Consider the following 113,495-nt stretch of genomic DNA (forward strand, 5'->3'; position numbering starts at 1 on the left):
CAGCGCCTGGGTGTGCTCCAGCGGGTGGCACAACCGCTGGCACTCCGGTCCGACAATGGACTGGTGTTCAGCTCACGGCGGTTCACCGCGACGGTGAAGGCCTATGGTCTGAACCAGGAGTTCACCACACCGTACACGCCGGAGCAGAACGGTCTGATCGAGCGGTTCTTCCGCTCACTGAAAGAGGAGTGCATCTGGCAGCACCGCTTCGAGTCCCTGGGTCACGCACGGGCGGTGATCGGCGACTGGATCCGGTACTACAACGAGCAACGGCCGCATCAGGCACTGGGCTATGCGGCGCCACGGGCCCACCCCGCGTTAAGCGCGTAGGGTGTGCAAAAACCCGGGGGTCATTACAGGCGACGGCCGCCGCCATCAGCGGCAGCCCCACCACCAAGGCCGTGGCCAGCGCGGTGTTCACGGGTTGCGCGACTCCCGGTCGCGGCCGCTCAGCGGCCCGCCACGGCGTTCCAGCAGGCGGACCATCAGCCCCAGCGCCACCGCGGTGGTGGACACCGTCACCACGATGCCCGTCAGCACCATCGCGTGGGGCACGGGGTCCAGCACCTCGGCGGCATGCGCCAGCGCCACCAGGAGCAGGAAGACCGCGGTGGTCAGGACATTCAGCGCGAGGATCTTGCGCATCAGCTGCGCACAGACGAACAGCCCGTGCAGGCCGATGATCAGCAGCGCGACGGCCAGCAGCAGATACAGGATCATGCCGGCCTCCGGGTGTCCCAGTCGGCCGGGGGCTCGCCGCCCAGATACAGCGCGAACAGCAGCAGCGCGATGGACAGCCCCGCAGCCAGTTCGAGCAGCAGGATCAGCGGCCCGGCCAGCTCGACCGGATACTCGAAAAACCCGTGACCCCCGACCATCACCGCGAAGGCCACCCCCAGCATCGCGGTCATCCCCAGCGCGAGCGCCCAGCGCCACGGGCCGTAGACATCACCCGACAGCCAGGGGCGGGCGCCGGCCAGCAGCATCAGCACGCCACCGGCGCCCATCACCGCACCTGCCGGGAAGGCACCCCCGGGCGCATGACTGCCGCGCCACAGCAGATAGGCCGAAACCAGCACGAACGCCGGGAACAGCACGCGGCCCAGAGCGGGCAGGGCGGGCGACACCAGTTCGGGCGAAGAAGGCCAGGGAGTAGGACCCAGCGACCACAGCACGACCACGCCCAGCAGCAGAATGGCAATCTCCAGCAGGGTGTCGAAGGCGCGAAAGTTGAGCAGGACCGCGGTGACCGGGTTTTCCACCCCGGAGCGCCCGAGTTCCGCGGCCACCGGTTCGCCCAGTCCCGGGGCCGGGAGCAGCCACGCCGCCCCGCCCAGACCGGCCAGCAGCAACAGGCCCATCGGCAGCCAGAACGCCCGGTCGCGCCCGCGCAGACACACATCCGACGCGCGCCCCGACTCCCAGTCCAGCCGCCCCAGCGCGGACAGCAGCAGCGCACCGGTAATGCCCGCGCCGATCGCCGCCTCGGCCAGAGCGATGTCCGGCGCCTCCAGGCGCACCCAGGCCAGCGCCATCAGCAACCCGAACACCATGAAACTGACCACCGCGCGGAACAGTCCAGCCGCGTGGATCGCCTGCCAGGCGGTCCACAGCAGGGCCGTGGCCAGAACCCCGTCGAATGCCAGACCCAGGGCGCCCATTCACAGCCCCCACGGGCGGATTCCACGGCGCAGGGCGGCGCGCGCGATCAGGCCCGCCCCCACCGCCGTGGCGACCAGCATCAGCAGCCACACCAGCAGCAGTTTCAGGGTCACTGCAAGACTCCCCGAATATACCCCCAGCCCCAGGCAGATCATGCCCAGGCCGATGTTGTCGGCCTTGGGCTGGGCATGCAGGCGGGTATACACATCCGGGAAACGCAGCAGCCCCAGCGTGCCCAGCAGCAGGAACAGCACACCGCCCACCGTCAGGATTCCCCCGATCACGCCCGTCAGGCTCACGGCCGGTCCCCCCCGTCGCTGGAACGGGCGCGGCCGGACCAGGCTCGGTTCACGAACGTGACCACCGCCAGCGCCGACAGCAGCGCGAACACCAGCGCCAGATCCACCAGGGCCTCGCGCTGCGTCAGCACCGCCATCAGCAGCGCGATGGCAATGGCCGAGGTCGCGAACATCTCCGCGGCCAGCATGCGGTCGGCGGCCGTTGGCCCGCGCAGCACCCGCATCAGCCCCACCACGATGTTGAGCATCAGCAGGATCACCAGGAACGGGAACAGATCAGTCATTGGGCGATTCCGGCTGAAACATGTTCATCACATGCCCCTCCAGACGCTCCAGGGTGTCCTGAGTACGGCGCGGGTGGGCCAGCACGTGCAGCGTAATCGCCTGTTCCGAGATGCGCACGCACAGGGTCCCGGGCATCAGATTCACCAGGTTGGCGAACATCAGGCGCGGGGTCCCCGCCGGCAGCGCCCAGGGATAATCCAGCAGGGCCGGCTCCAGCGGGCAACGGGGATGCACCGCACGCCAGGCCACATCCAGCGCGCTGCGCAGCGAAAAGAACAGAAACACCGGCACGAAGGCGATGATCCCGCGGATTCGCCAGCCACCCGTCCATCCCGGCGCGAAGGGATTGAACCAGGCCGCCGCCAGGATCGCCGGCACGCCCCACCACCAGGCCCCCGGATCGCCCTCGGTCAGGATCCACCAGATCCCGGCGTAGCCCGCCACGCGCAGCACCCGCCCCGACCAGCGCGCCCGGGCCACCCCCGCACGGTTTCCCCGCAGCCCGCCACCGGATCCGTCCATGCTCCATCCCCGCACCACAGTCGCCAGTGCCCGCCAGTTTCCCCCACCCGGGCCGCATCGCGCCAGCGGGCGGAGACCATCATGCCCTGGTGGCCCGGTCGTGGCGGGGTGGAATCGGGGTCGATATCGTGGTGCTCGGGCGGATGCAGGGCGTGGGGTTCGCGCTGCGGGACAAGACCAGCGAGTCAACCTGGAGTGACCCATTGGAACCACACCAACGCCGATACCCTTCGTCCCCGCTACGGCGGTTTTTTTGGGCTCGGAACATCGTCCGTGTCCGCGATGGCGTTGGTAACCCGCAGAGCGACCGTTGGTACACGCTCCTGTACACGACTCGCGAAGTGGTACAAATCCGGGTACACAAACGAAAAAGGCCAACCCGAAAGCTGGCCTGAGTCGTTATTTTATCTGGCTCCCCGGGACGGGCTCGAACCGCCGACCTAGTGATTAACAGTCACCCGCTCTACCGACTGAGCTACCGGGGAATTAGCCGCGTATCGTATAGCCCGATCCGGGGTCCGTCAAGCGTTTCGGGAGGCGAACTCGCGCAGGCGTTCCAGTGCCTTGTCCAGCATCTCCAGGCTGGTGGCGAAGGACACGCGCAGATGCCCCGGGGCGCCGAACGCGCTGCCCGGAACCAGGGCCACGCCGGCCTCGTCCAGCAGCCGCTCGCCCAGAGCTACGTCGCTGTCAACCCCGGCACGTTCCATCAGGCCGGTGACCCGCGGGAAGCAGTAGAAGGTTCCGTCCGGCATGCGGCATTCGATGCCGTCGATGGCGTTGAGGCCGTCCACCACGTGCCGCGCGCGCTGGGCGAACGCCGAGCACATCTGGCGCACGCAGGTCTGGTCGCCGTTGAGGGCGGCTTCGGCGGCCGCCTGGGCGATGGAGGTCGGGTTGGAGGTGCTCTGCGACTGGATCTTCTTCATCGCGCCGATCAGGTCGGCCGGGCCCCCGGCGTAGCCGATGCGCCAGCCGGTCATGGCGTACGCCTTGGACACGCCATTGAGGACGACAGTGCGCTCCAGCAGGTCGGGGGCCGCGTTTACGATGTTCACGAACTCGGTTTCGCCGAAGCGGATGTGTTCGTACATGTCGTCGGTGGCGATGACGATCTGCGGATGGCGCCGCAGCACCTCGGCGAGGGCCTCCAGTTCACCGCGCGAGTAGGCGGCGCCGGTGGGGTTGGAGGGGCTGTTCAGGAAGATCAGCCGGGTGTTGCCGGTGATCGCGGCTTCGAGGGTCTCCGGTCGCAGCTTGAAGCCTTCTTGCTGCGAGGCGCTCACGATGACGGGCCGTGCGCCGGCCAGCATCGCGATGTCGGGGTAGGAGACCCAGTAGGGGGCCGGCACGATCACTTCGTCACCCCGATTGAGCAGGGCCTGGCACAGGTTGAAGATGCTCTGCTTGCCGCCGGAGGAGACCAGGATTTGCCCGGGAGTGAACGTGAGCTCGTTATCACGTTCAAACTTGCGGATGATGGCGTCCTTCAGACCGGCCGTGCCGTCGACCGCGGTGTACTTGGTCTCACCGCGGGCAAGCGCATCAATCGCCGCCTGCTTGATATGCTCCGGCGTATCGAAGTCCGGCTCGCCGGCCCCCAGCCCCACGATGTCGCGGCCTTCGGCGCGCAGCCGGGCGGCCAGGGCCGTCACGGCCAGGGTGGGGGAGGGCTGGATGCGCTGTACACGATCGGATAGCTGGATTTCCAAGGGACTGCCTCGATGTGGATGGGGTCGAGCAGGCGGAGTGGCCGGCCGGCTCGCGGCCCGAAATGATACTGAAATCAGACGCGGAGGATAAGCGGTTGGCGGAACATGAAGACGGAACGTTCCGGGTGGTGTCGAAATACCAGCCGGCGGGGGACCAGCCCCAGGCCATTCGCGAACTGACCCGGGGCATCGAGGACGGCCTGGCGCACCAGGTCCTGCTGGGTGTGACGGGTTCGGGCAAGACCTTCACCATCGCCAACGTGGTGGAGAACCTGCAGCGTCCGACGATCGTGCTGGCGCCCAACAAGACGCTGGCCGCGCAGCTCTACGGCGAGTTCAAGGAGTTCTTCCCCAATAACGCGGTGGAGTATTTCGTTTCGTATTACGACTACTACCAGCCGGAGGCCTATGTCCCGTCCTCGGATACGTATATCGAGAAGGACGCGTCGATCAACGACCATATCGAGCAGATGCGCCTTTCGGCCACGCGTGCACTGCTGGAGCGGCGCGATGCGATCATCGTCGCCTCGGTCTCGGCGATCTACGGTCTGGGCGATCCGCGCAAGTATCTGTCGATGGTGCTGCACCTCAAGCGGGGCGAGCGCATCGACCAGCGCGATCTGCTGCGCCGCCTGGCGGAGCTGCAGTACACCCGCAACGATACCGAGCTGCGCCGCGCGACCTACCGGGTGCGCGGCGAGGTGATCGACATCCATCCGGCGGAATCCGAGCGGGAGGCCGTGCGCGTCGAGCTGTTCGACGACGAGATCGAGCGGCTGTCGTATTTCGACCCGCTGACCGGCGAGGTGCTGAACACGGTGCCGCGCCTGACGATCTATCCCAAGACCCACTACGTGACCCCGCGCGAGACCCTGCTGGAGGCGGTGGACCAGATCCGCGACGAGCTGAAGGAACGGCTGGACTTCCTGCGCCAGGAGAACCGCCTGGTGGAGGCGCAGCGGCTGGAGCAGCGCACCCAGTTCGATCTGGAGATGATCCTGGAGATCGGCTACTGCAACGGGATTGAAAACTACTCGCGCTATCTTTCCGGACGTGCGCCGGGCGAACCACCGCCGACGTTTTTCGACTACCTGCCGGAGGATGCGTTGCTGGTGATCGACGAATCCCACGTGTCCGTGCCGCAGGTGGGCGGGATGTTCAAGGGCGACCGTTCGCGCAAGGAGACCCTGGTGGAGTACGGCTTCCGTCTGCCGTCGGCGCTGGACAACCGCCCGCTGCGCTTCGAGGAATTCGAGAAGCTGATGCCGCAGACCATCCACGTCTCGGCCACGCCGGGGCCGTACGAGCGCGAACATGCCGGCGCCATCATCGACCAGGTGGTGCGGCCCACCGGGCTGCTGGACCCGGAACTGGAGGTGCGTCCGGTGGCTTCCCAGGTGGACGACTGCCTGTCCGAGATCCGCGACCGGGTGGAGCGCGACGAACGGACCCTGATCACCACGCTGACCAAGCGCATGGCCGAGGACCTGACCGACTACCTGTCGGAGCACGGCGTGCGCGTGCGCTACCTGCACTCGGACATCGACACGGTCGAGCGCATGGAGATCATCCGCGACCTGCGTCTGGGCGAATTCGACGTGCTGGTGGGGATCAACCTGCTGCGCGAGGGCCTGGACATGCCCGAGGTCTCGCTGGTGGCGATCTTCGACGCCGACAAGGAGGGCTTCCTGCGCTCCGACCGCTCGCTGATCCAGACCATCGGCCGCGCGGCGCGCAACGTGTGCGGCAAGGCCATCCTGTACGCGGACACCATCACCGGCTCGATGCGCCGTGCGATCGACGAGACCGAACGTCGCCGCGCCCGCCAGATCGAGCACAACGAAGCCCACGGGATCACCCCCGAGGGCATCCACAAAAGCGTGGCGGACATCCTCGAGACCGGGCAGGCCGCGCCCGGCACCCGGCGCAAGTCCGGCGAGCGCAAGGGCGCGGACAAGAAGGTGGCCGAAGAGGCCGCCGACTACGTCGACGCGCCGGAGAATGCCGCCCGCGAGATCGAGCGCCTGGAACAGGAGATGTTCCAGAAGGCGCGCGATCTGGAATTCGAGGAGGCCGCGCGCCTGCGCGACCGTATCGAGAAGCTCAAGGCGCTCGCCTTTCTGCCCGAGGCTTCGCTATCCTGACGCACCCCTGAACCCCCTCTGAAGCGGGACTGCTCCCTCTTATGCGCTACCAGCCCGATCCCCGTCCGCCGGGTCCGGTCATGCTCGACGTGTCCGGACCCGAACTGAAGGCGGAAGACCGCGAACGCCTGCAGCACCCCGCGACCGGCGGGGTGATCCTGTTCGACCGCAACGTACACGGCCCGGAACAGGTCGAAGCCCTGACCGCAGACATGCGCCGCCTGCGCCCGGAACTGCTGATCGCGGTGGACCAGGAAGGAGGGCGGGTGCAGCGTCTGCGCGAGGGCTTCACCCGCTTCCCGCCGATGCGCAGTCTCGGCCACCTGCACGATCAGGTGCCGGCGCGGGCACGCGAGCTGGCGCGCGGGGCGGGCGAGCTGCTGGCGCTGGAGCTGCAGGCGGTGGGGATCGACTTCAGTTTCGCGCCGGTCCTCGACCGCGATCTCGAGATCAGCGAGGTGATTGGCGATCGGGCGTTCCATCATGATCCCGCGGTGATCGCCGATCTGGGGCTTGCGTTCGTGCGCGGCCTGACGGTGGCCGGCATGGCCTCGGTGGGCAAGCACTTTCCCGGACACGGGGCAGTGGCCGCCGACTCGCATGTCGCGGTGCCGGAGGACCCGCGCCCGCTGGCCGAGATCGAGGCCAGCGACATCGAGGCGTTCCGGCCGCTGGCCGGCCACCTTGAGGGCATGATGCCGGCCCACGTGGTGTACCCCGAGGTCGACGCCCGCCCGGCCGGATTCTCGCGCACCTGGCTGCAGGACATCCTGCGCGGCCGGGTCGGCTTTCAGGGCGCGATCTTTTCCGATGATCTGGCCATGGCCGGTGCCGAACAGATGGGTTCGCCCGCGGAGCGGGCCGACGCGGCGCTGGAGGCCGGCTGCGACATGATCCTGATCTGCAATCGGCCGGAGGAGGCGGATGTCATCCTCGATCACCTCGCCGACCACCGCCAGGACGCCGATACCCGGGCTCGCCTCCGGCGCATGCACGCGCGTGCGGTGGCGGACGACGCGCAACATCGCACGGCATTGCAGGCCCAGTTGCATGCCTGGCTGAAGGCGGGCAGTGGCGGGGCATGACCCCCCTTCGCAACCCCATGCCGCAAGCAGCGTTGGCGCCGCGCTTCCGACCCGCCTATAATGCGCCACCGGTTCGACACTGAGCTGCTAATAATATAGTTAACCAATCCCACAATGATGGAGAATCGTCATGGCCGATAAGCTCATGATCGTCATGGTCAACACCGACCCGAACAATCCGTCCGAACTCGGCGCCCCGTTTTTCCAGGCGACCGTGGCCGCCGCCATGGAATACGACGTCGAAGTCGTGATGACCGGCCGGGCCGGTGAACTGGCCAAGAAGGGCGTGGCGGAAAACCTGTTCGTGCAGGAAGGCAGCAGCAAGAGCGTCTACGACTTCATCAAGGATGCCCACGAAGCCGGCGTCGTGATGAAGGTCTGCACCCCGACGCTGGACCTGTGGGGCAACGACCTGATCGACGAAGTGGACGAGACCGTGGGCGGTGCCTACGTGATCTCCGAGGCGATGGACGACGACACCGTCACCTTCACCTACTGAGGCGAAGCGACGGAATCCGTCGAACGACCGGCCGGCCCCTGTGCCGGCCGGTTCTGTTTCGGGGCGGGGCATTCGCCACGCCGCCAGGCCGGGCTCACAGCCCCGGCCCCAGATGAACCCCGGGGGCCCGCATGAATCCCGAACAGGCACGAGCCACGCTGCGCGACGCCGACTGCCTCTACAGCCGCGACGCGGTGGAAACCGCCATTGACCGCCTGGCCGAACGCACCGCAAGGGAACTGGCGGACGAGAATCCGCTGGTGCTGGGCGTGATGAACGGCGGGGTCGTGCTGCTGGGCGGCCTGCTCACACGCTGGTCCTTCCCGATGCAGGTGGACTACCTGCACGCCACCCGCTATCGCGGGGCCACCCGCGGCGAAGAACAGCTGCACTGGCTGTCCCTCCCGCACCAGTCCATGCTGGGACGCACCGTCGTCATCGTCGACGACATCCTCGACGGCGGCATCACCCTGGCCGGTATCCAGTGCTTCTGTCAGGAGCAGGGCGCCCGTCGCGTGGTGACCATCGTGCTGGTGGACAAGGCCAACCCCGAGCGGGACCCCTCGATCACCGTCGACCATGCCGCACTGGAAGCACCGAACCGCTATCTGTTCGGTTACGGCATGGATTATCAGGATTACCTGCGCAACGCGCCCGGCATCTTTGCCGTGGCCGACCACTGAAGGACGCGTGCCATGACCGCACCCCGACTGGCCATCATTGGCGGCACCGGACTGACCCGACTGAAGGACCTGGAGATCACCCACCGCCGGGTCATGCATACGCCGTACGGCGAACCCTCCGGACCCCTGGTGTTCGGGCGGCTGAACGGCATCGAAACGGTATTTCTCCCGCGCCACGGGGCGCGACACACCATCCCGCCGCACCAGGTGAACTATCGCGCCAACATCTGGGCGCTGCATAACACGGGCGTGGAGACGGCGATCGCGGTGGCCGCGGTCGGCGGCATCAGCGAGTGCATGCAGCCCGGGCGACTCGCGATTCCGGACCAGATCATCGATTACACCTGGTCGCGTGCGAACACTTATTTCGAAGGTGGCCATCTCGATGAAGTGACCCACGTGGACATGACCTGGCCGTACTGTCCCGAAGTGCGCCGGAGGCTCCTGGAGGCGGCCCGTGAACTGGACCTGCCGATTTGCGAGCAGGGCACCTATGGCGCCACTCAGGGGCCACGCCTGGAAACCGCCGCGGAGATCGATCGCATGGAGCGCGACGGCTGCGACCTGGTGGGCATGACCGGCATGCCGGAAACGGCCCTGGCGCGGGAGCTGGGCCTGAGCTATGCAGCGTGTGCGGTGATTGCCAACCGTGCCGCAGGGCGCAGCGGCGGCGAGATCACGATGGACGAAATCGGCCGTAACCTGGAAACCGGCATGGAGCAGGTCAAGCAGCTCCTGGCCCGGGTCATCGCAACCCTGAAGTGAGTGGAAGTGAGTGAAGGAGAGGCCTGCAATCCAGGGCCTTTCCAGGTCCATTACTTAATTTAACATAATATCCATTATGCGACGTCATGGATCATCTCCCATCGTCAGCGTATCCGGATATTCATCGTGCTGTTGGGTCCCTGGCTGCGGGAGCGTGTCACGTTGCCGTTCTTCTTCAGCATGATCTCGAGCACCCCGTTGCCGTGGGTCTGGACCACGCGGCAGTCGACGGAATCGCCCTTGAATTCAATGGTCAGCGGGACTTCGCCCTCGAACTCCATCTGATGCAGCTCGCCGTCTTCCATGACCGCGCACTCGATGGAATATCCGGTGCCTTCCGGACCCTGCGCACTCAGCGCGATCCGGGTATCGGTTGTTGTGCCCATGGCACTGACGCCCCCAGTTATCAGCAACGTTGCGGCCGCCAATCCGGCCTTCCACCCGCCAGCGCCTCCATTCCGCGGGACCCGTAACACCCGGCATCGATTCATGAACCACCACCCCTTGCGGGAAGGAAAAATCCGACCCCGAGAAACCGGGGCCGGACAAGTCCGTTCTTCGATCAGTTCTGGAAGACGTTGGCCATGTTACCGCCACCCGCCTGGTTGACCGTCGACACGTTGCTATGACCGACCTGCTGAACGGTCGCGTGGTTGCTGGCAATGCTGCCCCAGCCGCCCAGCGTCTGGGTCACGTAGGAGCGATGGCCAAAGCCGGTCTGCTTCACGTTGGCCCGGTCGTTGTAGCCGGTCTGTTCGATATCGGAGAAATTCTTGGTTCCGTTCTGCGACACCTTGGCCCGGTTACCCAAGCCGCTCTGGTAGGTGTCCGCACGGTTCCATTCTCCGTGCTGGGAGATGTCCGACTGATTGAAGCGCCCGGACTGCTCGACGTTGGCCTTGTTGAGGTTGCCACGCTGAGTCACTTCCGAATGGTTCTTCTGGCCGGACTGCGAGACATCGGCGCGGTTATAGTTGCCACGCTGATCCACTTCGGAAGACAGACGGTAACCGTCCTGTTCGACGTCCGCACGGTTCTTGACACCCTCCTGACGGACATCGCTGGAGTTGCGGATACCGGTCTGCTCCTGGGTGGCACGGTTGCCCCAGCCTTTCTGGAAGGCGCTGGCACTGTTCTTCATGCCTTCCTGGTCAATGTCGGACATGTTGGAATATCCGATCTGAGAAACGTCGGCATTGTTGAACATGCCCGCCTGGTCAATCGTGGAATCGTTGTTGGCCGCCATGGCGGAACCGGAAAACAGAGCGCCCATCGCGATCGCAATCATGGAATATTTGAGTTTCATAATGACTACCCCCTGAGGGTTGAGTTAGGAACACGCAGTTGAGTCATCGGGTCCCCCATCACTGGGAGGAATTCCCTGAAGGTGGAAGCGTTTCTTTCCGCCTTCACCCTGGATTCTGCACGCCCCTATAACCCCCGGGAATCAGCCGGATGGATGATTGTCGAGGTGAACTTTTTAGTACTTTCTTCATGCACCTGAATCAAAAAAGCGGACCCCCCGTAAGAGGCCCGCCCTGCTCTCGATCCAACCTTCTTTTACCCGACCCTTCTTTTACATTATGGGAACCTGGTGCGAGCGGTAAGCCTGAAACACGGGGTGTTCCATGTCCGTCGGATCATCAACATTCCACAGGCCCTTGTCCACGCCCTGCGTAATCAGATGGAGGACCGCGGACTCGATGGCCGACATCACAGCCAGCTGTACCGGCTCGTTGCGGGTATACCCGATTTCGGCGTCCAGCAATCGGCGAAAATCAATGAACCGGAAAACCCCGGCACGGATCTCCTGAGAGTAGATCGTCTTGCTGGCATTGACATTCAGGAGGACATCACCGGTGGCTACGTCCACGGCCCGCAGGTTCACCGTGACCTGATCCGACTTGAACTCACCGGACGCCCCCACACCGTAATATTCAAGACCGGCACCCCCGGTGCGCAGGTTGGAATCGTAGGCAATGATCCCGCCCTCGAACACGATTCGCGCGGCACGCAGGTTATCGAGGCTGTCTTCCTGGCCGATCCGTTCCAGATTGGCGCGAATGATGCGCCGTTCGGTCAGCAGGTTTTGCAGACCTTCGCGCTCCAGAGGCCGAAACCAGCCCGATTCGGCCAGGGCCGCACTGAGCATGGCACTACCACCCTGAGTCACCGCCGTGGAAAACGTGCTCGCCGGTGCCGGCCGGTACTGGCCGGTCTGGTCGCGGAAGTCGTAGACAGCCGCGTCCACGGGAGCCGCTGGTCGGGGCAATTCCAGGAGATCGAAATAGGTTCCGGCCCGGGGCATCAGGGTCGCCTCGGTCCCCTCCAGGTTGCCTGGCTGCGCAGCAAACGAGGCACACCCCGAGAGGATCAGGGCTGCGCCCAGCATGACGCCGATACGCGAAAGCTGTTTCATGACCATCTCCTTGTCGCTTCGTGGTCAGAACTGGCCATTGACCTGACCCAGATTCACGGTCGTCGTCTCGCCGGTGCGGCGGTCGAGGATGGTCATCACGAACCCGCCCTGGCCGGTACTGTCAATGCGGATCCTCAGGGTGGAACTTTCAATCAGGCTGGAACGCCCCTCCTCACCCTCGACGGCATCGGAAATGGCATCGTTGACCAGCGAATTACGCAGGTCCTGGAGAAAGAAATCCGTCTCGGAGAACGACCCGAAATCGGGTGCATTCGGATCGGTGTAAGTGTCCTGAGCCTGCGCCTTGTTAAGCAGGAAGCTGCCGTTCAGCGGATCGCCGCCGAAACTCGGGCTACGGGGCTCGTAGATCAGTTGTTGAGCCTGAACGGCTCCGGCGCAGGCGAGCAGCAGCCCGCCGGCGAAAATCGTCGTGACACGCATGATGGTCCTCCTCCCGGGTCAGTGCTGGATGACCTGGACTCGCGCATGCCCGCGGGCATGCTGGTGAACCTGCACCGGAGACGCGCTGCCGTTTCCGCGCTGGTCGACATGCAGATGTCCGCCGACACCGGTCTGGCGGAGAAAGGCCTGCTTGCCATAGCCGGCCTGATCCAGACCGGCCTGATGGCCGACGCCGTACTGCACAATGGTGCCCTCGTGGCTGCCCCCCAGCTGGCGTACTCGGGCGTCGTTGCCGGCCCCGGACTGCACGACGGTGGCGTGGTTGTTGCGGCCGCGCTGATCGATCATGGCCAGGGATCCCTGGCTGCCGCTCTGTGTCAGACTGCTGGCAGGGGCAAGTTCGTCCACGGCGTGGAGATCGGCCGCCATCGCAGGTGACGCGAATAACGCCGCCGCCAGGGCCAGGGGAATCAGGATACGTTCGGGCTTCATGGCACACTCCTTCTCGAAGTGAATGGACTCGGTATCGAGTGTGGTGCCATGCGGGGCGCGGGCCCATCCGCCGAAGGCATGGAGCGGCGGATGGACTTTCTCCCACTTGTTCAGCCCGCGGAAGTAGCAGGTCTTTCATACCCCCCGCCGGGGGTCAGAATTCCTCGTCGGCCAGGTCGCTGCCGTCGCGGAACAGCCGTTCGAGCTCCCGCTGCACCAGCGCAGTTTCCACCTGCTCGGCGGCGGAGTCGGCAATGCCCATGATCTCCGACGGGCGTGGCGGGAGCGTCGCCGCGAACAGCACCTCGCTGCCCCGGGTCGTCACCCAGATCTGACTACCGAAGCGTGCCGACGGTCGTTCCACGATGGTGAGATCGGTACTCTGCAAAACGCCGCTTTCCAGCCGCAGCTGAGCGAAACGACGAAAGAACGTCTTGCCCATCATGGTAATGGTGCGGTCCACCACCACCGCCCCCAGCCCGGGCTCGCCGGCCGGGCGCGGAGGGCGGGATGGAAGAATGGCTCCCTCGTTGGCCTCCGCCTCCGGCTCGCCTTCCAGGTCCGTGGGGGCATCGACCTCCACCGGGGAGGATTCCCCGGCCCCGACCGAAGCCCAGGGGACCAGGCACACAATCCCGGCCACCACCAAGCCCGCAAGAACGCCCGGCGAAGAACGGACCGGGGGAATCATGCGTGCATCGCCTGACAGGTTTCTGTCAGGTTGACCGGCGGCACACCCAGATTCTCCCTCGCCCAGGCAATCGCCTGGGTGCGGTTCCTGACTTCGATTTTTCGAAAAACGTTATAAAGGTGTGATTTTACGGTATGTTCCGAGATAAAGAGCTGCTTTGAAATCTCCAGGTTGGTGGCTCCCGACCCCAGCATCAGGAGGATCTGGACCTCCCTTTGTGTCAGGCCACAAGAGGGACGGAAGACGTTGATCCGGCGACGGCGGTACGTCCGGATCAGCCGCGTCATCAGGTGCCGGGACATCCACCAGTCGGCATGCAACAGGGACTGAATGCCCTTGCAGATCAACTCCGCCCGGTCGGTTCGGTAAAAGACACCCTGCAGGTAGAGCCGATCCAGCAAATCGACGGCCTCGTTCTCGTCCCGGACGTTGAAGGCCGCCATGGTCAGATCGTCATTGTGCACCAGGGCCTGCTCCACAAAGGCGATGTCATCCATCGTCAATGCGGTTGCGTCAAACAGGATCAGGGCCGAATCCAGCAGCTGTTCGGTCCAGCGCGGAGCCCGGGGCTCCACCCCCGTAACCGGCATCCCGGTCTGCTCGGATACGTAATCGAAAAACAGTTGTGCCTGTGGCGTGATCGGGGTGATAAAAACGATGGAACGCTCGGCATCGACGTCACTCATCGCGGTCAGCTCCTTGGCCGCAGAACGGCCGCTTTTCCGGAAAACTCCTGCCCGCCACCCTGCGCCGCTCGCCCGCGGGTAGTAGAAATCTGGTAAGTCGGCGCGCGAACGGGTTACGAAGGTCATTCGAAAATTATCGAAAATGAATGAATGACTACGAAAACGTCCGCATGGTGCGGGTACAGGTCCTTTATGCGCCGCTCTTCCGGCGTGGTCAAGCCCCTGGAGTGAAAGCGTGATGCCGGTCCGCTTCAGTCGCGGGTGGCGATGTCGATGCCCTCGCCCATGACCTCCACGAGGAAGTCGATCTGCTCCTCGGTGATCACGTAGGGGGGCATGAGATAGGAGACGTTGCCCAGCGGGCGCAGCAGCGCCCCGCGGGTCAGACCGTGGCGATAGATATCGAGGCCCCGCCGCTCCTGCCACGGATACGGGGTCCGGCTGGCCTTGTCCTGCACCAGCTCGACCGCGGCGATCATGCCGTGCTGGCGCACGTCGGCCACGTGCGGGTGATCATTCAGCGGCTCCAGGCGCCGCGCAATGTGCGCGGCCAGCTCGCGATTGCGCTCCAGCACCGGTTCGGACTCGAAGATGTCCAGCGTCGCCAGCGCGGCCCGGCAGGCCAGCGGGTTCCCGGTGTAGGAATGCGAGTGCAGGAACATGTTGAGCTTTTCGTAATCGTCGTAGAACGCCTGATAGACCGTATCCGTGGTCAGCAGCGCGGCCATCGGCAGATAACCGCCGGTCAGGCCCTTCGACAGGCACAGGAAGTCGGGCGTGATCGGCCCCTGCTCGCAGGCGAACAGGGTCCCGGTACGGCCGAATCCCACCGCGATCTCGTCGGCGATCAGGTGCACGCCATGACGGTCACAGGCCTCGCGCAGCAGGCGCAGGTATTCCGGGTCGAACATGCGCATGTGACCGGCGCACTGCACCAGCGGCTCGATGATGACCGCGGCGACCTCGTGGGCGTGGCGTTCCAGGGCCTGTTCCATGTGCGCGAACTGACGGCGGGCCACGTCGGCACAGTCCTCGCCCGGCTCGCGGTGGAAGCAGTCGGGCCCCGGGACATTGATCACGTCCAGCATCAGCGGCTCGTAGGTATGCCGGTACAGCGGCACGTCACTGACCGACAGTGCCCCGATGGTCTCCCCGTGATAGGCGTTGGAGACCCCGATGAAGCGGGTCTTCTGCGGCTGGCCGACATTGCGCCAGTAATGGAAGCTCATCTTGAGCGCGGCTTCCACGCCGGCCGAGCCGTTGTCGGCCAGGAACACCCGGTCGAGGCCCGCCGGCGTGATGTCGATCAGGCGCTCGCTCAGCTCCACCACCGGCTCATGGGTGCAGCCGGCCAGGATGACCTGTTCCAGGCGGTCGACCTGATCCTTGAGCGCGTCGTTGATGCGCGGATTGGCGTGGCCAAACAGGTTCACCCACCACGAACTGATCGCGTCGAGGTAACGGTTGCCATCGAAGTCGTACAGCCACACACCCTCGCCCCGCTCGATCGGCAGCAGGGGCAGCGTGCCCTCCTCCCCGTAATCCTTCATCTGGGTACAGGGGTGCCACAGGGCCCGCAGGTCGCGCCGGCGCACGTCTTCATTGCTCATGGATCAGACCCCGTGGCCGGCCTTCATCGCCTCGAATTCGTCCTCGAAGAAGAACTTCTCTTCACCGAAGGCCGGTTTCAGCTGATTCAGCCAGGTGGCGTTCTCGTCGTAACGGGCAAAGAACGGACGCTGCACCCAGTCCGAGTTGCGGCCCTGGATGAAGCGCAGCACGAAGACCTTCTCCCCGCGGATCTCGGTCACGCCCTGGATCTCCACCTTGCCCGGATCGGCGCTCATGGATGGCCCGCGCGCGGTGCGAGCCAGCCCCGAGACCTGCTGCATGGCCTCGCGATAGACCTCCCAGGCGCGCGCCAGGGGCACCTCGAAGTAGCGCCGCGCGCCGGTGTCGCGTTCCACGAACATGTAGTACGGGATGATCCCCAGCCGCACCTGTTCGCGCCACAGATCGGCCCAGGCCTGCGGATCGTCGTTGATGTGGCGCAGCAGCGGGCCCTGGGCGCGGATCTCGGCGCCGGTGTCACGCACCCGGCGGATCGCCTCGCGGGCGATCGGCGTGCGCAGCTCGTTGGGATGGTTGTAATGCGCCATCAGCGCCACGTGCTTGCCGCCTTCGACCAGCTGTTCCAGCAGCCGCAGCAGGTCATCGGCATCGCTTTCGGTCACGAAACGGTAGGGCCAGAAGGACAGCGCCTTGGTTCCGATGCGTACCGTCTGGACATGCTCCAGCCCGGGGTCCAGCAGGGCTTCGAGATAGCCGCGCAGGTTCCTGGTTTTCATGACCATCGGATCGCCGCCGGTCATCAGCAGATCGGAGATCGCCGGGTGCTGGCGCAAGTACTGGTGCAGCAGATCGGCATCGGTAGAAGCGATACGCAGTTCCTTGTCCCCCACGAACTGGGCCCAGCGGAAGCAGAAGGTGCAGTACGAATGGCAGGTCTGCCCCTGACTGGGGAAGAACAGCACCGTCTCGCGATACTTGTGCTGCAGGCCGTTCATGACCTCGCCGTCATCCTCGTTGGGCCGGTTCAGTTCCATCTGGCCGGCCGGATGCGGGTTCAGTTCGTCCCGCAGCTCCTTCGCCAGGGCCGCGATCTCCTTGCGCTCGGCCCCGCGGCGATGCAGCGCAGCCATCCGCTCGTAGGCTTCCGGGGACAGCATCTCCCGCTGCGGGAAGGTCAGCTGGAACATCGGGTCGTCCGGGATATTGTCCCAGTCGATCAACTCGTCGATCACGTACTCGTTGATCCGGAATGGCAGCACGCTGGACACCACGCGCATGTCGAAACGCATGGCCTCGGGGACACGCTCGAGGGCCTCGATCCGGTCCAGGTTGCGATCGTTGTAGACCTGGAACTCGCGCGGCTCGATCGAGCCGGCTTCCGGATCCTGGTAGAACTTGAGAACGGAATTCATCCGTGCCTCCTGTCGACGGTCGATGCGCCCGCTCCGCCCCTCCGGGCCGTCGCGATCGTGGGAATTACGGTTACTTCGGGACCGAGGCGGTCACACGGCGGGCCTTCGGGGCGAGGGCTGCCGCCTCGGTGGTGAGCGGCGTCAGGGAAACAGCGACGCGTACGTTATCAAGCACCTTGCGGGCGGACAAGAGATTTCGCGTGACTCTCAGGTTACCACCCCTGCGGCAGTGTGGGTTACCCTCGCCGAACCTGAAAGGAGGGCGTCATGCACCCGGAATTCCCCCATGAGGACATCATCCACCTCAACCATGCCGCGGTCGGACCGTGGCCCCGGCGCACCGCCGAAGCGGTCGAGGCCTTCGCCCGCGAGAACCTGCATCACGGCTCGCGGGGTTATGGACGCTGGCTGGAAACCATCAGGGCCACTCGGGAGCTGGCGCGGCAATTGATCGGTGCCCCCGAAGCGGAAGACGTGGCCTTCGTGAAGAACACCTCGGAGGCGCTGTCCATGGTGGCCTTCGGTCTGCCCTGGCGATCGGGGCAGAACATCGTGATTCCCGAGGGGGAGTTTCCCTCCAACCGCGTGGTATGGCACGCCGCTGCCGAACGTTACGACCTGGAAGTCCGGGAGGTCGCCATCGGCGAGGAGCCCGAGCTGGATCTGCTAAGGGCCTGCGACCATGCCACGGCCCTGGTGTCCGCGAGTGCGGTGCGCTATGACTCGGGCCTGCGCATGGACGTGCAGTTCCTCGGTAACGAGCTGCACGGGCGCGGCATTATGTTCTGCGTGGACGCCATCCAGCATCTGGGCGCCCTGCCCTTTGACGCGCCGGGATGCCGTGCCGATTTCGTGATGGCCGACGCGCACAAGTGGATGCTCGCGCCGGAGGGCATCGGTCTGTTCTACGTCAATCCCGAGGTCCGTGATCGCCTGGAGCTGAACGAATACGGCTGGCACATGCTCGAGCACGCCGGGGACTTCGACAATCCCGCGCTGACGCCCTCGCCCGGCGCCCGGCGTTTCGAGCCCGGCAGCCCCAACATGCTGGGCATCCAGGCGCTCCACGGCAGTCTGTCGCTGTTGCTGGAAACCGGCATGGACCGGGTGGACGAAGAGATCCGGGAGCACTGGCTGCATCTCGAGGATCGCCTGCGCGGGCTGGGCTGCGAAATCCTCAGTGCCCGCCACCGCCGCGCCGGCATCCTGACCTTCCGGCCCTCCGCGGGGCTGCTGGGGGACACCCCCCTGGAGACCGTTTACCACCGGCTGCAGGCGGATGGCATCCTGTGCGCCATGCGCGGCGGCGGGATCCGTTTCTCCCCGCATTTCTACCACGAGACCGCGGACCTGGACCGCGCGGTGGAGGGACTGCGCGAGGCCCTGCCGGTCCGGTAAGGCCGTTCAGAAGGTGTGAGTCTTGCGATCCGAATTGAGCATGCCGCCCAGGTGATCCTCGATGCGGCGGCGGGTCTGCCCCTTGTCGGAGGTGTTGAACTGGACTCCGATACCGCGCAGGCGGTTGCCCTGGGCCCGTGGCGGGGTGATCCACACCACCGTACAGGGCGTTGGCAGGCGATCGCCGTCGTCCAGCAGGGACAGCAGCAGGAAGACCTGATCGCCCAGCTTGTACGACTTGTCGGTAGGAATGAACAGCCCGCCGTTGCTCACAAAGGGCATGTACGCCGCATACAGCGCGGGTTTTTCCTTGATTGCCAAGGTCAGCATCCCTTGCCCGGCCATGAGCCCTCCCCGATTTCCACAGTGGTTTTTGCAGCGGCGCTCAGTATGCCCCGGAGCGCCCCCGGGATGCCAGCCGCCCCGCCGTCGTCTGCGCCAGCATGGCCGCCGCCATGTCTTCCAGCCGCAGCTGCGGGTTCAGCTGCGCGCGCGCCTGGCGCTGCCAGCGCCGCGATTCCTGGACCAGCGAGGCCAGTCCCCGCGCCCCGCGCTCGCGGGCAAAGGCCTGCAGCCGGTCCTGCGGGAACTGCGCGCCGAATCGATCCACCTCGCCGCTCGCCAGCCAGCGCTGGGCCGACAACAGCAGGGCCTGCCAGCGCGGCAGCAGAGTCTCCAGGTTGCAGCGCGCCAGCTGCGTGACCGCCGAATGCAGCTCACGAGCCTGCAACAGTTCCGCGAGGGCCTCACGTTCCTGTCGCCAGGCGGCGTGACGCTCGGGATCCGCCAGGAGTTCGGCCGCGACCACCGGGCGTCCGAGGCTGGCCGCCCAGGCCTCGTCCACCGCCGCAGGCTCCGGCGCGCCGGCGGCCAGCCAGTCACGTGCGGCCTCGAGATCCGGCGACGGAAGATGCAGATCCTGGCAGCGGCTGCGAATGGTGGCCGGCAGGGCCGAGGGTCGCGCGCTCTCGAGAACGATCAGCCCGCCCGCCGGGGGCTCTTCCAGTGTCTTGAGCAGCGCATTGGCCGCACTCGCGTTCATGGCGTCCGCCGGATGCAGCCGCAGCACGCGCCAGTCACCGGAGCCGCTGAGCGCCAGGAACTCACCGGCTTCGCGCACGGCATCCACCGGGATGTCCTTGCCCGACTCCGGCGGCATCACGTCGTGCAGCTCCGGATGCACGCCCCCGACAAAACTGCGGCACCCGCCACATTCCCCGCAGGCCGGCTGCGTGCCCGCAGCCCGTTCGCAGAACAGGCGCTGGAGCAGGGCCGTAACCAGCAGGCCCTTGCCCACGCCCTCGGCGCCGGTGACCAGCAGGCCACCGGGCAGATGCCCGGCCGCCGCACGCTGCACCAGCGTCTCCCAGGGCTGCGCGAGCCACGGCGGCACCGCGCCCGGCTCGTTCACGTGGACGCCTCCAGCAGACCGCGGCAGCGCAGCCCCTCGAGCATCCGCTGTGCCACGGTGGCGGCATCCGCCGAGGCATCCACCACCAGGTAGCGCTGCGGTTCTGCATCGGCCCGGCGCCGGTAAGCCGCGCGGGCACGTTCGAAAAATTCCTCTGCCTCGCGCTCGATGCGGTCCCGACGTCCCCGCTGCACGGCCCGCTCCAGCCCGGTTGCCGGGTCGATGTCGAGCAGGATCACCAGATCCGGGCGCAGATCGCCCTGCACCCAGTCCTCCAGTGCTGCAACCCGAGTGTCGCCCAGACCGCGCCCGCCGCCCTGGTAGGCAAAGCTCGCATCGGTAAAACGGTCGCTGACCACCCACTGTCCCGCATCCAGGGCCGGGCGGATCACTTCGGCGAGATGCTGCGCGCGCGCCGCGAACATCAGCAACAGCTCCGCTTCAGGGATCATCTCCGGCAGGTCCGGATCCAGCAACAGGCCGCGCAGGCGTTCGCCCAGCCCGGTGCCCCCGGGCTCGCGGGTCGCGCACACCCGCTGGCCGGCCGCCTCCAGTGCCTCGACCAGGGTTCCCATCTGGGTGGTCTTGCCGGCCCCTTCGATGCCCTCGAGGGTCAGGAATTGCCCCGTCATCAACGTCCCCTTCGGCCGTAGCGGCTCGCGTCGCCATCCAGCTGATAGCGAATCACGGCCTCGCGATGTTCGCGATAGGTCTCGGAAAAATGGTGGCTTCCATCATTGCGCGAGACAAAAAAGAACTCCCGGGTGTCCGCCGGCCGCGCGGCCGCTTCGATGGCGGCCCGGCCCGGCAGTGCGATGGGCGTCGGCGGAAGCCCTGGCCGGGTATAGGTGTTGTACGGATGATCCCGCTCCAGCTCCGCGCCCGTCAGTCGTTGCACGCCGGTCTCCTGCACATACAGCAGCGTGGGATCGGTCTGCAGCCGCATCCCCTCGCGCAGGCGATTCACGAACACGGCCGCCACCCGATCACGCTCGTCGCCGCGCCCGGTCTCGCGTTCCACGATCGAGGCCAGGATCAGCAGCTCGTACGGATCCTCCAGCGGCAGATCCTCGGAACGCCCCGCCCAGGCCGCATCCAGCGTGGCCCGCATTGCCTCGTGGCCACGCCGCAGGACGTCCAGCGAGTCGGTCCCGGAGCCGAAGAAATAGGTATCCGGCAGGAACCAGCCTTCGGGATGCTCGATGTCGTCGAGGCCCAGAACATCCGGCAGATTATGGACCCCTACCGACTCCGCCGGCGGGTCCAGTTCATCATGCCCGCGCACCGCAGCGAGTGCCTGGCGCACGGTCCAGCCTTCCGGCAGTGTCAGACGGTGCCGGACCACGTCGCCACGTGCCATGGCCTGGACCAGTTCCGCCGGGGTCATCCCGGCATCCACCGCGTACTCGCCGGCCTGGAGCCGGCCCGCCACACCCTGTCGCCGCGCATACACCTCGACCACCCGCGCCGACTCCACCCAGCCGCGGCGTTCGAACTCCCGGCTGAGGCTGCGCAACCCGGTCCCCGGCTGCAGCTCGAAGCGCTGCGACTCCTCCAGGGCCAGTGGCCGTTCCAGCTGGCCCCGATACCAGTCGGCCAGCCACAGCGCCCCGGCCGCGACCGCAACGAGCGTCAGTACGCCCGTTACCGCCATGATCTTCCTAATCCGTTTCATGCAGTGCCCTCCTGAGCGCCTGCAGGGCCGCAGGCTCGGTCCTCGCCGCCCCGCCCCCGATCAACACGCCCGCGGCCAGCCCCAGCCGCGCGTTGCTTACATACAGTCCGTCGGCGGCCTCCAGACGCTCGTACGTCGGCCAGGCGACCTCGGTGCTGACGCCGAATGCCTCGGCGTTTTCCAGCACCCAGGCACGCCGCGTGCCGGCGATTCCGGCCCCGTCGACCGGCGGTGTCACGAGGTGAGTCCCCTCGCGCAACCACAGGTTCCCCTGCGTTGCACAGGTAATCCGGCCGACCGCGTCCTCCAGGATCGCCTCATCCTCGCCCTCGCGCCAGTGCATGCGCGCCAGCACGTTTTCCAGGCGTCCCAGGTGCTTGATCCCGCCGAGGGCCGGATTGACGCTGGCCGGTATCGTCGAAAACCCGATGCGCAGCGGCGTCGCCTCCGCCGGGTCCGGACGCGACAGCTCCGGCCCGGCACGGACCAGCCGGGTGACCGCCGGCTGCTCCGGAGGTGCATAGCCCCGCGGGCCGCGGCCCCGGGTCAGCGTCAGACGCACCAGCCGTTCCCCGGGCCCCGCCGCCGCCTCGATTTCTTCGCGCAACCGTTCCGGGTCCTGTGCGGGAAAGCCGAGGCGCTGCAGCCCCAGCTCGAGGCGCGCCCGATGCCGGGGCCACAGGCAGGCATGCCCCCGACGTACCAGCACCGTCTCGAACAGCCCGTCGCCCAGCAGCAGGCCGCGATCGTCGGCCGTCACCTCCGATCCGGAACCACCGTTCGCCCGACTCACCCCGCGCGCTCCACGTCGGCACCCAGTGCATCCAGCAGCCCGCGCGCCTTGTGCCGCGTCTCTTCCAGCTCCTGGTCGGGGTCCGAATCGGCGACGATCCCGGCACCGGCGCGAAAACGCAGTTCCCGATCCCGAACCACCAGGGTACGGATCAGGATATTGGTATCCATGCGACCATGATCACTGACATAACCACAGGATCCGGTGTAGGCGCCGCGCGGCACCCGGCCTTCCAGTTCCTGGATCACCTGCATGGAGCGGATCTTGGGGCATCCGGTGATGGTCCCGCCGGGGAAAGTCGCGCGCAGCAGTTGTTCCGCGCGCGTCCCCGGCCGCAGCCGAGCCGTGATGCTGGAGACGATGTGATGGACCCGGCGGTAGCTCTCGATGGTCATCAGCTCGGCGACCCGCACGCTGCCGGTGCGCGCCACGCGACCCAGATCGTTGCGTTCCAGGTCCACCAGCATGACGTGCTCGGCGCGCTCCTTGAGGTTGACCTCCAGTTCGCCATACAGCTCACGATCGGCCCGCGCATCCGGATCGCGCCTGCGGGTCCCGGCGATCGGCCGGGTTTCCGCCACACCGTCCTGCGCCGATACCAGACGTTCCGGCGAGGAGCTGATCACCTCCGCTCCCGGCAGCCGCAGCCAGGCCGCGAACGGCGCAGCGTTGGCACCCCGCAGGCGCCGATAGAGCTCGCCGGTATCCAGGGGCCGGTTCGCACGCGCGTGCCATTCGCGTGACAGGTTGGCCTGGAAGGTATCCCCGGCGCGGATGTACTCCAGCGCCCCGCGCACGGCCGCGCGGTAATATTCGGGATCGTCCTCCTCCATCTGCAGCGCCGGCAGGTGGCCGCCACCCGGGCCCGCCGCGGCATCCGCCGCCACCACCGCCAGATCGGCCTCCAGCTGCTCGCGTCGCGCGCGATCATCCCCGGCATCCACCCACCAGGTGACCCCTTCGTGATGATCGCGGATCAGCGCGGCGGGAAACCGCGTCGCAACGGCCGTCGGCAACCACGGATCCGGTGCGCAGTATCCCAGCGCCGGTTCCAGGTACCAGGCGAATTCGTAGCCCACATAGAGGAACCAGCCCCCGAAGAACGGCAGGTGGGCATGTTCGGGGGCCGGCGTGTACGCCGTCGGCGGAGACCCCAGATCGACATCGGCCGCTGCCAGCAATGCGTCGCCATCGCCGGCGTCCAGCGTGCGCCCGGGGAACGCAAACAGGATGGAAAAGCGCGCCGGCGCCTGCCCGATCAGGGCCGACTCCAGCAGATGCGGATAACGCTGGGGAAAACGCCCTGCGAGGATCGCCAGATCGATCCCCGAGGGCAGCCTTTCGACGGCCATGCCCGCGCGAGGCCGGCGTCAGATGGCGCGGAACACCAGGGTTCCGTTAGTGCCGCCGAATCCGAAGGAGTTGGAAAGCGCCACGCGGGTGTTCATGTCACGGGCCTCGTTGGCGACATAATCCAGATCGCAGCCCTCGCCCGGGTTGTCCAGGTTGATGGTTGGCGGCGAGACCTGATCACGCAGGGCCAGCGCGGTAAACACACCCTCGATCCCGCCCGCGGCACCCAGCAGGTGTCCGGTCATGGACTTGGTCGAATTGACCAGAAGGTTCTTCGCATGATCGCCGAAGGTCCGCTTGAGCCCCTCGGTCTCGGCCAGATCCCCGGCCGGGGTGGAGGTCCCGTGGGCGTTCACGTACCCCACTTCCTCCGCCTCAACGCCCGCGTCCTTCATCGCCCGCACCATGCACTTGGATGCCCCGCTGCCGTCCTCGACCGGCTGGGTCATGTGGTGGGCATCGGAATTCCAGGCAAACCCGGCGATTTCGCAGTAGATGTTCGCACCGCGGGCCTTCGCGTGCTCGTACTCCTCAAGGACCATGACCCCGGCCCCGTCACTGAGTACGAAACCGTCCCGGTCGGCGTCCCATGGCCGCGAGGCGCGGGCGGGGTCGTCGTTGCGGGTCGACAGCGCGCGCGCCGCGGCAAAGCCGCCAATGCCCAGCGGCGTGGTGGCCATCTCGGCCCCGCCTGCAACCATCGCGTCGACATCGCCATACGCAATCATGCGCGCGGCGTCACCGATGTTGTGGGTGCCGGTGGCACAGGCGGAGACGATGGAGATGTTCGGCCCCTCCAGTCCCCGCATGATGGAGAGATTGCCCGCCACCATGTTGATGATGGCGCTGGGCACGAAGAACGGGGAGATCTTGCGGGCCCCGCCCTTCAGGTAGGCCCCGTAGGAACGCTCGATGTAGGGCAGCCCCCCGATGCCGGAACCGATCGCGACCCCGATCCGCTCCGGATCGGAACTGTCCGCGGACAGCCCGGAATCATCCAGGGCCTGGAGCCCCGCCGCCAGACCATAGATGACAAACGTGTCCATCTTCTTCTGGTCCTTGACCGGGACATAGTCATTGGCATTGAAGTCCCGCACCGCGCCGGAAATCTTGACCGGCATGTCCGAGGCATCGAACACGTCGATGGGCGTGATCCCGCTCTTCCCGGCCTTGATGCTGGACCAGGCCTGGTCGATGGTGGATCCGACCGGGGACACGATGCCGAGGCCGGTGACCACAACACGTCGCTTAGCCAATGATGTTCTCCCTCGAAAGACGGCTGCACGCAGACGACGAAAAGGGGGCGCCCGGCACGGGCGCGCACCCCATCGCCGCGACCATGGACCGGATCAGTCCTTGGCGTGCTCGTTGATGTAGTCGATCGCCTGCTGCACGGTGGTGATCTTTTCGGCCTGCTCGTCGGGGATTTCCGTTTCGAATTCCTCCTCGAGCGCCATCACGAGTTCGACGGTGTCAAGCGAGTCCGCGCCCAGATCGTCGACGAAAGCGGCGGCGTTCGTGACATCCTCTTCCTTGACTCCCAGCTGCTCGACAACGATTTTCTTGACGCGTTCTTCAATGCTGCTCATGGTTGAAACATCCCCTTGGATATGAGGCGGGTCCGGTAAAGGTCCGCCATTCTATTGAAAAGCACCGCCGTGATCCACAACCCCGGCGGAGGGCTACGCGTAACGGGCCCGTGGCTCAGTGCATGAACATGCCACCATTGACGTGCAAGGTCTCGCCGGTAATGTACCCGGCCTCGTCGGACGCCAGAAAGCCCACCGCCGCGGCCACTTCTTCGGCATCACCCAGCCGGCCCAGCGGGATCTCGCCCAGCAGACGTTCGCGCGTCGCCTCGTCCAGCTCGCGCGTCATGTCGGTGTCGATGAACCCGGGGGCCACCGTGTTGACGGTGATGTTGCGGGCACCCACCTCGCGCGCCAGGGAGCGGGCGAAGCCGGCCAGCCCGGCCTTGGCCGCGGCGTAGTTGGTCTGTCCGGCATTCCCGGCCGTCCCGACCACCGAGCCGATCAGGACCACCCGCCCGCGGCGGGCCTTCATCATGCCCTTGATCACTTTCTGCGTGAGCCGGGCGGCCGCGGTGAGGTTGGTGTCGATCACCGCATCCCAGTCCTCGTCCTTCATGCGCATGAACAGGTTGTCGCGGGTGATGCCCGCGTTGTTCACCAGCACCTCGATGGCGCCCTCGGTCGCCTGAATGTCCTCCAGCGCGGTCCTGACCGATTCGGCATCGGTGACGTCCATGGCGACCCCGCGGCCACCCCAGGGGGCCAGGGCCTCCGAGATCCGGCCGGCGCCGGCGTCACTGGTGGCGGTGCCCACCACCTGCATGCCCTGTTCCGCCAGACGGCGGGCGATGGCCGCGCCAATGCCGCGGCTCGCCCCGGTCACGAGAGCGATTCGTTGGTTTTCCGACATCAACGGTTTCCTTGCTGTTGGGAAATGGGCGGTCAGCCGGCGGTCAGCCGGTCACGGACGCTTTCCAGGGTGGCCCGATCGGCCACGTCCGGATGATCAATCGAACGGTCGATGCGTTTCGCCAGCCCGGTCAGCACCCGACCGGGACCACATTCCACCTGCACGCCGGCGCCCGCATCGCGCAGCCCCTGCACGGTTTCCACCCAGCGCACCGGGCGGTACAGCTGCTCCGCCAGACGGGCCTTCAGGCTGTCCACGTCGCTCGCCGGTGCGGCGGTCGCGTTCTGCCACACGGGGATCTGCGGGGCACGGAATTCGGTATTGTCCAGCACCGCCTGCAGACGTTCGGCCGCCGGGCGCATCAACGCACAGTGGGAGGGGACCGACACCGGCAGCTTCAGCGCCCGTTTGGCGCCCGCATCGCGAGCCGCCGACACCGCGCGGTCCACGGCCCCGGCCGTGCCGGCGATCACCACCTGTCCCGGCGCATTGAAGTTCACCGCCTCCAGAGTGTCACCGTCGGCCTGTGCCTCGCACAGGGCGATCACGTCAGCGTCCTCCAGGCCAAGGATCGCGGCCATGGCTCCCTCCCCTGCGGGCACGGCGTCCTGCATGGCCCGGGCGCGCTCGGCGACCAGACTCACCGCATCCCGAAACCGCAGGGCCCCGGCCGCGACCAGGGCGCTGTACTCGCCCAGGCTGTGGCCGGCCACCGCCATGGGCTCCGGCACCCCCTGTTCACGCAGCATCCGCCAGCAGGCCACGCCGGCCGCCAGCATCACCGGCTGGGTCCAGCGGGTCTCGTCGAGCTGTTCCGCCGGTCCGTGCTGTACCAGGCTCCACAGGTCGGCATCCAGGCAGTCCGAGGCTTCCTGAAAGGTATCGCGCACCACGGCGAAATCATCGCCGACATCGGCGAGCATGCCCACCGACTGGGACCCCTGTCCCGGAAAAACCGCTGCCCAGGAAACTGTCATGGTTCGTGTCCGAAATTCACTGGATGAGAAAGCGGGCGTAGTTTAGGCGCTGACGCCGCCCCCGGCAAACCCCGAAACGCGACCGATACCATGTCCATAGAACGAAAAACGCCGGCGTTTCCCTTGAGTTCCGCCCGCGCATCCGCATAATGTCGCAACCCTGATTCATTACGCGAGGAACTGCATGGCGAAGGAAGACGAAATCGAGCTCGAAGGGACCGTCGTCGAGACGCTCCCCAACACCACCTTCCGGGTGGAGCTCGAGAACGGGCACACGATCACCGCGCACATCTCCGGGAAGATGCGCAAGCACTACATCCGGATCCTGCGCGGCGACAAGGTCATCGTGCAGATGACGCCCTACGACCTGAGCAAGGGTCGCATCGTCTACCGCAACAAGTAAGCGCGCCACAGTCTCTCCGGCATGCAAAAGGCCGGCGCCCCGAGGGGTGCCGGCCTTTTTCGTGAGGGACACCACAGGCTCGCAGTGTCCCCGTCGCGGTCGGGTCAGGAAGAGACGGCGGGTTCGTGGATGTCCATCTCGAGGCCGTCCTCGCCCAGGCGCACGGTCACTTCGCCACCCTGCGCCAGCTTGCCGAACAGGAGTTCGTCCGCCAGCGGCTTCTTGATGTGCTCCTGGATGGTCCGTCCCATCGGCCGCGCACCCATCTGGGCGTCGTAGCCGTGTTCGGCCAGCCAGGCGCGCGCCTCGGATTCCACCGTCAGGGTCACCTTCTTCTCGTCCAGCTGGGCCTGGAGCTGGGTGAGGAACTTGTCGACCACGTTCAGGATGGTCGCCTCGTCCAGCGGGCCGAACTGGATGGTGGCATCCAGACGGTTGCGGAATTCCGGGGTGAAGGTCCGCTTGATGGCCTCCATCGCGTCAGTGGAGTGATCCTTGCGGGTAAAGCCCACCGACGGCCGCGAAGCCGCTTCGGCACCGGCGTTGGTGGTCATCACCAGGATCACGTTGCGGAAATCCACTTCCCTTCCGTTGGCGTCGGTCAGCGTGCCGTGGTCCATCACCTGCAGCAGCACGTTGAACACGTCCGGGTGCGCCTTTTCGATCTCGTCCAGCAGCAACACCGAATGCGGATGCTTGAGGATGGCGTCCGTCAGCAGGCCGCCCTCGTCGTAGCCGACATAACCCGGCGGCGCACCGATCAGCCGCGAGACCGTGTGGCGCTCCATGTATTCGGACATGTCGAAGCGGGCCAGATGGATGCCCATCTGCTGGGCCAGCTGACGCGTGACCTCGGTCTTGCCGACACCGGTCGGACCGGCGAACAGGAAGGAACCGATCGGCTTGTCCTGGTCACCCAGGCCGGAGCGCGACATCTTGATGGCCGTGCTCAGGGTGCCGATCGCCTCATCCTGGCCGAACACCGTCATCTTCAGGTTGCGTTCCAGGTTGCGCAGGGTCTCCTTGTCGGTGCTGGACACCGATTTCGGCGGGATGCGCGCGATCTTGGCCACGATGTTCTCGATGTCCTGCACGCCGATGGTCTTCTTGCGCTGGCTCACCGGCAACAGCTGGCGACTGGCTCCGGCCTCGTCGATCAGATCGATCGCCTTGTCCGGCAGGAAGCGATCGGTGATGTAGCGGTCCGACAGCTCCGCCGCGGCCTGCAACGCCGGCTTGGTAAAGCGCACGTTGTGGTGCGACTCGAAGCGCGACTTGAGCCCGCGCAGGATCTGGTAGGTCTCGTCCACCGTCGGTTCCGGCACCTCGATCTTCTGGAAGCGCCGCGCCAGCGCGCGGTCCTTCTCGAAGATGCCACGGTATTCCTGATACGTGGTCGAACCGATGCACTTGAGCTCACCGGAGGCCAGCATCGGCTTGATCAGGTTCGACGCGTCCATCACCCCGCCCGAGGCGGCCCCCGCCCCGATGATGGTGTGGATCTCGTCGATGAACAGGACCGCGGCGGGTTCCTTCTTCAGCTGGGCCAGCACGCCCTTCAGACGCTTCTCGAAATCGCCGCGATACTTGGTTCCGGCCACCAGCGCGCCCAGGTCCAGGGCATAGACCGTGGCTTCCTCGATCGCTTCCGGCACCTGGCCATCGACCACACGCCGCGCCAGCCCCTCGGCGATCGCGGTCTTGCCGACCCCGGCCTCGCCCACCAGCAGCGGGTTGTTCTTGCGCCGCCGGCACAGGATCTGGATGGTGCGCTCGATCTCGTGGTCCCGCCCGATCAGCGGGTCGATCTCGTCGTTACGCGCCTTCTCGTTGAGGTTGGTCGCGTACAGCTGCAGCGCGTTGGTCTTTTCTTCAGTCACCGTCTCGCCCTGCTGCTCGGAGGATTCCTCCGCCTGCTCCTGGTGAATCTGGCCGAGCTCGTCCTCGCCGACCTTCGAGATACCGTGGGAAATGAAGTTGACCACGTCCAGACGCGAGATGTTCTGCTGGCCCAGCACGTACAGCGCCTGACTGTCCTGCTCGCCGAACAGCGCCACCAGGACGTTGGCCCCGGAGACCTCCTTGCGACCACTGGACTGCACGTGGAACACCGCGCGCTGCAGGACCCGCTGAAAACCGAGGGTCGGCTGGGTCTCGCGCGTGTCGTTCGGCGGGATCCGCGGGGTGTTTTCGTCGATGTAGGCCTCCAGTTCGTCGCGGATCCGGTCAAGATCCGCACCGCAGGCACGCAGTACGGTGGCTGCACTGGGGTTCTGGGCCAGGGCCATCAGCAAGTGCTCCACGGTCACGAACTCGTGGCGTTTCTCGCGGGCCTCCTTGAAGACCAGGTTCAGACTGAATTCGAGTTCCTTGTCGAGCATGGGGGTCAGGCCTCCTCCATCGAGCATAGCAGTGGGTGCTGATGGCTCCGGGCGTATTCATTCACCTGGGCCACCTTGGTCTCGGCGACATCGCGGGTATAGATGCCGCACACGCCCTTGCCCCGGGTATGCACCTGCAGCATCACCCGGGTGGCCTTCTCGCGATCCATGCCGAAGAAGGTCTCCAGGACCTCCACCACGAATTCCATCGGCGTGTAGTCGTCGTTGTTCAACACGACCTTGTACTGCCGTGGTGGCTTGAGTTCCGGCCTCGATTCGTCGACCGCAACGGAATCGTCGTGATCGGGTTGGCGGGGCTTGTCGTCACTCATTTCTCGGTCCAGCTCGCACTCGTGGCGCCCTCGGGCACCGCGTGTTCATTTCTGTAGAGTCCTGACATCATCGAACGGTTCCCGGCGCTTGCCAAGTGTCCGCATGGCGCGGGAGGCCTGCCCCTGCGGGAGGCCCTGCCCCTGTGGGAGGCCAGCCCCTTGGCCGATCAGCCATGCCTGATCGCGCAGAGGCTGCGCTCCCACAGGGGCAGGCCTCCCACCACTGGCTGGCCTCCCGCAGGCTGCATCTCCACTGGCTGCCCGCGCCCGGGGCGTTCAGCCATCCATGTGGCGGATCATCGCCTCGCCGAAGGCGGAGCAGGCGATCGGTTCCACCCCGTCCATCAGCCGCGCAAAGTCATACGTCACCTCGCCGGCAGCGATCGCGCCCTCCATGCCGCGCACCACGAGATCCGCCGCCTCGGTCCAGCCCAGGTGGCGCAGCATCATCTCGGCCGACAGCACCAGCGAGCCCGGATTGACCTTGTCCTGGCCGGCATACTTGGGCGCGGTACCGTGCGTGGCCTCGAACATCGCGGTGGTGTCCGAGATGTTGGCCCCGGGGGCGATACCGATCCCGCCGACCTGGGCGGCCAGGGCGTCGGAGATGTAGTCCCCGTTCAGGTTCAGGGTGGCGATCACCGAGTAATCCTCCGGGCGCAGCAGGATCTGCTGCAGGAAGGCATCGGCGATGACGTCCTTGATCACGATCTCGCGACCGGTCTTCGGGTTCCTGAACACCTGCCACGGGCCACCGTCGAGGTCCTCGGCACCGAATTCCTCGCGCGCCAGCTCATAGCCCCAGGCCTTGAAGGAGCCCTCGGTGAATTTCATGATGTTGCCCTTGTGCACCAGGGTCACCGACGGGCGGTCATTGTCGATCGCGTACTGGATGGCCTTGCGCACCAGCCGCTTCGTGCCCTCGCTGGAAACCGGCTTCACGCCGATCCCCGCGGTATCCGGGAAGCGGATCTCGCGCACGCCCATTTCGTCCTGCAGGAAGTCGATGAGCTTTTTCGCCTCGGACGTGCCGGATTCGAACTCGATGCCGGCATAGATATCCTCCGAGTTCTCGCGGAAGATCACCATGTCGGTCTTTTCCGGTTCTTTCAGCGGGCTGGGCGTACCCTTGTAGTAGCGCACCGGACGCAGACAGACATACAGATCCAGCTTCTGCCGCAGCGCCACGTTCAGCGAACGGAAGCCGCCGCCCACCGGAGTGGTCAGCGGGCCCTTGATCGAAACCTTGTATTCGCGCACCGCATCCAGCGTCTCATCGGGCAGACCGGAGTCATCGTCGTAGACCTGCGTGGCCTTCTCGCCGGCATAGACTTCCATCCACTCGATCGCCTTCCGGCCGCCATAGGCCTTCTCCACCGCCGCATCCGTCACCCGGCGCATCACCGGGGTGATGTCCACGCCGATGCCGTCCCCCTCGATATAGGGGATCACCGGGTGGTCGGGCACCACCAGGCCGCCGTCCTGGCCCACCTCGATGGGTTGGCCTTTCTCCGGGATGCGAATGTGCTGGTACGCCATGAAGACTCCTTTTGCAGCGCCGTGTCATTGGGATTTGGATGCCGCCGATTATACATGGCCTCCGTGGCCTTCGCCGCCGGGCGGCGGGTATCATTGCGTCATGAATGAACGCCTGCGCTGCCATATCACCGTCGCCGCGGTCATAGAGGATCAAGGCCGTTTCCTGTTTGTAGAGGAAGAGGATGCGGGCCTGCGCGTCCTCAATCAGCCCGCGGGCCATCTCGACCCGGACGAGGACCTGATCGCCGCGGTGCGGCGCGAGGTCCGCGAAGAGACGGCCCTCGAATTCACCCCGCAGCACTCGCTGGGCTGCGACCTGCTGCGTCTGGCCGACGGCGCGGTCATCCTGCGCGTGGCCTTCACCGGCACGGTGTCGACACCGGCGCAGCCGATCCGCCGCGACCCCGCAATCCTCGCCACCCACTGGCTGGAAGCCGCCACCGCGCTGAACGATCACCCCCTGCGCAGCCCGCTGGTGGCCCGCAGCCTGCGACGCTGGGAATCGGGTCTGCGCCTGCCGCTGGAATCCGCCGGCGAACTCGTCGACAACGTGCGGCCCGCCCCCGCACGCCCCGAGGAATGAGCGGCATGGCCACCAGTGAACGAATTATCGTCGGGCTCTCCGGCGGCGTGGACTCGGCCGTCGCCGCCCTGCGCCTGGTGGAAGCCGGCCAACGCGTGGAGGGCCTGTTCATGAAGAACTGGGAAGACGACGACACCGACGGCCAGTGCGCGGCCGAGGACGACTACGCGATGGCCCGCGAGGTCGCGGCCACGCTGGAGATCCCGTTGCACAAGGCAAACTTCGCGGAGGATTACCGCCAGCGGGTCTTCAACCACTTTCTCCACGAGTACCGCGCCGGCCGCACCCCCAACCCGGACATCCTGTGCAACCGCGAGATCAAGTTCCGTTCTTTCCTCGAGCAGGCGCAGGCCCTGGGCGCCGACGCCATCGCCACCGGACACTACGCCCGCGCCTGGCACGGCCCCGACCACAGCGAACTGCGACTCGCCGCGGACGCCAACAAGGACCAGACCTATTTCCTGCACGCCCTGGATCAGGCACAGCTGCGTCCGGCTCGCTTCCCGCTGGGCGACCTGCCCAAGGAACGGGTGCGCGAGCTGGCATACGAGCACGGCCTGCCCAATCACGCGCGCAAGGATTCCACCGGCATCTGCTTCATCGGCGAACGTCCGTTCCGCGAATTCCTGGCCCGCTACCTGGAAGGCAGCGAGGGCGACATCTGTACGCCGGACGGTCGCGCAATCGCGCGGCATCACGGCCTGATGTTCTACACCCTCGGCCAGCGCCAGGGGCTGGGCATCGGCGGGGTCGAGGGCGCGGCCGATGCCCCGTGGTACGTGGTCGACAAGGACCTCGCGGGCAACCGCCTGATCGTGGCGCAGGATTCGGCCCATCCGCTGCTGATGAGCCCGGAACTGACGACCGAACCCGTGCACTGGATCCATCGCGTGCCCGCCGAAGGCGAGCGCCTGCAGGCACGCCTGCGTCACCGCCAGCCACTGCAGGACTGTCGCATCCACCTGGCGGCGGGCGGACGCACCCGGGTAGTCTTCGATCAGCCCCAGCGTGCGGCGACACCCGGTCAGTCCGTGGTGTTCTACCACGACGGTACCTGTCTCGGCGGGGGGGTGATCGCCACGCGCCGCACCCTGCCCTCGGACACCCCGGTGGCCGCCGGGGCATGAGTCCGGCGGCCGGTTTCCGGTATAGTGCGAGCCCTGATACCCAGACCCGGACGGACACGGCTTGGAGCGCAGCGACCACAACCGCACCCTGGCACTGGCGGCCATCTTCCAGGCCGCGAGCCTGGTCAAGGACCTGGCCTGGCGAGGCTCCTGCGACGAATACGAGCTGGAGGTCCTGATCGGGAGCCTGTTCGCCTTCGACGCGACCACGCCCGAGGAGATCTATCGCGGCGAAGTCAGCCTGCGTACCGGGCTGGAACGCGTACGGACCCAGCTGGAAAGCGGCGGCAAGCCGCCGGACATGGAGATTACCCGCTATGCGGTGGGGCTGATCTTTCTCGAGCGCAAGCTGCAGAAGCGCGGCGACATGATGCAGCAGCTGGCCGACGGCCTGCAGGGCGCCCAGCGTCAGGTGGACTACTTCACCCTGACTCACGAGAGCGTAATCTCGCGGCTGGGCGAGATTTACAAGGAGACCATCTCCGAGCTCGGCCCCCGCATCATCGTCCAGGGCGAACAGAACAATCTATCCAACCCGGATACCGCGGCCCGTATTCGCGCGCTGCTGCTGGCCGGCATCCGCGGCGCCGTGCTCTGGCGCCAGGCCGGCGGCTCGCGCTGGAAGCTCCTGTTCGGGCGCAAGCGCCTGATGAACGAGGCCGACCGCATTCTTCAACGTCTCAACACCTGAATCGGATGGACGCATCATGAGCGACGCTATGCCCCGGAACACCCGCACCCTGTCCGCCGGCGGACACGAGTGCCAGTACGTCCCGATCGCCGACGACCCGCGCGCGCAGACCCTGCCCTTCGCGCTCAAGGTGCTGCTGGAAAACCTGATGCGCCACGAAGACGGGCGCACCATCACCCGCGACGACATCGAGGGGCTGCTCGACTGGGACCCGGCCGCGGAACCCGCGCGCGAGATCGCGTTCCGCCCGGCACGCGTGCTGCTGCAGGATTTCACCGGGGTCCCGGCGGTGGTCGACCTGGCCGCAATGCGCGATGCGATGGAAGACCTCAGCGGCGATCCGGCGAAGATCGCGCCGCTGCAGCCGGCGGAACTGGTGATCGACCACTCGGTGCAGGTCGACGCCTACGGCAATCCGGATGCAATGAACCTGAACGCCGAGCTGGAGTATTCGCGCAACCGCGAACGCTACAGCTTCCTCAAGTGGGGCCAGCAGGCGTTCGAGACCTTCAAGGTCGTGCCCCCGGATACCGGCATCGTGCACCAGGTCAACCTGGAGTACCTGGCGCGCACCGTGTTCCTCGAGGACCGCGCCGACGGCAGCTGCATGGCCTATCCCGACACGCTCGTCGGCACCGACTCGCACACCACCATGATCAACGGCCTGGGCGTGCTGGGCTGGGGCGTGGGCGGGATCGAGGCCGAGGCCGCCATGCTCGGACAGCCGATCTCCATGCTGATCCCGCAGGTGGTCGGCTTCCGCCTGACCGGCAAGCTGGCCGAGGGCGCCACCGCCACCGACCTGGTGCTGGTGATCGTCGAGCAGCTGCGCAAGCACGGCGTGGTCGGCAAGTTCGTCGAGTTCTTCGGCGACGGCCTGGCCGATCTGCCGCTGGCCGACCGCGCAACCATCGCGAACATGGCTCCGGAATACGGCGCGACCTGCGGGATCTTCCCGATCGACGACGAAACCCTGGAGTACCTGCGCCTGACCGGCCGCGAAGAAGGCCACGTCCGGTTCATCGAGTCCTATGCCCGCGAACAGGGCCTGTGGCGCGACGACAGCGCCCCGGTGGCGCGCTACAGTGACCTGCTGGAACTCGACCTGTCCACGGTTGAACCCAGCCTCGCGGGCCCCAAACGGCCCCAGGACCGCATCCCGCTGGGCCGCGCCGGAGCCATGATCAGCCAGCACCTGGATACCCTGCTGAAGGAACGCGCCTCGGGGGCCGACGAACCGGCCGAAGCCGAGCGCTTTGCGGCCGAGGGCGGTCATACCGCGGTGGGCGTGGAGCATCAGGCGGAGGAACCGCACCACACCGCCATCGAGATGAACGGCGAGACCTTCACCCTGGACCACGGCGACGTGGTGATCGCGGCGATCACCTCCTGCACCAACACCTCCAATCCGTCGGTGATGCTGGGTGCGGGCCTGGTCGCCCGCAAGGCGCGCGAGCGGGGTCTGAAGGTCAAGCCGTGGGTCAAGACCTCGCTCGCCCCCGGGTCGCGCGTGGTCACCGATTATCTGCAGAATGCCGGCCTGCTGGAGGACCTGGAAGACCTGGGCTTCCACGTAGTGGGCTACGGCTGCACCACCTGCATCGGCAATTCCGGCCCGTTGCCCGAAGCGATCAGCGAGGCCATCATCAAGGATGACCTGGTGGTCTCCTCGGTGCTCTCGGGCAACCGGAATTTCGAAGGCCGCATCCATTCCGAGGTGCAGATGAACTTCCTCGCCTCGCCCCCGCTGGTGGTCGCCTATGCCCTGGCGGGCCGCACCAACCTGGACCTCTACAACGATCCGCTGGGCGAGGATGACGCCGGCAATCCGGTCTATCTCAAGGACATCTGGCCCGGTTCGCAGGAAATCCGTGAGCAGGTGGATCGTCACGTCGGTGCCGGCAGCTTTACCAGTGCCTATGGCGACCTCTATACCGGCGAGGACCGCTGGCGCAACCTCGAGGCCCCCGCGGGCGACCGTTTCGAGTGGCAGGAAGACTCCACCTACGTGCGCAAGCCACCCTATTTCGACGGCATGGGCATGACGCCGGCCGAGACCCCGGATATCGAAGGCGCACGGGTCCTGGCCCTGCTGGGGGATTCCGTGACCACCGACCATATTTCGCCGGCCGGCTCCATCGCGCCCGACAGCCCCGCTGCCCGTTACCTCGAAGAACAGGGCGTCAAGCCCGCCGACTTCAACTCCTACGGTTCGCGGCGCGGCAACCACGAGGTGATGATGCGCGGCACCTTCGCCAACGTGCGCCTGCGCAACCTGCTGGCGCCCGGCACCCAGGGCGGCGTCACCCGGCACCTGCCGGATGGCGAACCGATGTCGATCTACGACGCCTCCATGCGTTATCAGGCCGAGGGGACCCCGCTGGTGGTAATCGCCGGCAAGGAGTACGGCACCGGTTCCTCGCGCGACTGGGCGGCCAAGGGCACCCTGCTGCTGGGCGTGCGGGCGGTGATCGTGGAGAGCTTCGAACGCATCCACCGCTCCAACCTGGTCGGCATGGGCGTGCTGCCTCTGCAGTTCCACGACGGCGAAAACGCCGAATCGCTGGGCCTGACCGGCGAGGAAACCTATACCATCAGCGGCATCCGGGGTGGCGAGGCGAAGGAAGCGACGGTGACCGCCACCGCCGATGACGGCGCACGCAAGGAATTCCGCGTGCGCGTGCGGCTGGATACCCCGCAGGAGATCGACTACTACCGTCACGGTGGAATATTGCCGTACGTCCTGCGTCAACTGGCGGGCAAAGGCTGAACCGCTATCATGACGCAAACCGTCCCCACTGCGGAACTGCGTGCCGGAATGACGCTGGCCGCCCCGGTGCACGACCGTTCCGGTCGCCTGCTGATCCCCGCGGGCATGAGCCTGCAGGACAAGCATCTGCGGGTCCTGCAGGCCTGGGGCGTCAGCGAGGTGCGGATCCAGGACGGGGACCCGCCGGCCACCGACCCCGACCCGGATGCGGTCGAGGGTACGCAGCCGACCGCCGGCGAAGAGGATCCGGATGCCGCCGAGGCGCGCCTTGGCGCCACCGCGGACGAAGCGCTCGCGGAACGCTTCCAGCACTGCGACATCGAGCGCTTTCCGATGGACGGGATCTACCGCATCGCGCGACGGGCGATGATCGATGAACTGCGGCAGTCCACGGGCGGGGGGGCACAATGACGCCGCGGCTGGAAGATTTCCTGCAGGCGGATGACGCGCTGTGCAGCTTCTCCGGTGCATTCAATGCCATCGTCGAACGCATCAACGATCCGACCTCGAGCGTCGCCGACATCACCGAGGCGATCGAACTGGACCCCACGGTCGCGGCCAAGACCCTGCGCCTGGCCAATTCGTCGTTGTACGGGTTCCCGCAGGAGATCGAGACCCTGCATCGGGCAGTGGCCATCATCGGCCTGCAGCAGATCCGGCAGATCGTACTGTCCACCGTGGTGATCGAACATTTCCGCGGCCTGCCGGTGATCGGCGTGGACATGAGTTCGTTCTGGCGACACAGTCTGGCGACTGCGATCATCGCCCGCGGGATCGCCCGTTTCCGACGCGAGGCCAATGTGGACCGGCTGTACCTGTTCGGGCTGCTGCACGACATCGGCCGCCTGGTCCTGTTCCTGCGCCTCGGCCGCGATACCGAGGAGCTGATCAACCTGCGCGAACGCGACGGTGAGCTGTTATTCGTCACGGAACAGCGTTTTCTCGGATTCGACCATGCGACCATCGGCAGCGGCCTGCTGGAGCAATGGGGCATGACGCCCGCCCACGTGGAAGCCACCCGCTATCACCACGACCCGCTGGCGGCACCCGCCTTCCCGGTCGAGGCCGGCATCGTGCATGTCGCCGACGCAATCGCCAACGCCCTGCGCCTGGGTTCTTCCGGAGAGCGCATGGTGCCGCCGGTCCATGCCGAGGCCTTCGAACGGATCGGACTGGAGATGGCTGCCTGTGAAGAAATCGCCGACACGGCACGCGAACAGCTCGACCAGCTGGCCCGAATCCTCCTGGACTGATCCCGCGATGAGCGGAAAGGCCCTGACGCCATGAGCCCTTCGTACCGGACGCCGGAAGACTTCGAGCAGCTGCAGGAGCGGGTCCGCTACCTGGAGCAGAGTCTCGAGGACAATGCCTACGTGATGGACGTACTGTCCTCGACCACGGCGATCTTCGGTGACACCGAGGGCAACCGCTGCCCCGACGTCATCGTTCGCAATACCCTGGAGGCCGTGCGCCGCCTGCTGGCCCTGCCGGAGTCGGCCATCTATCTGCTCGACGGCGACGCCTCGTTCAATCTGGCACAGCACGACGCGGAAGACGACAGCCCCGGTGACCTGCCCGACCGGGTGGAACAGCTGATCCGGCAGGGCACCTTCTCCTGGGCCCTGCATGAAAACCACCCGGTATTCCTGCCCGCCGGCGAAGATGGCGGGATGGTGCTGCTGCATGTCATTTCCACCCGTACCCGGGTGCGCGGGATGTTCGCCGCCCGGCCGGGCCGGGACGAAGCCCCGCGCCACGAGCTGGTCATGTCCGCCCTGACCCTGGTGCTGTTCAACGCGGCCTACGCGCTCGAATCGGCGGATCTCTATCACCTGATGGAACGGCGCCAGCAGGCCCTGCAACGCATCACCGAACGGCAATCACGCGAGCTCCTGCATCACATGTCGCACGACTCGCTGACCAACCTGCCCAACCGCATGCTGTTCAGTGACCGTCTCGCCCGGGCCATGGAACGTCACGCCAACGGCTCCAGCCATGTCGCGCTGATCCTGCTCGATCTGGACAATTTCAAGCGTCTGAACGACGCGCTGGGTCATCGCGCGGGGGACGAACTGATCCGCAAGGTGGCCACCGATCTTTCCGCCCTGCTGGAGACCCCCCGCGGATCGACGGGTGGCCAGGGCGCCAGCCCGACGCTCTCGCGGCTGGGTGGCGACGAATTCGGCATCCTGGTGGAGGGGATCCAGGGGCTGGAGGGTGTCGTCCGGCTGGTGACCGAAATCGTGCGGACCACGGCGGTGGAACGGACGGTGGCCGACCATCCGGTGCTGACCTCCTGCTCGGCCGGGATCGCGGTGTTCCCCTACGACGGCGACGAACCCGACACCCTGCTCAGCAACGCCGACGCCGCGATGTACGATGCCAAGGAACGCGGCCGCAACGGCCTCCGCTTCTACACCCGGGACCTCAATTCGCGAACCTTCCGGCACTTCCGCCTGGAAACCGACCTTGGCGGCGCCATCGAGGATGACCAGCTGCGGCTGCACTATCAGCCCAAGATCGAGCTGGCGACCGGCCGTGTCGTGGGTGCCGAGGCCCTGATCCGCTGGGACCACCCGCGTCTGGGGATGCTGCCCCCCGGTCAGTTCATGGAAATCGCGGAAGACATGACCCTGATCGAACAGATCGGAGAATGGGTTCTGCAACAGGCCTGCCGCGATCTCGCCTCCCTGCCCGGAACCGCGCAGGCGCTTCCGCATATCGCCATCAACGTCTCCGCGCGCCAGCTGCGCCAGCCCAATCTTGCGGAGGAATTTTTCGCGATCACCGAGGAACACGGGATCCCCGCCGACCGCATCGAGCTGGAGCTCACCGAGAGCGTGATCATGGATGACGCCGACACCGCCGCGCGCGTGTTCCAGCGCCTGCGCGAAGTCGGCATGTCACTGGCAGTGGACGACTTCGGTACCGGGCATGCATCGCTGACCCAGCTCAAGCAGCTTCCGGCCGACACCCTCAAGATCGACCGCTCCTTCGTGATGGATCTGGAGAAGAGCCACGAGGACGCCAAGATCGTGCGTGCGATCGTGGTCATGGCGCGCAGCCTGGACATGCAGCTGGTGGCCGAAGGAGTGGAAACCGACGCGCAGATCCACTTGCTGCGGGAATTCGGCTGCGATTACGCCCAGGGGTTTCGCTATTCCCGGCCGGTCGCCTTCGACGAATTGCGGGAGATGATCGTCAACGACGTGCGCATGCTGCCCGAGTCCGAATAACGCGAACACCGAACCGCGCCGAACGGCCGGTTCAGGCGCCGCCGTCCGCTCCTCCGGTCAGACGCAGCGGATCCAGCAGGCCGCGCAGGCGATCGCGGTCCATGCCGGTGTGCTCCGCCGCCACTTCGATGATCGGCCGCCCGGAGGCGTAGGCCTCCTTGGCGATGCGGGCCCCCGCCTCATAACCGATCTCGGCGTTGAGCGCGGTCACCAGGATCGGGTTGCGATCCAGGGCCGCGCGCATCACCTCCTCGTTGACGCTGAAGCCCGCCACCGCGCGCTCGCCCAGATGGTCGGCGGCGCGCGCCAGCAGCCCCGTCATCTGCAACAGGTTGTCGGCGATCAGCGGCAGGCCCACGTTGAGCTGGAAATTGCCGGCGGCGCCGGCGGCCGTGACCGCAGCGTCCAGTCCGATCACCTGGCGCGCCGCCATCAGCACCGCTTCGGGAATGACCGGATTCACCTTGCCGGGCATGATCGAACTGCCCGGCTGCAACGCCGGCAGGGCAATCTCGCCGAGTCCCGCGAGCGGGCCCGAGTTCATCCAGCGCAGGTCCTCGGCGATCTTGATCAGCGCAGTGGCCACGGTCCGCAGCTGCCCCGAATACTCCACTGCGGTGTCCTGGCTGGCCAGTGCGGCGAAGCCGTTCGGCTCGCGCCGAAATGCCAGCCCGGTGCGTTCGGACAGGCGCTCCGCCACCCGCTCGCCGAACCCTTCCGGGGCATTGACCCCGGTACCCACCGCGGTCGCGCCGATCGCCAGCCGCCCCAGCCGGCCGCGGGTCGCCTCGAGGCGCTCCACCGCCTGCTCCAGCTGAGTACGCCAGCCGGACAGTTCCTGATCCAGGCGTACCGGCATGGCATCCATCAGATGAGTACGACCGGTCTTGACCAGGGTCTTTGCCCCCGCCTCGCGCCGTGCGATGGTCGCGATCAGGCGCCGCATCGCCGGCAGAAGCTCGTGTTCCAGCTGGTTGAGCACGGCCACGTGCAGCGCCGTGGGGATCACGTCGTTCGAGCTCTGCGAGCGGTTCACGTGATCATTGGGATGAACCGCCCCGGCGGCGCCGGTCGAGGCCAGATGCGCCAGCACCTCGTTCATGTTCATGTTGCTGCTGGTGCCCGAGCCCGTCTGGTACACGTCCACCGGGAAGGCATCGGCATGCTCGCCCAGCGCCACCGCCTCGGCCGCCTGCACGATGGCCTGCGCGGTCTCTCCGTCCAGCTGGCCCAGGCCGTGATTGGCCTCGGCACAGGCCGCCTTGACCTGCGCCAGGGCACGGATGAAGGCAGCCGGCAAGGGGCGCCCGGCGATGGCGAAGTTGTCGATGGCGCGCTGGGTCTGCGCGCCCCACAGGGCATGTTCGGGCACCTCCACGGTGCCGAGGCTGTCGTGTTCCTGGCGATGGCCTGATCGGGTCATTCCTGGCTCCGGCGGTCGACTTGATCGTTGTATTATACTGCGCCGCACAAGCAAGCCCCATCACAAGGCCGACCATGTCCCTGAACGCCCTCACCGCCATCGCCCCGGTCGATGGCCGTTATGCCCGTCACACCCGCGACCTTGCTCCCTGGTTCAGCGAGCAGGGCCTGATGCAGGCCCGCGTGCGCGTCGAGATCGCCTGGCTCAAGGCGCTGGCCGCCGAGCCCGCGATCGCCGAGGTCCCGGCCATGTCCGCCGAAGGCACCGCCGCACTGGAGCGCATCGCATCCGAATTCGACAACGCCGCCGGCGAACGGGTGAAGGCCATCGAGGGGACCACCAATCATGACGTCAAGGCGATCGAGTACTACATCAAGGAGCAGATGCAGGACCACCCCGAACTCGCCGCACGCATGGAGTTCGTGCATTTCGCCTGCACCTCCGAGGACATCAACAACCTCGCCTACGGCGTGATGGTGCGCGAGGCGCGCAACGAGGTGATGCTGCCGGCGCTGGACGGCATCGTCGGCCACCTGCGCCAGCTGAGCGGAGAATTCGCCGACCAGCCGATGCTGTCGCGCACCCACGGTCAGCCGGCCTCGCCCAGCACCATGGGCAAGGAGATCGCCAACGTCGTGCATCGCCTGCAGGCCCAGCGCGAGCAGCTGGCCGGCGTGGTCTGCCGCGGCAAGATCAACGGCGCGGTGGGCAACTACAACGCCCACGTGGTGGCCTACCCCGAGGTTGACTGGCCGGCACTGGCGCGGCGCGTGGTCAGTGACCTGGGCCTCGAACCCAGTTCGCACACCACCCAGATCGAGCCGCACGACTACCTCGCCGAGATGTTCCATGCCTTCATGCGCGCCAACACCATCCTGCTGGACGCCTCGCGCGACATCTGGGGCTACATCTCGCTGGGCTATTTCAAGCAGAAGGTCGTGGCCGGCGAAGTCGGCTCCTCGACCATGCCGCACAAGGTCAACCCGATCGACTTCGAGAACGCCGAAGGCAACCTCGGCCTGGCCAACGCGGTGTTCGATCACCTCGCCGGCAAGCTGCCGGTCTCGCGCTTCCAGCGCGACCTCACCGATTCCACCGTGCTGCGCAACATCGGCATGGGTTTCGCGTGGTCGCTGATCGCCTGGAAGGCCTTCGCCCGCGGACTGGGCAAGCTGGAGATCGAATCCTCTCGCATGGACGAGGATCTGGATGCCAACTGGGAGGTCCTCGGCGAAGCGGTGCAGACGGTGATGCGCCGCTACGGCATCGATTCGCCCTACGAGAAACTCAAGGACTTCACCCGCGGCCGCCGGATCACCCCCGAGGCCCTGCACGAGTTCATCGACGCGCAGGACATCCCCGAGGAGGCCCGCGCGCGCCTGCGCGAGCTGACCCCCGGGCGTTACACCGGTCTGGCGGACCGCCTGGCCCGCGACGTCTGAGTCGACCATGGCAGCGCCCGATCCGGATACCCCGCTGACCCTGCTGGGCGGACTCACGCCGGCCGCGTTCCTGCGGGATTACTGGCAGCAGAAACCCCTGCTGATCCGCGGCGCGATCCCGGGGTTCGAGAACCCGATCGAAGCCGACGACCTGGCCGGTCTGGCAACCGATCCCGAGGCCGGCAGCCGGCTGGTCCTCGGCCACCGCGAACGCAACGACTGGGACGTGGAATACGGCCCGTTCGAGCCGGACCGCCTGGCCCGGCTGCCGGAACGCGACTGGACCCTGCTGGTCAGTGATATCGAACGGTTCTGGCCCGATGGCCCCGGATTCCTCGCGCAGTTCGATTTCATCCCGCGCTGGCGGCGCGACGACCTGATGATCTCGTACGCCCCGCCCGGCGGCTCGGTGGGCCCGCACGTGGATCAGTACGACGTCTTCCTGTTTCAGGCGGCGGGCCGGCGACGCTGGCAGATCCAGGATCCGCCCGGGAACCCGGAATGCTTCGAGGATTTGCCGCTGGCGATCCTGCGGGACTTCCGGCCCACCGACTCCTGGGATCTGGAACCGGGCGACATGCTGTACCTGCCGCCGGGCGTCCCGCATTACGGTGAATCCCTGGATCGCGAATGCATGACCTGGTCCGTCGGCTTCCGCGCCCCGGCCATCCTCGACGTGCTCACCGGGTTCCTGGAAGAACGCGCGAACGTGATCGGGGATCAGGCCCGCTTCGAGGACCCGGGGCGCCCCGCCGACCAGTGGCCGGGGGAGCTTCCGGCCGGCGACCGGCGCGAACTGCGCGACGCCCTGCGGGCCCTGCTGGCCGCGGACGACGCCGATCTGGACGCCTACCTCGGCCGCTTCCTGACCCGTCCCACGGCAGGCACCGGGCTCGCTGCCCCGGACGAGGACGCCCCGCCCCCGGCCCCGCAGCCGGGTGTGCGTTACCGCATCCATCCGGGCATCCGTCGGGCCTGGTTCCACGGTCCGGACGGCCCGGTGCTGTGCATCGCGGGCCATGACCACCCCGCCCCGGCACTGGAAGCGGAACAGCTGGAGATCTTCTGCACGGTGGAGACCCTCGCTGCGGCAGACTGGGAGGCCGGCTTTCCGTCGATCCATCAGGTGCTGGAAGATGGCCTGCGCGAGGGGTGGCTGGAGCCCGACGACTGAGGGAAACACTGAGCGGCGGTACCGCCCGGGGCCAGCACTGCAGCGGCCTTCAGCCGGCCGGGGCCACCGCGTCGACCTGCGCCGCCGGACAGGCGGCCGCCGCCCGTTCGATCAGTTCGGGGCCGGCATCCGGTCGATGGGCCCCCTCGGTCAGGATCCGCCGCCACTGCCTCGCCCCGGGTTCGCCGTGGAACAGCCCCAGTACGTGGCGGGTCAGCCGCGCCAGCGGCACGCACTCGCGCCGCATCCCTTCGGCCATGTCCTGCAGCTCGCGGACCACCTCGGCACGCTCGGGCCGCCAGGCCTCACCGAAATACAGCCGGTCGACCTCCGCCAGACTCCAGGGATGATGATAGGCATGGCGGCCGAACATGACCCCGTCCAGGGTGGTCAGGTGGTCGCGCGCGGCGGCCACGTCATCCAGCCCCCCGTTCAGCACGATCACACACCCCGGGAATTCGGCCTTCAGCCGGTGTACCCGCGCGTAGTCCAGCGGCGGGACATCGCGGTTGTCCTTCGGACTCAGCCCCTGCAGCCACGCCTTGCGTGCATGCACGATGAAATGCCGGCAACCGGCATCCGCCACGGTACGCACAAAGGCATGCAGATCCGCATCCGAATCCTGCTCGTCGATACCGATGCGATGCTTGACCGTCACCGGGATGTCGACCGCCGCCTGCATGGCCTCCACCGCGCGCGCGACCCGGTCGGGTGTCGCCATCAGGCTGGCGCCGAAATCGCCCGACTGTACCCGGTCCGACGGACAGCCCACGTTGAGATTGATCTCGTCGTAGCCGAAGTCCTCGCCAATGCGCGCGGCCTCCGCCAGCGTGTCGGGCTCGGATCCCCCCAGCTGCAGCGCCAGCGGATGCTCGACCTCCGCGTAGCCGAGGAGATGCGCGCGATCGCCCCGCACCACCGCGTTGGCATGCAGCATTTCGGTGTACAGCAGCGCATGCCGCGTCAGAAGCCGGTGGAAGCGTCGGCACCAGCGGTCCGTCCAGTCCATCATCGGCGCGACGGAAAAGCGCTCCGGCCGGCCCGCGAGCGATGGCACGCAGGCCGTCGGCGAGCCGGATTGCGGCGCGCACACGATGGGGTTGGCAGAAGGCGGATCGGACATTCCGGGCTGAACCATAAATGGGCCGCCCATGGTGTCCCGGCGCGCCCCCGACGTCCAGCAACGCCCGACTCTGCCTGTGCCAATGCGACACGGGTCAGCCTGACCCGCTGTGTCCGACCGACTCGACCGCCCGCGCCCGAACGCTTCGGCGTCTTTTTGCCTGCATGCGGGCCTGCGCATGTACAATCCGCTGCGAATTCAGTCACGGAATCGCCGGATGACGCCTCCTGCAACCCCGCAGACCAACGATTTCCAGCAGAACGTTTCGCGCATGGTGGAACGCGCAATGCGCTACCTCGAGATCCCCGACGGGGCGCGCGAAGCGCTGCAGACCTGCGATTCGGTCATCCAGGTGTCCTTCCCCATCCAGTTCCGGGACCGCGTGGAGGTCTTTCATGGCTGGCGAGCCGTGCATTCCGCGCACCGGCTTCCGGTCAAGGGCGGCATGCGTTTCGCACCCAACATGGACCAGGCCCACGCCGAGGCCCTCGCGGCACTGATGTCCTACAAGTGCGCAATCATCGACATCCCGTTCGGCGGTTCCAAGGGCGGTCTGCGCATCGACCCGCGCCAGTACAATGAATGGGAACTGGAACGCATCACCCGCCGGTTCGCCCACGAACTGATCCAGCGCGACTACATCTCGCCGGCGCAGAACGTCCCGGCCCCGGACGTCGGCACTTCCCAGCGGGAAATGGCCTGGATTGCGGACACCTATCGCCAGCACCGTCCGGACGACATCAACCACGTCGCCGCGGTGACCGGCAAACCGGTGGATCTGGGCGGCATGCGTGGCCGGCTGGAAGCCACCGGCCGCGGCGTGCAGTACGCCCTGCAGGCCTTCTTCCGTTCGAAGGCGGCCGTCGCGGAGGCGGGCCTCGGGGGCGGCCTGAGTCAGCAGCGGGTCATCGTCCAGGGCTTCGGCAACGTGGGCTATCACCTCGCCCATTTCCTGCAGCAGGACGACAACGTCCGCATCGTCGGGATCATCAAGAGCGACGGCGGCATCTACTCCGAACAGGGCCTGGATGTCGACGCGGTACATGACTACATGAACCGCACCGGCACCCTGGAAGGCTACCCGGGCGTGCGTTTCGAACGCGACGGCAACCGCCTGATGGAAGAAGACTGCGACGTGCTGGTCCCGGCCGCGCTGGAAGGCGCGATCCACGAGGACAACGCGCCGCGCATCCGCGCCCGCCTGGTGGTCGAGGCCGCCAACGGCCCCTGCACCTTCGAGGGCGACTGCATCCTGCAGCAGCGCGGAATCACGGTGCTGCCCGACGTGTTCGTCAATGCCGGCGGCGTGGTGGTCTCCTATTTCGAATGGGTGCGCAACATCCAGCACATCCGCTTTGGCCGCATGGAACGCCGCTACGACCAGGCCCAGGGCCAGCACATCGTCAGCGCCATCGAGATGATGACCAACCAGGATGTGCCCGAGTGGCTGCGCGACTCCATCGTGCGAGGTGCCGAGGAGATCGATCTGGTGCGCTCGGGCCTGGACGACACCATGCGCGAGGCCTTCAGCGAGATGCAGGAAGTGCGCGAGGTGGAAAGCAACGGTGAGGTCCTCGACTACCGTACCGCGGCGTACCTGATCGCCCTGCGCAAGATCATCCGCGCCCGTCCCGACCTGAAGGTCATCTGACCCGACCGAAACGGGCCTCCAGCGCCGCGAACACCGCCCGCAGCCCCATCGCCTCGCCACCCTTCGGCCGGCCCGGGCGTGCGCGGGTGTTGAAGGCCATGATGTCGAAATGCAGCCAGGGCGTTTCGGCCGGCACGAAATCCTGCAGGAACAGCGCCGCGGTGATCGCCCCGGCCTGCCCGCCCGAACTGGCGTTGACCACGTCGGCCACATCGCTCTCCAGCATGTGCCGATACGGCGCATGCAACGGCAGCCGCCAGACCGGATCGTCCCACGCGCGCGCCGGATCGTCCAGGGCGGCCGCCCAGGCGTCGTCGCTGGCGAAGAACGCGGCGATCTCGTGCCCCACGGCCACCCGCGCCGCACCGGTCAGGGTCGCAAAATCCACCACCAGGGCCGGCTCCAGTTCACCCGCACGGTCCAGCAGATCGGCCAGCACCAGGCGGCCCTCGGCATCGGTATTGTCGATCTCCACGGTACGCCCGCTGCGCGTGCTCAGGACATCGCCCGGACGGAAGGAACGCGAACCTACGGCGTTCTCCACCGCCCCGATCAGGACCGTCAGACGCACCGCAAGCCCGGCCCGCATGATCAGGCCGGCCAGCCCCAGCGCCGTGGCCGCACCGCCCATGTCCTTCTTCATCTGCCGCATCGCACTGTCGGGCTTGATGTTCAGACCGCCCGAATCGAAACAGACCCCCTTGCCCACCAGTACCACCGGCGGGGCATCCTCCGGCCCCCAGGTCAGCTCGATCACCCGCGGGTGGTGTTCGCTGGCGCGCCCTACGGCATGGATGCATGGCCAGTCCCGGGCCACCTCATCGGGATCCGCCACCACCCGGGCGGTTCCGCCGTGACGTTCGGCCAGACCCTCGGCCTCCGCCGCCAGTTCGCCCGGCATCAGATCGGCCGGGGCCGTATTGATCAGATCCCGGGTGTGGCCGACCGCCGCCACCATGGACGTGACATGCTCCCGATCCACCCCGTCCGGCCAGATCAGCCGCACCGGCGTGTCGTCGGTCGGTGGCTCGCTGCGATACCGGCGAAAGCGATACCTTCCCAGCCCCCAGCCGACCGCCGCCCGTTCGATTGCCTCCGCTGTCAGCCCCGCCTCCTGCAGCCGATAATCTCCCCCCGGCAGGGACTCCGCCGCCGCAGCCAGCATCCACAGGGGCTGGTCCACGTCGTAGCCGACCAGGGCCGCTTCCAGCTCGCCCTGGTCCCCGGCGATCTGCAGGATACCCCCGGCCTCGCCGGTAAAGCCGGTCGCTTGCGCCCAGCGCGCATAGCGTGCGGGCCGCCCCTCCAGCGCGGCATGCAGCGACTCCGGCGTCACGGGTATCAGTTCAACGGCGGCGGACGACTCATCAACAAAAACGGATTCCACTGGGGGCTTCCTCATCTGCACGGCAAAGCCCCCATAATAACGCCACCTGCGGCCGGGACGCCCGGCCCCCACCGACCGACAGGGAACGTGCCATGACGCCAGCACTGGAAATCCGCGGGCTGCGCAAGACCTACAACAACGGCTTCGAAGCCCTCAAGGGAATCGACCTCGAGGTCTCCCCCGGCAGCTTTTTCGCCCTGCTCGGGCCCAATGGCGCCGGCAAGTCGACCACCATCGGCATCATCACCTCGCTGGTGAACAAGACGGCCGGGGAAGTCCGGGTGTTCGGCCACGACCTCGACCGGGATCCCCGGGGCGTCAAGCGCTCGATCGGCCTGGTCCCGCAGGAGTTCAATTTCAACCAGTTCGAACCGGTGGGCGAGATCGTCGTCAACCAGGCCGGCTACTACGGCATTCCCCGCCGCGAGGCCTGGGACCGCGCCGGCCACTATCTCAACGAACTGGGCCTGTGGGACAAGCGCGAGAACATGGCCCGCATGCTCTCCGGCGGCATGAAACGCCGCCTGATGATCGCCCGCGCCCTGGTGCACGAACCGCGGCTGCTGATCCTCGACGAACCCACCGCCGGGGTCGACATCGAGTTGCGGCGCTCCATGTGGGACTTCCTGCAGAAGATCAACGATGACGGCCGCAGCATCATCCTGACCACCCACTATCTCGAGGAAGCCGAATCGCTCTGCCGCAACATCGCGATCATCGATGACGGCCGCATCATCGAGAACACCACGATGAAGCAGCTCCTGGCCAAGCTCGAGACCGAGACCATGGTCCTGGACCTGGTGGAACCCCCGCTGGCGGTACCGGAGGGCGGCCCGATCCCGCTGCGACGCATCGACGAGCTGACCCTGGAGGCCGACATACACTCCAACCAGAACCTGAATGATCTCTTCCAGATTCTTGATAATCAGGGGATCCGGGTCCAGAGCATGCGGAACAAGGCGAATCGACTGGAAGAGCTCTTTGTCCGCATGACCCAGAACGAGACCACCCGCAGCCCGCTGACACCCGGCGGCGACGGAGCCACCGAGCAGCAGGAGGGCCAGGCATGACCCGCGCGGATCTCCGGTTGTGGGGCACCGCCCTGCGCACCATCGCAATCAAGGAAATACTGCGCTTTGCCAGAATCTGGGTGCAGACCGTCCTGCCCCCGGTCGTCACCACCGCGCTGTACTTCATCATCTTTGGCGGCCTGATCGGCGACCGCATCGGCGAAATGGAAGGCTTTCGCTACATGGACTTCATCGTTCCCGGGCTGATCATGCTGGCGGTAATCACCAACAGCTATTCCAACGTCGTATCATCATTCTTCGGTTCAAAGTTTCAGCGTCATATCGAGGAACTACTGGTCTCGCCGATCCCCAACAGCGTCATCATCCTGGGGTTCATATTCGGCGGGGTCGCACGCGGGCTCACCGTGGGCGTGGCCGTTCTGATCGTCTCGCTGTTCTTTTCGCCCCTGAGCGTGCACAACCCGATCGTGATGCTGCTGGTCGTCCTTTTGACTTCCATCCTGTTCGCACTGGCCGGACTGATCAATGGAGTATTCGCACGAACTTTCGACGATATCACACTGATTCCCACGTTCGTTCTTACCCCGCTGACTTACCTCGGAGGCGTTTTCTATTCCATCAGCCTGCTGCCCGATTTCTGGCAGGGCGCGTCCATGTTGAACCCGATCTTTTACATGGTGGATGCCTTTCGTTACGGGAGCCTTGGAACCAGTGACTTTCCAGTGATCGCATCCTTTGCCATCATCGCGTTGTTCATCATTGTGCTCTATGGTCTGGCACTGTGGCTTCTGAATCGAGGAACGGGCATCCGCTCATGAAGACCTTCAAGCGACGGCACGGCGAGAATCGGCGCATCCGCGGGGGTGGTTCACATCGCGGCCAAACGTGGTATAAAACGGCATCGCCCAACGGAACCATGTTCATGAACGGTCAGCGCAGGATCACGTCTTCGGTCATCGTGGGAACCGCCGGCCTCGCCCTCGCTGTGGGTTCCGGCCTGGTCCTCGCCTCCAAGCCACAGGAAACGGAACAGCCCCTGCAGATCGCGCCCCTCTCCAGCGCGGATCCCGAATCGGCGGACAACGGCTCCGGCGCCCGCGGCACGGAGATCCGTGCTGACTGGAGCCGGGCCTCGGTGGCCGAACCGGTGCCCGCGGTGGGCGGCTCGGTCCCGCCGGGCGACACTCACACGGTGGCATTCGCATTCGATCCCGACCAGGATGTCGGAGAGCCGCCGACGGCCAGCGAGCCGACGACCGGGGCCACGTCCTACGAAACCTTTGACCTGGACGACGACGAGCCCTCCGCAACGGCCGAACTCGGCCACTCCGACTGGAATTCGCACACCCTGGATCGCAACGAGCGCCTCTCCGGGCTGTGGGAACAGGAGTGGGATCTGCCGCTGGCCACGCTTTATCGCCTGCTGGACGACGACGAAAATGCCGACATCCTGAACCGCGTCCGGCCGGGCCAGGAGATCGAGTGGCAGGTAGACGACGAAGGCTACCTGACCCGCATGCGGCTGTGGACCGACAGCGCCTCGGGCTACGAATGGGTACGCGAAGAGGACGGCTGGGATTTTGACCGCCATGAGGTCGAGAATGCCCGCGAGACCTCGCACCTGATCATCAGCGCGGAGATCGACGGCTCGATCTCCGCGGCCCTGTCCCGCCAGACCGAACTCTCCTCGCGGGCCGCCGCGGCGATCGCCGTGCTGATGGATCGCCACTTGCCGGTGCGCCTGAACGCGCGCGCCGGCGATGAATTCACCCTGCTGGTGGAGCAGGAGACCGTCGTCGGCGAGGACACGCCGCAGAATCTGCGACTGCTGGCGTTCGAATACAACGGCGAGCGGATTCAGGAGGAAGCCGCGCGCAACGTCAACGGGCGCTTCTATCGCCCGGATGGCGAAAGCCTGCTGCCGCCGTTCGACCGCCGTCCCTTCTCCGGCAACTACCGCATCAGCTCGGGCTTCGATCCGCAGCGACGGCATCCGGTCACCGGGCGGGTCGCCCCGCACCACGGGACGGACTTCGCCATGCCGGTGGGGACCCCCATTCAGGCACCGGCGGACGGTCGGGTCACGCGCGTCGAGCACGACCGGTACGCCGGGCGCTTCATCGTGATCGAACACGGACAGGGCTACTCCACGCGCTATCTCCATCTGGACCGTGCCCTGGTCAGCCCGGGGGATGATGTCGAGCGGGGCGATCGCATCGCCCTGTCGGGCAACACCGGACGCAGTACCGGTCCGCACCTGCACTACGAGGTGCACGTGAAGGGGCGGCCGAAGGATCCGATGCGGGTAGCGTTGCCCGAAAGCGACTCGCTGGAAGGCGAAGACCTCGAGCAGTTCCGCGAGATTGGCAAAGTCCTGTTCGCGCAGCTGGAGAACGGGCAGCGCGGCGAACAGGTCGCTCTGCGGCCGTTCAGCGAACTCGCCGCGCAGTAGGAACCGGCCCGCCGCCCCGCCGTTGCCCGAAGCACTGGCCTTTGCGCGTCTCGAATGGAGGGATGGACAGCCCGTCTCTCCCGAGTTCGGCGACGGTTATTTCGGCTCGGACGCCCCGCTCGAGGAAGCGCACGAAGTCTTTCTTGAGGCCAACGACCTGCCCCGGCGCTTCGCCCGCCCCGGTACCCGGATGACCATCGCCGAGACCGGCTTCGGCACCGGACTCAACACCCTCCTGACGCTTCGCGAGTGGCGCGCCCGGGCCCATGACGACGGCTTCCTGTCGCTGATCGGCTTCGAATCGCGGCCGCTGCATCCCGACGACCTCGCCCGCGCCCATCGGCAACTGGGCCTTGACGGCCCGGACGCCGAACGCCTGCGCGACGGGTATCCCCCACCGGTCAGCGGCCTTCACCGGATCCATTTCCCTCGGGCACGCGCGGTGCTGACCCTGGTCTTCGGCGACGCGGCGATCACCCTCCCGCAGCTGAAAGCCGCGGTGGATGCCTGGTATCTGGACGGATTCGCACCCCGCCGCAATCCGGGCCTGTGGAATATCGGTGTCTTCCGGCAGATGGCCCGTATCTCCCGACCCGGCACCACCTTCGGAACCTACGCCGCGGCCGGTCAGGTGCGCCGCGACCTGGAGGCGGCCGGCTTCGTGGTCCGGCGCAAACCCGGGCACGGACGCAAGCGTGAACGCCTGTGCGGCCATTTCCGTGACCCGGCTCCCCCCGCCCTGCCCGAGACACGCGAACGTCCGCGACGCGTAGCGGTTATCGGGGCGGGCATTGCCGGACTGTCGGCCGCCCTGGCCCTGCAGGACCGCGGCTGCCACCTCACCCTGTTCGATCCCGCGGGCCCCGGCGGAGGGGCGTCCGGCAACCCGGCCGCGGTGCTGCTGCCTCACCTGCTCCCCGATGACCCGGGGCTCAATGCCCTGGCGCTCACCGGCATGCGCCACACCCATGCCCTGATCGAACGCGCCGCCGAGGGCCTGGAAGGTGGCCGATCGACGCTCCTGCTGGGTGACAGCGTCGCCTTCCACGGCATCTCCGCACACGCACGCAAGCGCATACAGCGACTTCGCGCGCGCGATCCGGCGGAGAGCGGCTACCTTTTCGACCCGGCCGCCACCGCCCCCGCCGGCACTCCCGGGCCGATGCTGGAATACCCCGGCGGGCGGGCGGTGGACATGGGGGCCCTGTGCCGCGGACTGGCCGCCGCACTGCCCGCGGTGGAGCGCACCGGGGTCAGCGCGATCGAGCCGCACGCCACCGAAGTCCGGCTGACGTTCGACGGCGACGACCCCGCGCGGGGCTTCGACGCGGTCGTGATCGCCACCGCCGGCGCGCCCCTGTGCCCGGAACAGGCGCGCCTCGGGACCGTGGGAGGCCAGATGACCCGGGTGCAGCACCCCCTCCCCGGCCCCGATTTCCGCGTGCGCACCGGTCAGGGCTACTGGATTCGACGGGATACGGATGATCACTGGATCGGCGCCACCTACCGCCACGACGGGCTCCCGGCGGATCCGGCAGCGCCCCCCGAACCGACCGCCGAAGACGACCGCCACAACCTGGAGCATCTGGCATGGGTTCCGGGCATGCCCGCCCCCGAGGATGCGCGGATCACGCAGCGCTGGACCGGCATGCGCGCCGTCTTTCGCGACCGCCTTCCGCTGGTGGGCACTTCGCGCATGGACCGCCGGGGCCGGGTCATGCTCACCCTCGGGCACGGTTCACGAGGCCTGCTCTATGCACCGATCAGCGGCGAGCTGGTAGCCGACCGCCTGCTGGACCTGCCGGAACCGCTGGAGCAGAACGTGGCCCGACGCCTGTCGCCGCAACGGGTCGCCTAGTCCGCCCAGGCCACCGCATTGCGGCCCTGTCCCTTGACGCGGTACATCGCCTGGTCGGCCGCCGCGATCAGGTCGGCCAGGGTCTCCCCGTGTTCCGGATAGAACGCCACGCCGATACTCGCGGTCACCACCACCGCAATACGCTCCCCGTCGTCCAGGGTCAGCTCCCAATGGGTATCGAAGACGCTGCGGATCCGCTCGATCAGCGGATGCACCTCGTCGCGAGAAGTCAGCGTCCCGGTCAGCACCAGGAATTCGTCACCGCCCAGCCGGACCAGCAGATCCTCGGCACGCAGGTGCGCCGCCAGATCCGCGGACATGCGGCGCAGCAGCTGATCACCGACGGCATGGCCGTGTTCGTCGTTCACCGGCTTGAAGCGATCCAGGTCGATGAACACCATGGCCAGCTGCCCCCCGTCGCGGCGGGCTCGGGACGTCATGCGGGGAAACGCCCGTTCCATCGCCGCGCGGTTCGCAGCCGCCGTCAAAGGGTCCTGCCAGGCCAGGGTGTGCAGACGCTCCTCGAGCTTGCGCCGCGCGGTCACGTCCAGCGCATGCCAGACGACCGCGGCACGTCCCTCGAAATGCGCGGCAATGGGGCGCACGCGGGCCTCGAACCAGCGCTGCCCGTTTTCGCAGCCATCCCCGGCGAGTTCCGGCTCCGACCGTCGCGCCGGATGCAGCACACCGGGATCGAGGAGGTATTCGGTCTCCTGCAGGGCCCCCTCGTCCAGCGCCCGCCGCACGACTGCCAGGAACTGGCGGGCCACCGCCTCGGGCAGGAACTCCTCGATGCCGTGCCCCACGATCGACCCCGACCGCGTCCGCCCCGACGCGTCCGCCTCCCTGGCCCCCCGACTATCCCCAAAGGCCCGGTAGATCATCCCGTCCTCCCCCAGCACCAGGGCATGACCGGGCATGGCTTCGAACAGCGCCTCCTGAAGGTCGCGGGCCTGGGCGAGCGCTTCGAACAGCATCCGGTTGTCGTGCACGTCCACCAGGATCAGCAGCATGGCCCGATCCTGCTCCCACGGGATCGGCACCCAGCGCAGCAGATGAAAGCGCCAGTGGCCGTCCGCCATGCGCACGCGCACCTGGCGCCCGGCCGGATCCGGATCTTCCCTGGAAAATACCAGCCCGTTGGGCAGCAACGGGATATCGTCCGGATGGAACAGTTCGAGGTCTTTCACGGAGGTGCCGTCGACCGGGGATTGTCCGGTCGCGCGGCGAAACGCGGGGTTGGTCCAGAGGACCTGCGTGTCCCGGACCACCAGAGTGGCGTCCTCCAGGTTGGCGACCAGCGTATGGTACTGGCTCAGCAGGCGCGCGCGATCGCGCACATGCCCGCTCACGCGCCAGGTCAGTCCGCCCAGTGCAAGGGTGCCAAGGATCCCGAAGGCCCACCAGGCCGGCGGCCTGGAGGTCGGCATGGCCTCGGGCACCGGGCGCGCCAGCAGGACCCATTCGCCACCGGCAAAGCTGACCGTCTTACGCCACTCCGCCGGCCCTTCGGCAATCCCGTCCGGATCATGGAACACCTCGCCGCGGTGCCCGGTCCCGTCTCGCCCCTGCAGTGCAAACTTGAGCGCGCCGGGAGTGCGGCCGAACCCCGCGCGCGCCAGTACCCGTTCGAAATCCACCGCCACACTGGCCATGGTAAATCCGGGATCCGTTTGCCGGGCCTCGTCCAGCGGGTCGCCCGTTTCTTCCGGACCGACCGGACTGCGGACCAGGAGGCCGGTCCCGCCCTGTGCCAGCTCCCAGGGTCCGGCGACGACGGTCTCTCCGGTTTCCATGACCCGACGGAAGGACGCCGCCTGCTCCGGATGGCTGGCCACGTCGAGACCCAGGGCATCCACATTGCCCTCGCGCGGGTAGACAAAATCGATGCGGGATCCCGCCAGTAACGTGAGCGAGCGAATGACTTCCGGGTCCCGACGGTACAGCCGGTCGGCCATGCGCTCGAACTCGTCGCCATCCAGGTGCGGGCGTGCCTCGACATAGGCGGAGAGACCAACGGTGGCGTGCACCAGGCTGTTGATCACGCTTTCCAGGCGCGTACGCTTGCTGGCCACCTCGCTCGCCAGGTTCGCCTGATGCCGCTCGGCCAGCTGATGCTCCCAGGCACGGTCGGCCAGCAGAAACATCCCGGCGAAGATCAGCATCGCGAGCAGCCCCGACACCACCGACGTGGCGGCAAAACCGCCCGTCCGACCTTGTGCTGTCCCGTCCGTCCCGGCGGTCGGGGCCTCTCCTGCGGCGCTGTCGCCCGGTATCCCGCGCATGTCCGCCCCCTTCGATCCGAACCCCACACCCCCACTATGCCCATTCACCCGGGGGCGCGTAATCCCCGGAGGATGAAAATGGTCATGGGAGGCTGAGAAAGCTCGTCCGCGACAGGCGGAAAAGACGACAATGGTGGGGACGGCCGGACTCGAACCGGCACGGCCTTGCGGCCGGCAGATTTTAAGTCTGCTGCGTCTACCTGTTTCGCCACGCCCCCGCAGACGCGGCGGATGATACCGCGTCAATCGGCGGAGGGCATTCCTTCCTCACCGGCGGCGAATTCCGCCAGCGGCAGCGGGACGTGTATCGACGCCGCCATGGCCCGCAGCAGTTCCACTTCCGCGGTCCGTACCTGCCCCCCGTGCGTCACCGTCGTCAGCATGGCCCGCACCAGCCGCTCCTTGTCCGCCATGCGCAGCGCATCGAGGGTATCCAGTACCCGGTCGAGGACGCCGGCCCACGCCCGGCTCCCTTCGGATTCGGTCCAGGCTTCGGGGAAATCCACCGCGGCAGGCGCCGCTCCCTCGATGCGCTCGATCCCCGCCGCCAGTGCGGCGCGTCCGGCGTCCGGGTCCCCGGGATGGCCATGACGCGCAAGCACGGCAAGCAGGAACCGGGCCTCTTCGTGGTGCCGGTCCAGTCGCCCATGTCCGCCGGCACCGTCCTCACCGGGCTTTCCGGCATCCATCAGGTGCCGGTTGAGCAGACGCCCCAGGGCATATTCGAATGCCGAAACCCGGCCATCCGCATGGATCAGGCGTTCCACCAGTTCCTGCAGCTGCTCGCGTTCCTCGCGCGGGTGCCGGCGCAACACCGGGAAGGCCATCTCCAGCAGCGGAATCCGCAGGTCGTCGCGCAGTTGCGGCACCATCTCGAGCAGCTGGCCGACCCTGCGCTCGCTGTCGCCGCCGCGTTTCTCCGCGACCATCAGGCGCTGTTGCTCGCGCACTTCGGGGTCGGCATTCATCAGGAGATACAGGATCACCTCGGCCGCCCAGCCATCGCTGTGGGCGGCCTGTTCCAGCGGCCCCGGCATCGAGGCCATCAGAATCCCGGCACCCAGTATCTGCGCCAGCCCGGGATCGGCAATGCCGTCCACCAGGCGGTCGGCATCCAGGGGCAGCCCCCCGGGGCCCCGCTGGTCTTCCTTTTCCTGCTGCTCGGCGGCTGCCTCGGCCGCGGCCTGCTCGGCCTCGGCTTCTTCACGCATGCGCCGGGCGACCTCCTCCAGCTCGGACGGATCGAAACCCGGTTCGATCGCTCGGATCCGCTCCTCCAGCGGCGGGTGCGTCGCGAACATGCGCCCGAGCCCCCCGCTGGCGAAGAGCATGTGCCCCACTTCTTCGGAGTCCGCATCCAGGCGGGCATGACGTGCGCCGATCTTCTTCAGGGCCCCGGCGATGCCGTCCGGCTGCCGGGTGAACTGCACGGCCGAGGCGTCCGCCAGATACTCGCGCTGGCGTGAAACCGAGGCCCGGATCCAGCGGCCGAAGAACAGGCCGATATAGCCCACCACCAGCAGTGCCAGCCCCGCGGCCATCAGGCCGGCGGCATTGCGGCTGTCACGCGAGAAACGCATGGCGATCAGCACGCGCTGCCCCACCAGCGCGAGCACCAGGATCCCGTACAGGATTCCGATCAGACGAATGTTCAGGCGCATGTCGCCATTGAGGATGTGTCCGAATTCATGGGCCACGACGCCCTGGAGCTCGTTGCGGTTGAGGGTTTCCAGGGCTCCCCGGGTCACCGCGATGGCCGCGTCACCCGGCGCATGCCCCGCGGCAAAGGCATTGATGCCGCTTTCTTCCTCCAGCACGTAGATCTCCGGTACCGGCACCCCGGAGGCGATCGCGATTTCTTCGACCACGTTGACCAGGCGTCGGCGCAGCGGATCCCGGGTGTCCGGCTCGACCCGCGTGCCACCCAGCTCCCGGGCGACCTGGCCACCCCCGCCCCGCAGTGACGACGCCCGGTAAAGGCTGGCGCCACCGATCAGGACGATCGTGAACAAGGTCACCCAGAACAGGAGATCGAGATTGTTCCGGACCAGCTTGTCCAGCTGCAGGGGCTCGCCCGGCTGTGCCGATGGATCGTGGCCCAGAAACAGCAGGGCGATCGCGTTCATCGCCACCACGATGGCCAGGACGGCCAGGGAAAACAGGACCAGCAGGACCCGGGTGCGGCGATGCGCCCGGTCCTGGTGTTCGAAAAAGTTCATGGTCGGGCTCGCTTACTGGAAGTTGACCTCGACCGCCTCCCGGCGCTGCGGATCCTCGATTTCCAGCAGCTCGGCGCGACGGAAACCGAAGTTGTTCGCGATCAGGCTGTTGGGGAACATCTCGCGCAGGATGTTGTAACTCATCACCGCGTCGTTGAATGCCTGCCGCGCGTAGGCGATGCGGTTCTCGGTGCTGCTGAGCTCCTCGGAGAGCTGCATCATGTTTTCGTTCGCCTTGAGGTCGGGATAGGCCTCGGACAGTGCGAACAGACGCCCGAGCGCGCCGGACAGACCCTGTTCGGACTGCGACAGCTCGCGCATGGCCTCGGGGTTGGATGGATCGGCCGCCGCCTTCTGCAGGCTGCTCTGGGCCTGATTGCGGGCCTCGATCACCGCTTCCAGGGTGTCCTTTTCGTGGGCCATGTAGCGATCCGCGACCTTCACCAGATTGGGGATCAGGTCATACCGGCGGTTGAGCTGCACATCGATCTGCGCGAACGCGTTCTGATAGCGATTGCGCGACGTCACCAGGCGGTTGTACGTCCACACCCCCCAGATCACCAGGAGGATCACGATCCCGAGCAGGACCCATTCCATGTCGCTTCTCCCATGCTTGTAACGAGGTCTTGGCAGTGTACGCGTTACGCCGCCCACTCGCGAGCGCGACGCGCGGACGCGGGACGTTTATCCTTGGCGGACATACACTCACTCGGGCGGCGGCTCTCATGAATCTTTCGTCCCTGCTGGGCATGATCGGCGGCGTCGTGCTGTTCGTCAGCATCATCGCCTTTACCAGCCAGGACCTGCTGGTGTTCCTCAACCTTCCCGGCCTCGGCATCGTGCTCGGAGGGACCCTGGCGGCCACCCTGCTCAGCTACCCCCTGCACGAGCTGGTGCGGGTGTTCCGTCTCGCGGCCACGGTCATCCGCGACGAGCGCTACGACGTCACTCAGGACATGGAGGAGATCGTCGAGGTCTCGCGCCTGTGGTTCGCACAGAACCTGGCCCGGGTGCAGGAACGGCTGGAGACCCTGCGCAACCCCTTCCTGAAGACCGGGGTGCAGCTGGTGATCGACGACACCCCGATGGAAGACGTGTCCGACCTGCTGCACTGGCGCCTGGCACGGCTGCGCGCACGCGAACTCGCCGAGGCCCAGGTCTATCGCACCATGGCCACCTACGCCCCGGCCTTCGGCATGCTGGGGACCCTGCTGGGCCTGATCAACCTGCTGCTGACCACCGACACCGACGACTTCGCGGTGATCGCGGTGAACCTCGGCATTGCCCTGATCACCACCTTCTACGGCATTCTGCTGGCCAACCTGGTGTTCCGGCCGATCGCCATCAAGCTGGAACGGCGTACCGAGGAACGGGTGGTGGTCATGACCATGGTGCTGGAGGGCATCATGCTGATGCGCAAGGGCCGCACCCCCGGCTACATCCGCGAGACCCTGCGTTCGTTCGCCGAGAACCACCACGATGAAATCCGGCAGGCACCGTCCGTCGCGGAAGACGAAGCGGAGAGCGGCGGACGCTGAACCATGGCCACCCACGGCGAGCCGCAATCAACCCCGTCGGCCCGGGAGCCCACCCGCGAGGGAGACCATGTCCTCCCGCGGGAGACGCTCGCAGTGGAGACCGGACGCAGCGGGGAAAGCCTGCGCGAGGACGAACACGCCTGGATCCTGACCTACCTCGACGTACTGACCCTGGTGATCGTGGTCTTCGTGATCATGCTGACCTTCGCCGAGCCGCGGGACGAAAGCATCCGTGCCGCCGATGACGACCCGGTGGAGCTGGTCTATCGCGACCTCTCCAACCTGGTCGATCCGCGCCTGTTCCGGCTGTCACCCGAGGCCCCGGAAGTGCCGCCCGGACCGGTCGAAGACCCGCCGCTGGCCGCCGATCCGCCCTCGCCCGTGGCGACCCCGGCGGACGACCCGCCACCGGAGGCCGACCCCGAGGCGGTGCGTGACATGCGCGACCGCGCGCCGGAGGGCGTCGAGGTCATCGAACAGCCCGGCAGCATCGAGCTGCGGATCCAGGACGACATCCTGTTCGCCACCGCGCAGGCCGACCTGGCCGCCGACGGGCAGGCGTTGCTGGACGACCTCCTTCCGCTGCTGGAAGAACATGAGGGTCGCGTGACCATCGAGGGCCATACGGACAACGTGCCCATTGCGACCCCGCGCTTCCCGTCGAACTGGGAACTCTCCTCGGCGCGTGCCAGCGGTGTGGTGCGTTATCTCGTCGACCGCGGCATCGACCCCGGCATCCTGCAGGCGGTCGGCCACGCGGACACCCGCCCGGTGGCCGACAACGACACCCCGGAAGGGCGTGCGGAGAACCGCCGCGTATCCATCGTGCTCGAAACCCCTGCCGATTCCTGAGGCCCGGATCAGGCGACCTCGCCGGCAGCGTGACCGGAGGCCCAGGCCCACTGGAAATTGTGGCCCCCGAGATGCCCGGTGACATCCACCACCTCGCCGATGAAATAGAGCCCCGGGTATCCCTTTGCCTCGCAGGTGCGCGACGACAGGGCGCGGGTGTCCACGCCCCCGGCCATGACCTCCGCACGGGCATAGCCCTCGGTCCCCGACGGCGTGAACACCCAGGGCTGAAAACGACCGGCCAGCGCGGCCAGCTCGGCGTCGGAGAACCGCTCCAGCGGCCGCTCCGCCACCTGCGGATCCAGCCAGTGCCGGGCGACCCGCCGGGTGAGCCATTCGCCCAGCACCCGACGCAGCTGGCGCTTCGGCGTCTCTTCGCGCGCTGCGCGCAGCCCCTGTTCCAGGGACTCGCCGGGGAAGAAATCCACCGTCACCGATTGCCCCGGCTGCCAGTACGAGGAAACCTGGAGGATCGCCGGACCGCTCACGCCCCGGTGGGTGAACAGCACATTCTCGCGAAAGCCCGCATCGCCCGCCTCGGCCACCGCGTCCAGCGCAATGCCGGACAGCGCCTCGACCGCCGCGCGTGCGTCACCGTCCAGGGTCAGCGGAACCAGCGCGGGCCGCGTCGGCTCCAGCGGGATATCCAGCCGTTGCGCCAGGTCCAGGCCGAAGCCCGTGGCGCCCATCCGCGGGATCGGATAGCCGCCGGTCGCGATCACCAGGGACTCGGCCTCGATGACCGCGGACGGCGTGCGCAGGCGCCACGGCGCCTGATCGGATACAACCTCCACGGGCGTGGACGTCCGCAGGGTCACCCCGGCCGTGGCGCATTCGTCCAGCAGCATGCGCACGATGTCCTTCGACGAATGGTCGCAGAACAGCTGACCGAGCTTCTTCTCGTGATACGGGATCCCGTGCGCCGCCACCAGGGCCACGAAATCCCAGGGCGTGTAGCGCGCCAGGGCCGATTTCACGAAATGCGGATTCGCGGAAAGGAAGTTCTCCGGCCCGCAATCCATGTTGGTGAAGTTGCAGCGGCCGCCCCCGGACATCAGGATCTTCTTGCCGGCCCGGTCCGCGTGATCCAGAAGGACCACGCGGCGCCCGCGCGCTCCCGCCACCGCCGCGCACATCATGCCCGCGGCCCCGGCCCCGACCACCGCGACATCGAAGATTTCCGTCGTTTCATTCATGGGGCGGCATTCTACCGGAGCCGCGCGCGGGTGACCGGCGGCACGCTGCCCCTTGATTGTTCTATACTGGAAAAGGAGCACGTAGCAGGCGCCCGGCTGTATCCATGCGCCCGACCGGGCACCGACCCGGGCCCGGCCTCCCCGCATGGACCGGCCGACGGCCAACCTCGACAGGAGCGACCCATGATCAACGGGATCGGACCCAATCCGGCCGCGATGGCCAGCCAGGCGGCGGCCGTGAATGCCAGCCAGAACACGGACCAGAACCGCGCCCCGGGGGCCCAGCAGCCGGGCTCGGCCCAGGCGAACCAGGCTGCGCCCGGGGCACAACAGACCCAGCCGGGGCAGGCCGCGGCGATCGGCGCCAACCAGGGCGGAGCCGGCCCGTCGGCTCAGGCCGCCGACACCCCCTCGGCCGCGCGTGGCATTGCTCAGGCCAGCGGCACCCAGGAGGCGAACGCCGCGGGCGGGGCCACGGCCGCCGGTGCCATCAACGGGCCCGAGGGCGGTAACGCCGTCAGCGCCACCGACGAGGCAAGCAGCGTCGGCGGTGCTTCCGACAACGGTGACGCCCGATCCGCCGAACTCGCAGCCCGCGAAGAGGAGCAGGCGGCCGAGAACAACCTGGCCGCCACCCTGATGCCCGACGGAACCATGGACAACCGCGGCATCAACACTGCGGGCTCCACTCTGGACATCCAGGTCTGACCGCCCGGCCCAGCTGATCGCGCCCGCCCTGCCGCGGCGGGTCGCCCGCATCACCCTCCACCACCGGACGGGTGACAAACCTCATACGCGGAAGCGCCGGGTCATCTCCTGCAGCTCGCGCGCCAGGCGCATCAGTTCCGCTGCCGAATCGCTGGCCTGGCTCGCCCCCTCGGCGTTCTGCTCGGCCTCCTCGGTCACCGTGGTGACATTGCGGTTGATGGTCTCGGCGACCTGGCTCTGCTGCTCGGCCGCGCTGGCGATCTGGTCAATCATCTCGGTGATCGACTGCACCGCCTCGCGGATGTCCTCCAGCGCCGAACCGGCCTCGCCGGCCTGATCCACGGTCGCGCGTGCCCGTTCCTCGCCGGCCTGCATCACCTCCACGGCATTGCGCGTGCCCCCCTGCAGGGTCTCGACCGTGCGCCGGATCTCCTCCGTGGATTCATGCGTACGCGACGCGAGGGCCCGTACTTCGTCGGCCACCACCGCGAACCCACGTCCCGCCTCTCCGGCACGCGCGGCCTCGATCGCGGCATTCAGCGCCAGCAGATTGGTCTGTTCGGCGATCTCCTGGATCACCTGCAGTACCTTGCCGATGCTCTCCGAATCCTGCTCGACCCGCTGGATTGCCTCCGCGGCGCGATGCACCTCGGAGGCCAGCTGCTCGATCCCGGTTACGGTCCGCTGCACGACCTCCTGGCCACTGCGCGTGGATTCCAGCGAGCGGTGCGCCGCCTCGGTCGCCGATTGCGAGTTGCGGGCCACGTCCTGGGCCGTGGCGCTCATCTCGTTCATCGACGTGGCCACCTGCTCGATCTCCCGACGCTGACGATCCCCGCCTTCGCGCGTGCGGTCGGACACGTTCGAGACCTCTTCGGCCGCCGAAGTCAGCTGCCCGCTGGAACCGACCACCGCGCCGATCAGGGAACGGAACTGTTCCATCACGTCGTTGAACGCCCGGGCCGCGCGCCCGACCTCGTCATCGCCGTGCACGTCCAGCCGCCGGGTCAGATCGCCCCCGCCCCCGGCGATGTCACGCAACCCTTCCGTCATCTCGGCCAGGGGCTGCGTGACGAAACGCCGGATGAACAGAAAGATCGCACCCAGCAGCGGCAGGCTGACCAGGATCGCGAAGCCGAACAGCTGGATCCCGAAATTCGTCGCCCCCTCGTGCACCTCGGTCATGTCGAGACGCATGGACGTGGCCCCGATCACCTCATCTTCTTCCGCGGCCCCGTGACACGCCATGCAGTTGCGTCCCAGGTATTCGCGATGATTGCGGATCGGTTTCACCACGCGCAGCTCGTCGCGCTCGCGATCCACCTCGACAAAGGGTTCTCCGGTATCCAGGACCTCGCGCTCGACCGCATCACGGGGTTCGCTGTCGGCCGTCCCTTCGCCCCACTGCTCGGTGACCGACGCGGCGCGGATCGCGCGCAGGTCGCGAACATCGCCCATTTCCTGGATCTGATCCATGAATTCGTGGCGCGAATCCATGGTGCCGGTAATCATCAGGGTCGTCAGTCCGGCCCAGGTCATCTCGTGCAGACTGCCGGCAAAATGCCCGGCCTGCTCCTGGGCGGTGTCACGCTGCTCCAGCACCGCCCATCCGATCATGCCGGACCAGACGAAGACCAGGATCAGCCAGATGACGCCGAGCAGCCTCAGCCAGATGGGAAGGTCGTACAGGCGACGCAGCATGCAGTTACCCCGAGGTCATGGATTGCGGGCGCCCGGATTCACCGGCGCCTCCATCCGGGTTTTCGGCCGTTCGGCCCCAACCTTGAATGCCCGAAGGGAGCGCCGAACCCCCCGGCAGGCACCCCACAAACGAAAAGGCCCGCCAGCATAAAGCCGGCGGGCCTGCAATCGAAGATGGAGGCTGGGCCCGGAATCGAACCGAGGTACGCGGATTTGCAGTCCGCTGCATCACCACTCTGCCACCCAGCCGGGGCAAGGCTTGTTCGACGGTCATGGATGCCGCCGAAACAGAAAGCCCCGGCGGTGCCGGGGCTTCGGGAAATCGTTTGGAGCGGGAAACGAGATTCGAACTCGCGACCCCAACCTTGGCAAGGTTGTGCTCTACCAGCTGAGCTATTCCCGCCCGTCGACAGATGCGTATTCTACAGACAGCGCCGGCTTCGTCAACACCGGATCCGAAAAATTCGTTCAGGCGTCCCGGGCCGCGGCCAGCATGTACTGCACCATGGACACCAGCGTCAGCACCGCCGCCAGGTACAGCAGCCATTCCCCGATCAGGAACAGCGACAGTCCCGCCACCGGCTCGGCCCACAGCAGCAGAAAGATGGCCACCATCTGCGCACTGGTCTTGAACTTGCCGATCCAGGAAACCGCCACCTTCGCGCTGGTCCCGACTTCGGCCATCCATTCCCGCAGTGCCGAGATCGCGATCTCGCGACCGATGATCACGATCGCGGCCAGCGCCAGCCCCACACCGGGGTTGTGGTCCACCACAAGCACCAGCGCGGCAGCGACGATCAGCTTGTCCGCCACCGGATCGAGAAAGGCGCCGAAGCGGCTGGTCACCGACCAGCGCCGGGCCAGATAACCGTCCAGCCAGTCGGTCACCGCGGCCAGCGCAAAGATGATGGCCGCCACGATCCCCGCCGCCGGCATCGGCAGCGCATAGAAGGCCCCGATCATCAGCGGGATCATCACGATACGCGACCAGGTCAGCCAGGTGGGGAGTCGTGGAAACATGTCGGATCAGGCCTCGTGGAACTGGTCGTAGATCGCCTGCGCCAGGCGACGATTGATGCCGGGCACCTTGGCCAGCTCGTCGACCCCCGCGCGGGAGACCCCGCGCAGCCCGCCAAAGTGCTTGAGCAACGCAGTGCGACGCTTGGGCCCCAGACCGCGAACCGACTCCAGGGTGGACTCCTTGCGCGCCTTCGCCCGCCGCGCCCGATGACCGCTGATCGCGAAACGATGGGCCTCGTCACGGATCTGCTGAATCAGGTGCAGTGCACTCGAATGGGGCGGCAGTATAGAAGGCGCCTCCACCCCGCTCAACACCAGGGTTTCCATGCCGGGCCGGCGTTCTTCGCCCTTGGCCACCCCGACCACCCGGATGTGATCCAGCCCCAGATCGGCCAGCACGTTCAGCGCCTGGGTCACCTGCCCCTTGCCCCCGTCGATGAACAGGATGTCCGGTTCCCGGCCCTCGCCCTTTTTCAGGCGCGCGAAGCGACGGCTCAGCGCCTGGTGCATCGCGGCATAGTCATCGCCCGGCTCGATCCCTTCAATGTTGAAGCGCCGGTAATCGGACTTGATCGGCCCTTCCGGCCCGAACACCACGCAGGATGCCACGGTGCCCTCGCCGCGGGTGTGCGAGATGTCGAAGCATTCCATGCGCCGCGGCGGCGCCTCCAGTTCCAGCTCTGCGGTGAGCGCATCCAGGCGCGCGGTCTGCCCGGCCTGACTGGCCAGCCGGGTCTTCAGGGCCTGCTCGGCATTGCGCTGCGCCATGTCGACCCAGCGGGCGCGTTCGCCCCGCAGCGACCACGCCAGCCGCACGCGTGCCCCGCGGCGTTCGCCAAGCAGGGTTTCGAGGGCCTCGGCCCCCTCGGGTTCATGCGACAGCAGCACCTGTGGCGGGGGCTCGCGTTCGGCATAGTACTGCGCCAGCACGGCCGCCATGATCTCGTCGTGATCCGCCGCCTCCGGCACGTCCGGGAACAGCTCGCTGTTGCCCAGGTTCTGGCCATTGCGTACGAAGAACACCTCCACCGCGAAACTCCCGCCCGACTGCGCCAGGGCGATCACGTCGGCATTGCCCTCGCCGCCGGCGACAAACTGCTGCTGCGAGATCTCGCGCAGCCGGCCGATCTGATCGCGCAGGCGCGCCGCCTTCTCGAACTCGAGTGCGGCCGAGGCGGACTCCATGCGTTCCATCAGATCACCGATCACCGCCTCGCTGTCACCCTCCAGGAAACGCACGCTGGCCTCGACGTCGCGGGCATACTCCTCCGGTGAAATATAGTCCACGCAGGGGGCGGTACAGCGACCGATCTGGTACTGCAGGCACGGCCGACTGCGATGCGCGAACACGCTGTCCTCGCACTGGCGCACCTGAAACAGCTTCTGCAGCAGTGCGAGACTTTCGCGCACCGCCCCGGCCGATGGATAGGGCCCGAAATAGCGCACGCCCTTTTTCTTCGCCCCGCGATGAAACCCCAGACGCGGATACTCGTGGCCGGAAACAAAGATATAGGGATAGCTCTTGTCATCGCGCAGCAGCACGTTGTAGCGCGGCCGGTGCTGCTTGATGAGATTGGCCTCCAGCAGCAGCGCCTCGGATTCGGTGTGCGTTACCGCGATGCGGATGTCCGCGATCTGCCGCACCATCGAACGGATGCGCGGACCGCGGTCATCCCCGCCGCGGAAATAGCTGGTGACGCGGCTGCGGAGGTTGCGGGCCTTGCCCACATAGAGCACCTTCCCGTCCACGTCCAGCATCTGGTACACGCCGGGCGAACGGGTCAGGTTCTCGAGGAAGGGTTCGGGGTCGAATCCGGTCTCTGGCGCGCTCATGGCGCTGTCAGGATACCTGTTCACGGATGCGGGCGAACAGCGTCCGGAACATCGCCGGGGTCAGGCGCCCGGTCTGGGTGTTGTAGCGCGAGCAGTGATAGGAGTCCACCAGCACGATGTCGTCATCCAGCCGGTGCTCCGCGGCGTGGGCAAACGGGTGCCGGGCAAGTGCCAGCCCGCGCGTGCGCAGCACCGCATCGTGGGCGACCTTGCCCAGCGCCAGGATCACGCGCGGACGAACCCCGGCGATCTCCGCCGCCAGGTAGCCGTTGCATTCGCGGATCTCGGCGGTGGTCGGACGGTTCTGCGGTGGCAGGCATTTCACCGCATTGGTGATGCGGCAGTCGAGCAGCATCAGGCCGTCATCGGCCCGTTCGCTCTCGGGCGCGCTGGCAAATCCGTATTCGTGCAGGGTGGCGTACAGCAGGATGCCGGCATAATCGCCGGTGAACGGCCGCCCCGTCGCGTTGGCGCCGTGCATTCCGGGGGCGAGCCCGACGATCAGCAGGCTTGCATCCGCCGGTCCGAACGACGGCACCGGAGCCGCATGGTAGCCGGGGTACTCCGCACGCACCTCGTCGAGGAACTGTGCCAGGCGGGAACAGCGCCGGCAGTCGGGGGCGAACCCCCCGGGCGGTTCCGGGGACGGCGCCCCCTCCGCGGGGTTACTCACCCCGCTCCCACTCGCTGTAGGGGTGGCGCGCCAGTTCGGTGTTGTAATATCGCGGATCGTGCGAGACCTCGTCGCCGAGCCAGTCCGGGCGCGGGAATTCGGCGTCCGCATCGTCGAGTTCCAGCTCGGCGACGATCAGCCCCGCATTCGCGCCGTGGAATTCGTCCACCTCGAACACCCAGCCGTGGTGATCGACCCAGTGGCGGGTCTTCTCCACCTGCGCTCCGGCAAGGGTATCCAGCATTGTGTGTGCTTCGGCTTCCGGAACCGGGTACTGGTATTCGTCGCGCTCCACACCCAGGGTCGCGCTCTTGATGTTGAGGTTGGCGGCCCCCGACTCCACCCGAACGCGGATGGACGCCCGGTCGTTGCCGCACAGGTAGCCCTGGCGCATGTAACAGGAACGGTGCGCCTGCTCGCGCCAGCCGTCCCCTGCCAGCAGGAACTTGCGTTCGATTTCGCGTCCCATGTCGGTGTTTCCCCTACATGCGGATCAGGGCCGAGCCCCAGGTGAAGCCGCCGCCGAAGGCCTCGGTCAGGATCAGGTCCCCGCGCTTGATGCGTCCGTCGCGTACCGCCGTGTCCAGCGCCAGTGGCACCGAGGCCGCCGAGGTGTTTCCGTGTCGATCCACGGTGACCACCACGTCATCCATGGACATGTTCAGCTTCTTCGCGGTGGCCTGGATGATGCGGATGTTGGCCTGATGCGGGACCAGCCAGTCCAGTTCCGACTTGTCGATCCCGTTGTGCTCCAGGGTTTCGTCGACGATCTGGTCCAGGGTATTGACCGCCACGCGGAACACCGCCCGGCCTTCCATGCGGATAAAGTCCAGATCGGGGTTGTCACCCGGCTGCGAAATCCCCCCCGGGACTTCCAGCAGGGACCGGTGCTGGCCGTCGGCATGCAGATGGGTGGAGATGATGCCGGGATCCGTGGACCGCGAGAGAACCACCGCGCCGGCACCATCGCCCCACAGGATGCAGTTCGAGCGGTCGGTGTAATCGGTGATGCGCGACAGCGTCTCGGCCCCCACCACCAGCACGTGCCGTGGCCCGCCATTGCGCATGAAACGGTCGGCGGTCGCGAGGGCGTACACGAAGCCGCTGCACACCGCCTGGATATCGAACGCCGGGCAGCCACCGATGCCCAGCTTGGCCTGCAGGATACAGGCGGTGCTGGGGAAGATCTGGTCGGGCGTCGTGGTCGCCACCAGGATCAGGTCCAGGTCGGAGGCCTTCAGGCCGGCTGCATCCAGAGCACGCTGCGACGCCTGCAGCGCCAGATCCGAGGTCAGCTCCTCTTCCGCGGCGATGTGCCGCTCGCGGATCCCCGTGCGCTCGCGGATCCAGGCGTCGGAGGTCTCGACCATGGATTCCAGTTCCTCGTTGGTGAGGATGCGCTCGGGGAGGTAGCTCCCGGTTCCGGCAATACGGGCGTGGTTCACTCCGGCGTCTCCTGCCGCAGCAGCCGCTCCAGCTGCTTGTCGATGCGGGTCGCGATATTGGCCTCGGCCTCGATCCGCGCGATGCGGATGGCATTGGCGAAGGCCAGCGAATCCGCGCTCCCATGACTCTTGATGACGATGCCCTGCAGCCCCAGCAGCGAGGCGCCGTTATAGCGCCGGTGATCGAACCGCTGGCGCAGTCGGCGCAGCACCGGCAGGGCCATCAACCCGGCCAGACGCGAGTACAGCGAGCTGCGGAACTCGGCCTTCATGTTGCTGGTGATCATTTTCGCCACGCCTTCGCTGGTCTTCAGCGCGACGTTGCCGACGAAGCCGTCGCAGACCACCACGTCGACGTCACCGCAGTAGACATCATTGCCCTCGACAAAACCGACGTAGTTCAGTGAGGATTCCTCGAGCATGCGCCCGGCTTCGCGCACGCGGTCGTTGCCCTTGATCGCCTCCGAGCCGATGTTCAGCAGACCGACCCGCGGGCTGTCCAGGCCGTCCACGGCCTTCGCCAGCACCGACCCCATCACCGCGAACTGATACAGGTGCTCGGCCTCGACATCGACGTTGGCGCCCAGATCCAGCATGTGGGTATGGGCGTTCATCGACGGCAGGGCGGTGGCGATCGCCGGCCGGTCGATCCCGGGCAGGGTCTTGAGCACGTAACGCGCGGTGGCCATCAGCCCGCCGGTGTTACCGGCGCTCACGCAGGCCTGGGCCTCGCCCTTGCGCACCTGGTCGATGGCGACCCGCATGGAGGAGTCGCGCTTGGTCCGCAGGGCGACGGCCGGCAGTTCCTCCATGCCGACCACCTGGGACGCATGGACGATCTCCACCCGATCGCGCTCGGACGCGTTCCAGTCCTCCAGTTCCGGCTCGATGACCTCCCGGTCACCGACCAGCTGAAGCCGGAAATCACCCTGCCCCTTGAGGGCCCGCCGCGCTGCCGGAAGCACCACGGACACGCCGTGATCGCCGCCCATCACATCCAGGGCGATGGTGTAGCTGCTGCTCATGCCGAGTACCGTTGTGGCTGCCGGAACCGGGGCTCCCCGGAAACAACGGGGCCACGAGGCCCGTTACCCCGTGGCCCCCGCATGTCCTGCAATTCAGTCTTCGTCGTCGTCGACTTCGACCGGCTGCTGCACGACCTGACGGCCGCGGTAGAAACCATCCGGCGTCACGTGATGCCGGCGATGGATCTCGCCCGTGGTCGGATCGGTGGACAGGGTCGCGCCCTTGAGCCCGTCGTGGGAACGGCGCATGTCGCGCTTGGAACGGGTCTTGCGGCGTTGCTGAACGGCCATGATGAATCTCCAGATTGAAGCCAGTTGGTACGGATAGCCCGTAAAACGGGCGGCAGTATAGCGTTTCACCGCGGCGAATGCCCGCCCCGGTACCTGCGGTCGGGTCAGGAGTCGTCCCCGCGGCCGGCGAGGTCGTCCTTCAGCCCGGCCAGCACCGCAAACGGATTCTCGCGTCCCTCGCCCTCGGCGAATTCGTCCGTCCGACCGGTGTTGCAGTCCTCGTGGCGCGGCACCAGCGGCCAGGCCAGCAGGACCTCTTCCTCCACCCAGTCGCGCGGGCGCAACAGGCCCTCGGCATCCAGCTCGATGAAGTCGTCACCGGCGTCGAGGCCCTCGATGGATCCCTCCAGCGGCACCAGCACCGCGTCCGGCGTCAGGCGAAAACGCCAGGCCATCGGCTGCAGACAGCGCTGACACTCGTGCCACAGCTCGCCCTCGATGGTCCCGGAGAGCCGCAACTCGCCCAGCGCCCCCCGCCGGATCTCGAAACGCGCCGCTACATGCAGCGGATGGCCCTCCAGCGACTCGGCACGCAGACGCGGCAGATCGCCGGCCACGAGCGCGTCCATGACGAACTCGCGTTGCTGGACGCGGGGCTGCTGCGGATCAAGTGAGGCGGGGACGCGGCTCATACAAACGGGACCGTGTACAAGGGCGCGGATTATGCGCGCGCGCGAACAGGGCGTCAAACCGAAACAGAAACTTGCGAGCACCCCCCGGGCGTGTCGATACTGCGGTTTCCAGGGTCGCCCGGAGAGCGATGTTGATCCGCAAACTCCTGATCGCCAACCGCGGCGAGATCGCCGTCCGGATCATCCGCGCCTGCCGCGAGCTGGGCGTCACGCCGGTGGCCGTGCATACGGACGCCGACCGCCACGCCCTGCATGTCCATCGCGCGGCGGAAGCGGTCGACCTCGGCCCCGACACCGAGTCCGGTTACCTCGATATCGCCCGACTGGTGGAAGCCGCCCGGGCGCGGGGTTGCGACGCCGTGCATCCGGGCTACGGCTTTCTGTCGGAAAACGCCGATTTTGCCGAGGCCGTCACGCAGGCCGGCCTGATCTGGGTGGGTCCGCCGGCCGAGGTCATCCGGCGCATGGGCGACAAGGTCGCCGCGCGGGCAACCATGCAGGCGGCCGGTGTCCCGGTCACGCCCGGATCCGACGGCAACCTCGCCGATGCCGAGGAAGCCCGCGCGGTGGCCGACCGCATCGGCTACCCGGTGATGCTCAAGGCGACCAGCGGGGGCGGCGGACGCGGGATTCGCCTGTGCGAGGACGCCGCCGCGGTGGAGCGGCAGTTCGAACGCGTACGCTCGGAGGCCACGCGGGCCTTCGGCCGCACCGAGATCTTCCTCGAGAAGGCGGTGCTCAATCCACGCCACATCGAAGTCCAGATCCTCGCCGATGCCGCCGGCCGCGCCGTCCACCTGTACGAGCGCGACTGTTCCATCCAGCGGCGTCACCAGAAACTCCTGGAGATCGCCCCGTCGCCGGCCCTGACGAGCGACCAGCGGGAACACCTCGGCGCCCTGGCGGTGCGCGCCGCCGAGGCGGCGGGCTACCGCAACGCGGGGACGGTCGAGTTCCTCCTGGACCATGAAGGGTCCTTTCATTTCATGGAGATGAATACGCGTCTTCAGGTGGAACATCCGGTCACCGAAATGATCACCGGCATCGATCTGGTTCAGGCGCAGCTGCGCGTGGCGGCCGGTGAACCGCCGGGATTCACCCAGGCCGATATCCATCCGCGCGGGATGGCGATCGAATTCCGCATCAATGCCGAAGACCCGGCGAACGACTTCCGCCCCGACACGGGCCGGATCACGCGTTTCGTGCCGCCCGGAGGCCCGGGAGTGCGCACCGACAGCGCGCTGTACGACGGTTACGTGATCCCGCCGAATTTCGACTCGATGTGCGCCAAGCTGATCGTTCATGCCGATACCTGGCCCGCTCTGCTGGCCCGTTGCCAGCGTGCGCTGAACGACCTCGAACTGCGCGGCGTACACAGCACCGTGCCCTACCACCTGGCCATTCTGGACGATCCGGGTTTCCGCCGCGGCCACTTCGACACCGGATTCATCGAAGCCCGACCCGGGCTGGCACAGGTCCGGTCGCTGCCCGATCCGCGCCGCCGGGCGGCGCTGGTGGCGGCCGCGATCGCCGCCCATCACGGCCTGCAGACATGGGCATGATGAGCCGACCATCCCTTTCCCTTCTGCCAATGGACCGCCCATGGACCGCGTTCGCCTGACCGACGTGACCCTGCGCGACGGGCACCAGTGCCTGATCGCGACCCGCCTGAGGACCGAGGACATGCTGCCGGCCTGTGCGCAGCTGGATGCCATCGGCTTTCATTCCCTCGAGGTCTGGGGCGGTGCCACCTTCGATGCCTGCCTGCGCTACCTGGGCGAGGATCCGTGGGAGCGTCTGCATCGCCTGAAGGCGGCCCTGCCCCGCACCCCGCTACAAATGCTTCTGCGTGGCCAGAACCTGCTGGGCTATCGCCATTACGCCGACGACGTGGTGCGCGCCTTCGTGGAGCGCGCGGTGGCCGGCGGGATCGACATCATCCGCATCTTCGACGCGATGAACGATGCGCGAAACCTGAGGGTGGCGATCGAGGCGACCCGCGAGACCGGGGCGCACGCCCAGGGTACGCTCTGCTACACCACCGGGCCGGTGCATGACAGCGCCCAGTTCGTGGCGCTGGCGCGCGAACTCACGGCCATGGGGGCGCAGAGCATCGCGATCAAGGACATGGCCGGCCTGCTGACACCTTCGGCCACGCGCGAACTGGTCACCGAACTGGTCGACGCCCTGGACGTACCCGTGCATCTGCATGCCCACGCGACCTCGGGCCTGTCCGAGCTGTGCCACTGGGAGGCGATCCGTGCCGGCTGCCGGCACATCGAAACCGCACTGACACCGTTTGCGGGCGGCACCAGCCATCCGCCCACGGAAAGCATGGTGGCCGCGCTGGCCGGCACCGAACACGACACCGGCCTTGACCTGGAAGCCCTGCAGACCGTCGCCCGCCATTTCCACGAGGTACGGCCGAAGTACCACCGCTTCGAGAGCCGCTTCACCGGGGTGGACACCCGGGTTCAGGTCAACCAGGTGCCCGGCGGCATGGTCTCGAATCTCGCCAGCCAGCTGCGCGAACAGGGTGCCCTGGACCATTTCGACGCGGTGCTGGAGGAAGTGCCGCGGGTCCGCGAGGATCTCGGATACCCGCCGCTGGTCACCCCGACCTCGCAGATCGTGGGCACCCAGGCGGTGATGAACGTACTCGGTGGAGAGCGCTACGCCCATGTCAGCAACGAAGTGAAGCGCTATCTCGGCGGGCACTATGGCCGGGCCCCGGGACCGGTGAATGCCGAAGTGCGCCGCAGGGCGATCGGCGACGAGCCGGTGCTGGAAGAACGCCCGGCCGACCGCCTGGAACCGGAGATGGAACGGCTGACCGCCGAGGCCGGGGACCTTGCCGAATCACCGGAGGACGTCCTGACCTGCGCGCTGTTCCCCGAGATCGGCCGACGCTTCCTCGAGGACCGGCGTGCGGGGACCCTCGCCCCGGAACCCCTGGACCTGCCCGGCGATGACCGCCCCGGCTGCCCCGCGCCGCGGCGTTTCGTCCTGCAGCTCGACGGCGAAGACCACGAGATCGAGATCCGCGGCAGCGGACCCCGCGACGACGGCCACCGGACCCTGTTCCTCAGCGTGGACGGCCTGCCCGAAGAGGTCGGCGTGCACACCCTGGATACCCTGGACACCCGCCCCTCGGGCACGTCCGCACCGGACCCCGCGGCGCCATCCGCCGGCGGCGCCGCAGGGCCGGCGGCCGGTCCCGGGGATGTCACCACTACCCTGCCCGGTACCGTGGTGGACATCCTGGTGACCCCGGGCGACCCGGTGGAGGCCGGGCAGGCGGTGGTGGTGGTCGAGGCCATGAAGATGGAATCCGAACTGGTCGCCCCCGCCGCAGGCACCGTGACCGCAGTCCATGTGGAGCGCGGCGCGGCGGTGACCGCCGGGTGCGTGCTGGTGACGGTCGAAACCGCCGACGCCACGGGAGACTGAGCCATGCCATCACCGGAACGCAGCGTCATCCTCGCCTCGACCTCGCCCTATCGCGCACAGCTGCTGCAGCGTCTGGCGCTGCCGTTCGGCACCGATGCCCCCACCGTTGACGAACGGCCGTACCCCGGCGAAGCACCGGCGGATCTGGTCCGCCGCCTGGCCGAAGCCAAGGCTCGCGCGGTCAGCGGGCGCCACGGCGGCGCCCTGATCATCGGTTCCGACCAGAACGCCGCCCATGCCGGGCGCATCCTCGGCAAACCCGGAGACGAAACAAGCGCCCGCGAGCAACTGGCAATGCTTTCGGGGGGCACGGTCACCTTCCACACCGGGCTTTGTCTGCTGGACACCGCAACCGGCGAGGCACAAGTGGAAGAGATCCCCTGCCGGGTGACCTTCCGCGATCTGGACGCCGCCGAGATCGCCGCGTACGTACGCCAGGACCAGCCGCTGGACTGCGCCGGCAGTTTCCGTTCGGAGGGTCTTGGCATCAGCCTGTTCGAACGCATGGACACCGAGGACCCCACCGCACTGGTCGGCCTGCCCCTGATCCGCCTGGCCGCCCTGCTGCGCGCGGCGGGCGTGAGCGTTCCCCCGCGCACCTGAATCCGGGACATTGGTCCCGGAGCGGTTTGCGGGTATGATTCGCGCGACTGACTGCAGCCATTGCCCGGTGATCCCCTGATGAATTCGTCGCAGGAGCTGCTCGACCATCTGAGCCGCAACAGCGCGCCCTACGAGGATCCGCTCCTGCGAGTGGAGTGGGAGGCGCTGTCCCTGGACGATTTCTGGATCCCGGAGCCGGCCATCTCGCTGTACGGCACGCCGGAATACGACCGCCTGTCCGATGCGCTCAAACGGCGCCTGTCGCAATACGAATTCATCTACTTCATCAGCGGGGCCCTGTGGCTGGAGGGGCTGTTCATGGAGCGCATCGCACGCATCTCGATGCACTCCGCCGACCGCCTCGACCGGCTCAATTACCGTCTGCACGAACTGCGCGAAGAAGCCGGTCACAGCCTGATGTTCATCGAGTTCATGCGGCGCAGCGGCCTGGAACTGCCGATCCGGCGATTCCCCAAGCCGCGCATGGCCACGCTGGTCGGACGCTTCGCCCCGTTCGAATCGGCGGTTTTCTGGATTGCGGTGATGATCGGAGAGGAGGTCCCCGACCGCATGAACCGGCTGATCCGCCGCCACCGCGAGGCCATCAGCCCCACGGTGCACGACGTGGTCACCACGCACATGATCGACGAGGCGCGGCACATGGCCCACGCCCGGGATACGCTGGAACAGCACATGGAAACCCTGCCGAACTGGCAGAAGATGCTGTACCGCCCCCTGATGCGCCGGGTGTTCCGCCAGTTCGTGCACGCCTTCTATTACCCCACGCCGGACATCTACCACCTTGCGGGACTGCCCGAGGGCCCCGACTACTGCCGTGTCGCCCGCAACAACCCGCAGCGCGCCGCGTTCATCGACGACTGCGTGGACCCCGCCCTGCAGCTCCTGCGCGAACAGGGCCTGGTGCTGCACTGGCGCTGACCCGAACCGGCCGCTGATCCGGATCACGGATCCCGAGCGGCACGATGCGCTACCCTTCGGCCCATGCGCCCGACCCGCCGCCTCCGCCCCGCCCTCTCCACGCGCCACCAGATCGAACTGGGCGTGTTCGTCGTGGTGCTGGTCGCCATCGCGCTGCGGGTATGGCTGCAGCCCGCGCCGGTCACCGAGCAGATCCAGTTCCGCGAGGAACTGCGGGTGGCCTTCGTGGAACATGCCCTGGGCCGCTCCGACCTGGCGGACTACGGCGGGCGCGAACAACTGGAACTGGAGCTCCTCGACCGCCTCGCCGAACGTCTGGGCGTTTCCCTGGAGGTCCGGCGCGTGGAACGCCCCGCGGATGTCCACGCCCTGCTGCGGGCCGGTCGCGTCGATCTTGGAGCCGGTCTTCTGGTACCGCCGGGCGACGATTCCGGACTACGACGGGGCCCCGAGATTCTCGAGGTTCAGCGTATCCTGGCCTACTGGCGGGGTTCCGCGAACGGCGGCCCCCTGCTGTCGCCCATGGACATCCCCGCAGGCAGCCGGATCGGCGTCCCCGCGGGGGCATCGCTGCCGCCCATGCTGCATCGCCCGCACCGGGAGGATGGCCAGGATGATGTCGCCACCACGGACGCGCACGAGATCCTGCCCCTGCCCGGACCGCAGCTGATGCGCGACGCCCTGGAGCGCGGCGAGATCGATTTTGCCCTGATGACATCGCTGGAATACCGGCGCCTGCAGCGGCTGCATCCCGAACTGCGCGCCGGGTACGAACTGGCCGGCACCACCCCGCTGGTCTGGTTGTTTCCCGACCGTGGCGACACCAGCCTGGAGCGTGAAGCCGGACGCTTCCTGCATTCCCTGCGGGACACCGGTGAACTGGAACGGCTACTGGACCGTTACCTCGGCCACCTGGAGACCCACGACCTGGTGGACACCCTGACCTTCGAGCGACGCGTCCATGACCGTCTGGAACGCTTTCGCGCTCTGTTCGAGGCCGCCGGCGAGGAATACAACCTCGACTGGCGCTTCATTGCCGCCGTGGCCTATCAGGAATCGCACTGGAACCCCGACGCGGTCTCGCCCACGGGGGTGCGGGGCCTGATGATGCTGACCCGGGCCACCGCGCAGGATCTGGGGATCCCCGACCGCACCGATCCACAGGCCTCGGTGGACGGGGGCACGCGCTACCTGCTGCAGATGCGCGAACGCCTCCCCGAAAGCATCCCCGAACCGGACCGTACCTGGATGACCCTGGCCGCCTACAACGTGGGCCTGGGGCATGTGAACGACGCACGTGCGCTGGCCGCCAACAACGGCGACGACCCGGACCGCTGGGTCGACGTGAAGGAATGGCTGCCGCGACTGGCCGAATCCCGCTGGTACGAACAGACCCGGCACGGCTACGCCCGCGGCTGGGAGCCGGTGAGCTACACCCGCAATATCCGCAGTTACTACGACAAGCTGATGCAGCGCTTTCCCGAACCCGGCGATCGCGTGCAGCCCTCCGCCAACGGCTATCGCAACACCCCCCTGGCACTGTAGCCGGGTTATTCGGGACGCCGTCCCGACGATCCGGCACAGTAGCGTGCCAGCAGGGACACGTCGGCGTCACCGCGCCCGTCCGCGCAGGCGGCATCCACGGCAGCGCCGATCCGCCGGACTCCGTCCAGTTCCAGACCCGTGCGCCGGGCCAGCTCGGCCACGATCCCGGCGTCCTTCTGGTAGAGTCCCAGCTGGAAGCCGGGCTCGAAGTCGCCGTCCAGCAGCCGCTGGCCGTGCACCTCGAGGATCCGCGATCCGGCAAAACCGCCCAGCAGCGCCTCGCGAATGCGTGCGGGATCCACGCCCTGCCCCTCGGCCAGCGCAAAGGCCTCGCCGATCGCCGCCAGGGTCTCGCCGACTACCAGCTGATTGCAGGCCTTGGCGATCTGCCCGGCACCGCTGTCACCGACATGGGTGAGCGTGGAGCCCACGGCCTCCAGCAGGGGGCGGATCTGCTCGACCGCGGCCGCGGGCCCGCCGATCATCAGGCTCAGGGTACCGGCGCGGGCACCGGGCTCGCCCCCCGAAACCGGGGCGTCGATGAACACCATGTCACGCTCCGCCGCGGCGCGTGCGAGCTCGCGGCAACGTACCGGCTCGATGGTGCTGTGGTCGATGATGATCAGGCCCGGACGACCGTGTTCGAGCACCCCGCCGGGCCCCTCCATCAGGGCCGCAACGTCGGGCGTGTCCGAAACGTTGAGCACCAGGACGCGGACCTGCGCGAGCAGCCCGGCCAGATCCCCGTGCACCCGGGCACCGTCCGGTTCGAGGGCCCGCGCCTGTTCCGGACGCCGGGCCCAGACATGCACCTCGGCCCCGGCCGCGATCAGATTGCGGGTCATGGGGGCACCCATGATGCCCAGGCCCACGCAGCCGACCGGCTGCAACGCGGCGGGGATCGTCGCTGACGACATGGAAAACTCCTCGGACTGGAAATCCGGCCAAAGTAGCAGAAAAGGAGCCTGCATTGATTCGCAACCTCAGTCCGCATGCCACCGGTGCCATGTTCGCGTTCATCGGAGTCATGGCGATCAGCTTCGACGGCCTGCTGGTGCGCCTCGCCGATGCCAGCGCGCCGGACATCCTGTTCTGGCGCGGCCTGTTCATGGCGATCACCCTCACCGTCGTGCTGCGGCTGATGAACGGGCGCTGGACCTGGGCCTGCATGCGGCGCGGCGGCATGGACGCGTGGTGGACCGCGACCGGATTCGCTGCCACCAACTATCTGTTCGTCCTCGCGGTTTTGCATACTACCGTCGCGAACGCCGTGGTCATCCTCGCCGCCTCGCCGCTGTTCGCGGCCCTGTTTTCGGGCCTGATCCTGCGCGAATGGATCCCGCTGCGGACCTGGGTCGCGATCCTGCTCAGCCTGGTCGGCATCGTCGGCGTGTTCGCCGGCTCGCTGGAAACCGGCGGCTGGCTGGGGGACCTGTTCGCGCTGGGCGCGGCGATGGTGGTCGGCCTCAAGCTGACCCTGCTGCGCCGTTCGCCGCAAATCGACCGGCTCGCGGTGATCGCCACCGGCGGCCTGCTGGGCGCGGTGATTGCGCTCTTCTTTGCCGCGCCGCTGGCTGTGTCGGCCACCAGCCTGGCCACGCTGCTGCTGATGGGCGCGGTCCAGCTGCCACTGGCACTGGTGATGATCGCCCTGGCCACCCGTCACCTCCCGGCCGGCGAGGTCGCCCTGTTCCTGGTCCTGGAAGCGGTGTTCGGTACCCTGTGGGTCTGGCTGTTCCTGGCCGAAGCGCCGCCGCTGATGACGCTCGTTGCGGGGACGGCCGTTCTCGTGACCCTGGCCCTGCACGCGCTCGCCAGCTGGCGCGACGAGGCACACTGAAAGCCGGTTATACTCGGCGACAGGGAACAGCACGGGGAGCCCCATGCCGGGAAGGCACGATCCACCCGCGAAGGACCACGGACATCCGGCACGGATGTTCGCGGGACTGGCCTGGATACTGATGGGCTTCCTGCTGCTCTCGCTCGCCGGGGGCACCGCCCAGGCCCAGACTCCGGGTGGGCAATCCGACGACGCCGACGAGGCCGCCCCCACCATCACCCTGCATTTCTTCTGGACCCGCGAGTGTCCGCGCTGTCTGGACGCGCTGCCGGTGGTCCATCAGCTGGCGCAGGACTACCCCTGGCTGGCCGTGCGCAGCTACGACCTCACCGCACACCCGCAACTGGGCTCGCTCTACCGCCAGATGGCCACCGAACGTGGCGAACAGGCCCGGGCGGTGCCCGGTTTCCTGTTCTGCGGGGCGATGCTGGAGGGGTTCGACACGCGCGGACGTCATGAGGCCCGGCTGCGCGAATTGCTGGAGACCTGTCACCGGCGGGTTCAGGCCGGCGAACCGCCCGAGCTGGAACGCGCGCTGTGGACCGAGGCCGAGCCGCTGCGCCTGCCCCTGTTCGGCGAGCTGCACCCCGACCGGCTGTCCCTGCCGGCGCTGACGCTGCTTCTCGCGGGCTTCGACGCGTTCAACCCCTGCGCCTTCTTCGTCCTCTTGTTCCTGCTGAGCGTGGTGGTGCACAGCCGCAGCCGGGGCCGCATCCTGCTGATCGGAGGGGTCTTCGTGACCATCTCGGGGGTCATCTACTTCACCTTCATGACCGCCTGGCTGAACGCCTTCCTGGTACTCGGCGAGATGCCTCTGATCACGCGCATCGCCGGGGCCGTGGCGCTGGCAATGGCGCTGATCAATATCAAGGACTACTTCCTGTTCAAGCGCGGGGTATCGCTGAGCATCCCGGATTCGGCCCGGCCGGGCCTGTTCCGCCGCATGCGCGAGCTGACCCAGGCCGACAGCCTGCCCTGGGTGCTGGGCGCCACCGTGGTCCTGGCGGTGGTGGTCAACCTCTACGAGATCCTGTGCACCCTGGGCTTCCCGATGATCTACACCCGGATCCTGACCACCCACGACCCCGGGGCCGTGGGCTATTACGGCTATCTGCTCGCGTACAACCTGATCTACGTGCTGCCGATGCTGGCGATCGTCGCGCTGTTCGCCTTCACCCTGGGCAACCGCAAGCTGCAGGAACACGAGGGGCGCCTGCTCAAACTGCTGTCCGGGATGATGATGCTGGCGCTGGGCCTGCTACTGCTGCTGCGCCCGGACCTGCTCTCCAGCCCGGCGTTCGCGATCGGGGCGATCGGCGTGGCCATCCTGCTGACACTGATCGTGCGCCGGCTCACCCGAGCGCGCGCCTCGAGCTGAGATAACTCGTGTCACACCGAGCGTGCCCGCACGCGAACGCGATATGCGCCGGGAATCTCCCGGCAATCACACCCGGGCCGTCGGCTCGAACGGGACGACCAGAGCCTGCTCCTCCTCCTCCTGGATCCGCTCGCGTTCTTCCTCGGCCGCATCCTGCAGCCCGAAGAACCACACCACGAACAGCAGCGTGAACACGATGAAGAACGTCATCCCCGCCCAGGACAGTACATGCATGACCGGACCCGGGCGATCCTTTTCCGGCACCTCCGGACGCTGGATGGCGCGATAGTTGAGCCAGGCGAACACCGGCGAGGTCAGGAACGACACCACCATCGCGAACTGCAGCATCGCCAGCAGATCGGTCAGCAGGAACTGAATGATCACGATGCAGGCCACCACCGTGAACAGCAGCCATGCGACCAGCGCGCGCCGCAGCCCCGCCTCCGGGCGGTCGAACAGCAGCAGTGTGCTCATCGCCAGCGAGCGCGGCCATCCGTCCATGCAGGTCAGGGTAGTACTGAACATCGCGGAAAACGCCGCCAGCACGATCAGCCAGTGCGCCCAGTCGCCGATGGTCGAGGTATACATCTCGATGAAGCGAGCGGAGAACTCGCCGGCCGTCATGTCGGCCAGCTCGATCCCTGCGCCGGCGCGATACATCACCAGCGCGCCCAGGGCGAGGAAGAACACCGCCAGTACCACGGTCACGATGTAGCCGATGTGGAAATCAGTGGTCGACTCGCCCACCGTGGCGCGGTGGCCGGTCTCGATCTCGCGCGAAGTCCGCCACAGCGACGGCCACGCCGCGATGTCGATGGGCGCCGGCATCCAGCCCATGAACATGATGATGAAGCCGATGGAGGCAAGGTCCCAGGGATCGCGTCCGACGAACCCCTCGGGGATCTCCGCACTCTGCCAGATCGCCACGATCACCGCGGTCAGGGTGGACACCGCCAGCAGGAACACCACCACCTTGGCGATCTTGTCCAGCAGCTGATAATGCCCGGCGATGATGATCGCGGCACACAGCAACAGGATGCCGATGGCGATCCCGGTCACGTAATCGGCGGCGTCCACGAACGGGAACGCCAGGAACAGACTGGCGGAGATGAACGCGACCCCCGCGGTATTGAGGAAGGCATTGACCAGATTCAGGCCAAAGAAGGCCGCGAGAAAGCCCTTCCCCATGCGCCGGTAGCCATGCAGGATCGTGTCGCCGGTGGCCGCGCGGTACTTCACCGCGTACAGGAAGAACGGGTACTTGAACAGGTTGGCCAGCAGCAACAGTCCCAGCAGGGACCAGCCGTAGAGCGCCCCGGCCTGGGTCGAGGACACCAGATGGGAACCGCCGATCGCGGCGCCGGCCATCAGGATGCCCGGCCCGATCGCCTTGCCCAGATCCGTCCGGGGCTGCCAGAACAACTGCATGAATCACCTCGCGTTGGCCGGAACAGTCTGCCGCAGAGCTGCTGCCTTTACAGGAGCGCGCTTGCGCGCGAACGCGGCGAAGGGTAGCGCATTGCCCCGGCGACGACCATGGGCACCGGAAATCCCCGTGCTGTCCTGCCCCCTTCGCGGCACCCGGCGGGAACACCTTACACTGTGCGGGATCCCGACTACTCGTTTTGCGAAAAGGACACCCCTTGACCGCCATCCGCATCCAGGACCTGCGCAAGTGGTACGACGGCACGCCGGTGGTGGACGGCGTCAACCTGGACATCCCGGAGGGCGAGTTCTTCGGCCTGCTGGGCCCCAACGGGGCGGGCAAGACCACCACCCTGCGCATGCTGCTGGGCCTCACGCCCATTGATGCCGGTCACATCGAGGTCCTCGGCCGGAGCATGCCCGAGGGCGAGCGGGCGGTCCGCCACCGACTGGGCGTGGTGCCGCAGTTCGACACCCTGGATCCCGATTTCACCGTCAGCGAGAACATGAGCACCTATGCCTCGTATTTCGGCCTGTCCGGCCCCTCGCTGCACACGCACATCGACCGGCTGCTGGAACGGGTGAACCTGAGCGACAAGCGCGACGCGCCGATCCAGTCACTGTCCGGGGGCATGAAGCGCCGCCTGACCCTCGCCCGCGCGCTGATCAACGACCCGGCCGCGGTGATCCTCGACGAACCCACGACCGGACTGGATCCCCAGGCCCGTCACCACCTCTGGCGACAGCTGCGCGAGCTGCGTGCCTCGGGCGTCACCCTGGTGCTGACCACGCACTACACGGAGGAGGCCGAGGAGCTGTGCGACCGCATCGCGATCATCGACCATGGCCGCATCATCGCCTGTGACACGCCCGCCGGGCTGATCCAAGAGCACGTCGAGCCGTGGGTGGCCACGGTCGCCGGCCACGGCGCCGCCGCCTCCATCGAAAACGAACTGGGGCCGCGCGACCGCGCCCACCAGGTCGCCGACACCTGGCTGATCTACACCCCCGACCCGGAAGGCCTGCGCGGCCGGCTGGAGGCGCGCGGGGAACGCATGGGCCTGCGCGAGGCCAACCTCGAAGACGTCTTCCTCAAGCTCACCGGCCACGACCTGCGGGACTGAATGCCCATGCGCCAGCGCACCCACCCCCTGCTGCCCCGCCCCGGCCCGCGCCTGTTCAAGGTGTGGCGCCGCAATCTGCGGGTGTGGCGCAAACTGATGCTGCCGGCGGTGGTCGGCAATTTCGGCGAACCGATCCTCTACCTGCTCGCGTTCGGGGTCGGCTTTGGCGCCATGGTGGGCGAGGTCGACGGCATGCGCTACATGGTGTTCATCGCCTCCGGCATCGTCGCCTCCAGCGCGATGATGACCGCCAGCTTCGAGGGCATGTACTCGGCCTATACGCGCATGGCAGAACAGAACACCTGGCTCGGCATGCTGGCGACCCCGCTGACCCTGGACGACATCGTCTTCGGCGAGGCGATCTGGGCGGCCACCAAGGGCCTGGTCAGCGCCATCACCGTGCTGATCGTCGCCAGCCTGCTGGGCCTGGTGACCGACGCGCGCGCCCTGCTCGCACTGCCGGTGATCTTCCTCGCCGCCTTTACCTTCGGCGCGCTGGCGCTGGTCGTCACCTCGCTGGCGCGCAGCTACGATTTCTTCCTCTACTATTTCACCCTGGCGGTCACGCCCATGCTGCTGCTCTCCGGAGTATTCTTCCCGCTGGAACAATTGCCCGACTGGGTGCAGACCCTGGCCTGGATGCTGCCACTGGCCCACGTAATCGAGCTGGTCCGACCCTTGATGACCGGCAGCTGGCCAGTGCAGTGGCTGCCCCATCTTGCCGTCATCACCGGCTACGGCGCCGTGGCCATCAGCCTGGCCAGCTACCGCATCCGTCGCCGCCTTCTTCGCTGACCCCGAAAAATCAATTGACAGCGCTAACAAAAGGGATTTAGCTTCAGTTCCGCCCGCAGCCGCCGTAAGCCTGCAAGAGACCCGGCAACACGGCCTTTCCCGAGGGGGGGAACATGAAGAAGAATCTTCCGGTCACCCAACGTGAGGTGGACTACCCCGAGAGCGCCAATATTCTTTCCACTACCAACCTCAAGGGCGCCATCACCTACGTGAACCCGGATTTCCTCCGGATCAGCGGTTTCGAGCACGAAGAGCTGATTGGCAAGAACCACAACGTCATCCGCCACCCGGACATGCCGCCGGCCGCCTTCGCCGATCTCTGGAACACCATCAAGAGCGGACGCTCGTGGATGGGCATGGTCAAGAACCGCTGCAAGAACGGGGACCACTACTGGGTCAGCGCCTATGTCACTCCGGTCATGCGGGATGGTCAAGTGGTTGAATACCAGTCCGTACGCACCAAACCCCGGCGCGAACACGTAGAAGCGGCCGAACGCGTCTATGCCGATCTGATGCAGGAGCGCACGCCACTGGCCCTGCGCCTGCCCCGGATGGGCATCAAGACCCGGGCCCTTGCTTCCATCGCCGGCGGGCTGGCGGCCGGGCTGGGCGTGGCCGCCGCCTTTACCGGCCTGACAGCCCCCAGTGCCGCAGTGATCGCCGCTTCGGGACTGGTGGTAGGTGGCGGACTGGCGTGGAACGGTCTTTCTCCGTTATGCAACGCGGTCGCCCGGGCGCGCCGACTCACCGGCAACCCGATCAGCCAGTACATCTATACCGGCCGCATGGACGAAGCCGGGGAACTGGAATTCGCCATGCGGATGCTGGAAGCCGAAGCCGGCGCGGTGGTCGGCCGCATGGGCGACGCGGCGGAACAGCTCGGCGAGACCGCCGAAGGCCTGACGGCCGCGGTCAATGAAAGCCGCTCCGCCTGCGACCGGCAGCAGCAGGAGACCGAGGAGGTCGCCAGTGCGACCAACCAGATGGTCAACAGTGTGCAGGACGTTGCCCGCAGCGCACAGAGCACCGCGGACGCCGCCGATCAGACCGATTCCGAGGCCCGCGAAGGCCAGGAAATCGTCCAGGAAAGTACCCGCTCGATCGAAACCCTGGGTGAAGAAGTTGCGCGCGGAGCCGCGGTCATGAGCGAACTGGGGGAAGAAAGCGAGAAAATCAGCAGCGTTCTGGACGTCATCCGGGGTATCGCGGAGCAGACCAACCTGCTCGCCCTGAATGCGGCCATCGAGGCCGCCCGCGCCGGCGAACAGGGTCGCGGGTTCGCCGTGGTCGCCGACGAGGTCCGCACCCTCGCCAGCCGGACCCAGAACTCCACCTCCGAAATCCAGGCGATGATCGAAAGGCTTCAGGACCGGGCCCGGGCCGCCTCGGAAGTCATGAACCAGAGCCATGAACAGGCCCGTGCGAGTGTCGACCAGGCCCGCCGAGCCGCCGAATCCCTGACTCATATCACCGAAGGGATCGCGCGCATACGCGACATGAGCAATCAGATCGCCGCCGCCGTGGAAGAACAAGGGACCGCCGGAGGCGAGATTAACCGCGGCGTGGAAACCATTCGCAGTGCGGCCGACACGACGGCTACGCGCGCCGGGGACAGCCATGGTGCCGCCCGTTCCGTCAGCGAACTGGCGGCCGGTCTGCAGAATCTCTCCCGACAATTCTGGGAGCAGCGGCGTCAGGGTTGAAGAGACACGGATTCATGCGCGCACTCACCGGGCCCGGTCTGGTAGGTTATTCCTCCTGCCAACTGGTTCCGGAGGGCTCATGAAGGCCTGGTTGTTTGCAATCTTCATCACTCTGATCCTGCCCGCCACCGCGCTGGCGGAAAACGTCCAGATCCGCGACCTCGAAAAAGGCGAAGGCCCCGAGGTCGTGCGTCATGACACCGTGACCGTACATTACACCGGCTGGGTGTACGAGGATGGCGAGGACCAGGGCGAACCCTTCGACTCCAGTCGCGACCGCGGCCAGCCGTTTACCCTGACCCTGGGCGCCGGCGAGGTCATTCCGGGCTGGGAGAAAGGCCTGGAAGGCATGCGCGAGGGCGGGAAGCGCGAGATCATCATCCCGCCGGAACTGGGCTACGGGTCACGCGGCGCCGGTGACGTGATCCCGCCGAACGCCACTCTGCGCTTCGAAGTGGAGATCCTGGAAGTGGAGCGGGCGCCCTTCGGCGGCCTGAACAATAACGAGCTGGCCGGGATGCTCGAACGCGACGATGTCACGATCATCGACATCCGCCGGCCCGACGAATGGGCCGAGACCGGGGTGGTCGAAGGCAGCCTGCGCATGACCGCCTTCGACGAACGCGGCCAGTTCATTCCGCAATTCGGTCAGGCGTTCACCGATGCCGTAGACCCGGATGACACCGTGGTCCTGATCTGCCGCACCGGCAGCCGCACCGGCGTACTGGCCCGCGCGCTGGCCGACGGTCTGGGGTACGAGGACGTCCATAACGTCACCGACGGCATCAAGCACTGGCTCGAAGAAGACCGCGTGGTGCGCCACGACTGCCCCGATACCGAGGAGACGGCGGTTTGCTGATGCGGCGACACGCCGGCCCCGGGGCCCTCGGTCTGGTCCTGCTGCTGCTCGCTGCCCCGGCACCGGGCGAAGAAGACAATCGTGAGGACCTTCCGGCGGTACTCCCCGAGCCGGTGACCACCACGCATTCGCTGGAAACGGTGGACGGCGAACGGCTGGAGTACCGCGCGACGGTCGGCTACACCCCGCTGGGCGAGGATCGCGAACGCCCCGAGGCGCGGGTCTTCAGCGTGGCCTATACGGTGGACGACGAAGAAGCCGACCGCCCGGTGACCTTCCTGTTCAACGGCGGACCGGGGGCGGCCTCGGCCTATCTCAACGTCGGCGGACTCGGACCGCGGGTCCTGGACACCGACGACCGGGGCCTGTCGGCCGCCACGCCACCACGGCTGACGGACAACCCGAAGACCTGGCTGGCGTTTACCGACCTCGTGTTCGTCGATCCGCCGGGCACCGGCTTCAGCCGGGTGATGGAGGCCGGCGATCCCGAAGATTTCTTCGAGCCGGAGGGCGACCTGGCCGCCCTGGAAGAAACCCTGGAACGCTGGCTGGACGACCACGAACGGCGCGGCGACCCGGTGTACCTCGGCGGGGAAAGCTATGGCGGCTATCGCGCCGGTGCCCTGCCGGCGCGGCTGATGCGCAACTCCGGCATCAGCGTCTCGGGCACGGTGCTGGTCTCCCCCGCGCTGGATTTCGGCATGCTCGAGGGCGGCACCGGCCGCCCGCTCCCGCACGCACTGATGCTGCCGGCGCTGACCGCCTCGGCACGCGCGCATGACCGCCTGGGCGATGACCCGCCGAGCCTCGAGCAGGCGGAGGCATTCGCGCTGGGGGACTATCTCGAAGGCCTGCTGCACCCGGGGCGGATCGACGCGGACTGGATCGATGAAGTGGCCCGATTCACCGGGATCGACCGCGACCACCTGCGCGCGACCGGCGGCCGCGTCACCCTGAACATGGCGCAGCGTGGCCTGCTGCGGGACGAGGGCCGGCTGGTCAGCCTGTACGATGGCGGGATCGATTCGCCCAATCCGGTCCCGACCCGCGCGCGACCGCGGGCCGATGCCATCCTCGACGGTCTGGTGGCCCCGCTGTCCACCGCCATGCTGGACCACCTGCGCAACACCCTGGACTGGTCACACGGGCATCAGTATCGCCTGCTCAGCCGCGAAGTCTTCGGTGCCTGGGACTGGGACAGCTCGCAGCGGACCGGCCCGGCCTCGGCGATGGACGACCTGGCCACCGCCCTGGCACTGGATCCCCGCTTTCGCATCTTCAGCGTGCACGGCGAGGCCGACCTGATCACCCCCTATTTCGCCACCGAATGGCTGCTGGGGCAGATCGCGCATGCCGCGGACCCGGGCGACGACGAGCGCATCGTCACCGGCCGCTATCCCGGCGGGCACATGCTGTACATGCGTGCCGACACCAACGCCGAGCTGTTCGACGACGCCCGGCGCTTCTACACCGGACACGCAGCGGACCCCGACTGACCGCTTGCCGACCCGGGCGCCCTCCGGTTACTGTAATTATGAACAGTATCCGGAGCCGCCCCCGTGTCGTCCGTCCCGTCGCTCACCCCGCGCCAGCAGGCCATCCTCGACTACATCACCGAGGTGGTCACCACCCAGGGCACCGCGCCTACGCGCAACGAGATCGCCGCGGCCTTCGGTTTCCGCTCGCCCCATGCGGCGGAATGCCACCTCAAGGCCCTGGCGCGCAAGGGCGCGATCGAACTGGTGGGCGGGGCGGCCCGCGGGATCCGCCTGTCCCCCGAGGCCCGCCCGTCTCCCGGCACGCCCCCGGAAGCGGACGGCATCCCCCTGATCGGCCGGGTCGCGGCCGGGTCGCCGCTGCTGGCCACCGAACACATCGAGGGGCACTACCAACTCGGCGACGCCCTGTTCCGCGCCCGCCCCGACTACCTGTTGCGGGTACACGGCGAAAGCATGCGCGATGCCGGCATCCTCGACGGCGACCTGCTCGCCGTGCGCCGCACGCCGGAGGCCCGGGAAGGCCAGATCGTGGTCGCGCGCATCGAGGACGAGGTCACGGTCAAGCGCTTCCACCACGATGGTTCGCGGATCCGCCTGCTGCCCGAAAACCCCGATTTCGCCCCCATCGATATCGACCCCGAGCGCCGCGAACTCGCGATCGAGGGGATCGGCGTGGGCGTGCTGCGCGATCTGGAAAGGGAATGAGCCGCGCCCTGGACTCACTGCTGGAACACCCGTCCCTGTGGCGCGGCCGCCAGGGCGCCCCCGCCAGCGGCGACGCGGTCTGGCCAGCGGGGACACCCGAACTGGAAACGGCCCTGGGCGGCGGCTGGCCGCGCGGCCAGCTGGTGGAACTGCTGGGCGCGCCCTTCGGCAGCGGCGAGACCCGCCTGCTGGTCCCGATGCTCGCCGCCTGCGGGCGCGCGCGGCTGTGGATCGCCCTGATCGGCCCGCCGGCCACCCCCTGGCTCCCCGGCTGGCAACAGCTGGGCATTCCCCCGGAGCGGGTCCTGCTGGTGCGGGCCGACCAGGACGGCGAACGCCTGTGGAGTGCGGAACAGTGCCTGCGCGACCCCGCCTTTGGCGTGTTGCTGATCTGGATCCACGGCCCCGCGGAGACCGCACGACTGCGGCGTCTGCGCCTGGCGGCCGGCGAAAGCCGCGCCTGTGCCGTGCTCCATCGTCCACCACAGGCCGCGGAACAGCCCTCACCCGCACATCAGCGCCTGCAATGGCAGCCCCATGGCCGGGGCCTGCGCCTGCACTTCATCAAGGGCAGCGGCGCCCGGTACCGGCGCGGCCGGCCGCTGGATCTCTCCGTGGCGCACCCGCCTCCCGCGGAGGGCACCCCGTGATCCCGGACACACGTCCTGCACGACCGGCACCCGACACGGAGCAGGCCCACCCGGGCCCGACCCTGCAACTGCTCCCGGGGCTCCCGGAGCCGGCGCGGGAACCTGACCCCGCTCCCGTCCCCGCGCCGGAGGCCCGGGAATGCTGGCTGGCCGTGCAGCTTCCGCATCTGGCCCTGGATCTTCAGGCCCGCCGCCGCGCGGATGCCGCCCGTCTCGCGCAGCATCCCCTGCTGATCGTGGAACGCGGGGAACGACCCCGGGTGCATGCCGCCAACCGTGCCGCGCGCCGCGCCGGCGCCCGCCCGGACATGCCCCTGGGCGATGCCCTGGCCCTTCTGGACACCCCGGAACTGATCGAGGACGACCCGGCGGCCCGCGCGCGCGAGATTCACCAACTCGCCGCCGCCCTGCTGCAGTTCAGCGACCACGTGCATCCCGAACCCGAAGAGCAGCGCATCCTGCTCGAGGTCGGGTGCAGCCGGCGCCTGTTCGGCGGGCTGCCGGCCCTGCGCGAACGGGCAGAGGCGGTGCTGCGCGAACTGGGTTTCCAGCCGCGCACCGGCATGGCCCGCAGCCCGGCTGCTGCACGGCTGTTCGCCGCGCACCGGCACCCGGAGATCCCCGAGGACCGCGACGCCCTGCGCCGCAACCTGGCACGCTTCCCGCTGAACACCCTGCCGTTGCCCGCGGGCACCCGCGAGGCCCTGCAGGCCACCGGCCTGCGGATGTTCGGTGACCTGCTGCGTCTGCCGCGCACGGAACTGGCACGACGCCACGAACCGGAACTTCTGCAGACCATCGACCGCCTGCTGGGTGATGCCCGCGAGGCCCTGCCGCGCTTTTGCCCCCCGGCCACCCTCGAACTCGCCCTGCGCCTGGATCACGAGATCCGCGCGAGCACCGCGCTGGTGTTCCCCCTGCGCCGCCTGCTGCAGCAGGCCGAGCAGCAACTGCGCGGGCGGGCCCTGAGCCTGCAGCGCATGCAGCTGGAACTGCGGCATCGCGAGACCACCACCCGCCTGAGCCTGGAACGCGGCCAGCCCGGCATCCGCGCGGCGGACTGGCTGAGCCTGTGGCAGACCCGACTGGAGCGCGAGAGCCTGCAGGCCCCGGTCATCGGCCTGCGCCTGCACGCGGCCGACTTGCTGGACCCGCCCGCCACCGATGACGGCCTGCTGACCGGGGATCCCGCCGGCGAGAACAGCCCGGGCATGCACCTGCCCGCCGTGCTTGCCCGCCTGCGGGCACGCCTGGGGGCACAGAAGGTCGGCGGCCTGAGTAACCGGGGAACCCCGGCCCCGGAAGACGCGCAGGAGCCCGTCGGCTCCGCCCTGCAACGGGGCCGATCCACGCCCGGTCCCGCGCAGCAGGCCTGCGGCACGGCCCTGTGGGTGCACGCGCCGGTGCCGGCAGCGGCCACGGATCTGCAGGGGCTGCAGCCCCTGGGACGCATGGAAAACGGCTGGTGGGACCGGGGAAACGATCAGCGCCGCGACTATGCCCTGGCGCGCGACCCCCGCGGTCGCGGGGTCTGGGTGTTCCGCTGCCTGCGCAGCGGGCAATGGTATCGCCAGGGCTACTGGGGATAGGACCCCGCGGTTACCGGTGGTGTTCGCCCGCCCGCTCCGGCTGAAACAGCACCTTGTCGATGCGCACGTGCATCACGCCCCCGCCCGGACGCGGCCACTCGATCTCCTCGCCTTCCGAGAGCCCGAGCAGGGCACTGCCTACCGGCGCCATGATCGAGAGCGTCTGCCCGCTGTCATCCATGTCACGCGGGTAGACCAGGGTCATGGTGAATTCCTCCCCGGATTCCACCACCCGGAAGCGCACGCTGGAGTTCATGGTTACCACCGACGCCGGCATCTCGTGCGAGTCCACTACCCGCGCACGATCCAGTTCGGCCTCCAGCCCGGACTTGCCGGGCCAGTCTTCCGCCGAAGCGGATTCCAGCAGCTTGTCCAGCCGTTCCATGTCGGTTGCCGAAACAACGATCTCGGGCTTGTCCACAACTCCACCTCTCAGGGCCGGTCACCGATTCCGGGGTGACCGGACGAACATGCAGGGAAAGGCCGCCGCGGCAACGACGGACACTACAAAGCCGGGCACGCGGACGCCGGTGCCTCTGTCCCATCGATTCTGGGGGCGAATGACACAAAAGACAAACCCTCCGCACGATGTGATCCGCATCAAGGCCACACGGTCACCGAACTGCTACACAGGGGACAGATGTGCATCCCGAGGCCCGCATGAATCTCCAGATGAACGAACCGTTGCCCGGCTTCGATCGCCCCCTCGAAGTCCTGCGTGCCTGTCATCGTCGCCTGAAGGGCTGTCTGGAGACGCTCGACCGCCTGCAGGCCCATGTCCCCGATCATGGCGCGGATGCCGAGGCCCAGGCCGCCGCCCAGCGGCTGCTGAAATATTTCCACGCCTCCGCACCGCATCACCATGCCGACGAGGACGAAGATCTGTTCCCGCGGCTCAAGGGCCTCGGCAATCATCCCGACTGCCACCCCCAGCTGCCCGACTGGCTGGACCGCCTCACCGCGGAGCACGAAACCCTGGAAAACGGCTGGTCCCGGCTCGAGCCGGCCCTGCTCGACATCGCCGAAGGACGCGATGCCTCGCTGGACGGCGCGGCGGAATGGATCGACCAGTACCGCCGCCATCTGGCCCTCGAGGAAGAAGCCGTGCTGCCGCTGGCCGAACACCTGCTGGACGCCGATCAATGCCGCGCCGTCGGCGAATCCATGGCCCGCCGGCGCGACCTGGAACCGGAATCCCATGGCTGATTTCACTCTCGACCTGCGCGGGCTGGGCGACCATGCCCATACCCGCGCCTACTACACCCTGCGCGAACTCGGCGCCGGCCAGACCTTCGACGTGCTGGTGGAGGAAGAGCCCGAACTGCTGATGGCCGCGGTCGCACAGCAACTGCGTCATGCCATCCACTGGGAAACCGTCGAGGCCGGCCCGCCGCTGTGGACCCTGCGGGTCCGCCGGCGCGACGACACCGAACCCGTCGACCTGGTCGATCTCCTCACCCGCGACCACCTGCGTATCGACCGCCTGTTCGCCAGCGCCCTGCACCGGGTCAATGCCGGCGACGCCGAGGGCGCAGCACCGGCGTTTCATGCCTACGTCGCCGGGCTGCGACGCCACGTACACGTGGAGAACGAACTGATCGTCCCGCTGCTCGATCTGCCGCGCCATCCCCGCGGCGATGACCCGACCTCGATCATGCTGCGCGAACACGAGGAGCTGCTGGACCAGACCGCGATGCTGGAACACGAATTCACCGAGGGCGTGGACGAACCCTGGGCCATCGCGCCATTCTTCGCCCTGATCTCGGGCGGTCTGGCCAAACACGAAGGACGCGAGGAACAGAACCTGTTTCCCCACTGGAGCCGGCATTTGCGCGAACAACCCGATGTCGCGCGCGAACTCTTCGGCAAGGCCCGGAGCATGCTCATCGTCCCCGGCGAGGCGGACGAAACGGAGGATTCGCCGGAAACGGACCATTCCCGGGGGCCTGCCCGCTAAGGATCCTCGATCCCCGGCGTCAGGGTCTCCAGCCGGCCGTCCGGATACAGGCCGACCACCCCGGCCCGCCCGACACCGCGCACCCGCACCCCGTCCGGGGTATATGCCTCGTAGTCCTGGTGATGGTGCCCGTGAACGATCAGTACGGCCCCCAGCAGCTCGGCCAGGCCGTCGATGGTGTCGAAGCCGCTCGCATGCGGCGACGGCGCCTCGTGGGTGATCAGGATATCGGCCCGCAGCCCGCGCAGGCGTTCGATGTCTTCGGGATAGATGGAGGTGCGATGGCGCCGGGGCAGACCCGGCTCGCGATCCCCGGCACCCTGCCAGCGATCGCGTTCCGGGAGCTGCGCCACATGTTCGTTTCGGGTGAAGAAGACCGGCGCCTTGCAGCGCGGGCCCCGCGGGTACCAGACGCGGCCACGGAACACCCCGCCGAGACCCGCTACCGGCCGGCCGGCCACTTCCGCGACACGCGCGTGCAAATTGCCCGCCACATAGGAACTGCCGAACACATGCGCCCAGGCCGCATCGGTATCACTCTCGTGATTGCCGGGGATCCAGTAGATCTCCGGCATCGTGGCGCCCGCCGCCACGGCTTCCCGCAACGGCGCCAATACTGCATCCAGCGACTGTTCGCGCAGCTCCATGTCCCCCAGCAGAACCACCGCCCGTGGACGGTGGCGGGCCACCGCCTCGATCAGGGGATCGAAGAGGCCATGGGGATCGCCATAGAACAGAATATCGGGTGCCACGCCGCTCCCGGGGGTTCGCGAATGCGCCTACCCTAACGCATCCCCGCCCCCGGGCGCGCGCTGCCCGCGATCAGCGGAGGTAACGCCCCCGCAGCATGTTGTAGTACAGCGGCTTGATCATGTGCACCTTCAGTCGCCACCACATCCAGCTTGGCTGTCCCTGATCGATGAAGCCGAAGGTCGGGACCTCTTCCAGGGTGTAGTCAAACTCGACCAGGGCCGCCTTGCCGACCTCGGTGATCAGCGGGCAGGAGGTGTAGCCGTCGAAACGCTGTTGCGGTTCGCGATCCTGCAGCACCGACACCAGGTTGTCCGGGGTCACCGACCCGTGGGCCCGGACCGTGGAGGCCGTCTTGCCAATCGCCGTGTCCACCACGTCGCCGGCGCCGAACACGTTCGGGTAGCGGGCATGCTGCAGGGTCTGGTCGTCCACGGCCAGCCAGCCGCCCTCCGCCAGACTGCCGTCTTCCACCGCCAGACCGGCCTCGCGCACCCAGTCGTGGGCGCGCATGGGCGGCACCACGTGCAGGTAGTCGTAGTCCACCGTCTCGCGATTGCCGTCGCCGTCCACGAAGGTCGCACGGTGCAGCTCGGGCTCCACGCCCTGCAGCACGGACCCGGATTCGATCCCGACTCCGCGCTCGCGATAGATGTCGCGCACCATCCCGTCAAAACGTTCGACGCTGAACAGCGCGCCTTCCGGGGCGTGATAGTGGAATTCCATGCGATCCCGCTGCCCCGCCTTGCGCAGCAGGTCCTCCGCGATCAGGGTCGCCTTGATCGGTGCACCCGCGCACTTGATCGGCGTATTCGGAATGGTGAAGCGGGCCACCCCGCCCTGCTCGCCCAGGCGCTGCGTCTGTTCGTAGGCATGCCGCGCCTGCTCGGGGCCGGCATAGATACTGGTCAGGCCGTTCTGCCCGATATCCGCGCGCTCCAGGCCTTCGATCGCCTCGTAATCCAGATGGATCCCGGTGGCCACGACCAGGAAGTCATAATCCAGACGATCGCCGCCGGCGGTCTCGACCACCTGGCTCTCCGGATCCACTGCGGCCACGTAGTCCTTCTTCCAGTCGACGCCGCGCGGGATGTAATGCTCGTTGCGCGCGGTCACGTCGCTGACCGAATAGGTCCCGGCCGCGACCAGGGTCCAGCCGGGCTGGTAGTGATGGGTCTCGCTCGGCTCCACCACGGTGATGCGCGCCCCGTCCAGCAGGTCGCGCAACCGCGCCGCCACGGTCAGCCCGGCGGCGCCGCCGCCCAGCACAACGATCCGCGCGCGGGTCTGCACTCCGGCCTGCGCCGCCGCGGGCGCGGACCCCACGGCTGCCGCGGCGGTCAGCCCGCCGGTCAGTTTCAGGAAATCCCGCCGCGAAAGTCCGTCCCGCAATACCAGCGGTGCCTTCGACGAACCTGCCTTATTGCGATCTGTCATGTGTATGCCTCCTCGCGACCCCGTCATCCCGCGGGGCGTCTTTTTCCGGAGCGGTCGCCGGTGGCGCCGCGCTTCAACCCTTCTGACATACAGTTTTCGTGCCAGTGCCACAAAACCCGCAAAAACCGCTTTCCGCGCGCCTCGGCCGCCCGACTCCGGACGCTTTGTCTGCCGTGACTGTCATTTCCATGTTCCAGACTGTCATGTGCGGCATGTACAACACCCCGGGACCACGAGGCTCGTCCCGGACCGATGCCGCAAACCGCGTCGCAGCGCGAACACGCACGCCAGAGCGAGAACTGGCACGCAACTTGATTGTCATCCGGGCGGAACGCACCACGCGTCCTCTCTCAATCGTTCACGGAGGCAATGCCATGGAGCTTGACCCCTTACTCCTGTCACGACTGCAGTTCGCATTCGTCGTGTCATTTCACGCACTGTTCCCGGTATTCACCATCGGGCTCGCCTCGTTCATCGCCTTCCTGGAGTTCCGGGCCTGGCAGACCGGTGATGCCCTGTACACCCGGATCTCGAAGTTCTGGATCAAGATCTTCGCGGTCGTGTTCGGCATGGGGGTGGTCTCCGGGATCGTGATGTCCTTCCAGTTCGGCACGAACTGGAGCGTGTTCTCATATGCCACGGCCAATTTCCTCGGGCCGGTGCTGTCCTACGAGGTCATCACCGCGTTCTTCCTGGAGGCGGCCTTCCTCGGCGTACTGCTGTTCGGTCGCGACCGTGTGCCGCAGGGCGTGCACGTTTTCGCGGCGATGATGGTGGCACTGGGCACCTTCATCTCCTCGTTCTGGATCCTGGTGGCCAACAGCTGGATGCAGACGCCCGGCGGTGTGGAGCTGGTTGACGGAGTTTTCCAGGTGACTTCCTGGGGTCAGGCCATCTTCAACGACAGCTTCTGGCCGCGTTTCTTCCACATGGGGCTGGCCTCGCTGCTGACCGCCGGCTTCGTGGTGGCGGGGGTCTCCGCCTACTACCTGCTGCGCAACAAGCACGTCGAGATGAACCGCAAGGCGCTGGGCGTGACCATGTGGATCCTGCTGTTCGCCGCCCCGGCTCAGCTGGTGGTGGGTGACATCCACGGCCTCAACACCTTCGAGCATCAGCCGACCAAGGTGGCGGCGATGGAAGGCGTCTGGGAGACCGAACGCGGGGCCCCGTTCCTGCTGTTCGCCATCCCCGACTCGGCCAACGAGACCAACCACTTCGAGATCGGCCTGCCCAACATGGCTTCGCTGGTGCTGACCCACGAGCTGGACGGCGAGGTGCCCGGACTGAACGAAGTGCCCGCCGAAGAGCGTCCCCCGGTCGGCATCACCTTCTGGTCGTTCCGCATCATGCTGGCCATTGGGTTCGTGATGATCGGCTTCGCCCTGTGGAGCGCCTGGCTGCGCTTCCGTGGCGACCTGTACCAGTCCGAGCGCTTCCTCAAGGGCCTGACCTGGATGATCCCGACGCCGTTCGTCGCGGTGCTGGCGGGCTGGTTCGTGACCGAAACGGGCCGTGCGCCCTGGCTGGTCTACGAAATCATGGACCACGCGACCGGCCTCACGCCGTCGCTGACCGGTGGCATGGCGCTGTTCAGTCTGCTGGGTTACATCGCGGTGTATGCCGTGGTGTTCACCGCCGGCGTCTATTACATCGTGCGCATCGTGCGCAAGGGTCCGGAGCCGGACCAACCGGTGCAGGAGCCGCAGCACGCCAAGCGCCCGCTGTCGGCGGCCGATACGCCGTTCAACGACAACCCTGCCGCTGACGCAAGGAGCTGAAACCATGGTCGATATCACACTGGTATGGGTCGTGATCATCGCCGTCGGGCTGGTCAGCTACGTCCTGATGGACGGGTTTGACCTGGGCGTGGGGATCCTCTTCCCCTTCGCCCCCGGCGAGCAGTCGCGCGACATCATGATGAACTCGGTCGCCCCGGTCTGGGACGGCAACGAGACCTGGCTGATCCTCGGGGGCGCCGGCCTGCTGGCAGCCTTCCCGCTGGTCTACTCGGTGTTCCTGCCGGCTCTGTACATCGGGGTGTTCCTGATGCTGGCCGGGCTGATCTTCCGCGGCGTCGCCTTCGAGTTCCGTTTCAAGGCGAGTTCGGCGAAGTCGCGGCGCGGCTGGAACGCCTCCTTCGCGATCGGCTCGATGGTGGCGGCCTTCGCCCAGGGCGCGGTCGTCGGGGCCTATATCCAGGGCTTCCAGATGGACGGCCTGAACTACGCCGGCACCGCGCTGGACTGGCTGACCCCGTTCACGGTGCTCACCGGTCTGGGTCTGATGGCGGGCTACGCCCTGCTGGGCGCGACCTGGATGATCCTCAAGACCGAGGGTGAAACCCAGGCCTTTGCCTACCGCGTGACCCCGTGGCTGCTGGGTGCCGTGCTGGTGGTGTTCGGGCTGGTCAGTGCGATCACGCCGTTCATCGATGCCAAGGTCATGGAACGCTGGATGGGCACCTTCGAGATCCTGTGGGTCCTTCCGGCCCTGGCGCTGCTGGCGGCCTGGCAGATCCTGCGCTCGGTGCGCCGGCGCCACGAGGGGCTGCCCTTCGTGTCCACGATCGCCCTGTTCATCTTCACTTTCCTGGGGCTGATCGTGAGCAAGTGGCCGTACGTGGTCCCGCCGGACTACACCTTCTGGGACGCCGCATCCTCCCCGGATGCGCAGCTGTTCATCCTGATCGGGGCGCTGTTCATCATCCCGATCATCCTCGGCTACACCGCGTGGACCTACTGGGTCTTCCGCGGCAAGGTCACGGCGGACGCGGGTTACCACTAGCGCCGTCGCCTGACCGTTCAGGGTTTGCGACCGGGTCTTTCTCTCTCTCTCCGGACCCGGCTCGCAGGCAACCGCCCGCTGCGGGGCGTAAGGGAGACACTGCCCCGTATACGCGTTCGTGTTGGTGTCCCATGTTTTCCGAGACCAGGCGCGGCGCGCTGCCGGTAGTGGTTCTACCGGCAAGGGCCGCAACGCAGAATCGGGGAACATGGGACTCCAACCCCGAAGGGGCTCGGCCGCTTTTGCCCGCTGACGGCGTTGCGGCTCGTTCATGTAGCGCGGCTACACTTCACTCACCGCGCCTTGTCAGCGCGCAAAAGCGACTCGAGCACGAACGCGTATACGGGGCAGTGTCTCCCTGGGCGCCACGAACCTTCGGGTTCGTGGCGTTTTTTGTTTGCGGAGCACCGGAACACGATGCGGGAACATGACTCCAACCAGAGACACGGGAGATACTGCGTTGCGCAGGGACCCATTCCCGGACACCGGAGCCGTCAGCATCGTGAACGAAAAGTTGCCCACAGAAGCCGTGCCTCAATGGACACGCGGCCTGGACCGCGACGAGGTGGTCAGCATCCTCGACGTGTTTCAGGAGCCCGCCATCCTGCTGTCGCCGGACTACGACATCCTGGGCGCCAATCAGGCCTATCGGCATCTGTACGAGGTAGATGCCGGGGGCAACGGGCAACGCTGCTACGAAGCCTCGCACGACTTCCGACGGCCCTGTGATGAAGCGGGCGAGACCTGCCCTCTGCGTGACACCCTGGCCACCGGCAAGCCCAACCGCACGCTGCACGTCCACCACACGGCTCGCGGCAAGGAACACGTGGATGTCGAGATGTTCCCGATCCACGGTTCCGACGGCAAGCTGCGCTACCTGATCGAGGTTCTGCACCACCTTCCGGTCTCGTCGCCGCAGGCCGGGGAACAGGGGCTGGTCGGACAGTCCGCCGCCTTCAACGAGATGCTGGGGCTGGTCAGCCGGGTCGCGCCCAGCGAGGCATCGGTGCTGCTGCAGGGCGAGTCGGGCACCGGCAAGGAGCTGGTGGCCCGTGCCGTGCACGACCAGAGCCGCCGCGCGGAAGGCCCGTTCGTGCCGGTGGAATGCTCCGGCCTGACCGAGACCCTGTTCGAAAGCGAGCTCTTCGGCCATGAACGCGGGGCCTTCACCGGGGCCACCCATGCCAAGGCCGGGCTGGTGGAGTCCGCCGCCGGTGGCACGCTGTTCCTCGACGAGATCGGCGACGTGCCCCACGGGCTGCAGGTCAAGCTGCTGCGCCTGCTGGAGACCCGGACCTTCCGGCGGGTGGGCAGCACCGAACCGCGGCGCGCCGATTTCCGCCTGGTCTGTGCCTCGCACCGTGATCTCCGCCAGCTGGTCCGCGAAGGGGAATTTCGCGAGGACCTCTATTACCGGCTGAGCACCTTTCCCATTCGCGTACCGCCGCTGCGCGAACGCAGGGCCGACATCCCGATCCTGTCCCAGGCCCTGTTCGAGCGCCTCGAACTGCCGGCCCGCCCGTATCTCAGTCAGGGCGCGCGCGAGGTGCTGGAACGCTATCCCTTCCCCGGCAACATCCGCGAGCTGCGCAATATCCTGGAACGCGCCGCGCTGCTCAGCGACGGCGAGGAGATCCGTGCGGAACACCTGGGCACCGAGGTGACCGAAGGCGTCGACGACCGCGATCTGCCGCCGCCGCGCGCGCTGGCCGGCGGCGAGATCCGCCCGCTGGAGGAAGTGGAACGCGAATACCTGCGTTACGCGGCCACCGTGCATCGGGGCGACCGGCGCTCGCTGGCGGCGCGTCTGGGACTCAGCGAGCGCAGCCTGTACCGGCACCTGCAGCGGCTGGATGACGACCTCTGAGCCGCACCCGCCGGTGCCGCTCCGCGTGGCGCATCAGCCCGTGACAACCCCGTAACAGCGATCCCCCAGCGGACAGCCGTCGCACAGCGGCCGTGGCCGACAGCGTTGTTTGCCGTGCTCCACGATCAGCGCATGGAGTTCGTTGAACGCCACGGTATCCGCACCGAGCTCGGCCTCCACCGAAGCCCGCAGCGTCTCGTAGCCGTCCCGCGCATGCGGTCGCCCGAGGCGTTCGAACAGTCGCCGGGTGTAGGCATCCACGACGAACACCGGGCGGTGGAAGGCGTACAGCACGATGTCATCGGCCGTTTCCGGACCGATGCCCTTTACCCCCAGCAGGGCCTCCCGCAGTGACCCGGTCTCCAGCGCAGACAGCGCCTCGATCCCGCCCGTCCGCTCGAGGAACGCCAGCAGGTGCCGCAGGCGCCCGGCCTTGACGTTGTAATACCCCGACGGGCGGATCCGCTCGGCCAGTTCCTCCGGCTCCAGGGCCGCCATCCCCGCCGGCGTCAGCGCATCCGCCTCGCGCAGGGCCGCAAGCGCGCGCTCCACGTTGCTCCAGGCCGTGTTCTGCGTCAGCACCGCCCCGACCATGACCTCGAACGCGGTCTCGGCGGGCCACCAGTGCAACGGGCCATAATGCGCATGCAGCCGCTCCAGCACCGTACGGCAGTCCGGCGCCGCGGTGTCAGTCCCGTCGATCATGAGTCAGCGCCCCGGCCGGCCGCGTCCGCTGCGCGCTCCCCTGCCCTGGCGCGCGCCGGGCTTGCCGGATTTTGCGGTCTTCGCCCCGGCACCCGGACGTGACGAACTCCAGCCCTCGCCCTTGTCGCGACCACCGGCTGCCCCGCCCTTTTTCTTTTTCGGCCGTGTGCCGCGACGTTTCTCCGGCGGCTGCAGGTTCTCCGGCACATTCAGCCCCGCCTCGCGATACAGCGCGGCCACTTCGCCCACCTCGAGGTCACGCGCAGCGCCCGATTTCAGCCCGCGCCCCAGCACCACCGGCCCGTAGCGCACCCGGATCAGGCGGCTGACCGTGACCCCGACCGCGTCCCACAGGCGCCGCACCAGGCGATTACGCCCCTCGCTCACGATCACGTGATACCACTGGTTCGCCCCGTCGCCGCCACCGGCCTCCAGCGCATCGAAACGGGCCGGACCATCCTCCAGTTCAACGCCCTCCAGCAGCATCCGCCGGGTCTCTTCCGGGACTTCCCCCAGCACGCGCACGGCATATTCACGTTCCATCGCACCGGCCGGATGCATCAGGGCGTTGGCCAGTTCGCCGTCGGTGGTGAACAGCAGCAACCCGGAGGTGTTGAGGTCCAGGCGGCCCACCGCAACCCAGCGCTGGCCCTTGAGCTTCGGCAGGCTGGCGAACACCGGACGCCGTCCCTCGGGATCGGAGCGCGAACAGATCTCGCCGACCGGCTTGTGATAGGCGATCCAGCGGTGCGGATACTCGGGTCGCGTGACCACGCGGCCGCGCACCCGGATCACGTCATCCGGCCCCACGCGATCGCCCAGTCCGGCGGTGCTCTGGTTGATCTGCACCTCGCCGCGTTCGATCCACCCCTCGATCTCGCGCCGCGAACCCAGCCCGCGGGCCGCGAGGACCTTCTGTACCCGTTCCTGCATCGAGTCCTGCCACTGTTTATGATGACTGCCCACGATACACCAACCGGAAACCGCCATGAGCACGCACACGCCCGAAGCCGGCAATAACGCCGAACATGAGACCGGGGATCCCGTCACCACCCCCCTGAACATCGCCGTGCTGACCGTCTCCGACAGCCGTTCCACCGCCGAAGACCGCTCCGGGGACGCGCTGGTGGAACGCCTGGAAAAAGCCGGTCACCGACTCGCGGAGCGCGACATCCGGCCGGATGACATCTACGCCCTGCGCGCGGTGGTTTCGCGCTGGATCGCGGACCCGCAGATCGATGCCATCCTGACCACCGGGGGCACCGGCATCACCGGCCGCGACGGGACACCCGAGGCGGTTTCGGTGCTGCTGGACAAGACGATCGAAGGCTTCGGCGAGCTGTTCCGCATGCTGTCGTGGGAAGATATCGGCACCTCCAGCCTGCAGTCGCGCGCCCTGTCCGGCGTGGCCAACGGTACTTACATCTTCGTGCTGCCCGGCTCCACCGGCGCCTGCCGCACCGCCTGGGATCGCATCATCCGGGCCCAGCTCGACGACCGCACCATGCCCTGCAACCTGACCATGCTGATGCCGCGCCTGAAGGAAATCTGAGACGCGCAGGAGGTCAGCCCCCTGACCGATCCCCTGACCCGCTCCGGCACGGCATTCAGCCATCCACGTGAGTCTGCAGCCAGTACTCCAGCAGTGCCGCGTGCCACAGCTTGGAGCCCTGGATCCGGGTGAAATACTGGTCCGGGGCATCCAGCAGCTTGTCGATGTAGGCCGGCTGATACAGCCCGCGCTCGCGCGCCGCACGCGAGTTGAGGATGTCGCGCATGAACTCGAGGAACTCGCCGCGCACGTATTTCAGCGCCGGCACCGGGAAATAGCCCTTGGGCCGGTCCAGCACCGCGTCCGGCAGACGGCCGCGGGCGATGCGCCGCAGCACGTCCTTGCCGCCGTCGCCCAGCTTCAGGTGCGGCGGCATCGCCGCGGCGGTCTCCACCAGTTCGTGGTCCAGGAACGGCACCCGCGCCTCCAGACCGAAGGCCATGGTCATGTTGTCCACGCGCTTGACCGGGTCGTCGACGATCAACGTGGTCACGTCCAGCGCCAGTACCGCGTCGATGAACGAATCCGCACGGTCGGTCTCGAGCTGGCGGAACTGCTCGCGCAGCCAGTCCCCGGTAATGTCGTCCGCCGGCGGATGACGCAGCATCTCGGCCATCTCCGGGTGATCGCGGTCGAAGTAATGCCGGCGGAAGCGTTCCACCCAGTCGCCGTGACGGTCCTCCGCCATCTGCGGGTACCAGAAATAGCCGCCGAAGACCTCGTCCGCCCCCTGCCCCGACTGCACCACCTTCACGTGCTGCGAGACCTGTTCGGAGAGCAGGTAGAACGCGACCGCGTCCTGCCCGAACATCGGTTCGGCCATGGCCTCCACGGCCTCCGGCAGCCGTGCGAGCACCTGGTCGTTGGGGATCAGCGTGGCCTGGTGATCGGTGGCATAACGCTCCGCCACCGGATCGGAATACTCGAACTCGGAGCCCTTTTCCTCGGGCTGATCCTCGAACCCGACGGTAAATGTCCGCAGGTCGCGCGCCCCCTCTTCCATGGCCAGCGCCACCAGCAGCGAGGAATCCAGGCCGCCCGACAGCAGCACCCCCACCGGGACGTCCGCCACTTCCAGTCGGCGGCGCACCGCGCGGCGCAGGCCGTCCTCGATGCGCTCCTGCCATTCCGCATCGCTGACCGCTTCCGCCGGGCGCCGCGCCGACAGTGTCCAGTAGCATTCACGGCGCTCCTGGCCGCGCGCATCGATGGTGATGTAATGCCCCGGTTCCAGCTTGCGCACGCCCCGCAACACGGTGCGCGGCGCCGGGACCACCGCATGCAGCGAGAACAGCATGTGCAGACCCTCGGGATCCAGCTCGGTATCCACACCGCCGCCGGCCAGCAGGGCCGCGGTATTGGAGGCAAACCGGATCCCGTCACCGGTGCGCGCGAGATACAGCGGCTTGATGCCCATGCGATCGCGCGCCAGCAGCAGGCGCTGGTGTTCCCCGTCGAACAGTGCGAAGGCAAACATGCCGTGCAGCCGCGCCACCACGCCCTCGCCCCATTCGGCATACCCGCGCAGGATCACCTCCGTATCACCGCTGGAGAAGAAGCGGTGACCGCGCCCCTCGAGCTCGCTGCGCAGCGCGCGGAAATTGTAGATCGCCCCGTTGAACACCAGCGAAAGCCCGGTCTCGGGGTCGAACATCGGCTGATGCGCCCGCTGCGACAGGTCCAGGATGGACAGCCGCCGGTGCCCCAGCGCCACCCGGCCCGAGGCCCACAGGCCATCGGCATCCGGGCCGCGGCGTTCCAGACAGGGCAGCATGCGCGCGACCGCATCCGCGTTCGCGCGCCGTTCGCCCCAGACAAATTCTCCGGCGATTCCGCACATGGGTTATGGATCCATCCCGGTCGAGGTTGGCGAAGTTTGAAAGGCCGTGCGCAGCGCGTCAGCCAGCGCGCGCCCGGCGATGCCGGCCGCGTCACCATCGGCTAGCGTCAGATAGAACGGGACGCGCACACGCCCGCCCGCCTCCAGCGGCAGTTCCGTCAGGCGCCCGGCGTCCAGATCCGCGGCGACCCGGTCCAGCGGAACCCAGGCAAACCCGACCCCGGAACGCAGCACCTCCACCACCGTGGACACATGCCCCACGGTCCAGCGCTGATCGGCGTCCAGCCAGCCGCCTTCACCGTTGCCACGGGCGCCCGAATCGCGCAGCACCACCTGGCGGTGCGGGCGCAGATTGCGACGCGTCAGGGGAGCGCCGGAGGTCGCCAGCGGGTGCCCCGGATGAGCGACACAAACCATGGTCTGTTCCCCGATTTCCTGCGCCAGGAAATCCGAGGGCACCTGGGGCGCCAGCAGCATGTCCACGCGCCCCTGCTCCAGGCGCTGCGGACCGTCCTCCAGCACCACCTCGTGCAGCTGGATGCGGGTCGCCGGCTGTTCGCGCGAAAACGCCTCCAGGGCGTAGATGACCCGCGCGGCGGGGATGATCTGCTCCACCGCCAGGTGCAGTTCCGATTCCACACCGGTGGCCAGCGCGCCGGCCAGGGCCTCGATATCCGCGGCCTCCTCGAGCAGGTGTTCGGCGCGCCGCAACAACGCATGGCCCGCCGGCGTCAGTTCCGCCTTGCGGCCCTGCAGCTCGAAGACCTCGACCCCCAGCTGTTCCTCCAGCCTCTGCACCGCGTGATTCACGCTGGAAGCGCTCTTGTGCACCCGCTCGGCGGCGCGGGCGAAACCGCCCGCATCCACCACCGCCTTGAGCATGCGCCACTGCTCGAGGGTTACCCGGGACATCCGCAGTCCGGGCTGTGCGTGCGCGCATGCCATTCCGCACGCATGCGCTCCACCGCCCGCGTCCCCAGCAGGACCACGTGCACGGTCGACGGATAGATGGTGCCGGCCGCACGCCATTGTTCGGCAAGCTCGGGCTCCTCGCCCCGCCGGATCAGGAAGAAGTCACGCCCCTCTTCCAGCTCGCCCTCGCGGGCCCGGAACATGCGAAACGCCGTCCCCTTGGGCTGGCCATTCCATTCGTCGACCTGACGCAGCGTCAGCACCGGCACATCGCGGTAGACCACCGGCTCGGGTTCCGGCCCGCCGGCATCCTCGCAACCATGAAAACGACCCGGAGCGCGCGGGTCCCAAGCGTCGGAAGCAATCATGGTGGCATTATGGCACGCACAGACGATGCGTCGACCACCCGCCGACCCCGAGGAATCGCATGGAACTGCTGCAGGATTACGGACTGTTCTTCGCCAAGGTTGTCACCGCCGTCATGGCGGTGCTGATCCTGATGAGCGCTTTTGTCGGGCTGATCGCCCGCAGCCGCGAGCGCCGGCCCGACCAGCTCAACGTCAAACGCCTGAACGACCGCTACGCCCGCATGGAAAAGACCGTGCGCCGCGCGGTGGAAGGCCCGCGCACTCGCCTGCAGCGCCTGCGAGACCGCCTGCGCCGGCGCCGCCACCCCGGACACGCCTTTGATGGCAATGGCAATGGCAACGGCCAGGGCAACGGGACCCCCGATGGGTCGACGGAATCCGCCGGGAAAAGCGACGCCGACACCGCCGAATCGCCGGCCGACCCGTCCGCTTCTTCCGCACCCGGCGGAAAGCCGGTCAGCGAATCACCCACCGTGATCGAACTCGAACACGAAGAGGCCCCCGCGCCGCGGGTGTTCGTGCTGCGCTTTCAGGGCGACATTCGGGCGTCGGCAGTGGACAACCTGCGCGAAGAAATCACCGCCGTACTCACCCTGGCCGAGCCCGGCCGCGACCAGGCCGTGGTGTGCCTCGAGAGCCCCGGTGGCATGGTGCCGTCCTACGGGCTGGCCGCCTCGCAACTCGGCCGTCTGCGCGAGGCAGGGCTGGATCTCACCGTAGTGGTCGACCGCGTGGCCGCCAGTGGCGGCTACATGATGGCCGCGGTCGGCCATCGCATCGTCGCCGCACCGTTCGCCATCCTCGGCTCCATCGGGGTGGTGGCGCAGATCCCCAACCTCCATCGCTGGCTCGACCGCCACGACATCGACTTCGAACTGCTGACCGCCGGGGACTACAAGCGCACCCTGACCGTGTTCGGCGAGAATACCGACGCCGCCCGGCGCAAGTTCCAGGATCACCTCGACGAAACCCACGAACTGTTCAAGCAGTTCCTGCAGAGATACCGGCCGCAGCTGGAACTGGACCGGGTCGCCACCGGCGAACACTGGTACGGGGACCAGGCCCGCGCCCTGGGGCTGGCCGACGAGATCGGCACCAGCGACGACCTGTTGATGAAACTGGCACGCGAAGCCGAGGTCTTCGAGGTCTCCTATACCCGCGCGCAACCGATCGGCCGCCGGGTCGGCATAGCCGCCGAACAACTGCTGGAACGCGTACTGCACGCCCGCAGCCCCGAAGAACACGCCCGCGGGCCGGGCGAACCGCCACGCTGACGGACACACTGACGGAATGGATCCGGCCCGTCCATGCGTCTTGTTGGTATCTCCAGTCCACATTGCAAGGGAGAACGTGATGTCCGCACATGCAAGCCGTATCGGTCCGCTCGCCAGCCTGGTTGCCGGGGCACTCCTGCTGGGCGCCCCGCTGACCGTCCCGGCACAGGACGACATGCCCTGGGGCTCCGCCGAGGTCAACCAGAAGGAGTACGAACCGGCCCGCGTGGTGTATGACGTGGCCGTGGATACCGCGGACGAGATGGATTTCGTCCTCGACCGCGTCAGCATGCTCAACAACGTCTACGAGGCCGATCCGTTCGACTCGCATATCGTGCTGGTGCTGCACGGCCGCGAGGTGCCCTTCTTCACCCGCGACCAGTTCGATGAACATCGTGACCTGATGCGCCGCGCCGAGTCCCTGACCCGCGCCGGCAACATCGACATCCGCATGTGCGAGGCCTCCGCCGCCCTGCGCGGCATCGAGCCCGAGGACGTGCACGGGTTCGTGGAGATCGTCCCCATGGCGGACTCCGAAATCATCCATCTGCAGCAGGAAGGCTATTCCTACATGCAGTAAACCGATCCCGGCCGACGCCGAACCCGTTCGGCGCGCACAAAAAAGGCCGCCGGGGACTCCCCCGGCGGCCTTTTTGCTGTATTGGTCGGGACGGCAGGATTTGAACCTGCGACCCTCTGCACCCCATGCAGATGCGCTACCAGACTGCGCTACGCCCCGAACGCGACATATGGTAATCGAGTGGGGCCGATCGCGAAAGGGGGGCGATCCCGGGTGCCCGCCGCATGGCTCAGTTCCGCAGCACCTTCAGTACCGACTCCAGCTCCTGGATCGTGTCCTGGATGATCTGCCGGGCCTGCTGATGATCCTCGCGCGCCTCGTCCCCGGAGAGTTTCTGCCGCGCGCCACTGATGGTATAGCCTTCTTCGTACAGCAGCGCGCGGATCTGGCGGATCAGGATGACGTCCTGACGCTGGTAGTACCGCCGGTTGCCGCGCCGCTTGACCGGCTCCAGCATCGGGAACTCCTGCTCCCAGTAACGCAACACGTGCGGCTTGACCAGGCACAGCTCGGCGACTTCCCCGATGGTGAAATACCGCTTGCCCGGGATCGCCGGCAGCTCCTGGTGATTACTCGCTTCCAGCATAGCTCTCGACCCGTTCGCGCAGTTTCTGGCCCGGGCGGAAGGTCACGACCCGGCGCGCGGAGACCGGGATCTCTTCGCCGGTCTTGGGATTGCGCCCCGGGCGCTGGTTCTTGTCGCGCAGCACGAAATTGCCGAACCCCGAGAGTTTCACGCCCTCGCCGTCTTCCAGCGACTGACGCATCTCCTCGAAGAACATTTCGACGAATTCCTTGGCCTCGCGTTTGTTCAGGCCCAGTTCCTCGTTCAGCGTGGCGGCCAGATCCGCCTTGGTCACAGCTGCCATCGATCAGTGCCTCAGGGTCGCATTGAACCGGCTTTCGAGGTGCGCCACCACCGCATCGGTCACGGCGGTCACATCGGAGTCATCAAGCGTGCGATCAAATGCCTGCAAAATCAAGCCCAGAGCGAGACTCTTCTCGTCCGGATTCAAGCCCTTGCCCCGGTAGACATCGAACAGCCGGACGTCACGCAGCAGCTCCAGCTCGAGTTCGCCGATCGCCGCCAGCAGATCCCCGGCGGGCACGTCCTCCTGCACGACCAGGGCCAGATCCCGCCGGATCGAGGGATAAGCCGACAAGGGCCGGAACTGCGCCACCGGGTCGGTACTGACGGTCCGTGCATCCAGGTCGAACAGGAACACCGGGGCCCCGAGGTCGAAATGTTCCGCCAGCGACGGATGCAGCTTGCCCACCCATCCGATCGCCTGCTCACCGGCCAGCACACGGGCACTCTGACCATCGTGCAGCGCGGGATGCTTTTCCGCGCGGAAGCGCAACGGCTCCGCCAGGTTGCCGCAAAGGGTCTCCACCTCGCCCTTCGCGTCAAAGAAGTCCAGCTCGCGGGATGCCGTCTCCCAGTGCTCGGGCATGGCCCGTCCGCTCAGCAGCCCGGCCAGCCGGGATTCCTGGGACAGACCGGAAGGCCCGGGCACGAAGCGCAGGCCGTGTTCGAACAGCCGCAGGTCGTACTGCTGCCGGGCCGTGTTCCATGCGGCCGTGCTCACCAGCCCCGGCCACAGGCCGGGGCGCATCACGCTCATGTCGGAGGCGATGGGGTTGGCCAGTGCCAGCGGCTCCACCTCGGGATAGAAGCGCTGCGAGACCTCGCGGTCGATGAAGCTGAAACTGATCACCTCGTGGAACCCGCGCCGGGTCAGCCCCTCGCGCAGCGCCTTCAGCCCGCCCGGCGGTGTCACCGGCGGCACCGCGCCCGGCAGGGTGCGCGGCAGCCGGTCATACCCGTGCACCCGCGCCAGTTCCTCGATCAGGTCTTCCTCGCGCTCCAGGTCGAAGCGCGCACGCGGGGCCAACACCCGCCAGGTGCCGTCGCCACCGGGCTCCACCACGCAATCCAGCGCCCGCAGGATGCGCTCCACCTCGCCGTCGTCCAGGGCGACCCCGAGCAGCCGCTCAATGCGGCCGGCGCGCAGGGTGATCGGCCGTTCATCGTGCGTCGAGGGGATGTCGCCGGCCGTCTCCACCGGCCCGCAGGCGCCGCCGCAGATCGCCAGCAACAGCTCGGTGGCCCGCTCCATCGCGCGCGGCACCAGAGTGGGATCCACACCCCGCTCGAAACGGTGCGAGGCATCGGTATGCAGCCCGTGTTCGCGCGCCCGGCCGGCCAGCGCACGCGGCGCGAAATGGGCACATTCCAGGACCACCCGAGTCGTCTCGTCATCCACCGCCGAAGCCGCTCCACCCATGATTCCGGCCAGCGCCAGCGGCTGTGTCTCTCCGGCAATCACCAGGTCCCGTGGCGACAGCTCCACCGTCTGCTCGCCGCCCAGCAAGGTCAGGGACTCGCCCTCGCCGCCCCGACGCACGCGAATCACCTCGCCGGCACGGTCGGCATCGAAGGCATGCAGCGGCTGACCCAGCTCCAGCATCACGTAGTTGGTCACGTCGACAATCGCGGAGAGCGGGCGCACCCCGGCCCGGCGCAGGCGTTCGGACATCCACAGCGGCGTGGGTGCCCGGGCATCCAGACCCTCGAGGATCCGCCCCGAATAGATCGGACAGGCCTGCGCATCGTCGACGGTCACGCGCACACGTCGATCCAGCGTCGCCTCCACCGCGGGCGCCGGGCGGACCTGCAGCGGCCGGTCCAGCAGGGCCGAGCACTCGCGGGCGATCCCGCGCATGCCCAGACAGTCCGCGCGATTGGGCGTCAGGTCGACCTCCAGCACATGATCATCCAGCCCCAGCGCCGTGCGCAGGTCGCTGCCGACTTCCAGGTCCGCGGGCAGATCCAGGAGGCCCTCGGCGTCCTCGGCCAGGCCGATCTCGCGTGCGGAACAGAGCATCCCTTCGGAGGCCACGCCGCGCAGCTTCGAGCGCTTGATGCGGAACTCGCCCGGCAGCTCCGCCCCGACCACCGCGACCGGCGCCACCATTCCCGTGTAGACATTGGGTGCGCCACAGACGATGTTCAGCGGTTCCGCCTCGCCCGCCTCCACCTGACAAACCCGCAGGCGGTCGGCATCCGGGTGCGGCTCCACGCTGATCACCCGGCCGACCCGCACGCCGTGAAAGACCGGCGCCGCCGCTTCGATGGCGTCCAGCTCCAGCCCCGCCATGGTCAGGCGGTGCCCGAGCTCCCGCGGGGTCTCGTCGATCTGCAGCCAGTCCTGCAGCCATTCCATACTGATGCGCATTAGCCTGCCTGCCCGAATTGCCGAATGAAGCGGATGTCGTTGTCGAAGAACAGCCGGAGGTCATTGACCCCGTGGCGCAGCATGGCCATGCGTTCCACGCCCAGGCCAAACGCGAACCCGGTGTATTCCTCGGGGTCGATCCCGACGTGACCCAGTACGTTGGGATGCACCATCCCGCAGCCCATCACCTCCAGCCAGCCGGTGTGTTTGCACACCCGACAGCCTCCACCGCCGCAGTGCACGCACTGGATGTCCACCTCGGCCGAGGGCTCGGTAAACGGGAAGTACGACGGCCGGAAGCGCGTGGCCAGATCATCGCGCTCGAAGAAGCCGCGCAGGAACGCATCCAGCACCCCGCGCAGATCGGCAAAGGTGATGTCCTCGTCCACGCACAGCCCCTCGATCTGATGGAACATCGGGCTGTGGGTCAGATCCGAATCGCAGCGGTAGACCCGCCCGGGCGCGATCGCGCGCAGCGGCGGTTTCTGCTGTTCCATCGCGCGGATCTGCACCGGCGAGGTATGCGTCCGCAGCACGCGGTGGGCATCGAAGTAGAACGTGTCGTGCATCGCCCGCGCCGGGTGATGCGCCGGGATGTTCAGGGCCTCGAAATTGTGGGTGTCGTCTTCCACTTCCGGGCCCTCCGCCACGCGGAACCCGAGACCGGCAAAGAAATGCTCGATGCGTTCGATGGTCGAGGTGATGGGGTGCAGCGCCCCGCCCGCGGGCCGGCGCCCCGGCAGGGTCACGTCCACGCGTTCGCGCGCCAGCTGTGCCTCGCGCTCGGCCTCGGCCAGCGCGGTCCTGCGCGCCTCGAGGGCCTCCGCCACCCGTTCCTTGGCCGCGTTCACCGCCTGTCCCGCGGCCGGCCGTTCTTCCGCCGGCAGCCGGCCCAGCTCCTTGAGCTGCGCGGTCAGCACGCCCTTCTTGCCCAGATAGTGGACCCGGACGTCATCCAGCGCCTTCAGGTCCGTGGCGGCCTCGACCCGCGCCAGCGCCTCGTCGGTCAGCTCCTGCAATTGCTCCACGTACTGCCCCCTTTGCAAACAAAAAAGGGAGGGCCTGAACCCTCCCCTTTCGGGATCCCCGCAAGATCCGGGGTTGCATCCCCGCATGATCCGGGGTTGCCGGCCGTGCCGGCCCTCGCGCGGAGGGCCGGGACCGGCGGTGATCCTGCGGGATCTCAGGCCGCCTGAGCGGCTTTCGCCTGTTCGGCCAGCTTGCCGAATGCGGTCAGATCGTGCACCGCCAGATCGGCCAGCGACTTGCGGTCGATCTCGATGCCGGCCTTCTTCAGACCGCTCATGAAGCGGCTGTAGGACAGGTCGAACTGCCGCGCGGCGGCGTTGATGCGGACGATCCACAGCGAACGGAAGTCGCGCTTTTTCTGGCGACGGTCACGATAGGCGTACTGGCCGGCCTTGATGACCGCCTGGTTGGCAACGCGATAGACGTTCTTGCGTGCCCCGTAGTACCCCTTCGCCTGCTTGAGGACCTTCTTGTGACGGGCGTGAGCGGTTACACCGCGCTTGACTCGTGGCATGTCTTGATTCCTCGGTCAGTTCAACGATGGTTGGGCAGCATCTTGCGCACGGCGGCCGTATCGGCCTCGTGCACCATCGCCGGGCTGCGCAGGTGACGCTTACGCTTGGTGGACTTCTTGGTCAGGATGTGGCTGCGGTGCGACTGGAACCGCTTGTACTTTCCCGACCCCGTACGGGTGAAGCGCTTGGCCGCACCCCGGTTCGTCTTGATCTTCGGCATTTTCTGCTCCGGCATTTGGGACCGGTTCCCCGCAGGGCCGGTCGTTTGTGAAAAGGGCGATCAGGTATGCGGAGACCCGCCGCCCCTTGTCGATGTCGGCCCTACTGCTTCTTGCGAGGCGACATCACCATGATCATCTGACGTCCTTCCATCTTGGGGCGCTGCTCCACCACCGCGATGTCGGTCACGTCCTGCTCGATCTTGTCCAGGAGCTGATTACCCAGCTCCTGGTGGCGCATCTCGCGCCCGCGAAAACGGATGGTGACCTTGGCCTTGTCACCATTCTCCAGGAAGCGCCGCAGATTGCGCAGCTTGACGTTGTAGTCGCCCTCGTCCGTCCCGGGACGGAACTTCACTTCCTTGATCTGGATCTGCTTCTGCTTCTTCCTGGCTTCCTGCGCCTTTTTCGACTGTTCGAACTTGTACTTGCCGTAATCCATGATCCGGCAGACCGGCGGTTCGGCGTTCGGCGAGATCTCCACCAGGTCCAGCCCCGAGTCGCGGGCCATGTCGAGGGCCTCTTCGCTGGTGGTGATCCCCCGGTTCTCGCCTTCGGCGTCGATCAGCCGGATTTTCGAACTCGTAATCTGATCGTTCAGGCGAACGGTTTTCGCTGCGCTAATGGCCTTTTCTCCAGTTCAGGTTCCGGTGCCCCGGCTGGTCACCTCTTTCCCGAGGCGTTCGCTCAGTTCATCCAGGGACATGGTACCGAGGTCTTCGCCGTCGCGGGTACGAACCGCGACCTTGCCCTCTTCCATCTCCCGGTCTCCGAGCACCAGCAGGTACGGCACGCGCTTAAGCGTGTGCTCGCGGATCTTAAAGCCGATCTTTTCGTTTCTCAAGTCGGGCTCGACGCGAAAGCCCTGCTCGCGCAGCCGCCGCGCCACGTCCCGGGCGTAATCATCCTGGCGTTCGGTAATGGTCAGCACCGATGCCTGCACCGGGGCCAGCCAGGTCGG

The 113,495-nt window shown here is 67.3% G+C and carries 110 protein-coding genes and 5 tRNA genes (1 of these 115 running past the window's edge); 48 read left to right on the top strand and 67 right to left on the bottom strand.

The window, feature by feature from the left end; genetic code table 11:
- Positions 1-330: integrase core domain-containing protein (locus F787_RS0101170; RefSeq protein WP_028491067.1), on the top strand; the 330-nt coding region annotated here is incomplete at its 5' end.
- A gap of 87 nt (positions 331-417) precedes the next feature.
- On the opposite strand, the gene F787_RS0101175 is transcribed toward F787_RS0101170, so the two are convergent.
- From F787_RS0101175 to F787_RS0101205, 7 genes are all read right to left on the bottom strand, one after another.
- Complete coding sequence (locus F787_RS0101175) at positions 418-720, bottom strand: NADH-quinone oxidoreductase subunit K (RefSeq protein WP_028491068.1); 303 nt, start codon at positions 718-720, stop codon at positions 418-420.
- Positions 717-1,661, bottom strand: a complete 945-nt coding sequence (locus F787_RS0101180; protein WP_019591222.1) for a hydrogenase subunit MbhD domain-containing protein — start codon at positions 1,659-1,661, stop codon at positions 717-719. Before F787_RS0101180 ends, F787_RS0101175 begins: the two co-directional genes overlap by 4 nt.
- On the bottom strand, positions 1,662-1,961 hold the full coding sequence (mnhG, locus tag F787_RS0101185) for a monovalent cation/H(+) antiporter subunit G (protein WP_019022065.1): 300 nt from the start codon (positions 1,959-1,961) through the stop codon (positions 1,662-1,664).
- Positions 1,958-2,245: a monovalent cation/H+ antiporter complex subunit F gene (locus tag F787_RS0101190; RefSeq protein ID WP_019022064.1), complete on the bottom strand. Its 288-nt coding sequence runs from the start codon at positions 2,243-2,245 to the stop codon at positions 1,958-1,960. The genes mnhG and F787_RS0101190 overlap by 4 nt, the downstream gene beginning before the upstream one ends.
- A complete protein-coding gene (locus tag F787_RS0101195) occupies positions 2,238-2,768 on the bottom strand; it encodes a Na+/H+ antiporter subunit E (RefSeq protein ID WP_028491069.1) in 531 nt (176 codons plus the stop codon). The genes F787_RS0101190 and F787_RS0101195 overlap by 8 nt, the downstream gene beginning before the upstream one ends.
- A 409-nt stretch (positions 2,769-3,177) precedes the next feature.
- Positions 3,178-3,253, bottom strand: a tRNA-Asn gene (locus F787_RS0101200).
- A gap of 36 nt (positions 3,254-3,289) precedes the next feature.
- Entirely contained in the window at positions 3,290-4,480 is a 1,191-nt protein-coding gene (locus tag F787_RS0101205; protein ID WP_028491070.1) for a pyridoxal phosphate-dependent aminotransferase, read from the bottom strand.
- Positions 4,481-4,542: 62 nt separating this feature from the next.
- Here F787_RS0101205 and uvrB point away from each other — a divergent pair, with 62 nt between their 5' ends.
- From uvrB to F787_RS0101230, 5 genes are all read left to right on the top strand, one after another.
- Complete coding sequence (gene uvrB / locus F787_RS0101210) at positions 4,543-6,624, top strand: excinuclease ABC subunit UvrB (RefSeq protein ID WP_051245974.1); 2,082 nt, start codon at positions 4,543-4,545, stop codon at positions 6,622-6,624.
- Positions 6,625-6,665: 41 nt separating this feature from the next.
- On the top strand, positions 6,666-7,709 hold the full coding sequence (gene nagZ, locus F787_RS0101215; RefSeq protein ID WP_028491072.1) for a beta-N-acetylhexosaminidase: 1,044 nt from the start codon (positions 6,666-6,668) through the stop codon (positions 7,707-7,709).
- 130 nt (positions 7,710-7,839) lie between these two features.
- Entirely contained in the window at positions 7,840-8,208 is a 369-nt protein-coding gene (locus F787_RS0101220; protein ID WP_018869416.1) for a DsrE/DsrF/DrsH-like family protein, read from the top strand.
- Positions 8,209-8,339: 131 nt separating this feature from the next.
- The gene (locus tag F787_RS0101225) at positions 8,340-8,891 is read left to right on the top strand and encodes a hypoxanthine-guanine phosphoribosyltransferase (RefSeq protein WP_028491073.1); all 552 of its coding nucleotides are present in this window, start codon (positions 8,340-8,342) and stop codon (positions 8,889-8,891) included.
- A 12-nt stretch (positions 8,892-8,903) separates the two neighbouring features.
- Complete coding sequence (locus tag F787_RS0101230; protein WP_018869414.1) at positions 8,904-9,656, top strand: S-methyl-5'-thioinosine phosphorylase; 753 nt, start codon at positions 8,904-8,906, stop codon at positions 9,654-9,656.
- 104 nt (positions 9,657-9,760) lie between these two features.
- Here F787_RS0101230 and F787_RS0101235 read toward each other — a convergent pair whose 3' ends face one another.
- From F787_RS0101235 to F787_RS0101275, 9 genes are all read right to left on the bottom strand, one after another.
- Positions 9,761-10,042, bottom strand: coding sequence for a hypothetical protein (locus F787_RS0101235; RefSeq protein ID WP_018869413.1), 282 nt, complete (start codon positions 10,040-10,042; stop codon positions 9,761-9,763).
- A gap of 176 nt (positions 10,043-10,218) precedes the next feature.
- On the bottom strand, positions 10,219-10,944 hold the full coding sequence (locus F787_RS0101240) for a hypothetical protein (protein ID WP_231373380.1): 726 nt from the start codon (positions 10,942-10,944) through the stop codon (positions 10,219-10,221).
- A 288-nt stretch (positions 10,945-11,232) separates the two neighbouring features.
- Positions 11,233-12,075, bottom strand: coding sequence for a CsgG/HfaB family protein (locus tag F787_RS0101245; RefSeq protein WP_018869411.1), 843 nt, complete (start codon positions 12,073-12,075; stop codon positions 11,233-11,235).
- A 24-nt stretch (positions 12,076-12,099) separates the two neighbouring features.
- Complete coding sequence (locus F787_RS0101250) at positions 12,100-12,516, bottom strand: curli assembly protein CsgF (RefSeq protein ID WP_018869410.1); 417 nt, start codon at positions 12,514-12,516, stop codon at positions 12,100-12,102.
- An 18-nt stretch (positions 12,517-12,534) separates the two neighbouring features.
- The gene (locus F787_RS0101255) at positions 12,535-12,969 is read right to left on the bottom strand and encodes a hypothetical protein (RefSeq protein WP_018869409.1); all 435 of its coding nucleotides are present in this window, start codon (positions 12,967-12,969) and stop codon (positions 12,535-12,537) included.
- Positions 12,970-13,123: 154 nt separating this feature from the next.
- The gene (locus tag F787_RS0101260; protein ID WP_028491074.1) at positions 13,124-13,660 is read right to left on the bottom strand and encodes a CsgE family curli-type amyloid fiber assembly protein; all 537 of its coding nucleotides are present in this window, start codon (positions 13,658-13,660) and stop codon (positions 13,124-13,126) included.
- Complete coding sequence (locus tag F787_RS0101265; protein ID WP_019022054.1) at positions 13,657-14,346, bottom strand: LuxR C-terminal-related transcriptional regulator; 690 nt, start codon at positions 14,344-14,346, stop codon at positions 13,657-13,659. The genes F787_RS0101260 and F787_RS0101265 overlap by 4 nt, the downstream gene beginning before the upstream one ends.
- Before the next feature lie 251 nt (positions 14,347-14,597).
- A complete protein-coding gene (locus tag F787_RS0101270) occupies positions 14,598-15,956 on the bottom strand; it encodes an adenosylmethionine--8-amino-7-oxononanoate transaminase (protein WP_028491075.1) in 1,359 nt (452 codons plus the stop codon).
- A gap of 3 nt (positions 15,957-15,959) precedes the next feature.
- Positions 15,960-17,330 (bottom strand): KamA family radical SAM protein, encoded by a 1,371-nt coding sequence (locus tag F787_RS0101275; protein WP_028491076.1) that lies wholly within the window; start codon positions 17,328-17,330, stop codon positions 15,960-15,962.
- 267 nt (positions 17,331-17,597) lie between these two features.
- Between F787_RS0101275 and F787_RS0101280 the strand changes: the two genes are divergently transcribed.
- On the top strand, positions 17,598-18,728 hold the full coding sequence (locus F787_RS0101280) for an aminotransferase class V-fold PLP-dependent enzyme (RefSeq protein ID WP_028491077.1): 1,131 nt from the start codon (positions 17,598-17,600) through the stop codon (positions 18,726-18,728).
- Positions 18,729-18,734: 6 nt separating this feature from the next.
- Here F787_RS0101280 and F787_RS0101285 read toward each other — a convergent pair whose 3' ends face one another.
- The 10 genes from F787_RS0101285 to fabD form a co-directional block, all read right to left on the bottom strand.
- The gene (locus tag F787_RS0101285) at positions 18,735-19,073 is read right to left on the bottom strand and encodes a PilZ domain-containing protein (protein ID WP_018869403.1); all 339 of its coding nucleotides are present in this window, start codon (positions 19,071-19,073) and stop codon (positions 18,735-18,737) included.
- 40 nt (positions 19,074-19,113) lie between these two features.
- The gene (locus tag F787_RS0101290; protein ID WP_018869402.1) at positions 19,114-20,139 is read right to left on the bottom strand and encodes a DNA polymerase III subunit delta'; all 1,026 of its coding nucleotides are present in this window, start codon (positions 20,137-20,139) and stop codon (positions 19,114-19,116) included.
- Complete coding sequence (gene tmk / locus F787_RS0101295; protein ID WP_018869401.1) at positions 20,136-20,771, bottom strand: dTMP kinase; 636 nt, start codon at positions 20,769-20,771, stop codon at positions 20,136-20,138. Before tmk ends, F787_RS0101290 begins: the two co-directional genes overlap by 4 nt.
- Positions 20,771-21,814, bottom strand: a complete 1,044-nt coding sequence (mltG, locus tag F787_RS0101300; protein WP_026279456.1) for an endolytic transglycosylase MltG — start codon at positions 21,812-21,814, stop codon at positions 20,771-20,773. Before mltG ends, tmk begins: the two co-directional genes overlap by 1 nt.
- Complete coding sequence (locus tag F787_RS0101305) at positions 21,801-22,607, bottom strand: aminotransferase class IV (RefSeq protein ID WP_028491078.1); 807 nt, start codon at positions 22,605-22,607, stop codon at positions 21,801-21,803. Before F787_RS0101305 ends, mltG begins: the two co-directional genes overlap by 14 nt.
- A complete protein-coding gene (locus F787_RS0101310; RefSeq protein WP_028491079.1) occupies positions 22,604-23,959 on the bottom strand; it encodes an aminodeoxychorismate synthase component I in 1,356 nt (451 codons plus the stop codon). Before F787_RS0101310 ends, F787_RS0101305 begins: the two co-directional genes overlap by 4 nt.
- Before the next feature lie 18 nt (positions 23,960-23,977).
- Entirely contained in the window at positions 23,978-25,198 is a 1,221-nt protein-coding gene (fabF, locus tag F787_RS0101315; RefSeq protein WP_019022045.1) for a beta-ketoacyl-ACP synthase II, read from the bottom strand.
- 111 nt (positions 25,199-25,309) lie between these two features.
- Entirely contained in the window at positions 25,310-25,549 is a 240-nt protein-coding gene (gene acpP, locus F787_RS0101320) for an acyl carrier protein (RefSeq protein ID WP_018869396.1), read from the bottom strand.
- Positions 25,550-25,664: 115 nt separating this feature from the next.
- Positions 25,665-26,402, bottom strand: coding sequence for a 3-oxoacyl-ACP reductase FabG (gene fabG / locus F787_RS0101325; RefSeq protein ID WP_028491080.1), 738 nt, complete (start codon positions 26,400-26,402; stop codon positions 25,665-25,667).
- 32 nt (positions 26,403-26,434) lie between these two features.
- Positions 26,435-27,379, bottom strand: coding sequence for an ACP S-malonyltransferase (gene fabD / locus F787_RS0101330; protein WP_081694061.1), 945 nt, complete (start codon positions 27,377-27,379; stop codon positions 26,435-26,437).
- A gap of 184 nt (positions 27,380-27,563) precedes the next feature.
- Between fabD and infA the strand changes: the two genes are divergently transcribed.
- Positions 27,564-27,782: a translation initiation factor IF-1 gene (gene infA, locus F787_RS0101335; RefSeq protein ID WP_018861401.1), complete on the top strand. Its 219-nt coding sequence runs from the start codon at positions 27,564-27,566 to the stop codon at positions 27,780-27,782.
- A 104-nt stretch (positions 27,783-27,886) separates the two neighbouring features.
- Here the strand turns inward: infA and clpA are convergent, their stop codons facing one another.
- The 3 genes from clpA to icd form a co-directional block, all read right to left on the bottom strand.
- A complete protein-coding gene (clpA, locus tag F787_RS0101340; protein WP_018869393.1) occupies positions 27,887-30,163 on the bottom strand; it encodes an ATP-dependent Clp protease ATP-binding subunit ClpA in 2,277 nt (758 codons plus the stop codon).
- Between the two features lie 5 nt (positions 30,164-30,168).
- Entirely contained in the window at positions 30,169-30,495 is a 327-nt protein-coding gene (gene clpS, locus F787_RS0101345) for an ATP-dependent Clp protease adapter ClpS (RefSeq protein WP_018869392.1), read from the bottom strand.
- A gap of 276 nt (positions 30,496-30,771) precedes the next feature.
- Positions 30,772-32,034 carry an NADP-dependent isocitrate dehydrogenase gene (gene icd, locus F787_RS0101350; protein ID WP_028491082.1) on the bottom strand — a complete coding sequence of 421 codons (1,263 nt, stop codon included), beginning with the start codon at positions 32,032-32,034 and terminating at the stop codon, positions 30,772-30,774.
- 100 nt (positions 32,035-32,134) lie between these two features.
- On the opposite strand from icd, the gene F787_RS0101355 reads away from it, so the two are divergent.
- From F787_RS0101355 to F787_RS0101385, 7 genes are all read left to right on the top strand, one after another.
- Positions 32,135-32,617 (top strand): NUDIX domain-containing protein, encoded by a 483-nt coding sequence (locus F787_RS0101355; RefSeq protein ID WP_028491083.1) that lies wholly within the window; start codon positions 32,135-32,137, stop codon positions 32,615-32,617.
- Positions 32,618-32,622: 5 nt separating this feature from the next.
- Positions 32,623-33,744, top strand: a complete 1,122-nt coding sequence (gene mnmA / locus F787_RS0101360) for a tRNA 2-thiouridine(34) synthase MnmA (RefSeq protein ID WP_028491084.1) — start codon at positions 32,623-32,625, stop codon at positions 33,742-33,744.
- A gap of 61 nt (positions 33,745-33,805) precedes the next feature.
- The gene (gene hflD / locus F787_RS0101365; protein ID WP_019591240.1) at positions 33,806-34,435 is read left to right on the top strand and encodes a high frequency lysogenization protein HflD; all 630 of its coding nucleotides are present in this window, start codon (positions 33,806-33,808) and stop codon (positions 34,433-34,435) included.
- 16 nt (positions 34,436-34,451) lie between these two features.
- Positions 34,452-37,205: an aconitate hydratase AcnA gene (acnA, locus tag F787_RS0101370; RefSeq protein WP_028491085.1), complete on the top strand. Its 2,754-nt coding sequence runs from the start codon at positions 34,452-34,454 to the stop codon at positions 37,203-37,205.
- A 48-nt stretch (positions 37,206-37,253) separates the two neighbouring features.
- Positions 37,254-37,616, top strand: coding sequence for a hypothetical protein (locus F787_RS0101375; RefSeq protein ID WP_051245972.1), 363 nt, complete (start codon positions 37,254-37,256; stop codon positions 37,614-37,616).
- The gene (locus tag F787_RS0101380; RefSeq protein ID WP_028491087.1) at positions 37,613-38,458 is read left to right on the top strand and encodes an HDOD domain-containing protein; all 846 of its coding nucleotides are present in this window, start codon (positions 37,613-37,615) and stop codon (positions 38,456-38,458) included. The genes F787_RS0101375 and F787_RS0101380 overlap by 4 nt, the downstream gene beginning before the upstream one ends.
- A gap of 30 nt (positions 38,459-38,488) precedes the next feature.
- Complete coding sequence (locus tag F787_RS0101385; RefSeq protein WP_028491088.1) at positions 38,489-40,441, top strand: bifunctional diguanylate cyclase/phosphodiesterase; 1,953 nt, start codon at positions 38,489-38,491, stop codon at positions 40,439-40,441.
- Positions 40,442-40,472: 31 nt separating this feature from the next.
- On the opposite strand, the gene F787_RS0101390 is transcribed toward F787_RS0101385, so the two are convergent.
- Positions 40,473-41,864 (bottom strand): lyase family protein, encoded by a 1,392-nt coding sequence (locus F787_RS0101390; RefSeq protein ID WP_028491089.1) that lies wholly within the window; start codon positions 41,862-41,864, stop codon positions 40,473-40,475.
- 74 nt (positions 41,865-41,938) lie between these two features.
- Between F787_RS0101390 and purB the strand changes: the two genes are divergently transcribed.
- Together purB and F787_RS0101400 are read left to right on the top strand one after the other, a co-directional pair.
- Positions 41,939-43,306 (top strand): adenylosuccinate lyase, encoded by a 1,368-nt coding sequence (purB, locus tag F787_RS0101395; RefSeq protein ID WP_028491090.1) that lies wholly within the window; start codon positions 41,939-41,941, stop codon positions 43,304-43,306.
- Positions 43,307-43,313: 7 nt separating this feature from the next.
- Positions 43,314-44,480, top strand: a complete 1,167-nt coding sequence (locus F787_RS0101400; protein ID WP_028491091.1) for a cupin domain-containing protein — start codon at positions 43,314-43,316, stop codon at positions 44,478-44,480.
- Positions 44,481-44,529: 49 nt separating this feature from the next.
- Here F787_RS0101400 and dusA read toward each other — a convergent pair whose 3' ends face one another.
- Complete coding sequence (dusA, locus tag F787_RS0101405) at positions 44,530-45,603, bottom strand: tRNA dihydrouridine(20/20a) synthase DusA (RefSeq protein WP_369774271.1); 1,074 nt, start codon at positions 45,601-45,603, stop codon at positions 44,530-44,532.
- 217 nt (positions 45,604-45,820) lie between these two features.
- Between dusA and F787_RS0101410 the strand changes: the two genes are divergently transcribed.
- Positions 45,821-47,254, top strand: coding sequence for a Glu/Leu/Phe/Val dehydrogenase (locus tag F787_RS0101410; protein WP_028491093.1), 1,434 nt, complete (start codon positions 45,821-45,823; stop codon positions 47,252-47,254).
- Here F787_RS0101410 and F787_RS0101415 read toward each other — a convergent pair.
- A complete protein-coding gene (locus F787_RS0101415; RefSeq protein ID WP_028491094.1) occupies positions 47,247-48,641 on the bottom strand; it encodes a M17 family metallopeptidase in 1,395 nt (464 codons plus the stop codon). The genes F787_RS0101410 and F787_RS0101415 overlap by 8 nt on opposite strands.
- A 92-nt stretch (positions 48,642-48,733) precedes the next feature.
- Here F787_RS0101415 and F787_RS0101420 point away from each other — a divergent pair, with 92 nt between their 5' ends.
- The 4 genes from F787_RS0101420 to mnmD all read left to right on the top strand — a co-directional run bounded on the left by F787_RS0101420 (position 48,734) and on the right by mnmD (position 53,982).
- Positions 48,734-49,711 (top strand): ABC transporter ATP-binding protein, encoded by a 978-nt coding sequence (locus tag F787_RS0101420; RefSeq protein ID WP_018869376.1) that lies wholly within the window; start codon positions 48,734-48,736, stop codon positions 49,709-49,711.
- Positions 49,708-50,490, top strand: coding sequence for an ABC transporter permease (locus F787_RS0101425; RefSeq protein ID WP_028491095.1), 783 nt, complete (start codon positions 49,708-49,710; stop codon positions 50,488-50,490). The genes F787_RS0101420 and F787_RS0101425 overlap by 4 nt, the downstream gene beginning before the upstream one ends.
- A gap of 104 nt (positions 50,491-50,594) precedes the next feature.
- Positions 50,595-52,124: a peptidoglycan DD-metalloendopeptidase family protein gene (locus F787_RS0101430; RefSeq protein ID WP_028491096.1), complete on the top strand. Its 1,530-nt coding sequence runs from the start codon at positions 50,595-50,597 to the stop codon at positions 52,122-52,124.
- A gap of 22 nt (positions 52,125-52,146) precedes the next feature.
- Positions 52,147-53,982 (top strand): tRNA (5-methylaminomethyl-2-thiouridine)(34)-methyltransferase MnmD, encoded by a 1,836-nt coding sequence (gene mnmD, locus F787_RS0101435; RefSeq protein WP_028491097.1) that lies wholly within the window; start codon positions 52,147-52,149, stop codon positions 53,980-53,982.
- Here mnmD and F787_RS0101440 read toward each other — a convergent pair.
- From F787_RS0101440 to F787_RS0101455, 4 genes are all read right to left on the bottom strand, one after another.
- A complete protein-coding gene (locus F787_RS0101440; protein ID WP_231373382.1) occupies positions 53,979-56,267 on the bottom strand; it encodes a diguanylate cyclase in 2,289 nt (762 codons plus the stop codon). The genes mnmD and F787_RS0101440 overlap by 4 nt on opposite strands.
- A 131-nt stretch (positions 56,268-56,398) precedes the next feature.
- A tRNA-Leu gene (locus F787_RS0101445) sits at positions 56,399-56,485 on the bottom strand.
- 24 nt (positions 56,486-56,509) lie between these two features.
- Complete coding sequence (locus tag F787_RS0101450) at positions 56,510-58,486, bottom strand: M48 family metallopeptidase (protein ID WP_019591252.1); 1,977 nt, start codon at positions 58,484-58,486, stop codon at positions 56,510-56,512.
- A 12-nt stretch (positions 58,487-58,498) separates the two neighbouring features.
- Positions 58,499-59,083 (bottom strand): LemA family protein, encoded by a 585-nt coding sequence (locus F787_RS0101455; RefSeq protein WP_019022023.1) that lies wholly within the window; start codon positions 59,081-59,083, stop codon positions 58,499-58,501.
- Positions 59,084-59,211: 128 nt separating this feature from the next.
- Here F787_RS0101455 and F787_RS0101460 point away from each other — a divergent pair, with 128 nt between their 5' ends.
- Positions 59,212-60,024 carry a motility protein A gene (locus tag F787_RS0101460; protein ID WP_018869369.1) on the top strand — a complete coding sequence of 271 codons (813 nt, stop codon included), beginning with the start codon at positions 59,212-59,214 and terminating at the stop codon, positions 60,022-60,024.
- 93 nt (positions 60,025-60,117) lie between these two features.
- On the top strand, positions 60,118-60,876 hold the full coding sequence (locus F787_RS0101465) for an OmpA family protein (protein ID WP_018869368.1): 759 nt from the start codon (positions 60,118-60,120) through the stop codon (positions 60,874-60,876).
- An 8-nt stretch (positions 60,877-60,884) separates the two neighbouring features.
- On the opposite strand, the gene F787_RS0101470 is transcribed toward F787_RS0101465, so the two are convergent.
- Positions 60,885-62,072: an NAD(P)/FAD-dependent oxidoreductase gene (locus F787_RS0101470; protein WP_028491099.1), complete on the bottom strand. Its 1,188-nt coding sequence runs from the start codon at positions 62,070-62,072 to the stop codon at positions 60,885-60,887.
- Positions 62,073-62,255: 183 nt separating this feature from the next.
- Here F787_RS0101470 and F787_RS0101475 point away from each other — a divergent pair, with 183 nt between their 5' ends.
- The gene (locus F787_RS0101475) at positions 62,256-62,780 is read left to right on the top strand and encodes a hypothetical protein (RefSeq protein WP_028491100.1); all 525 of its coding nucleotides are present in this window, start codon (positions 62,256-62,258) and stop codon (positions 62,778-62,780) included.
- Between the two features lie 81 nt (positions 62,781-62,861).
- On the opposite strand, the gene F787_RS0101480 is transcribed toward F787_RS0101475, so the two are convergent.
- From F787_RS0101480 to F787_RS0101530, 11 genes are all read right to left on the bottom strand, one after another.
- Positions 62,862-64,481, bottom strand: coding sequence for a methyl-accepting chemotaxis protein (locus F787_RS0101480; RefSeq protein WP_028491101.1), 1,620 nt, complete (start codon positions 64,479-64,481; stop codon positions 62,862-62,864).
- A 175-nt stretch (positions 64,482-64,656) separates the two neighbouring features.
- Positions 64,657-64,730, bottom strand: a tRNA-Cys gene (locus tag F787_RS0101485).
- Between the two features lie 78 nt (positions 64,731-64,808).
- Positions 64,809-64,884: transfer RNA gene (locus F787_RS0101490), tRNA-Gly, on the bottom strand.
- A gap of 65 nt (positions 64,885-64,949) precedes the next feature.
- Entirely contained in the window at positions 64,950-65,501 is a 552-nt protein-coding gene (gene pgsA / locus F787_RS0101495) for a CDP-diacylglycerol--glycerol-3-phosphate 3-phosphatidyltransferase (RefSeq protein WP_018869364.1), read from the bottom strand.
- 6 nt (positions 65,502-65,507) lie between these two features.
- Positions 65,508-67,334, bottom strand: coding sequence for an excinuclease ABC subunit UvrC (uvrC, locus tag F787_RS0101500; RefSeq protein ID WP_019022019.1), 1,827 nt, complete (start codon positions 67,332-67,334; stop codon positions 65,508-65,510).
- Between the two features lie 7 nt (positions 67,335-67,341).
- Positions 67,342-68,007 carry a uracil-DNA glycosylase gene (locus F787_RS0101505; RefSeq protein WP_028491102.1) on the bottom strand — a complete coding sequence of 222 codons (666 nt, stop codon included), beginning with the start codon at positions 68,005-68,007 and terminating at the stop codon, positions 67,342-67,344.
- Positions 68,000-68,476: a CYTH domain-containing protein gene (locus F787_RS0101510; protein WP_019022017.1), complete on the bottom strand. Its 477-nt coding sequence runs from the start codon at positions 68,474-68,476 to the stop codon at positions 68,000-68,002. Before F787_RS0101510 ends, F787_RS0101505 begins: the two co-directional genes overlap by 8 nt.
- Positions 68,477-68,489: 13 nt before the next feature.
- The gene (locus F787_RS0101515) at positions 68,490-69,452 is read right to left on the bottom strand and encodes a beta-ketoacyl-ACP synthase III (RefSeq protein ID WP_018869360.1); all 963 of its coding nucleotides are present in this window, start codon (positions 69,450-69,452) and stop codon (positions 68,490-68,492) included.
- The gene (plsX, locus tag F787_RS0101520; protein WP_018869359.1) at positions 69,449-70,477 is read right to left on the bottom strand and encodes a phosphate acyltransferase PlsX; all 1,029 of its coding nucleotides are present in this window, start codon (positions 70,475-70,477) and stop codon (positions 69,449-69,451) included. The genes F787_RS0101515 and plsX overlap by 4 nt, the downstream gene beginning before the upstream one ends.
- Positions 70,478-70,570: 93 nt before the next feature.
- Complete coding sequence (gene rpmF, locus F787_RS0101525; protein ID WP_018869358.1) at positions 70,571-70,768, bottom strand: 50S ribosomal protein L32; 198 nt, start codon at positions 70,766-70,768, stop codon at positions 70,571-70,573.
- Between the two features lie 104 nt (positions 70,769-70,872).
- On the bottom strand, positions 70,873-71,337 hold the full coding sequence (locus F787_RS0101530; RefSeq protein ID WP_019022015.1) for a YceD family protein: 465 nt from the start codon (positions 71,335-71,337) through the stop codon (positions 70,873-70,875).
- A 194-nt stretch (positions 71,338-71,531) separates the two neighbouring features.
- Here F787_RS0101530 and F787_RS0101535 point away from each other — a divergent pair, with 194 nt between their 5' ends.
- The 5 genes from F787_RS0101535 (at position 71,532) to mltF (ending at position 77,937) form a co-directional block, all read left to right on the top strand.
- Complete coding sequence (locus F787_RS0101535) at positions 71,532-72,962, top strand: acetyl/propionyl/methylcrotonyl-CoA carboxylase subunit alpha (RefSeq protein ID WP_028491103.1); 1,431 nt, start codon at positions 71,532-71,534, stop codon at positions 72,960-72,962.
- Between the two features lie 40 nt (positions 72,963-73,002).
- Entirely contained in the window at positions 73,003-74,850 is a 1,848-nt protein-coding gene (gene oadA, locus F787_RS0101540; protein ID WP_028491104.1) for a sodium-extruding oxaloacetate decarboxylase subunit alpha, read from the top strand.
- A 3-nt stretch (positions 74,851-74,853) separates the two neighbouring features.
- Positions 74,854-75,453 carry a nucleoside triphosphate pyrophosphatase gene (locus F787_RS0101545; protein WP_028491105.1) on the top strand — a complete coding sequence of 200 codons (600 nt, stop codon included), beginning with the start codon at positions 74,854-74,856 and terminating at the stop codon, positions 75,451-75,453.
- A gap of 78 nt (positions 75,454-75,531) precedes the next feature.
- The gene (locus tag F787_RS0101550) at positions 75,532-76,392 is read left to right on the top strand and encodes a diiron oxygenase (RefSeq protein ID WP_028491106.1); all 861 of its coding nucleotides are present in this window, start codon (positions 75,532-75,534) and stop codon (positions 76,390-76,392) included.
- Between the two features lie 63 nt (positions 76,393-76,455).
- Positions 76,456-77,937 (top strand): membrane-bound lytic murein transglycosylase MltF, encoded by a 1,482-nt coding sequence (gene mltF, locus F787_RS0101555; RefSeq protein ID WP_028491107.1) that lies wholly within the window; start codon positions 76,456-76,458, stop codon positions 77,935-77,937.
- A gap of 5 nt (positions 77,938-77,942) precedes the next feature.
- Here mltF and F787_RS0101560 read toward each other — a convergent pair whose 3' ends face one another.
- Positions 77,943-78,854: an NAD(P)-dependent oxidoreductase gene (locus F787_RS0101560; RefSeq protein WP_028491108.1), complete on the bottom strand. Its 912-nt coding sequence runs from the start codon at positions 78,852-78,854 to the stop codon at positions 77,943-77,945.
- A gap of 53 nt (positions 78,855-78,907) precedes the next feature.
- On the opposite strand from F787_RS0101560, the gene F787_RS0101565 reads away from it, so the two are divergent.
- Both F787_RS0101565 and F787_RS0101570 read left to right on the top strand, forming a co-directional pair.
- Complete coding sequence (locus F787_RS0101565) at positions 78,908-79,777, top strand: DMT family transporter (protein WP_019590237.1); 870 nt, start codon at positions 78,908-78,910, stop codon at positions 79,775-79,777.
- 94 nt (positions 79,778-79,871) lie between these two features.
- The gene (locus F787_RS0101570; protein WP_028491109.1) at positions 79,872-81,155 is read left to right on the top strand and encodes a membrane protein; all 1,284 of its coding nucleotides are present in this window, start codon (positions 79,872-79,874) and stop codon (positions 81,153-81,155) included.
- Between the two features lie 66 nt (positions 81,156-81,221).
- Here F787_RS0101570 and F787_RS0101575 read toward each other — a convergent pair whose 3' ends face one another.
- Positions 81,222-82,583: an NRAMP family divalent metal transporter gene (locus F787_RS0101575; protein WP_028491110.1), complete on the bottom strand. Its 1,362-nt coding sequence runs from the start codon at positions 82,581-82,583 to the stop codon at positions 81,222-81,224.
- Between the two features lie 215 nt (positions 82,584-82,798).
- Between F787_RS0101575 and F787_RS0101580 the strand changes: the two genes are divergently transcribed.
- The 8 genes from F787_RS0101580 (at position 82,799) to F787_RS0101615 (ending at position 91,504) form a co-directional block, all read left to right on the top strand.
- A complete protein-coding gene (locus tag F787_RS0101580; RefSeq protein WP_028491111.1) occupies positions 82,799-83,704 on the top strand; it encodes an ABC transporter ATP-binding protein in 906 nt (301 codons plus the stop codon).
- 6 nt (positions 83,705-83,710) lie between these two features.
- Entirely contained in the window at positions 83,711-84,499 is a 789-nt protein-coding gene (locus tag F787_RS0101585) for an ABC transporter permease (protein WP_028491112.1), read from the top strand.
- Positions 84,500-84,612: 113 nt separating this feature from the next.
- Positions 84,613-86,202, top strand: a complete 1,590-nt coding sequence (locus F787_RS0101590; protein ID WP_028491113.1) for a PAS domain-containing methyl-accepting chemotaxis protein — start codon at positions 84,613-84,615, stop codon at positions 86,200-86,202.
- A gap of 79 nt (positions 86,203-86,281) precedes the next feature.
- Positions 86,282-87,061 carry an FKBP-type peptidyl-prolyl cis-trans isomerase gene (locus tag F787_RS0101595; RefSeq protein WP_028491114.1) on the top strand — a complete coding sequence of 260 codons (780 nt, stop codon included), beginning with the start codon at positions 86,282-86,284 and terminating at the stop codon, positions 87,059-87,061.
- Positions 87,061-88,557, top strand: coding sequence for a S10 family peptidase (locus tag F787_RS0101600; protein ID WP_042805571.1), 1,497 nt, complete (start codon positions 87,061-87,063; stop codon positions 88,555-88,557). The genes F787_RS0101595 and F787_RS0101600 overlap by 1 nt, the downstream gene beginning before the upstream one ends.
- 63 nt (positions 88,558-88,620) lie before the next feature.
- The gene (gene lexA / locus F787_RS0101605) at positions 88,621-89,265 is read left to right on the top strand and encodes a transcriptional repressor LexA (RefSeq protein ID WP_028491116.1); all 645 of its coding nucleotides are present in this window, start codon (positions 88,621-88,623) and stop codon (positions 89,263-89,265) included.
- Positions 89,262-89,915 (top strand): translesion DNA synthesis-associated protein ImuA, encoded by a 654-nt coding sequence (imuA, locus tag F787_RS0101610; protein WP_018869342.1) that lies wholly within the window; start codon positions 89,262-89,264, stop codon positions 89,913-89,915. The genes lexA and imuA overlap by 4 nt, the downstream gene beginning before the upstream one ends.
- Positions 89,916-90,061: 146 nt before the next feature.
- A complete protein-coding gene (locus tag F787_RS0101615) occupies positions 90,062-91,504 on the top strand; it encodes a DNA polymerase Y family protein (RefSeq protein WP_028491117.1) in 1,443 nt (480 codons plus the stop codon).
- Between the two features lie 10 nt (positions 91,505-91,514).
- On the opposite strand, the gene rnk is transcribed toward F787_RS0101615, so the two are convergent.
- Positions 91,515-91,925, bottom strand: coding sequence for a nucleoside diphosphate kinase regulator (gene rnk, locus F787_RS0101620; RefSeq protein WP_018869340.1), 411 nt, complete (start codon positions 91,923-91,925; stop codon positions 91,515-91,517).
- 239 nt (positions 91,926-92,164) lie between these two features.
- Between rnk and F787_RS0101625 the strand changes: the two genes are divergently transcribed.
- Both F787_RS0101625 and F787_RS0101630 read left to right on the top strand, forming a co-directional pair.
- A complete protein-coding gene (locus F787_RS0101625) occupies positions 92,165-92,710 on the top strand; it encodes a hemerythrin domain-containing protein (protein WP_028491118.1) in 546 nt (181 codons plus the stop codon).
- Positions 92,703-93,461: a hemerythrin domain-containing protein gene (locus F787_RS0101630; RefSeq protein WP_028491119.1), complete on the top strand. Its 759-nt coding sequence runs from the start codon at positions 92,703-92,705 to the stop codon at positions 93,459-93,461. The genes F787_RS0101625 and F787_RS0101630 overlap by 8 nt, the downstream gene beginning before the upstream one ends.
- Here F787_RS0101630 and F787_RS0101635 read toward each other — a convergent pair.
- Both F787_RS0101635 and F787_RS0101640 read right to left on the bottom strand, forming a co-directional pair.
- A complete protein-coding gene (locus F787_RS0101635; RefSeq protein WP_028491120.1) occupies positions 93,458-94,213 on the bottom strand; it encodes a metallophosphoesterase in 756 nt (251 codons plus the stop codon). The two genes, F787_RS0101630 and F787_RS0101635, sit on opposite strands and share 4 nt — an antisense overlap.
- A 70-nt stretch (positions 94,214-94,283) precedes the next feature.
- On the bottom strand, positions 94,284-95,648 hold the full coding sequence (locus F787_RS0101640) for an NAD(P)/FAD-dependent oxidoreductase (RefSeq protein ID WP_028491121.1): 1,365 nt from the start codon (positions 95,646-95,648) through the stop codon (positions 94,284-94,286).
- A gap of 374 nt (positions 95,649-96,022) precedes the next feature.
- Here F787_RS0101640 and F787_RS0101645 point away from each other — a divergent pair, with 374 nt between their 5' ends.
- From F787_RS0101645 to F787_RS0101655, 3 genes are all read left to right on the top strand, one after another.
- Entirely contained in the window at positions 96,023-97,429 is a 1,407-nt protein-coding gene (locus tag F787_RS0101645) for a cytochrome ubiquinol oxidase subunit I (protein ID WP_018869335.1), read from the top strand.
- Between the two features lie 4 nt (positions 97,430-97,433).
- Positions 97,434-98,435 (top strand): cytochrome d ubiquinol oxidase subunit II, encoded by a 1,002-nt coding sequence (gene cydB / locus F787_RS0101650; protein WP_018869334.1) that lies wholly within the window; start codon positions 97,434-97,436, stop codon positions 98,433-98,435.
- Positions 98,436-98,937: 502 nt separating this feature from the next.
- The gene (locus tag F787_RS0101655) at positions 98,938-100,302 is read left to right on the top strand and encodes a sigma-54-dependent Fis family transcriptional regulator (RefSeq protein ID WP_028491122.1); all 1,365 of its coding nucleotides are present in this window, start codon (positions 98,938-98,940) and stop codon (positions 100,300-100,302) included.
- 33 nt (positions 100,303-100,335) lie between these two features.
- Here F787_RS0101655 and F787_RS0101660 read toward each other — a convergent pair whose 3' ends face one another.
- Entirely contained in the window at positions 100,336-101,007 is a 672-nt protein-coding gene (locus tag F787_RS0101660; protein ID WP_019021993.1) for an endonuclease III domain-containing protein, read from the bottom strand.
- 3 nt (positions 101,008-101,010) lie between these two features.
- The gene (gene rluB / locus F787_RS0101665; protein WP_028491123.1) at positions 101,011-101,940 is read right to left on the bottom strand and encodes a 23S rRNA pseudouridine(2605) synthase RluB; all 930 of its coding nucleotides are present in this window, start codon (positions 101,938-101,940) and stop codon (positions 101,011-101,013) included.
- A gap of 55 nt (positions 101,941-101,995) precedes the next feature.
- Between rluB and moaB the strand changes: the two genes are divergently transcribed.
- Positions 101,996-102,559, top strand: coding sequence for a molybdenum cofactor biosynthesis protein B (gene moaB, locus F787_RS0101670; protein ID WP_028491124.1), 564 nt, complete (start codon positions 101,996-101,998; stop codon positions 102,557-102,559).
- Between the two features lie 55 nt (positions 102,560-102,614).
- Here moaB and F787_RS0101675 read toward each other — a convergent pair whose 3' ends face one another.
- From F787_RS0101675 to F787_RS15390, 3 genes are read right to left on the bottom strand one after another with little or no spacing between them, the layout of a single operon-like run.
- Positions 102,615-104,399, bottom strand: coding sequence for an N-acetylglutaminylglutamine amidotransferase (locus F787_RS0101675; RefSeq protein ID WP_028491125.1), 1,785 nt, complete (start codon positions 104,397-104,399; stop codon positions 102,615-102,617).
- 3 nt (positions 104,400-104,402) lie between these two features.
- Positions 104,403-105,311 (bottom strand): LysR family transcriptional regulator, encoded by a 909-nt coding sequence (locus F787_RS0101680; RefSeq protein ID WP_028491126.1) that lies wholly within the window; start codon positions 105,309-105,311, stop codon positions 104,403-104,405.
- Positions 105,299-105,679 (bottom strand): hypothetical protein, encoded by a 381-nt coding sequence (locus tag F787_RS15390; protein WP_028491127.1) that lies wholly within the window; start codon positions 105,677-105,679, stop codon positions 105,299-105,301. Before F787_RS15390 ends, F787_RS0101680 begins: the two co-directional genes overlap by 13 nt.
- A gap of 59 nt (positions 105,680-105,738) precedes the next feature.
- Between F787_RS15390 and sohB the strand changes: the two genes are divergently transcribed.
- Positions 105,739-106,953, top strand: coding sequence for a protease SohB (sohB, locus tag F787_RS0101690; RefSeq protein WP_028491128.1), 1,215 nt, complete (start codon positions 105,739-105,741; stop codon positions 106,951-106,953).
- A 79-nt stretch (positions 106,954-107,032) separates the two neighbouring features.
- Positions 107,033-107,533, top strand: a complete 501-nt coding sequence (locus F787_RS0101695; protein WP_042805562.1) for a DsrE family protein — start codon at positions 107,033-107,035, stop codon at positions 107,531-107,533.
- An 82-nt stretch (positions 107,534-107,615) separates the two neighbouring features.
- Here the strand turns inward: F787_RS0101695 and F787_RS0101700 are convergent.
- From F787_RS0101700 to thrS, 9 genes are all read right to left on the bottom strand, one after another.
- Positions 107,616-107,692 (bottom strand) — tRNA-Pro (locus tag F787_RS0101700).
- Between the two features lie 70 nt (positions 107,693-107,762).
- On the bottom strand, positions 107,763-108,119 hold the full coding sequence (locus tag F787_RS0101705; RefSeq protein WP_019021987.1) for a MerR family transcriptional regulator: 357 nt from the start codon (positions 108,117-108,119) through the stop codon (positions 107,763-107,765).
- Positions 108,103-108,402 carry an integration host factor subunit alpha gene (locus F787_RS0101710; RefSeq protein WP_024329755.1) on the bottom strand — a complete coding sequence of 100 codons (300 nt, stop codon included), beginning with the start codon at positions 108,400-108,402 and terminating at the stop codon, positions 108,103-108,105. The genes F787_RS0101705 and F787_RS0101710 overlap by 17 nt, the downstream gene beginning before the upstream one ends.
- Before the next feature lie 3 nt (positions 108,403-108,405).
- A complete protein-coding gene (pheT, locus tag F787_RS0101715) occupies positions 108,406-110,772 on the bottom strand; it encodes a phenylalanine--tRNA ligase subunit beta (RefSeq protein ID WP_028491130.1) in 2,367 nt (788 codons plus the stop codon).
- Entirely contained in the window at positions 110,772-111,800 is a 1,029-nt protein-coding gene (pheS, locus tag F787_RS0101720) for a phenylalanine--tRNA ligase subunit alpha (RefSeq protein ID WP_028491131.1), read from the bottom strand. The genes pheT and pheS overlap by 1 nt, the downstream gene beginning before the upstream one ends.
- Before the next feature lie 155 nt (positions 111,801-111,955).
- Positions 111,956-112,315, bottom strand: a complete 360-nt coding sequence (gene rplT, locus F787_RS0101725; RefSeq protein ID WP_018869320.1) for a 50S ribosomal protein L20 — start codon at positions 112,313-112,315, stop codon at positions 111,956-111,958.
- 20 nt (positions 112,316-112,335) lie between these two features.
- Complete coding sequence (gene rpmI, locus F787_RS0101730) at positions 112,336-112,536, bottom strand: 50S ribosomal protein L35 (protein WP_018869319.1); 201 nt, start codon at positions 112,534-112,536, stop codon at positions 112,336-112,338.
- 101 nt (positions 112,537-112,637) lie between these two features.
- Positions 112,638-113,159, bottom strand: a complete 522-nt coding sequence (gene infC, locus F787_RS0101735; protein WP_081621759.1) for a translation initiation factor IF-3 — start codon at positions 113,157-113,159, stop codon at positions 112,638-112,640.
- Positions 113,160-113,174: 15 nt separating this feature from the next.
- A protein-coding gene (gene thrS, locus F787_RS0101740; RefSeq protein ID WP_028491132.1) for a threonine--tRNA ligase crosses the window boundary here: on the bottom strand, positions 113,175-113,495 show its end. The gene runs 1,602 nt beyond the window's last position; only the last 321 of its 1,923 coding nucleotides appear in the window; its start codon lies off the right edge, out of view; the stop codon is at positions 113,175-113,177.

Origin of the sequence: Thioalkalivibrio sp. ALE19, assembly GCF_000428605.1 — a bacterium.
Taxonomy (GTDB): Bacteria; Pseudomonadota; Gammaproteobacteria; order Ectothiorhodospirales; family Ectothiorhodospiraceae; genus Thioalkalivibrio.

What these genes read in the sequence shown, in the direction of transcription:
- F787_RS0101175 (WP_028491068.1), bottom strand. Translation starts at nt 720, where the DNA reads ATGATCCTGTATCTGCTGCTGGCCGTCGCGCTGCTGATCATCGGCCTG.
- F787_RS0101180 (WP_019591222.1), bottom strand. Translation starts at nt 1,661, where the DNA reads ATGGGCGCCCTGGGTCTGGCATTCGACGGGGTTCTGGCCACGGCCCTG.
- F787_RS0101190 (WP_019022064.1), bottom strand. Translation starts at nt 2,245, where the DNA reads ATGACTGATCTGTTCCCGTTCCTGGTGATCCTGCTGATGCTCAACATC.
- F787_RS0101195 (WP_028491069.1), bottom strand. Translation starts at nt 2,768, where the DNA reads ATGGACGGATCCGGTGGCGGGCTGCGGGGAAACCGTGCGGGGGTGGCC.
- uvrB (WP_051245974.1), top strand. Translation starts at nt 4,543, where the DNA reads ATGATACTGAAATCAGACGCGGAGGATAAGCGGTTGGCGGAACATGAA.
- nagZ (WP_028491072.1), top strand. Translation starts at nt 6,666, where the DNA reads ATGCGCTACCAGCCCGATCCCCGTCCGCCGGGTCCGGTCATGCTCGAC.
- F787_RS0101220 (WP_018869416.1), top strand. Translation starts at nt 7,840, where the DNA reads ATGGCCGATAAGCTCATGATCGTCATGGTCAACACCGACCCGAACAAT.
- F787_RS0101225 (WP_028491073.1), top strand. Translation starts at nt 8,340, where the DNA reads ATGAATCCCGAACAGGCACGAGCCACGCTGCGCGACGCCGACTGCCTC.
- F787_RS0101230 (WP_018869414.1), top strand. Translation starts at nt 8,904, where the DNA reads ATGACCGCACCCCGACTGGCCATCATTGGCGGCACCGGACTGACCCGA.
- F787_RS0101235 (WP_018869413.1), bottom strand. Translation starts at nt 10,042, where the DNA reads ATGGGCACAACAACCGATACCCGGATCGCGCTGAGTGCGCAGGGTCCG.
- F787_RS0101240 (WP_231373380.1), bottom strand. Translation starts at nt 10,944, where the DNA reads ATGATTGCGATCGCGATGGGCGCTCTGTTTTCCGGTTCCGCCATGGCG.
- F787_RS0101245 (WP_018869411.1), bottom strand. Translation starts at nt 12,075, where the DNA reads ATGAAACAGCTTTCGCGTATCGGCGTCATGCTGGGCGCAGCCCTGATC.
- F787_RS0101250 (WP_018869410.1), bottom strand. Translation starts at nt 12,516, where the DNA reads ATGCGTGTCACGACGATTTTCGCCGGCGGGCTGCTGCTCGCCTGCGCC.
- F787_RS0101255 (WP_018869409.1), bottom strand. Translation starts at nt 12,969, where the DNA reads ATGAAGCCCGAACGTATCCTGATTCCCCTGGCCCTGGCGGCGGCGTTA.
- F787_RS0101260 (WP_028491074.1), bottom strand. Translation starts at nt 13,660, where the DNA reads ATGATTCCCCCGGTCCGTTCTTCGCCGGGCGTTCTTGCGGGCTTGGTG.
- F787_RS0101265 (WP_019022054.1), bottom strand. Translation starts at nt 14,346, where the DNA reads ATGAGTGACGTCGATGCCGAGCGTTCCATCGTTTTTATCACCCCGATC.
- F787_RS0101270 (WP_028491075.1), bottom strand. Translation starts at nt 15,956, where the DNA reads ATGAGCAATGAAGACGTGCGCCGGCGCGACCTGCGGGCCCTGTGGCAC.
- F787_RS0101275 (WP_028491076.1), bottom strand. Translation starts at nt 17,330, where the DNA reads ATGAATTCCGTTCTCAAGTTCTACCAGGATCCGGAAGCCGGCTCGATC.
- F787_RS0101280 (WP_028491077.1), top strand. Translation starts at nt 17,598, where the DNA reads ATGCACCCGGAATTCCCCCATGAGGACATCATCCACCTCAACCATGCC.
- F787_RS0101285 (WP_018869403.1), bottom strand. Translation starts at nt 19,073, where the DNA reads ATGGCCGGGCAAGGGATGCTGACCTTGGCAATCAAGGAAAAACCCGCG.
- tmk (WP_018869401.1), bottom strand. Translation starts at nt 20,771, where the DNA reads ATGACGGGGCAATTCCTGACCCTCGAGGGCATCGAAGGGGCCGGCAAG.
- mltG (WP_026279456.1), bottom strand. Translation starts at nt 21,814, where the DNA reads ATGAAACGGATTAGGAAGATCATGGCGGTAACGGGCGTACTGACGCTC.
- F787_RS0101310 (WP_028491079.1), bottom strand. Translation starts at nt 23,959, where the DNA reads ATGGCCGTCGAAAGGCTGCCCTCGGGGATCGATCTGGCGATCCTCGCA.
- acpP (WP_018869396.1), bottom strand. Translation starts at nt 25,549, where the DNA reads ATGAGCAGCATTGAAGAACGCGTCAAGAAAATCGTTGTCGAGCAGCTG.
- fabG (WP_028491080.1), bottom strand. Translation starts at nt 26,402, where the DNA reads ATGTCGGAAAACCAACGAATCGCTCTCGTGACCGGGGCGAGCCGCGGC.
- fabD (WP_081694061.1), bottom strand. Translation starts at nt 27,379, where the DNA reads ATGACAGTTTCCTGGGCAGCGGTTTTTCCGGGACAGGGGTCCCAGTCG.
- infA (WP_018861401.1), top strand. Translation starts at nt 27,564, where the DNA reads ATGGCGAAGGAAGACGAAATCGAGCTCGAAGGGACCGTCGTCGAGACG.
- clpA (WP_018869393.1), bottom strand. Translation starts at nt 30,163, where the DNA reads ATGCTCGACAAGGAACTCGAATTCAGTCTGAACCTGGTCTTCAAGGAG.
- clpS (WP_018869392.1), bottom strand. Translation starts at nt 30,495, where the DNA reads ATGAGTGACGACAAGCCCCGCCAACCCGATCACGACGATTCCGTTGCG.
- icd (WP_028491082.1), bottom strand. Translation starts at nt 32,034, where the DNA reads ATGGCGTACCAGCACATTCGCATCCCGGAGAAAGGCCAACCCATCGAG.
- F787_RS0101355 (WP_028491083.1), top strand. Translation starts at nt 32,135, where the DNA reads ATGAATGAACGCCTGCGCTGCCATATCACCGTCGCCGCGGTCATAGAG.
- mnmA (WP_028491084.1), top strand. Translation starts at nt 32,623, where the DNA reads ATGGCCACCAGTGAACGAATTATCGTCGGGCTCTCCGGCGGCGTGGAC.
- acnA (WP_028491085.1), top strand. Translation starts at nt 34,452, where the DNA reads ATGAGCGACGCTATGCCCCGGAACACCCGCACCCTGTCCGCCGGCGGA.
- F787_RS0101375 (WP_051245972.1), top strand. Translation starts at nt 37,254, where the DNA reads ATGACGCTGGCCGCCCCGGTGCACGACCGTTCCGGTCGCCTGCTGATC.
- F787_RS0101380 (WP_028491087.1), top strand. Translation starts at nt 37,613, where the DNA reads ATGACGCCGCGGCTGGAAGATTTCCTGCAGGCGGATGACGCGCTGTGC.
- F787_RS0101385 (WP_028491088.1), top strand. Translation starts at nt 38,489, where the DNA reads ATGAGCCCTTCGTACCGGACGCCGGAAGACTTCGAGCAGCTGCAGGAG.
- F787_RS0101390 (WP_028491089.1), bottom strand. Translation starts at nt 41,864, where the DNA reads ATGACCCGATCAGGCCATCGCCAGGAACACGACAGCCTCGGCACCGTG.
- purB (WP_028491090.1), top strand. Translation starts at nt 41,939, where the DNA reads ATGTCCCTGAACGCCCTCACCGCCATCGCCCCGGTCGATGGCCGTTAT.
- F787_RS0101400 (WP_028491091.1), top strand. Translation starts at nt 43,314, where the DNA reads ATGGCAGCGCCCGATCCGGATACCCCGCTGACCCTGCTGGGCGGACTC.
- dusA (WP_369774271.1), bottom strand. Translation starts at nt 45,603, where the DNA reads ATGTCCGATCCGCCTTCTGCCAACCCCATCGTGTGCGCGCCGCAATCC.
- F787_RS0101410 (WP_028491093.1), top strand. Translation starts at nt 45,821, where the DNA reads ATGACGCCTCCTGCAACCCCGCAGACCAACGATTTCCAGCAGAACGTT.
- F787_RS0101420 (WP_018869376.1), top strand. Translation starts at nt 48,734, where the DNA reads ATGACGCCAGCACTGGAAATCCGCGGGCTGCGCAAGACCTACAACAAC.
- F787_RS0101425 (WP_028491095.1), top strand. Translation starts at nt 49,708, where the DNA reads ATGACCCGCGCGGATCTCCGGTTGTGGGGCACCGCCCTGCGCACCATC.
- F787_RS0101430 (WP_028491096.1), top strand. Translation starts at nt 50,595, where the DNA reads ATGAACGGTCAGCGCAGGATCACGTCTTCGGTCATCGTGGGAACCGCC.
- F787_RS0101440 (WP_231373382.1), bottom strand. Translation starts at nt 56,267, where the DNA reads ATGCGCGGGATACCGGGCGACAGCGCCGCAGGAGAGGCCCCGACCGCC.
- F787_RS0101450 (WP_019591252.1), bottom strand. Translation starts at nt 58,486, where the DNA reads ATGAACTTTTTCGAACACCAGGACCGGGCGCATCGCCGCACCCGGGTC.
- F787_RS0101455 (WP_019022023.1), bottom strand. Translation starts at nt 59,083, where the DNA reads ATGGAATGGGTCCTGCTCGGGATCGTGATCCTCCTGGTGATCTGGGGG.
- F787_RS0101460 (WP_018869369.1), top strand. Translation starts at nt 59,212, where the DNA reads ATGAATCTTTCGTCCCTGCTGGGCATGATCGGCGGCGTCGTGCTGTTC.
- F787_RS0101470 (WP_028491099.1), bottom strand. Translation starts at nt 62,072, where the DNA reads ATGAATGAAACGACGGAAATCTTCGATGTCGCGGTGGTCGGGGCCGGG.
- F787_RS0101475 (WP_028491100.1), top strand. Translation starts at nt 62,256, where the DNA reads ATGATCAACGGGATCGGACCCAATCCGGCCGCGATGGCCAGCCAGGCG.
- F787_RS0101480 (WP_028491101.1), bottom strand. Translation starts at nt 64,481, where the DNA reads ATGCTGCGTCGCCTGTACGACCTTCCCATCTGGCTGAGGCTGCTCGGC.
- pgsA (WP_018869364.1), bottom strand. Translation starts at nt 65,501, where the DNA reads ATGTTTCCACGACTCCCCACCTGGCTGACCTGGTCGCGTATCGTGATG.
- uvrC (WP_019022019.1), bottom strand. Translation starts at nt 67,334, where the DNA reads ATGAGCGCGCCAGAGACCGGATTCGACCCCGAACCCTTCCTCGAGAAC.
- F787_RS0101510 (WP_019022017.1), bottom strand. Translation starts at nt 68,476, where the DNA reads ATGGGACGCGAAATCGAACGCAAGTTCCTGCTGGCAGGGGACGGCTGG.
- plsX (WP_018869359.1), bottom strand. Translation starts at nt 70,477, where the DNA reads ATGAGCAGCAGCTACACCATCGCCCTGGATGTGATGGGCGGCGATCAC.
- rpmF (WP_018869358.1), bottom strand. Translation starts at nt 70,768, where the DNA reads ATGGCCGTTCAGCAACGCCGCAAGACCCGTTCCAAGCGCGACATGCGC.
- F787_RS0101530 (WP_019022015.1), bottom strand. Translation starts at nt 71,337, where the DNA reads ATGGACGCGCTCGTGGCCGGCGATCTGCCGCGTCTGCGTGCCGAGTCG.
- oadA (WP_028491104.1), top strand. Translation starts at nt 73,003, where the DNA reads ATGGACCGCGTTCGCCTGACCGACGTGACCCTGCGCGACGGGCACCAG.
- F787_RS0101545 (WP_028491105.1), top strand. Translation starts at nt 74,854, where the DNA reads ATGCCATCACCGGAACGCAGCGTCATCCTCGCCTCGACCTCGCCCTAT.
- F787_RS0101550 (WP_028491106.1), top strand. Translation starts at nt 75,532, where the DNA reads ATGAATTCGTCGCAGGAGCTGCTCGACCATCTGAGCCGCAACAGCGCG.
- mltF (WP_028491107.1), top strand. Translation starts at nt 76,456, where the DNA reads ATGCGCCCGACCCGCCGCCTCCGCCCCGCCCTCTCCACGCGCCACCAG.
- F787_RS0101560 (WP_028491108.1), bottom strand. Translation starts at nt 78,854, where the DNA reads ATGTCGTCAGCGACGATCCCCGCCGCGTTGCAGCCGGTCGGCTGCGTG.
- F787_RS0101570 (WP_028491109.1), top strand. Translation starts at nt 79,872, where the DNA reads ATGTTCGCGGGACTGGCCTGGATACTGATGGGCTTCCTGCTGCTCTCG.
- F787_RS0101575 (WP_028491110.1), bottom strand. Translation starts at nt 82,583, where the DNA reads ATGCAGTTGTTCTGGCAGCCCCGGACGGATCTGGGCAAGGCGATCGGG.
- F787_RS0101585 (WP_028491112.1), top strand. Translation starts at nt 83,711, where the DNA reads ATGCGCCAGCGCACCCACCCCCTGCTGCCCCGCCCCGGCCCGCGCCTG.
- F787_RS0101590 (WP_028491113.1), top strand. Translation starts at nt 84,613, where the DNA reads ATGAAGAAGAATCTTCCGGTCACCCAACGTGAGGTGGACTACCCCGAG.
- F787_RS0101595 (WP_028491114.1), top strand. Translation starts at nt 86,282, where the DNA reads ATGAAGGCCTGGTTGTTTGCAATCTTCATCACTCTGATCCTGCCCGCC.
- F787_RS0101600 (WP_042805571.1), top strand. Translation starts at nt 87,061, where the DNA reads ATGCGGCGACACGCCGGCCCCGGGGCCCTCGGTCTGGTCCTGCTGCTG.
- imuA (WP_018869342.1), top strand. Translation starts at nt 89,262, where the DNA reads ATGAGCCGCGCCCTGGACTCACTGCTGGAACACCCGTCCCTGTGGCGC.
- F787_RS0101625 (WP_028491118.1), top strand. Translation starts at nt 92,165, where the DNA reads ATGAATCTCCAGATGAACGAACCGTTGCCCGGCTTCGATCGCCCCCTC.
- F787_RS0101630 (WP_028491119.1), top strand. Translation starts at nt 92,703, where the DNA reads ATGGCTGATTTCACTCTCGACCTGCGCGGGCTGGGCGACCATGCCCAT.
- F787_RS0101640 (WP_028491121.1), bottom strand. Translation starts at nt 95,648, where the DNA reads ATGACAGATCGCAATAAGGCAGGTTCGTCGAAGGCACCGCTGGTATTG.
- F787_RS0101645 (WP_018869335.1), top strand. Translation starts at nt 96,023, where the DNA reads ATGGAGCTTGACCCCTTACTCCTGTCACGACTGCAGTTCGCATTCGTC.
- cydB (WP_018869334.1), top strand. Translation starts at nt 97,434, where the DNA reads ATGGTCGATATCACACTGGTATGGGTCGTGATCATCGCCGTCGGGCTG.
- F787_RS0101660 (WP_019021993.1), bottom strand. Translation starts at nt 101,007, where the DNA reads ATGATCGACGGGACTGACACCGCGGCGCCGGACTGCCGTACGGTGCTG.
- rluB (WP_028491123.1), bottom strand. Translation starts at nt 101,940, where the DNA reads ATGCAGGAACGGGTACAGAAGGTCCTCGCGGCCCGCGGGCTGGGTTCG.
- moaB (WP_028491124.1), top strand. Translation starts at nt 101,996, where the DNA reads ATGAGCACGCACACGCCCGAAGCCGGCAATAACGCCGAACATGAGACC.
- F787_RS0101675 (WP_028491125.1), bottom strand. Translation starts at nt 104,399, where the DNA reads ATGTGCGGAATCGCCGGAGAATTTGTCTGGGGCGAACGGCGCGCGAAC.
- F787_RS0101680 (WP_028491126.1), bottom strand. Translation starts at nt 105,311, where the DNA reads ATGTCCCGGGTAACCCTCGAGCAGTGGCGCATGCTCAAGGCGGTGGTG.
- F787_RS15390 (WP_028491127.1), bottom strand. Translation starts at nt 105,679, where the DNA reads ATGATTGCTTCCGACGCTTGGGACCCGCGCGCTCCGGGTCGTTTTCAT.
- sohB (WP_028491128.1), top strand. Translation starts at nt 105,739, where the DNA reads ATGGAACTGCTGCAGGATTACGGACTGTTCTTCGCCAAGGTTGTCACC.
- F787_RS0101695 (WP_042805562.1), top strand. Translation starts at nt 107,033, where the DNA reads ATGTCCGCACATGCAAGCCGTATCGGTCCGCTCGCCAGCCTGGTTGCC.
- F787_RS0101705 (WP_019021987.1), bottom strand. Translation starts at nt 108,119, where the DNA reads ATGCTGGAAGCGAGTAATCACCAGGAGCTGCCGGCGATCCCGGGCAAG.
- F787_RS0101710 (WP_024329755.1), bottom strand. Translation starts at nt 108,402, where the DNA reads ATGGCAGCTGTGACCAAGGCGGATCTGGCCGCCACGCTGAACGAGGAA.
- pheT (WP_028491130.1), bottom strand. Translation starts at nt 110,772, where the DNA reads ATGCGCATCAGTATGGAATGGCTGCAGGACTGGCTGCAGATCGACGAG.
- rplT (WP_018869320.1), bottom strand. Translation starts at nt 112,315, where the DNA reads ATGCCACGAGTCAAGCGCGGTGTAACCGCTCACGCCCGTCACAAGAAG.
- rpmI (WP_018869319.1), bottom strand. Translation starts at nt 112,536, where the DNA reads ATGCCGAAGATCAAGACGAACCGGGGTGCGGCCAAGCGCTTCACCCGT.